99 protein-coding genes and 9 pseudogenes (2 of these 108 only partly in view) are annotated in these 114353 nt (G+C 65.2%); 34 read left to right on the forward strand and 74 right to left on the reverse strand.

Annotated elements, in window-relative coordinates; all coding sequences use genetic code 11:
• On the reverse strand, window positions 1–1079 hold the 5' portion of the coding sequence (fabV, locus tag OKW43_RS22990; RefSeq protein ID WP_187635304.1) for an enoyl-ACP reductase FabV. The gene continues 118 nt to the left of window position 1, outside the view; the window shows 1079 of its 1197 coding nt (coding positions 1–1079); it begins with the start codon at window positions 1077–1079; the stop codon falls past the left edge of the window.
• Window positions 1080–1213: 134 nt separating this feature from the next.
• On the opposite strand from fabV, the gene OKW43_RS22995 reads away from it, so the two are divergent.
• The gene (locus OKW43_RS22995; RefSeq protein ID WP_187635305.1) at window positions 1214–3742 is read left to right on the forward strand and encodes a penicillin-binding protein 1A; all 2529 of its coding nucleotides are present in this window, start codon (window positions 1214–1216) and stop codon (window positions 3740–3742) included.
• Window positions 3743–3797: 55 nt separating this feature from the next.
• On the opposite strand, the gene OKW43_RS23000 is transcribed toward OKW43_RS22995, so the two are convergent.
• Window positions 3798–5150, reverse strand: coding sequence for an MFS transporter (locus OKW43_RS23000; RefSeq protein ID WP_429450046.1), 1353 nt, complete (start codon window positions 5148–5150; stop codon window positions 3798–3800).
• A 298-nt stretch (window positions 5151–5448) separates the two neighbouring features.
• Here OKW43_RS23000 and OKW43_RS23005 point away from each other — a divergent pair, with 298 nt between their 5' ends.
• Window positions 5449–5856 (forward strand): hypothetical protein, encoded by a 408-nt coding sequence (locus OKW43_RS23005; protein ID WP_429450048.1) that lies wholly within the window; start codon window positions 5449–5451, stop codon window positions 5854–5856.
• A 71-nt stretch (window positions 5857–5927) separates the two neighbouring features.
• Here OKW43_RS23005 and OKW43_RS23010 read toward each other — a convergent pair.
• The 4 genes and pseudogenes from OKW43_RS23010 to OKW43_RS23025 all read right to left on the reverse strand — a co-directional run.
• Window positions 5928–6131, reverse strand: a pseudogene (locus tag OKW43_RS23010) (cupin domain-containing protein); the annotation flags it as partial.
• A gap of 230 nt (window positions 6132–6361) precedes the next feature.
• Window positions 6362–6538, reverse strand: a pseudogene (locus tag OKW43_RS23015) (NAD(P)H dehydrogenase); the annotation flags it as partial.
• A gap of 134 nt (window positions 6539–6672) precedes the next feature.
• Window positions 6673–7743 carry a DNA-binding protein gene (locus OKW43_RS23020; RefSeq protein WP_429450050.1) on the reverse strand — a complete coding sequence of 357 codons (1071 nt, stop codon included), beginning with the start codon at window positions 7741–7743 and terminating at the stop codon, window positions 6673–6675.
• Window positions 7744–7977: 234 nt separating this feature from the next.
• Complete coding sequence (locus OKW43_RS23025) at window positions 7978–8424, reverse strand: dihydroneopterin aldolase (protein ID WP_187635310.1); 447 nt, start codon at window positions 8422–8424, stop codon at window positions 7978–7980.
• A gap of 267 nt (window positions 8425–8691) precedes the next feature.
• Between OKW43_RS23025 and OKW43_RS23030 the strand changes: the two genes are divergently transcribed.
• Together OKW43_RS23030 and OKW43_RS23035 are read left to right on the forward strand one after the other, a co-directional pair.
• A complete protein-coding gene (locus tag OKW43_RS23030; protein WP_187635311.1) occupies window positions 8692–9390 on the forward strand; it encodes an NnrU family protein in 699 nt (232 codons plus the stop codon).
• 159 nt (window positions 9391–9549) lie between these two features.
• On the forward strand, window positions 9550–10257 hold the full coding sequence (locus OKW43_RS23035) for an SDR family NAD(P)-dependent oxidoreductase (RefSeq protein WP_187635312.1): 708 nt from the start codon (window positions 9550–9552) through the stop codon (window positions 10255–10257).
• A gap of 52 nt (window positions 10258–10309) precedes the next feature.
• Here OKW43_RS23035 and OKW43_RS23040 read toward each other — a convergent pair.
• The 6 genes and pseudogenes from OKW43_RS23040 to OKW43_RS23065 form a co-directional block, all read right to left on the reverse strand.
• Window positions 10310–10636 (reverse strand): annotated as a pseudogene (locus tag OKW43_RS23040) (TolC family protein); the annotation flags it as partial.
• A pseudogene (locus OKW43_RS23045) lies at window positions 10634–10816 on the reverse strand (helix-turn-helix domain-containing protein); the annotation flags it as partial. The pseudogenes OKW43_RS23045 and OKW43_RS23040, both read right to left, overlap by 3 nt.
• A 12-nt stretch (window positions 10817–10828) precedes the next feature.
• A complete protein-coding gene (locus OKW43_RS23050) occupies window positions 10829–11944 on the reverse strand; it encodes an NAD(P)H-dependent flavin oxidoreductase (protein ID WP_429450053.1) in 1116 nt (371 codons plus the stop codon).
• A gap of 90 nt (window positions 11945–12034) precedes the next feature.
• Window positions 12035–12256 (reverse strand): annotated as a pseudogene (locus OKW43_RS23055) (MFS transporter); the annotation flags it as partial.
• 12 nt (window positions 12257–12268) lie between these two features.
• Entirely contained in the window at window positions 12269–13477 is a 1209-nt protein-coding gene (locus OKW43_RS23060; protein WP_429450055.1) for a YbfB/YjiJ family MFS transporter, read from the reverse strand.
• A gap of 126 nt (window positions 13478–13603) precedes the next feature.
• Complete coding sequence (locus OKW43_RS23065; protein ID WP_429450057.1) at window positions 13604–14530, reverse strand: LysR family transcriptional regulator; 927 nt, start codon at window positions 14528–14530, stop codon at window positions 13604–13606.
• Between the two features lie 178 nt (window positions 14531–14708).
• Between OKW43_RS23065 and OKW43_RS23070 the strand changes: the two genes are divergently transcribed.
• The gene (locus OKW43_RS23070) at window positions 14709–15305 is read left to right on the forward strand and encodes a cytochrome b (RefSeq protein ID WP_429450059.1); all 597 of its coding nucleotides are present in this window, start codon (window positions 14709–14711) and stop codon (window positions 15303–15305) included.
• A gap of 82 nt (window positions 15306–15387) precedes the next feature.
• Here the strand turns inward: OKW43_RS23070 and chrA are convergent, their stop codons facing one another.
• Window positions 15388–16629, reverse strand: coding sequence for a chromate efflux transporter (chrA, locus tag OKW43_RS23075; RefSeq protein WP_429450061.1), 1242 nt, complete (start codon window positions 16627–16629; stop codon window positions 15388–15390).
• Between the two features lie 230 nt (window positions 16630–16859).
• On the opposite strand from chrA, the gene OKW43_RS23080 reads away from it, so the two are divergent.
• The gene (locus OKW43_RS23080; protein ID WP_429450063.1) at window positions 16860–16985 is read left to right on the forward strand and encodes a hypothetical protein; all 126 of its coding nucleotides are present in this window, start codon (window positions 16860–16862) and stop codon (window positions 16983–16985) included.
• Window positions 16986–17046: 61 nt separating this feature from the next.
• Here OKW43_RS23080 and OKW43_RS23085 read toward each other — a convergent pair whose 3' ends face one another.
• The 9 genes and pseudogenes from OKW43_RS23085 to OKW43_RS23125 form a co-directional block, all read right to left on the reverse strand.
• Window positions 17047–17469 carry a DUF4279 domain-containing protein gene (locus OKW43_RS23085; RefSeq protein ID WP_429450065.1) on the reverse strand — a complete coding sequence of 141 codons (423 nt, stop codon included), beginning with the start codon at window positions 17467–17469 and terminating at the stop codon, window positions 17047–17049.
• A gap of 12 nt (window positions 17470–17481) precedes the next feature.
• Entirely contained in the window at window positions 17482–18261 is a 780-nt protein-coding gene (locus tag OKW43_RS23090; RefSeq protein WP_429450067.1) for a hypothetical protein, read from the reverse strand.
• Between the two features lie 378 nt (window positions 18262–18639).
• Window positions 18640–19069 (reverse strand): annotated as a pseudogene (locus OKW43_RS23095) (alcohol dehydrogenase); the annotation flags it as partial.
• 119 nt (window positions 19070–19188) lie between these two features.
• Window positions 19189–19680, reverse strand: coding sequence for an RES family NAD+ phosphorylase (locus OKW43_RS23100; protein WP_429450070.1), 492 nt, complete (start codon window positions 19678–19680; stop codon window positions 19189–19191).
• On the reverse strand, window positions 19677–20165 hold the full coding sequence (gene parS, locus OKW43_RS23105) for a type II RES/Xre toxin-antitoxin system antitoxin (RefSeq protein ID WP_187635320.1): 489 nt from the start codon (window positions 20163–20165) through the stop codon (window positions 19677–19679). Before parS ends, OKW43_RS23100 begins: the two co-directional genes overlap by 4 nt.
• A gap of 93 nt (window positions 20166–20258) precedes the next feature.
• Window positions 20259–20474, reverse strand: coding sequence for a hypothetical protein (locus tag OKW43_RS23110; protein WP_429450072.1), 216 nt, complete (start codon window positions 20472–20474; stop codon window positions 20259–20261).
• On the reverse strand, window positions 20450–21151 hold the full coding sequence (locus OKW43_RS23115; RefSeq protein ID WP_429450075.1) for an MFS transporter: 702 nt from the start codon (window positions 21149–21151) through the stop codon (window positions 20450–20452). Before OKW43_RS23115 ends, OKW43_RS23110 begins: the two co-directional genes overlap by 25 nt.
• 94 nt (window positions 21152–21245) lie before the next feature.
• On the reverse strand, window positions 21246–22103 hold the full coding sequence (locus OKW43_RS23120) for a helix-turn-helix domain-containing protein (RefSeq protein WP_429450077.1): 858 nt from the start codon (window positions 22101–22103) through the stop codon (window positions 21246–21248).
• Between the two features lie 38 nt (window positions 22104–22141).
• Window positions 22142–22711 (reverse strand): carboxymuconolactone decarboxylase family protein, encoded by a 570-nt coding sequence (locus tag OKW43_RS23125; protein ID WP_429450079.1) that lies wholly within the window; start codon window positions 22709–22711, stop codon window positions 22142–22144.
• A gap of 205 nt (window positions 22712–22916) precedes the next feature.
• Between OKW43_RS23125 and OKW43_RS23130 the strand changes: the two genes are divergently transcribed.
• The gene (locus OKW43_RS23130; protein ID WP_429450081.1) at window positions 22917–23933 is read left to right on the forward strand and encodes an alcohol dehydrogenase; all 1017 of its coding nucleotides are present in this window, start codon (window positions 22917–22919) and stop codon (window positions 23931–23933) included.
• Window positions 23934–24038: 105 nt separating this feature from the next.
• Here the strand turns inward: OKW43_RS23130 and katG are convergent, their stop codons facing one another.
• Window positions 24039–26303, reverse strand: a complete 2265-nt coding sequence (gene katG, locus OKW43_RS23135; protein ID WP_429450083.1) for a catalase/peroxidase HPI — start codon at window positions 26301–26303, stop codon at window positions 24039–24041.
• Window positions 26304–26851: 548 nt separating this feature from the next.
• Between katG and OKW43_RS23140 the strand changes: the two genes are divergently transcribed.
• The 4 genes from OKW43_RS23140 to OKW43_RS23155 all read left to right on the forward strand — a co-directional run bounded on the left by OKW43_RS23140 (window position 26852) and on the right by OKW43_RS23155 (window position 33767).
• Complete coding sequence (locus tag OKW43_RS23140; protein WP_187635326.1) at window positions 26852–28096, forward strand: tyrosine-type recombinase/integrase; 1245 nt, start codon at window positions 26852–26854, stop codon at window positions 28094–28096.
• Window positions 28097–28453: 357 nt separating this feature from the next.
• Complete coding sequence (locus tag OKW43_RS23145; protein WP_187636479.1) at window positions 28454–29050, forward strand: DUF2760 domain-containing protein; 597 nt, start codon at window positions 28454–28456, stop codon at window positions 29048–29050.
• Window positions 29047–30894: an Hsp70 family protein gene (locus OKW43_RS23150; RefSeq protein ID WP_187636478.1), complete on the forward strand. Its 1848-nt coding sequence runs from the start codon at window positions 29047–29049 to the stop codon at window positions 30892–30894. The genes OKW43_RS23145 and OKW43_RS23150 overlap by 4 nt, the downstream gene beginning before the upstream one ends.
• Before the next feature lie 5 nt (window positions 30895–30899).
• The gene (locus tag OKW43_RS23155; protein ID WP_429450086.1) at window positions 30900–33767 is read left to right on the forward strand and encodes an Hsp70 family protein; all 2868 of its coding nucleotides are present in this window, start codon (window positions 30900–30902) and stop codon (window positions 33765–33767) included.
• Between the two features lie 221 nt (window positions 33768–33988).
• Here OKW43_RS23155 and OKW43_RS23160 read toward each other — a convergent pair.
• The 3 genes and pseudogenes from OKW43_RS23160 to argG form a co-directional block, all read right to left on the reverse strand.
• Window positions 33989–35525: pseudogene (locus tag OKW43_RS23160) on the reverse strand (transglycosylase SLT domain-containing protein).
• Window positions 35526–35683: 158 nt separating this feature from the next.
• Complete coding sequence (locus OKW43_RS23165; protein WP_429450088.1) at window positions 35684–36715, reverse strand: diguanylate cyclase; 1032 nt, start codon at window positions 36713–36715, stop codon at window positions 35684–35686.
• A gap of 179 nt (window positions 36716–36894) precedes the next feature.
• Complete coding sequence (gene argG / locus OKW43_RS23170; RefSeq protein WP_429450090.1) at window positions 36895–38229, reverse strand: argininosuccinate synthase; 1335 nt, start codon at window positions 38227–38229, stop codon at window positions 36895–36897.
• A 401-nt stretch (window positions 38230–38630) separates the two neighbouring features.
• Here argG and OKW43_RS23175 point away from each other — a divergent pair, with 401 nt between their 5' ends.
• Window positions 38631–39548, forward strand: coding sequence for a LysR family transcriptional regulator (locus tag OKW43_RS23175; protein WP_429450092.1), 918 nt, complete (start codon window positions 38631–38633; stop codon window positions 39546–39548).
• A gap of 4 nt (window positions 39549–39552) precedes the next feature.
• Here OKW43_RS23175 and phnX read toward each other — a convergent pair whose 3' ends face one another.
• Entirely contained in the window at window positions 39553–40356 is an 804-nt protein-coding gene (gene phnX / locus OKW43_RS23180; RefSeq protein ID WP_429450094.1) for a phosphonoacetaldehyde hydrolase, read from the reverse strand.
• Between the two features lie 48 nt (window positions 40357–40404).
• Complete coding sequence (locus OKW43_RS23185; RefSeq protein ID WP_429450096.1) at window positions 40405–41658, reverse strand: 2-aminoethylphosphonate--pyruvate transaminase; 1254 nt, start codon at window positions 41656–41658, stop codon at window positions 40405–40407.
• A 118-nt stretch (window positions 41659–41776) separates the two neighbouring features.
• On the opposite strand from OKW43_RS23185, the gene OKW43_RS23190 reads away from it, so the two are divergent.
• On the forward strand, window positions 41777–42676 hold the full coding sequence (locus tag OKW43_RS23190; protein WP_187636471.1) for a LysR substrate-binding domain-containing protein: 900 nt from the start codon (window positions 41777–41779) through the stop codon (window positions 42674–42676).
• A gap of 110 nt (window positions 42677–42786) precedes the next feature.
• Here OKW43_RS23190 and OKW43_RS23195 read toward each other — a convergent pair whose 3' ends face one another.
• Entirely contained in the window at window positions 42787–43533 is a 747-nt protein-coding gene (locus OKW43_RS23195) for a glucose 1-dehydrogenase (RefSeq protein ID WP_429450098.1), read from the reverse strand.
• 597 nt (window positions 43534–44130) lie between these two features.
• Between OKW43_RS23195 and OKW43_RS23200 the strand changes: the two genes are divergently transcribed.
• Window positions 44131–45018 carry a LysR family transcriptional regulator gene (locus OKW43_RS23200; protein ID WP_187636469.1) on the forward strand — a complete coding sequence of 296 codons (888 nt, stop codon included), beginning with the start codon at window positions 44131–44133 and terminating at the stop codon, window positions 45016–45018.
• Window positions 45019–45072: 54 nt separating this feature from the next.
• On the opposite strand, the gene OKW43_RS23205 is transcribed toward OKW43_RS23200, so the two are convergent.
• The 3 genes from OKW43_RS23205 to OKW43_RS23215 form a co-directional block, all read right to left on the reverse strand.
• Complete coding sequence (locus OKW43_RS23205; protein WP_429450100.1) at window positions 45073–45444, reverse strand: copper resistance CopC family protein; 372 nt, start codon at window positions 45442–45444, stop codon at window positions 45073–45075.
• Between the two features lie 14 nt (window positions 45445–45458).
• On the reverse strand, window positions 45459–46391 hold the full coding sequence (locus OKW43_RS23210) for a hypothetical protein (RefSeq protein ID WP_429450102.1): 933 nt from the start codon (window positions 46389–46391) through the stop codon (window positions 45459–45461).
• A gap of 108 nt (window positions 46392–46499) precedes the next feature.
• A complete protein-coding gene (locus OKW43_RS23215; protein WP_187636466.1) occupies window positions 46500–46949 on the reverse strand; it encodes a DUF2946 domain-containing protein in 450 nt (149 codons plus the stop codon).
• A gap of 166 nt (window positions 46950–47115) precedes the next feature.
• On the opposite strand from OKW43_RS23215, the gene OKW43_RS23220 reads away from it, so the two are divergent.
• Window positions 47116–48465, forward strand: coding sequence for a TAXI family TRAP transporter solute-binding subunit (locus OKW43_RS23220; RefSeq protein ID WP_429450104.1), 1350 nt, complete (start codon window positions 47116–47118; stop codon window positions 48463–48465).
• Between the two features lie 27 nt (window positions 48466–48492).
• Here OKW43_RS23220 and OKW43_RS23225 read toward each other — a convergent pair whose 3' ends face one another.
• The 3 genes from OKW43_RS23225 to OKW43_RS23235 form a co-directional block, all read right to left on the reverse strand.
• On the reverse strand, window positions 48493–49380 hold the full coding sequence (locus OKW43_RS23225; protein ID WP_187636464.1) for a ProQ/FinO family protein: 888 nt from the start codon (window positions 49378–49380) through the stop codon (window positions 48493–48495).
• A 91-nt stretch (window positions 49381–49471) separates the two neighbouring features.
• Window positions 49472–50836: an ATP-binding protein gene (locus tag OKW43_RS23230; protein WP_187636463.1), complete on the reverse strand. Its 1365-nt coding sequence runs from the start codon at window positions 50834–50836 to the stop codon at window positions 49472–49474.
• Window positions 50833–51495 carry a response regulator gene (locus OKW43_RS23235; RefSeq protein ID WP_187636462.1) on the reverse strand — a complete coding sequence of 221 codons (663 nt, stop codon included), beginning with the start codon at window positions 51493–51495 and terminating at the stop codon, window positions 50833–50835. The genes OKW43_RS23230 and OKW43_RS23235 overlap by 4 nt, the downstream gene beginning before the upstream one ends.
• A 219-nt stretch (window positions 51496–51714) precedes the next feature.
• On the opposite strand from OKW43_RS23235, the gene OKW43_RS23240 reads away from it, so the two are divergent.
• From OKW43_RS23240 to OKW43_RS23250, 3 genes are read left to right on the forward strand one after another with little or no spacing between them, the layout of a single operon-like run.
• The gene (locus tag OKW43_RS23240; protein ID WP_429450107.1) at window positions 51715–53124 is read left to right on the forward strand and encodes a TolC family protein; all 1410 of its coding nucleotides are present in this window, start codon (window positions 51715–51717) and stop codon (window positions 53122–53124) included.
• Window positions 53114–54238 carry an efflux RND transporter periplasmic adaptor subunit gene (locus tag OKW43_RS23245; protein ID WP_429450109.1) on the forward strand — a complete coding sequence of 375 codons (1125 nt, stop codon included), beginning with the start codon at window positions 53114–53116 and terminating at the stop codon, window positions 54236–54238. Before OKW43_RS23240 ends, OKW43_RS23245 begins: the two co-directional genes overlap by 11 nt.
• Window positions 54235–57294, forward strand: coding sequence for an efflux RND transporter permease subunit (locus OKW43_RS23250; RefSeq protein WP_429450111.1), 3060 nt, complete (start codon window positions 54235–54237; stop codon window positions 57292–57294). Before OKW43_RS23245 ends, OKW43_RS23250 begins: the two co-directional genes overlap by 4 nt.
• 38 nt (window positions 57295–57332) lie before the next feature.
• Here the strand turns inward: OKW43_RS23250 and hpnK are convergent, their stop codons facing one another.
• Genes hpnK through OKW43_RS23265 form a run of 3 tightly spaced genes read right to left on the reverse strand, consistent with a single transcriptional unit; the run spans window position 57333 to window position 59600 of the window.
• Complete coding sequence (gene hpnK, locus OKW43_RS23255; RefSeq protein ID WP_429450113.1) at window positions 57333–58163, reverse strand: hopanoid biosynthesis-associated protein HpnK; 831 nt, start codon at window positions 58161–58163, stop codon at window positions 57333–57335.
• Window positions 58163–59434, reverse strand: a complete 1272-nt coding sequence (hpnI, locus tag OKW43_RS23260) for a bacteriohopanetetrol glucosamine biosynthesis glycosyltransferase HpnI (RefSeq protein WP_429450115.1) — start codon at window positions 59432–59434, stop codon at window positions 58163–58165. The genes hpnK and hpnI (OKW43_RS23260) overlap by 1 nt, the downstream gene beginning before the upstream one ends.
• A 19-nt stretch (window positions 59435–59453) precedes the next feature.
• A complete protein-coding gene (locus OKW43_RS23265; RefSeq protein WP_429450117.1) occupies window positions 59454–59600 on the reverse strand; it encodes a hypothetical protein in 147 nt (48 codons plus the stop codon).
• 385 nt (window positions 59601–59985) lie between these two features.
• Here OKW43_RS23265 and OKW43_RS23270 point away from each other — a divergent pair, with 385 nt between their 5' ends.
• Window positions 59986–60645, forward strand: a complete 660-nt coding sequence (locus tag OKW43_RS23270) for a response regulator (protein ID WP_187636455.1) — start codon at window positions 59986–59988, stop codon at window positions 60643–60645.
• Window positions 60642–62045, forward strand: coding sequence for an ATP-binding protein (locus OKW43_RS23275; RefSeq protein ID WP_429450119.1), 1404 nt, complete (start codon window positions 60642–60644; stop codon window positions 62043–62045). The genes OKW43_RS23270 and OKW43_RS23275 overlap by 4 nt, the downstream gene beginning before the upstream one ends.
• Window positions 62046–62139: 94 nt before the next feature.
• On the opposite strand, the gene OKW43_RS23280 is transcribed toward OKW43_RS23275, so the two are convergent.
• From OKW43_RS23280 to OKW43_RS23300, 5 genes are all read right to left on the reverse strand, one after another.
• Window positions 62140–63204: a lysylphosphatidylglycerol synthase domain-containing protein gene (locus tag OKW43_RS23280; protein WP_429450121.1), complete on the reverse strand. Its 1065-nt coding sequence runs from the start codon at window positions 63202–63204 to the stop codon at window positions 62140–62142.
• A 180-nt stretch (window positions 63205–63384) separates the two neighbouring features.
• Entirely contained in the window at window positions 63385–64545 is a 1161-nt protein-coding gene (gene hpnI / locus OKW43_RS23285; RefSeq protein WP_187636452.1) for a bacteriohopanetetrol glucosamine biosynthesis glycosyltransferase HpnI, read from the reverse strand.
• Entirely contained in the window at window positions 64542–65963 is a 1422-nt protein-coding gene (hpnJ, locus tag OKW43_RS23290) for a hopanoid biosynthesis associated radical SAM protein HpnJ (protein WP_187636451.1), read from the reverse strand. The genes hpnI (OKW43_RS23285) and hpnJ overlap by 4 nt, the downstream gene beginning before the upstream one ends.
• A 369-nt stretch (window positions 65964–66332) precedes the next feature.
• Entirely contained in the window at window positions 66333–66743 is a 411-nt protein-coding gene (locus OKW43_RS23295) for a hypothetical protein (protein WP_187636450.1), read from the reverse strand.
• 36 nt (window positions 66744–66779) lie between these two features.
• Window positions 66780–66983 carry a cold-shock protein gene (locus OKW43_RS23300; protein ID WP_187636449.1) on the reverse strand — a complete coding sequence of 68 codons (204 nt, stop codon included), beginning with the start codon at window positions 66981–66983 and terminating at the stop codon, window positions 66780–66782.
• Between the two features lie 293 nt (window positions 66984–67276).
• Between OKW43_RS23300 and OKW43_RS23305 the strand changes: the two genes are divergently transcribed.
• Both OKW43_RS23305 and OKW43_RS23310 read left to right on the forward strand, forming a co-directional pair.
• Window positions 67277–68722, forward strand: a complete 1446-nt coding sequence (locus OKW43_RS23305) for an NAD-dependent succinate-semialdehyde dehydrogenase (protein ID WP_429450125.1) — start codon at window positions 67277–67279, stop codon at window positions 68720–68722.
• Window positions 68723–68852: 130 nt separating this feature from the next.
• Window positions 68853–69473, forward strand: a complete 621-nt coding sequence (locus OKW43_RS23310; protein ID WP_429450127.1) for a GNAT family N-acetyltransferase — start codon at window positions 68853–68855, stop codon at window positions 69471–69473.
• Window positions 69474–69504: 31 nt separating this feature from the next.
• Here OKW43_RS23310 and kdgT read toward each other — a convergent pair whose 3' ends face one another.
• Window positions 69505–70527 carry a 2-keto-3-deoxygluconate transporter gene (kdgT, locus tag OKW43_RS23315; protein ID WP_429450129.1) on the reverse strand — a complete coding sequence of 341 codons (1023 nt, stop codon included), beginning with the start codon at window positions 70525–70527 and terminating at the stop codon, window positions 69505–69507.
• A 633-nt stretch (window positions 70528–71160) separates the two neighbouring features.
• Here kdgT and OKW43_RS23320 point away from each other — a divergent pair.
• From OKW43_RS23320 to OKW43_RS23330, 3 genes are all read left to right on the forward strand, one after another.
• Window positions 71161–71283 (forward strand): hypothetical protein, encoded by a 123-nt coding sequence (locus tag OKW43_RS23320; protein ID WP_281394019.1) that lies wholly within the window; start codon window positions 71161–71163, stop codon window positions 71281–71283.
• 72 nt (window positions 71284–71355) lie between these two features.
• Window positions 71356–71745: a hypothetical protein gene (locus OKW43_RS23325; protein WP_187636445.1), complete on the forward strand. Its 390-nt coding sequence runs from the start codon at window positions 71356–71358 to the stop codon at window positions 71743–71745.
• A 75-nt stretch (window positions 71746–71820) separates the two neighbouring features.
• Window positions 71821–72069 carry a hypothetical protein gene (locus OKW43_RS23330; RefSeq protein WP_429450132.1) on the forward strand — a complete coding sequence of 83 codons (249 nt, stop codon included), beginning with the start codon at window positions 71821–71823 and terminating at the stop codon, window positions 72067–72069.
• 182 nt (window positions 72070–72251) lie between these two features.
• On the opposite strand, the gene OKW43_RS23335 is transcribed toward OKW43_RS23330, so the two are convergent.
• From OKW43_RS23335 to OKW43_RS23355, 5 genes are all read right to left on the reverse strand, one after another.
• A complete protein-coding gene (locus OKW43_RS23335) occupies window positions 72252–72983 on the reverse strand; it encodes an immunity 52 family protein (RefSeq protein ID WP_429450134.1) in 732 nt (243 codons plus the stop codon).
• 7 nt (window positions 72984–72990) lie between these two features.
• Window positions 72991–73374, reverse strand: a complete 384-nt coding sequence (locus OKW43_RS23340) for a restriction endonuclease fold toxin 5 domain-containing protein (protein ID WP_429450136.1) — start codon at window positions 73372–73374, stop codon at window positions 72991–72993.
• Between the two features lie 233 nt (window positions 73375–73607).
• On the reverse strand, window positions 73608–73952 hold the full coding sequence (locus OKW43_RS23345; RefSeq protein ID WP_187636441.1) for a hypothetical protein: 345 nt from the start codon (window positions 73950–73952) through the stop codon (window positions 73608–73610).
• Window positions 73939–74442 (reverse strand): DUF4123 domain-containing protein, encoded by a 504-nt coding sequence (locus OKW43_RS23350; protein ID WP_187636440.1) that lies wholly within the window; start codon window positions 74440–74442, stop codon window positions 73939–73941. The genes OKW43_RS23345 and OKW43_RS23350 overlap by 14 nt, the downstream gene beginning before the upstream one ends.
• Window positions 74442–74801: a hypothetical protein gene (locus tag OKW43_RS23355; protein WP_246530189.1), complete on the reverse strand. Its 360-nt coding sequence runs from the start codon at window positions 74799–74801 to the stop codon at window positions 74442–74444. The genes OKW43_RS23350 and OKW43_RS23355 overlap by 1 nt, the downstream gene beginning before the upstream one ends.
• A gap of 255 nt (window positions 74802–75056) precedes the next feature.
• Here OKW43_RS23355 and OKW43_RS23360 point away from each other — a divergent pair.
• Window positions 75057–75527: pseudogene (locus OKW43_RS23360) on the forward strand (helix-turn-helix transcriptional regulator); the annotation flags it as partial.
• A 34-nt stretch (window positions 75528–75561) separates the two neighbouring features.
• Here OKW43_RS23360 and OKW43_RS23365 read toward each other — a convergent pair.
• The 5 genes and pseudogenes from OKW43_RS23365 to OKW43_RS23385 all read right to left on the reverse strand — a co-directional run bounded on the left by OKW43_RS23365 (window position 75562) and on the right by OKW43_RS23385 (window position 81733).
• Window positions 75562–76752: a 4-hydroxybenzoate 3-monooxygenase gene (locus OKW43_RS23365; protein WP_429450139.1), complete on the reverse strand. Its 1191-nt coding sequence runs from the start codon at window positions 76750–76752 to the stop codon at window positions 75562–75564.
• Window positions 76753–77006: 254 nt separating this feature from the next.
• Window positions 77007–77168 (reverse strand): annotated as a pseudogene (locus OKW43_RS23370) (threonine ammonia-lyase, biosynthetic); the annotation flags it as partial.
• 77 nt (window positions 77169–77245) lie between these two features.
• Window positions 77246–78511, reverse strand: a complete 1266-nt coding sequence (locus OKW43_RS23375; protein WP_429450141.1) for a virulence factor family protein — start codon at window positions 78509–78511, stop codon at window positions 77246–77248.
• Window positions 78508–81099 carry a bifunctional lysylphosphatidylglycerol flippase/synthetase MprF gene (gene mprF, locus OKW43_RS23380; protein ID WP_187636437.1) on the reverse strand — a complete coding sequence of 864 codons (2592 nt, stop codon included), beginning with the start codon at window positions 81097–81099 and terminating at the stop codon, window positions 78508–78510. The genes OKW43_RS23375 and mprF overlap by 4 nt, the downstream gene beginning before the upstream one ends.
• Before the next feature lie 490 nt (window positions 81100–81589).
• Window positions 81590–81733, reverse strand: coding sequence for a hypothetical protein (locus OKW43_RS23385; protein ID WP_187636436.1), 144 nt, complete (start codon window positions 81731–81733; stop codon window positions 81590–81592).
• 232 nt (window positions 81734–81965) lie between these two features.
• Between OKW43_RS23385 and OKW43_RS23390 the strand changes: the two genes are divergently transcribed.
• The gene (locus OKW43_RS23390) at window positions 81966–83369 is read left to right on the forward strand and encodes an MFS transporter (RefSeq protein WP_187636435.1); all 1404 of its coding nucleotides are present in this window, start codon (window positions 81966–81968) and stop codon (window positions 83367–83369) included.
• A gap of 39 nt (window positions 83370–83408) precedes the next feature.
• Here the strand turns inward: OKW43_RS23390 and OKW43_RS23395 are convergent, their stop codons facing one another.
• From OKW43_RS23395 to OKW43_RS23420, 6 genes are all read right to left on the reverse strand, one after another.
• The gene (locus tag OKW43_RS23395) at window positions 83409–83903 is read right to left on the reverse strand and encodes a DUF421 domain-containing protein (protein ID WP_187636434.1); all 495 of its coding nucleotides are present in this window, start codon (window positions 83901–83903) and stop codon (window positions 83409–83411) included.
• Between the two features lie 32 nt (window positions 83904–83935).
• Window positions 83936–84601 carry a glycosyltransferase gene (locus tag OKW43_RS23400; protein ID WP_187636433.1) on the reverse strand — a complete coding sequence of 222 codons (666 nt, stop codon included), beginning with the start codon at window positions 84599–84601 and terminating at the stop codon, window positions 83936–83938.
• Window positions 84598–85203 carry an SAM-dependent methyltransferase gene (locus OKW43_RS23405; protein WP_187636432.1) on the reverse strand — a complete coding sequence of 202 codons (606 nt, stop codon included), beginning with the start codon at window positions 85201–85203 and terminating at the stop codon, window positions 84598–84600. The genes OKW43_RS23400 and OKW43_RS23405 overlap by 4 nt, the downstream gene beginning before the upstream one ends.
• A gap of 33 nt (window positions 85204–85236) precedes the next feature.
• Window positions 85237–86412: an acyl-CoA dehydrogenase gene (locus tag OKW43_RS23410; protein WP_429450145.1), complete on the reverse strand. Its 1176-nt coding sequence runs from the start codon at window positions 86410–86412 to the stop codon at window positions 85237–85239.
• Between the two features lie 118 nt (window positions 86413–86530).
• Window positions 86531–88504: a hybrid sensor histidine kinase/response regulator gene (locus OKW43_RS23415; protein WP_429450147.1), complete on the reverse strand. Its 1974-nt coding sequence runs from the start codon at window positions 88502–88504 to the stop codon at window positions 86531–86533.
• A 348-nt stretch (window positions 88505–88852) separates the two neighbouring features.
• Window positions 88853–89911: an NAD(P)/FAD-dependent oxidoreductase gene (locus OKW43_RS23420; protein WP_429450149.1), complete on the reverse strand. Its 1059-nt coding sequence runs from the start codon at window positions 89909–89911 to the stop codon at window positions 88853–88855.
• A gap of 242 nt (window positions 89912–90153) precedes the next feature.
• Between OKW43_RS23420 and OKW43_RS23425 the strand changes: the two genes are divergently transcribed.
• Entirely contained in the window at window positions 90154–90591 is a 438-nt protein-coding gene (locus OKW43_RS23425) for a carboxymuconolactone decarboxylase family protein (RefSeq protein WP_187636428.1), read from the forward strand.
• A gap of 57 nt (window positions 90592–90648) precedes the next feature.
• Here the strand turns inward: OKW43_RS23425 and OKW43_RS23430 are convergent, their stop codons facing one another.
• Window positions 90649–91509 (reverse strand): LysR family transcriptional regulator, encoded by an 861-nt coding sequence (locus OKW43_RS23430; RefSeq protein WP_187636427.1) that lies wholly within the window; start codon window positions 91507–91509, stop codon window positions 90649–90651.
• 160 nt (window positions 91510–91669) lie between these two features.
• Between OKW43_RS23430 and OKW43_RS23435 the strand changes: the two genes are divergently transcribed.
• The 4 genes from OKW43_RS23435 to OKW43_RS23450 all read left to right on the forward strand — a co-directional run bounded on the left by OKW43_RS23435 (window position 91670) and on the right by OKW43_RS23450 (window position 94788).
• Entirely contained in the window at window positions 91670–93070 is a 1401-nt protein-coding gene (locus OKW43_RS23435; RefSeq protein ID WP_429450152.1) for a DHA2 family efflux MFS transporter permease subunit, read from the forward strand.
• Window positions 93071–93202: 132 nt separating this feature from the next.
• The gene (locus OKW43_RS23440) at window positions 93203–93430 is read left to right on the forward strand and encodes a hypothetical protein (RefSeq protein ID WP_429450154.1); all 228 of its coding nucleotides are present in this window, start codon (window positions 93203–93205) and stop codon (window positions 93428–93430) included.
• Between the two features lie 26 nt (window positions 93431–93456).
• The gene (locus tag OKW43_RS23445; RefSeq protein WP_429450156.1) at window positions 93457–93645 is read left to right on the forward strand and encodes a hypothetical protein; all 189 of its coding nucleotides are present in this window, start codon (window positions 93457–93459) and stop codon (window positions 93643–93645) included.
• Window positions 93646–93657: 12 nt separating this feature from the next.
• On the forward strand, window positions 93658–94788 hold the full coding sequence (locus tag OKW43_RS23450) for a glycosyltransferase family 2 protein (protein ID WP_429450158.1): 1131 nt from the start codon (window positions 93658–93660) through the stop codon (window positions 94786–94788).
• A gap of 98 nt (window positions 94789–94886) precedes the next feature.
• Here OKW43_RS23450 and OKW43_RS23455 read toward each other — a convergent pair whose 3' ends face one another.
• The 13 genes from OKW43_RS23455 to OKW43_RS23515 all read right to left on the reverse strand — a co-directional run bounded on the left by OKW43_RS23455 (window position 94887) and on the right by OKW43_RS23515 (window position 113370).
• Window positions 94887–96194 (reverse strand): MFS family transporter, encoded by a 1308-nt coding sequence (locus OKW43_RS23455; RefSeq protein ID WP_429450160.1) that lies wholly within the window; start codon window positions 96192–96194, stop codon window positions 94887–94889.
• A gap of 256 nt (window positions 96195–96450) precedes the next feature.
• Complete coding sequence (locus tag OKW43_RS23460; protein ID WP_187636423.1) at window positions 96451–97974, reverse strand: SpoVR family protein; 1524 nt, start codon at window positions 97972–97974, stop codon at window positions 96451–96453.
• 135 nt (window positions 97975–98109) lie between these two features.
• Window positions 98110–99381, reverse strand: a complete 1272-nt coding sequence (locus tag OKW43_RS23465; protein ID WP_187636422.1) for a YeaH/YhbH family protein — start codon at window positions 99379–99381, stop codon at window positions 98110–98112.
• Window positions 99382–99549: 168 nt separating this feature from the next.
• Window positions 99550–101472 (reverse strand): PrkA family serine protein kinase, encoded by a 1923-nt coding sequence (locus OKW43_RS23470; protein ID WP_187636421.1) that lies wholly within the window; start codon window positions 101470–101472, stop codon window positions 99550–99552.
• A gap of 564 nt (window positions 101473–102036) precedes the next feature.
• Window positions 102037–102798: a 2-keto-4-pentenoate hydratase gene (locus OKW43_RS23475; protein ID WP_187636480.1), complete on the reverse strand. Its 762-nt coding sequence runs from the start codon at window positions 102796–102798 to the stop codon at window positions 102037–102039.
• 368 nt (window positions 102799–103166) lie between these two features.
• Window positions 103167–104951 carry a methyl-accepting chemotaxis protein gene (locus OKW43_RS23480; protein ID WP_187636420.1) on the reverse strand — a complete coding sequence of 595 codons (1785 nt, stop codon included), beginning with the start codon at window positions 104949–104951 and terminating at the stop codon, window positions 103167–103169.
• 362 nt (window positions 104952–105313) lie between these two features.
• Window positions 105314–106243, reverse strand: coding sequence for a ribokinase (rbsK, locus tag OKW43_RS23485; RefSeq protein WP_429450163.1), 930 nt, complete (start codon window positions 106241–106243; stop codon window positions 105314–105316).
• A gap of 87 nt (window positions 106244–106330) precedes the next feature.
• Window positions 106331–107374: a LacI family DNA-binding transcriptional regulator gene (locus OKW43_RS23490; RefSeq protein ID WP_187636418.1), complete on the reverse strand. Its 1044-nt coding sequence runs from the start codon at window positions 107372–107374 to the stop codon at window positions 106331–106333.
• A 56-nt stretch (window positions 107375–107430) separates the two neighbouring features.
• Window positions 107431–108534, reverse strand: coding sequence for an ABC transporter permease (locus OKW43_RS23495; protein WP_429450166.1), 1104 nt, complete (start codon window positions 108532–108534; stop codon window positions 107431–107433).
• Complete coding sequence (locus OKW43_RS23500) at window positions 108534–110126, reverse strand: sugar ABC transporter ATP-binding protein (RefSeq protein ID WP_429450168.1); 1593 nt, start codon at window positions 110124–110126, stop codon at window positions 108534–108536. Before OKW43_RS23500 ends, OKW43_RS23495 begins: the two co-directional genes overlap by 1 nt.
• A gap of 358 nt (window positions 110127–110484) precedes the next feature.
• A complete protein-coding gene (locus OKW43_RS23505; protein WP_429450170.1) occupies window positions 110485–111459 on the reverse strand; it encodes a sugar ABC transporter substrate-binding protein in 975 nt (324 codons plus the stop codon).
• A gap of 313 nt (window positions 111460–111772) precedes the next feature.
• Entirely contained in the window at window positions 111773–112750 is a 978-nt protein-coding gene (corA, locus tag OKW43_RS23510; RefSeq protein WP_429450172.1) for a magnesium/cobalt transporter CorA, read from the reverse strand.
• Between the two features lie 179 nt (window positions 112751–112929).
• Window positions 112930–113370 (reverse strand): hypothetical protein, encoded by a 441-nt coding sequence (locus OKW43_RS23515; RefSeq protein WP_429450173.1) that lies wholly within the window; start codon window positions 113368–113370, stop codon window positions 112930–112932.
• A gap of 321 nt (window positions 113371–113691) precedes the next feature.
• Here OKW43_RS23515 and cydX point away from each other — a divergent pair, with 321 nt between their 5' ends.
• Together cydX and OKW43_RS23525 are read left to right on the forward strand one after the other, a co-directional pair.
• The gene (gene cydX / locus OKW43_RS23520; protein ID WP_026228716.1) at window positions 113692–113838 is read left to right on the forward strand and encodes a cytochrome bd-I oxidase subunit CydX; all 147 of its coding nucleotides are present in this window, start codon (window positions 113692–113694) and stop codon (window positions 113836–113838) included.
• Window positions 113835–114353: the 5' portion of an AAA family ATPase gene (locus OKW43_RS23525; protein ID WP_429450176.1), read on the forward strand. The gene runs 63 nt beyond the window's last position; 519 of the gene's 582 nt are visible here — the first part of the coding sequence; it begins with the start codon at window positions 113835–113837; its stop codon lies off the right edge, out of view. Before cydX ends, OKW43_RS23525 begins: the two co-directional genes overlap by 4 nt.

Consider the following 114353-nt stretch of genomic DNA (forward strand, 5'->3'; position numbering starts at 1 on the left):
GTGAGTTCGTAGAGGTTGTCGTTGCTCACCAGGTTCCACAACTGCTGCACGCGGCCTTGCACCTGCGGATCGAGTTCCTTGTAGTCCGCGCGCAGGCGGCCTTCGTCGTCCAGATGCGGCTGGCTGCCATAGAGGCTGTCCTTGTATAGGCCGTAGACCTGCTCGATGCAGCCTTCGTGCGTGCCTTTTTCCTTCATCACCTTGAAGAGCAGCGACAGATAAAGCGGCATCATCGGAATCGCCGAACTCGCCTGCGTGACGACCGCCTTCAGCACCGCGACGCGCGCATCGCCGCCCTTGGCCGCGAGCTTTGAGCGGATGCCGAGCACTTTTTGATCGAGATCTTTCTTGGCCGCGCCGATCGAGCCGTTCCAGTAGATGTCGTGCGTGATCTTCTCGCCGAGATAGGTGAACGCGGTGGTCTTCGCGCCGTCGGCGAGCACGCCGGCTTCGCCGAGCGCGTCCATCCACATCTGCCAGTCCTCGCCGCCCATGACCGCGACCGTGTGCGCGATTTCTTCCGGCGTCGCCGGTTCGAGCACGGTTTCCTTGATCACTTCCTTGTCGGTGTCGATGCCGCGCAGATTGACCGCCTTGCCGATCGGCTTGAGCACCGAGCTGAACACTTCACCGGTCTTCGGGTGCTGGCGCTTCGGCGCCGCGAGGCTATAGACGACCAGATCGACCTGGCCGAGATCGCGCTTGATGACTTCGATCGTGCGCGCTTTCACTTCGTCGGAAAACGCATCGCCGTTGATGCTGGTCGCATACAGGCCTTCGGCGGTGGCGAATTTTTCCAACGCCGCGGTGTTGTACCAGCCGGCCGTGCCCGATTTGGTTTCGCTGCCGGCGCGCTCGAAGAACACGCCGAGCGTCGACGCGCCCGAGCCGAACGCGGCGCTGATGCGGGCAGCGAGGCCGTAACCGGTCGACGCGCCGATCACGAGCACCTTTTTCGGGCCATTGGCGATGGGGCCGCGTGCCTTCACATACTCGATCTGTTCCTTGACGTTGGCTTCGCAGCCGGTCGGATGGGTCGATACACAGATGAAGCCACGCACACGCGGTTTGATGATCATGAAGCACCTCTTGTCGGAATTGGCGACATTATAGTGGCCCCGCTGGAGCCGCACTCCATCCCGCGAACGATGCAAAAATCGGCGCGCCGCCCACGTCTTGGTACGATTGCGCCTTTCCCAGCCGACGACAGCACGTGAAGCGCCTCTTTTCTTCCTTTCTGGCGGCCCTCGACAAAGGGCTGACCCTCGCGAATCCGCTGTTCGCGAAGGCCGCGTGGCATCTCCGCCATCCGACCCGCCGCACGTTCGCGGCGGGGCTTGCCGCGCTGCCGGTGCTATTCGTGCTGTACGTGCTGCTGCTGATTCCGTTCACGCCGAGCATCGTCGACATCCGCAAGGCGAAGATCGAGCAGCCCGCGCAGATCCTGTCGGCGGACGGCAAGCTGCTCGCCGAGTTCAAGCCGTCGAACCGCGAGTGGGTCAAGCTCGCGGACATCTCGCCGAACGTCGTGAACGCGCTGATCGCGACCGAGGATCACCGCTTCTATCAGCATTTCGGACTCGACTGGCGGCGCACCGCATCGGCCGCGCTGCACACGTTCTCCGGCGACCGCCAGGGCGGCTCGACGATCACGCAGCAACTCGCGCGCAATCTGTATCCCGACGAAATCGGCCGCGCGCCGACGTTGACGCGCAAGCTGAAGGAAGCGATCACCGCGCTAAAGATCGAGGCGTTCTACACGAAGGACGAGATCCTCGAAACCTACCTGAATACGGTGCCGTTCCTGTACAACGCGTACGGCATCGAGATGGCCGCGCGTACCTATTTCGACAAGTCCGCATCCGACCTGAATGTGCTCGAAGCGGCGACGCTGACCGGCATGCTGAAGGGCAACGCGTACTACAACCCGGTGCTGAATCCCGAGCGCGCATTGCAGCGGCGCAATACGGTGCTCGCGCAGATGGTCAAGTACGGCAAGCTGACGCCCGCCCAGTACGACACACTCTCGCGCAAGCCGTTGCGCCTCGACTTCGAGCGTCAGATCGAGCCGCCCGGACCCGCGCCGCATTTCACGCAGCAGCTGCGCAAATGGCTCGTCGCGTGGGCCGATCGCAACGACTACAACATCTATTCCGATGGGCTCGTCGTGCGCACGACGATCGACTCGCGTCTGCAAACGATGGCGACCCAGGCGGTCACGCTGCAGGGCAACCAGTTGCAGAACATCGCGAATTCGGCGTGGGGCACGCGCGCGGGCTGCCCGGCGGACAAGGACCTGCTGCGCACGTTCCTGCGCGAAACGCCTGAGTTCCGCGCGGCGAAAGACACGGGCCTCGCCGACGACGACGCGCTGCAACGCCTGCTCGCCGACCGCAAGCTCGTGCAGAGCGTCTGCGATACGAAGACGCGCGTGCAGGCCGACTTCCTCGCGATGGACCCGCGCACCGGCGAAATCAAGGCGTGGGTCGGCAGCCGCGACTTTGGCGTTGATCCGTTCGATCATGTGCAGCAGGCGCGGCGTCAGCCGGGTTCGACCTTCAAGCCGTTCGTCTACGCGGCGGCCTTCGAGGCCGGTGCGAAGCCGGACGACACATTGCCCGACAATCCGGTCCAGATCGAACTGGCCGGCGGCGAAATCTGGAAGCCGAACGACGAGGACGAGCCGAGCGGTCGCATGATCAGCCTGCGCGACGCGCTCGCCTATTCGCGCAACCGCATTACCGCGCAGGTGATGGAGTCGGTCGGTCCGAACAAGGTCGCGAAGCTCGCCCGCGCGATGGGTGTGCGCGACAGCCAGCTCGACCCGGTGCCGTCGCTCGCGCTCGGCACGAGCCCGGTGACGCTGAAGGAAATGGTGTCGGCATACGGCACCATCGCTAACCTCGGCAGCTACGTCGAGCCGCTGATGGTCACGCGCATCGAGGACCGCAACGGCAACGTGCTCGCCGAATTCAAGCCGGCCGCGCCGAAACGCGAACTGCCCGCCGACACGGCGCGCACGCTCGTCGACGTGATGCGCGACGTGGTCAGCCGCGGCACCGGCGCGAGCATCCGCACGCGCTTCGGCGTGCGCGGCGATGTCGCGGGCAAGACCGGCACGACCCAGGGCAACGCGGATGGCTGGTTCATCCTGATGCAGCCGCAACTGGTGGCGGGGGCCTGGGTCGGCTTCAACGACAGCCGCGTGACACTGCGCAGCGACTACTGGGGGCAGGGGGCGCATAGCGCGCTGCCGATCGTCGGCGACTTCTTCCAGCGCGCCCAGCGCTCGCGGCTCGTCGACAGCCACGTGAAGTTCGACACCGCCCAGCAGCCGGGCTGGTTCGCGCAGCGCGCGGAACGCTTGCGCGACTGGATCGAGCACCTGTTCACGCGCGCGCCGGCGCAGCCGGACAGGCAGGTCGTCGCGCGTGCTCCGGCGCGGCGCGCGCCGGTGGCGTCGACACAGCCGGCGACGTCTGCCGTGGCCGCACCGGCGGCGGTGCCGGAGGCAGCGGGCGCGTCAGTGGTGCAGGGCGAAGCACGCGCGTTACCGCCGTTGCTGCCGGCGCCCGGGTCGGAATCGGCTCCCACGCCGGCGCCCGGTCATGCCGTCGACGGTGAAACGCATGGCGGCGGTGCGGCAGCGCTCGCGCCGACTCCGACGCCAGACGACGTCGTGCCGCCCGATGCTGGCGCTGCGGGCGGCGAAGAGTCGAATAACGGGAGCGGGGCGAACTGAACGCGACCCGGGCGCGTTGCCCGGGTGCATCTTGAACGAGGATGAGCCGAAAGCGCTAAGACTTCGCGATGCCCGCTTCACCCGTTGGGCGCTGATGCGGATTGCCATGCACCGTCTCGAGCGACGTGTCGTGATGCAGCAGCAACACCGCCGCCATCCCGATGAGCCCCGCGCCCGAGAGGCATAGCAGCCCGGCGCCGAAGCCGCCGGTGCTGTCCTTGATCCAGCCCATCGCGAACGGCCCGAAGAAGCCCGCCAGATTGCCGAGCGAATTGATCGCGGCGATGCCGCCCGCGGCCGCCGCGCCCGACAGGAACGCGGCCGGCAGGGTCCAGATCACCGGCAGGCAACCGAAGATGCCGAAGCCGGCAATCGATAGCGCGATCATCTTCTGCACCGGATCATCGAGCCCGGCCGCGGCCGCGATGCCCGCCGCCGCGATGAACAGCGCAATCGCGACGTGCCAGCGGCGTTCCAGATGGCGATCCGAATGCCGTCCCCACACAATCATGCTGACGAGGCCGACCACGTACGGCAGCGACGTCACGAAACCGGTCTGCAGATTGGTGAGGCCGAACGCTTTCACGATCTGCGGCAAGAAGAAGCTCAGGCCATAGTTGGTTGCGTTCGCCCCGAAATAGATCAGCGCGATCGCGAGCACGCGCGGATTGATCAGCGCCTCCTTCACGCTGAAGTGGCGCACCGCCTCGCGATGCTCACGCTCCTGCTTCTGGCGCGCGATCAGCCAGTCGCGCTCGTCGGTGCTGAGCCAGCTGGCGTCGGCGGGCTTGTCGGTCAGATACAACAGCACCGCGAGCGACAGCAGTACCGCTGGCAGCGCCTCGATCAGATACAGCCACTGCCAGCCGCCGAGTCCGCCGCGGCCATCGAGCGACAGCAGCGCGCCGGAGATCGGTCCGCCGATCACCGTCGACAGAGGAATCGCCGCCATGAAGTAGCCGACCACGCGTCCGCGATACGCGGCCGGAAACCACAAGGTCAGCAGAAAGATGATGCCGGGGAAAAAGCCGGCCTCGGCGACGCCAAGCAGAATGCGCAGGCCGAAAAATACGTGCGCGGACGAGAGCCCGGTGAAGCGCGCGATGTCCGGGATGAACGCCATCGCGCCCGCGAGAATGCCCCACGTGAACATGATCCGCGCGATCCAGCGGCGCGCGCCGAATCGTTCCAGCAGCAGGTTCGACGGCACTTCGAAAAAGAAGTACGCGAGGAAGAACACGCCCGCGCCGAAGCCGAACGCGCTCGCGGACAGATCGAGCGCCTGGTTCATCTGCAGGGCCGCGAAGCCGACGTTCACGCGATCGAGATAGGCGATGAAATAGCACAGCATCAGGAACGGCACGAGCCGGACCGTGACGCGGCGCATGGTGCGTACTTCGAGATCCATATATACGTCTCCTCCGGTTCGGCGACCGGTGTATGCCGCTATGTTGTGGGGGCTGCTTGCGGTTCGCTATGCCTGTGAGCGCAAAAGGCATCGTTACAGACTAGGCGCTGAAAAGCGATTCGGGAAGTCCCTTTATGAACCATATGGTCCGCTCATCGCCGACGTTGGCAGGGCGTCGCGCTGCCATCCATTGTTAAGAGGCACGCAACAGTGTTTTCGGTTGTATCGGCTGATCTTGCGCGAACGATTCCGGATAATTACTGCCTGACTATCCGGTTAAAAATGCAGGTGTTCCACGATGTCGAGTCAAGGTTTGGACAGTGTTGCCGAGGCGCGCAAAACGGCGCGGCTACTTGAAGCTGCGTGCGTTGCGCAGGCAGAAAGCACAGAAAGGAAGAGGGCGGCGCTGCTCGCGCGCATGCGCGCGGTGGCCGCGGTGGCGCTTGCGTGCGCGAGTGTGGTCGGATGCGCGTCGAGCACGGACGTGGTCGCGAGCGGCAAGCCCGGCACCTACACGGTGGCCGCCAGCGCGACCGGCGGACGCATGGCGTGGGCGCGCGCGCACGAACTCGCGATGAACGAAGCACGCGACTACTGCGAGCGCCGCGGCATGCGCAGCAGCGTGAGTACGGAAACCGTCAGCGGCGTCAGCGTGATGACCGAGCACGAGTCGTCGGTCAGTTTCGAGTGTCATCCGCGGTTCTGATGCAGCGTTCGCGCGGATCGTTGCAGTTGCATCGATGCGGGCGGGCGGCGAGTGCCGCCGTTCCATCACGATTACTTTTTATCGAACGTCACGAGCTGTGGGTCGTTCGTATCCGCGACGAAAATCGCGAGCAGTTTTGCCGGCTCGGTCGTGCTCGCGTTCTCGCTGACCCTGTGATGCGCGCCGGGCTTCTCGGTCCACGATTCGCCCGCATGGTAGATGCGCTCGGCGCCGTTATCGACACGGCTGCGGATCGCGCCCGACAGCACATAGCTCGCCTCGCCGGTGTCGGCGGCATCGGCGGGCTCCAACGTGCCCGCGATCGCGGCGCCGGCCAGCAACGCCGACGCGAACAGTGTGCGGATCGTGCTCATGGCGTCACTCCTCGTCAGCCTGACACAGCACCTCGGCTTCGCGGTTCGCCGCGCGTGCGCCTTTTGCCCACTGCGCGGCCAACTCTCCACGCGCACGCGTTACGCGGACCGGCGTGACTTATCTGAACGCGGAAGGTCGCGATCGCCAACGGCTTGGTGACGTGCGCAGGCGTGTCGAGTGTCACGTCCAGATAGTCGAGCTCGAAGTCGACGCGTTCTTCGCGCAGACGCTCAAGAAAATAGCGGGCGAGTGCGCGGGAATTGGATCGCTCGCGCTTTGCGCTGGCGTCGACGTGCATGATCTTCATGTTATCCGTCCTCGCGGTGGGTTTGACATGAGATCAGGTTAGTCGCTCGACTGGCTTGGTGGAGAACCGGTTTCGTGGAGTTTAAGGTAACCACTTTGCGATTCGTGTCGTGGCACGCCAGGACGTCGCGTGCCTCAATCTTCGCGTGATTTTGTGTTGGACGAACGTTTGATGAACGGTGCGCCTGAGAAACCCGCCGTCGCGCGGGCTTGCGCGGACGATTTTTCGCGGGCGCGGCGGGCAGGGCGCGCGGATGCTTTTTCTGTTCGCGCCGCCTCCAGCTGCCGTGACAGCGTGTCGATACGCTGGCGCAACAGGTCGGACGCCGCCACGCGTTCGGCCAGCGCCGCATCCTTTTGCGCGAGCTGCGTTCGAGTCGCGGCATGCTGTGCAGCGCAGGCGGCCAGTTCCGATTTCGATGCGGCCAATTCGTCGCGCAACGCGTCGCGCTCGGTCCGCGATTTGGCTTCGAGCGCCGCCGCCCGCTCCTGACTTGCCTGAAGCTCCTTGCGCAGACGCTGTGCCGCGGCCCGCTCACTGTCGATTTCGAGCAAGGCGCGCATTTCCGCCGCGGCGAGCCGCTGCTCGTTTTGCTCGTGCGAGCGGCGCAGCTTCGCGAGTTCGTCGGCGAAATCGCGCCGGGCATCGGCGAGCGCGGCGCCTGCGGCCGCGATTTCTTCCTTCGATGCGGCCAATTGAGCCGTCAACATGTCGTTGGCGGTCTGCAACTCGACGATGCGCGCCTCGAGCCCAGCCATCCGTGCACGCGCGGTTGCGGCATCGCTGGCCGCCTGTTCGGCGTGGGCAACGGCCTGCTGGCGCTGCATGTCGCTTTGCGCTGCCTGTTCTCGCGCCGCGGCGATTTGCGCGTCGGCGTCGTGTCTGAATACGTCGAGCGCGGCGGTCGCGGCGTCGCTCGACAGACGCCACATTTGCGCCGCGAACTCGCCGGCGGCCGCTGCGACCTCCTGCGGCAAATCCGGGCGGCCGACGTCGATACGCGTTTTGTCCCGCACGTCGGTCCAGAAATCGCGCAACGCTTTGGCCGGCGCGCTCATGCTGCCTTTGCGCACCAATTGATACAGGCGGTTCGCGGTCGGGGTTTCGCCGTAGCGGAAAAACAGCAGCGCGCAAACCTCGCGATAGAGCGATTGCGTGTCCGATGCGTTTTGGCGGGCGATTTCGATGTCGGATTCGAGGGTCATGGCGGGCGCGGCTGCATGCGTGGTGATGTGTTGATAATACAACGTAAAACGCTATATGTGCTACATACGACCGCCTCAAACACGACATTAGTACTATAATGTCGTGTTAATAGTTTGAGTCTCTCGATCCGTCGGTTTGCCGGCGTTTGCTGCGCTAACAAACTGGCAACGCCAATGCGCGCCCAAAAAATGGACGGCCGAGACCGTCCACGCGCCGGTCCGACTCGCGCACATTCAGCGTTGCGCGGCGCCGCGCCACAGCAGATAGTCCGCGCGCGTCCAATCGAGCGTGACACCTACGCAACGCGTGCCGGGCCGGATTTTCGGCTTGTGTGCGCTAAGCGTCAGCGTCTCAAGGGCGGGCCATTGCCGAAACGAGAGTTCCGCAATGTCCGCGACCAGCGTTTCAAGCAGGCGCGTATGCGGTTTATGGGCGAGAAAGTCTGCGATGCGCGTGCAATACCCGTCGTAGTCGATCCATCCGTTCGCTTCGCTCGGCGCAGCACCGTAGCCGAGCCGCGCGTCGATCACGATTGCCTGTGGCGCACCGTGTTCGTGTGGATGAATGCCGACCCTTGCCGGCACGGCCAGCGCTTCGATGAATACGCTCCAGCCGCGCCCTCGTTGCGACTCCAGCGCTACTGCGAGCGCCATGCCAAACGGTTCTTCGACAGGTTTCATGATGTCAGCGGCTCCCCCGCGTCAATAATCGCGGACTACCGCCAGTACACCAAAGCGCAACACCGGTCGATAGAATAAAAGCGGCATCAGCGATGGACGCCGCCGCCACCGCGATGCGACGCTGACGGGAAGCCGTTGACCGGATCGCGGACTCGACGCAGTTGTTTCGACTTGCGCGATCCGGCGTGATCATTTCGTCGCCCCACCCGACGTAGTATTCTCCATTGCACACGGTCGACCGATCATCTGACTTGAGGAGCCGGGCCAATGGGAAGCATCGACATACTTGTCGTGGCGGCATTCGCTTTTGTCGGCAGTCACTTTCTGCTGTCCCATCCGTTGCGGGCCGGTATGGTCCATGCGATCGGCGAACGGGGCGCGATGGGCGTCTATTCGCTGATTGCGATACTCACGTTCGGCTGGATGGTCATGGCTTACGACAGGACGCCCGTCTCCGCACCGCTATGGCCGGCAGGCGACGCGCTGTGGGCGGTCGTGACCGTGCTGATGCTGATCGCGTCGATCCTGCTGATGGGCTCGCTGATCCGCAACCCCGCCTTGCCCACCGTTGGCCGGGGCGCCGCGTTTCCCGACGCGGCGCGCGGCGTGTACGCGGTCACTCGTCACCCGATGATGTGGTCGTTCGCGCTTTGGGGACTGTGCCATGTCGCTGTGTTCCCGGTCACCCGGAACATCGTCCTTGCCGCGGCGATCATCATCCTCGCACTGGTCGGTGCCGCGTTACAGGACCGCAAGAAACGCCGGCTGCAACCGGATCTGTGGCCCGTATGGGAATCGAAGACCAGCTATCTGCCGTTCGCGGCAATCGCCGCCGGCCGCGCGCGGCTCGGCGGGTTCGGCATGCACGCGCTGGCGGGCGGCCTCGTTTTCTGGCTCGTGGCGACCTGGGCGCATATCCCGCTCGCCGGTTGGCCCGCGGGTATCTGGCGCTGGCTGTGGTTCTAGCCGCCGGCGTCGCCGGCGCCGTGATTTGTTCTCGTGACGCAAGACTCTTTGTCCACGGTGTGTGTTCGAAGCCGAGGCGGATGCGCCTACAGTGGCCTGCATCGGATCCATCGGTTCGAACGGCCAGCAGGCCGAGTCCATCATACCGTGAGGCAAACCATGAGCACTTCAAAGGTCGTCATCGTCACCGGCGCTTCGCAAGGCATCGGCGCTGAAACCGCCAAAGCGTTCCGCGCGCAGGGTCATCGCGTCGTCGCCACCGCTCGTTCCATCGCACCGACGGTTGAGGCCGACCATGTCGCCGTGGCCGGCGACATCGGCGAGGCCGCCACCGCACGCCGCGTGGTCGACGCTGCCATCGAGCACTTCGGACGCGTCGATACGCTCGTGAACAACGCGGGCATTTTCATCGCGAAGCCGTTCACGCAGTACACCGCCGAAGACTACGCGGCGCTGCTGAACGTGAACCTGAACGGCTTCTTCCACATCACCCAGTACGCGATCCAGGCGATGCAGAAGCATGGCAGCGGCCACGTGGTCACCGTGACCACGACGCTCGCGGAAAAGGCGAGCAGCCACGTGCCGTCGGTGCTCGCGGCGCTCACGAAGGGCGGTCTGAATGCCGCGACCCGCTCGCTCGCGATCGAATACGCGCGCGCCGGTATCCGTGCCAACGCGGTGTCGCCTGGGGTGATCAAGTCGCCGATGCATCCGGTCGAATCGCACGCGACGCTCGCCGGCTTGCATCCGGTCGGACGCATGGGCGAGATGAGCGACATCGTCAATGCGATCCTCTATCTCGACTCGGCACCGTTCGTGACCGGCGAGATCCTGCATGTGGACGGTGGCCAGAGCGCAGGTCAGTAAGCGCGCCGATGTCGCTCCCGGTCAACGCCCGCACTCACGACGCAGAACGTCGTCAGTGCGGGTATCCGCACATTAAGCGCGTGATCAGCTTCGCGCGCTCGACATCGCGCTCAAAGGAGCCGACCATGTCCGTCCGACAGAAACTCGCCGAACTCGCTCTCGAACTGCCCTCCCCGCCGCCTTTGCTCTTCTGCAGATTGCTCTGCGCTTCGAGCAATTGCCGCTGCACGTTCAGCACGTCGAGATAGTCGAGAGCGCCCGCCTCGTAGCGTTCCCGCGCGACCGCGAGAGCGCGCTCGTTCATGCTGACGGCAGTGGTCAGCCGATCGCGGCGACGTTGTTCGGCATCGTAGGTGACGAGCGCATCGTCCACTTCCCGCCGCGTCGTGCGCACGAACAGGCGCACGCCGAGCCGTTCCTCGAGCCGCGCCACTGAGCGGCTCACGGCCGCCGGCATGACGCTCGCGGCATTGGCCGCCAGCGTAAAGCTTCCGAGCTCCGCCGCGAGGCAGAAAAGCTCGATGCTGCCCAGCAGCAGATCGTCGAATTTGCGTTGCATGAGCTCGGCTGCTCAATTCCACACCGATTGCAGCCGCTCGATACTTTCACGCGTCTCGCGTTCCAGCTGCGCGATCAGTTCCCCCGCGGGCAATGAACGCGCAAGCGGCGCGGCCTGCCCCGCCCATTGCGCGTCGTAGCCGAACTCCCCCTTGGCCTTGGCGGCCGCATTGAGCGCCTTGCCCGCGTGATAGGCAATCGGATAGGACGGTGTGCGCGGGGCCCGCGGGTCTTCGCCGAGCGCGGTGAAGCGATTGACGATGCTGCGCGCGAGGCGCCCCGAAATGGCCGAGGTCAACGTCGTCGAGCGCGCCGCATCGCTGAGCAACGCGCGGCGATAATCGTCGTCGATCGAGGTTTCCGGACACGCGACGAACGCCGTGCCCAATTGCGCCGCCTGTGCGCCCAGCGCGAGCGCGGCCGCGATGCCCGCGCCGTCCATGATGCCGCCCGCCGCGATCACGGGCACGTCGAACTCACTCACCAGCAGGCGCGTCAGCGCGAACGTGCCGAGGCGCTCGTCGCGCCCGGTCGTGTCGAACACGCCGCGATGGCCGCCCGCTTCGATGCCTTGGGCGACGATCGCATCGACCCCCGCCTCGACGGCCGCGGTCGCTTCGTCGAGATTGGTCGCGCTCGCCAGCAAACGGATGCCGGCGTGCTTGAGTTGCGCGATCACCGCATCGGGCGGCAAGCCGAAATGGAAGCTCACGACGGCCGGCTTCTCCGCGAGCAGCATCGCCTGCATCGCCGTATCGACGACGAAGCTCGTGTATATCTCGGACAGCGCTTGCGGCGGCGCCGCGCCGTATTGCCGGAACACCGGTTCGAGCCAATCGAGCCAGGCACGTTCGATGGCGGCATCGGGCGTGGCCGGGCGATGGCAGAACACGTTGACGTTGAACGGCCGCGTTGTCAGTTCACGCGTCTGGTGGATCGCGCGGCGCGCATTCTCCGCGCTCATCGCGGCAACGCCGAGCGAGCCGAGACCTCCCGCGTTCGACACCGCGGCGGCCAGCGCCGGCGTGGTGACGCCGGCCATGGGCGCCTGAATGATCGGCTTGCGGATGCCGAGCGCGCGCAGCAACGCGCGATTGTCCGCTTGAGTATTGTCCGCTTGAGTGCTCATGTTTCCTTCCCCACCGGATGCGTTAAAGGTTCAATGTGCCCGACAGCTTGCCAGCTTGCCAGCGTGTCAGGCCCCAGCGCGCCGGTGCGCCCAGCGCGCGAAGCCGCCGCAAGCGGCGCCGAGGCGCGCGGCCGTCAGCATGCTCCCGAGCGCCGAGCATGCCATAACCACGCCCGCCACGCGCGCAACATGCGCCGCACCGACGCCAAGGCCGCCGATTTACACGGAGATGATCGGCTCGATCGACATATTGGCGAGCAGCACCATCATCGCGGTCACGAGCCGCGCGGCCACCACCGTGTAGTTGGCGCGGCGCACGGGCGCTCATTTCACTCTGCTTGCGGACACAAGATCGACGACGAGCGCAAGCAACAGCGCGACTGCGCCGATCACGAAAAGCATCTGATAATTGCCGCCGCTCGACGAGAACACGAACGAAAGACCGTAGGCCGCTATCGCCTGCATCACGGCAAAGCTCGTCGTCGCGCGGCTCCACGCATCCTTGACGGCGGACGGATGGTGCGCAAGCAATTCGTTCACGCGGCCGAGCGCTAGCGGCACGATGCCCGGCGTGAATGCGCCCACGAGCAAGGCCGAGACCATCAGCCCCGCCGGCCCGAACCAGCCCACGGCCGGGATCGCGACCGCAACGACCTGCGCCAGATACGCGACGCGCAGCGCGCGCCCGAAGCCCGCGCGATCGGCGAGATGGCCCGCCGCGAGCGGTCCGACGATCGCGCCCAGGCCGTACAGCACCCAGAATTCGGCGCCCGCATCGACGCCGCGACCGAGCCCGCGCGCGACGAAATCGACGAGAAAGAGCATGTGCGGGACGAGCCCCACGGCGTTCAGGCCATATTCGGCATACAGCGCGCGCAGGCCAGCGCGCGGATAGGCAGGCGCTGTTTCGAAGCGCAAGCGCGCATCGGCATGCGCGGGCGCGGCGTGCTCGGGCCAGCCGTTCCACGCCACCAAGGTCAGCGCGAGCGAAACGGCCGCGAGCCCGAGCCACGTCCAGGCGAGCCCCTGACGCAACAGAATCGGCACGATCGTGCCCGAGGCCGCGATGCCGAGCCCGATGCCCGTGAAGATGCCGCCGCTCGCGAAGCCCCGGCGCGCCGCCGGCACGTGCGCAAGGATGGTGGGCGCGGCGAGCACCATGAGCGCGCCGCCCGCGATCCCCGAGACGAGGCGCCAGACGAAAAACCACAGGAACGACACGGGCGCCGCGCAGGCCACGAAGGCGACGGTCGCGAGCAGCATCATCGCGCGCATCACGGTGGCGGGTTTCGCCACGCGCACCATCGCGCCCGCCAGCAGCGCGCCGGCCAGATAGCCACCGAGGTTCGCCGCGCCCAGATAAGCCGCGCTCGTGGCGGGAAACCAGTGCGCGCCGATGATGGCCGGCAACAGCGGCGTATAGGCAAAACGCGCGAGACCGATGCCGATGAGACTCGCGCTGGCCCCGGCGAGCGTGCCCCGCCAGACGTTGTAGCCGGCCGGAGCGGTCGGATTCGAGACGGCTTGCTGCATGATGACTCCCCTCTACCAAGGCTGTTAAGCACCTGATGAATATGGGAGCCAGTCTAGCTCGAGTCGCAGCCCGGGAGAATCGCCGCGCTGCGTAAGTCATTCTTCCGCGCGGCGGACGAATCAGCGTCAGTCGGCGTCGGTGATGTGCTGGGTTCGCTCGAAATAGTCGCGCAGCAGCGGCGTGGCGAAATCGACGAAACTGCGCACCTTCGGCACTGAAAGGCGCCCGTGCGGCATCACCAGGTTGACGGGCAGCGGCGCATGCTCGCTGTCGCGCAGCACGATTTTCAGCGCACCGGCCTTGACCTGCTCGGCCACGTGATAAGAGAAAAGCCGCGTGACGCCATGCCCGGCCACGGCGGAAGCCAGCGCCGCGCGGATCGTATTGACGATGAAGCGCGGCGTGAACCGCACGACCTGCGGCAGCGCCGTTTGACGCGCCGCCGGAAAGCTCCACGAGTCGAGCCCGAAATGCGTCATCGAAATGATCGGATGGCTGGCGAGATCGGCGGGCGCCACGATGGGCGGATGCGTGGCGAGATAGTCGGGCGAAGCGACCACCACCCGCCTCACCTCGCCCACCGGAACGGCGACGAGCGTCGAGTCCTGCAGATGGGCGATGCGCAACGCTACGTCGATGCCCTCGTCGATCAGGCTGACGGGCCGGTCGAGCAGATGCAGGCGGATCGACGCCTGAGGGTGGCGATCGAGAAACGAATCGACGATCGGGCGCAGCACCTGCTCGCCCACCGCCACCGCCGCCGTCACGCCGAGCAGGCCGCGCGGCGCGGAGCGTTCGTCGGCTGCGAGCAGATCCGCCTCCTCGAGATCCGCGAGGATGCGCCGGCACGCCAGCGCGTAGCGCTCGCCCGCCTCGCTTAGCCGGATCGTGCGCGTGGTGCGGTACAGGAGCGGCGTGCCGGTGTGCGTCTCCAGAAACGCGATGGCCCGGCTCACCGCCGCCGGTGAACGGCCCAGCCGGCGGCCTGCACCCGCGAGACTTCCCTCGTCGAGCGTGGCGACGAATACCTTCATGGCGTCGATACGGTCCATTGCGCGTTTCGTTTTGAAATCTTTCTGGTCGGTGGATCCCGCGACGATCTTAGCGGATACCGGGCCACGCAATCGTGAGACTTAACGTGGCGATGGCGCCAGGCTTGTCCTACCCTTAGGCAATGGTTCACCAGATCCCGGTACGCTCCATTGGCGCTCATTCTGTTCGATCGACCCGATGACCAAGCTCAAACATTCATCCGCGACCGCGACGGCAACGCGAATCGCCGCCGGCGATGACCGCACGCAATACGACTCTTTCTCGATCCTGCTGCATTGGATCACGGTGATTCTGGTGTTGGCACAATTCGGTCTGGCCCACACCTGGGGATTTGCGCCAAAGCCCACGCGCCACCTGATGATCGTCGGCCACATGTCGTTTGGAATATTGCTGTCGGCGGTGTTGATCGTGCGCATTGCGTGGCGTCTGGTACCCGGACGTCAAAGTCCCGCTGTTGGCGCGGGGTGGATCGAGCTGGCCGCGAAAGGCGTCCACTATCTTCTGTATGCGCTGCTGATCGGTGAAGCGGTACTGGGTTTCGCGCTGCGATGGTCCGGCAACGAATCGATGAGCTTTTTCGGCGTGGAGATCCCCTCTCCGTTCGCGCCGACCAGTAAGGCGACCCATCATGCGATTGGCGAGGCTCATGACTTCGTCGGCTGGGCCATCATCGTCATCGCGGCGGGACATGCCGCCGCCGCGCTGTTTCATCACTATGTGCTGGGCGATGACGTGCTCAAGCGCATGCTGCCCGGAAAACCGGGCGACGCGTAAGCCGCTCATTGGCCGGCCCGCGCTCAGCCGATCGACAGACGATGCACATCGGTGCTTTTGAAGGGCGCGCGCAATTCGCGCGTCAGACGTGGTGCAGCACCGTTTGCGCCACGCCGGCGGCGACACACAGCACGACGAGCGCAAGCGGCGGCGCTTTCCAGCGCATCAACAGCAAAAAGCCGATGCACGCCACGGCGAAATCCGTCGGCGACAAGACCGCGCTCGTCCACACCGGGGAATAAAGCGCGGCGGCCAACAGGCCGACCACGGCCGCATTGACGCCGGCAAGCGCCGCCGACATCGCCGCACGCGCGCGCAGCGTTTGCCACCACGGCAACGCGGCGACGACGAGCAGCAGACCCGGCAGAAAAATGCCCAGTATCGCCAGCAGTGCGCCACTCCAGTGTCTCGGCGGGAGCGTCATCATCCAGCCGAGAAACGCCGCGAACGCAAACAGCGGTCCCGGCACGGCCTGGGCCGCGCCATAGCCGGCGAGGAAGTCGTTGGGCGCGACCCATCCTGTCGCGACGGTTTCACGTTGCAACAACGGCAGCACCACATGCCCGCCTCCGAACACGAGCGCACCGGAGCGATAGAACGCATCGAACAGGCGGATGCCTTGCGAGGCCCCGCTTGCCGCCCACAGCGGCAACGCAAACAGCAGCGTGCAAAAGACCATCAGCGCGGCGGTGCCGGCCGTGCGCGACACCTGAAAGTCGCCGGCCCGTCGCGCAGCGGGGCGTGGCGCTTGCGCTGGCGTCGTCCGGCACAGCGCGACACCGAGCACGGCGCCGGCGGCGATCGCGATCAGTTGCGCGTAGGCGGTGGCCAGCAGACTCAGCAATCCGAGCGACGCGAGCGCGATCGCCGCGCGGCGGCGGTCCGGACACAGACGGCGCGCCATGTCCCAGACAGCCTGCGCCACGACGGCCACCGCGACGAGTTTCAGGCCATGAATCACGCCCGTGCCGAGCGCTCCGCGCAGATCGGGGGCGATTGCGGCAAAGGCCAGCATCACGAGTACCGACGGCAGCGTAAAGCCGCACCACGCGGCAAGGCCCCCGGCCCACCCCGCCCGCAGCAGCCCGATCGAAAATCCCGTCTGGCTGCTCGCGGGTCCAGGCAGAAATTGGCACAGGCCGACCAGATCGGTGAAGGCTTCGTCGTCGAGCCAGTGCCGACGCTCGACGAACTCGCGCCGGAAGTAGCCGATGTGAGCGATCGGGCCGCCGAAGCTGGTCAGCCCGAGTTTCAGAAATACGATGAACACCTCGATAACGCGCGCGAGCCGTGAGCGGGGCGACGACGACAAATCAGTATCCATGGATGCGCGGGTTCCAGCGATGTCGACTTCGGCAGGCCTCGTGTTTGACGACGCACAGTATAGAGGTCCGCGGCGCGTGACATCCAGAGCCCTATACGAGTCATGCGCGCAGCCGCCCCGCTGCTTCTGGCAGACACTGCCATCGACGGCATGGCCGACTGCGAAGCACTCGTCGACGAAGCACGCGCCGACCGGCCCGCTTCTGGGCGCGGCTCGCGCAAGCATCTGAGTTGGCGCCGGCCCTTCACGAAGTTGCTGGACAGATCGAACGCACCGTGCTGCCGATCGCTGCGAAACCCGCGCTCGCCGAAATGGAAACGGTCAGCGCCGCGGTGGTGACGCGTTTCGCGGAATGATTGCGCGCATTCGCGGTGCTATGTTCATTCGCGCGTTTTCGAATGTATTTCACCCGCGTCGTTAATCGCGGTACTCGTCAATCTCGATAGTCCCGCCCAGGGCTTCCATCATCGTGCGGATATCCTCCGGGATATCTGGTACACGGTCGCCGCTCTCGTTATCCCAATAGCAAAAAAAACGCATCTGCGCACCGGTGCGCCTGAGCAGTTCCGGTAAATCCGATCGGGGTAGCGCCAAGCGTTCGATTAGATAGCGAAGGTGTGGCGTCAGAACGTCACTGTCGACATCATCTTTGCTATCGACACTCCATAGGCTGATTCGTGCTGCGAATTTGCTTTTCTGGCCCGACGGTGTAGCAGGGAATTGCCCTTTTACACGCTGCATGTCAGGGGTGACACCAAAATAGTTCGTCCAGAATTCAGGCGGCTCAACCTCCTGATAGATCGTAAATGATGCGTATGCGAGTTGATGTTTGACCGTCATTGTGAAATTCCATTAAGGCGCGTAGGAGTGCATGTTGTCGACGATTACTCCCTTGAATTCAACACCTCCATCGTCGTGCCAGATTACGTTGTCGTCACCGCGCAATTGATTCGCCCGCTTCATCGTATGAATCATGTTTCCAAAGAGCTTCCGCTCGTAACCAAGCATTTTGGCTGCGTAATTTTCCTTGACTGTGCTGTCCGCAAGCTGTTCAACGTCATCGCTCAGTGCCTCCGGCCTGTATTCGAACTGCTTTGCATTGCCGAGATTCTGCGGCACGCGCGGGCTGTTGCCATATCGCGAGCTTGCCATGTCCGCGTCGGCCGGTTGTTGCGCGCGCGCGGTAGTGGGCCGCGAAGCCTTTTCCCGCTGCTCCCGTATCGCCTGCACGCACTTGCGCATCTCGTCCCGCTCAGGGACGAAGATCAGGCTACCGTCCTTCACTCCGTTGTACAGGGCTTTGGCAACCTCATGGTCTTTCACCCTGTACATATGAACGCGAATGTCACTTCGACCAAGCATATCGCGCAGTTCGTGCGACTGGTGGCACAGCAGCATGGATGGCGCGTGCCGCAGCCACGCTGCAAGGGCCTCCTTCATGCCTTCCTCGAGATCGTCGCGTCGTTCGCGGGGCGCGCTGGCCGGCATTGCAAAATGAAGCCACCGGACCACATCAAACATCCAGGGAGACTGGATGTGAAGGTATTGCGACTTGCGAACGCTCCGCGAGAAGAAATGTCCGCGTGTCCCGTCACGGACATTGTGGTCAGCATCGAGAAAAAGCGAAGTCATCGTGCCTCACAGTCAATTGAAGAGGCTCGATTGTGCAACAGGACACCATCCCAAAAAACCCCTGACTTCACCACGTCCCCGGGACGGATACCACTTGTGGCGCGCACGTCCCAGCACGATCCCGATCACTATTTTCGACTTGCCTAGCTGAAGCGGTGCGGCTTTCTATCTCACTGAGCTTTCCGCCCGGCAGAACTCCCGGCTGCTTGCGCCGCGCCCGCACGTTCGTGCACGGCCCGTTCGACGAGCGCGCGAATGCGCCCGGTCAGACTGTCGCGCAGCGCCCGCGTGCTGTGCCTTGCCGACGCGGCTCACGCTCAGACCCGCATCCGCGCGACGAGGCCGATCCATGCCTCCGCTGCGAACCGCTTACGACGCTTATGACGCCTCGATCAACACCTTCAACGCGCGCGTGCTCGCGGCGCTCGAAAATGTTTCGTAAGCCGAAAGGATATCGTCGAGCCGGAATCGATGCGTGATCAGACACGTGGGATCGATCCGCCCGCCTTGACCGTCTTCATCAGCATCGGTGTACTGACGGTATCGACGAAACGCGTCGTGATCGCGATGTTGCGGTCCCACAGCTTGTCCAGGTGCAGATCGCACTTGACGCCATGCACGCGGTCGCGCCGAAGCGCTGCGCGACCTCGAGCCGGTTCGCATCGGGGTCGATCATGATGATCTGCGCCGGTGAGTAGAACTGCGCGGTCAATAGCGCCGCGAGCCCGATCGGTCCGGCGCCGACGATCGCCACCGTGCAGCCCGGCTGAACTTTGCCGTTGAGCACGCCGCATTCGAAGCCGGTCGGCCCCCTCGACCAGGTCGTGTGATGCGTCGGCGAGCGGTCGCGGAAACGTAATGCGTCAGGCGCTTACATCACGAGCCCCGTCGTGACGGGCGGCTTGATCTGGGTCAAACATCGACGGATCAGGCTCTTTTCATGAGCCGGTGATCGTATGACCACTTTTCGTGCTTCGTGACTTTCAGCTTCGAGATGTCTGGATGCCCGGGATTCACCAGCACGTTCAGTTCACGGGGAACGATCACCGACGGAACGACGGCCAGCGCGCTCGCCTTCGATCGAACCCACTGCTCCCCAACATCGAGGCTGACCATGCCCGCCGGCAACGCGTCCCAGCCCACGTGTGTGCTCGGGTCCACCAGCGACACCGTTTTGCGCCAGACAGCCGGCGGCACGGCAATCGAGATCAGGTAACGGTTCAACGGCAGATCACCGAACTTCAGATGGACCAGCGTCTCGAGGCAGGCAAGCGCGATGCTGCCGGCCGTATAAAGCAAAGGCGTTCCCGGACGGTTCCATCGACCGCCCGTGATCTTCGCCCCCACCCCTGTCATGTCGTCGGCCGCATAGCCGGGTGTGTCGGTTCCAATACGCCACAGCGTCGCGCCGCCCGTCAAGCGTAGGCTCCGCTTTGCGCCATGGCGAGAAGCCGCGAAACCAGTTCCCGTCCTTCCGCGGTGTCCATGAATTCCGCCGGCCGCTGACCGCCCAGCGCCGGTAATGGCTCATCGAGCCAGCGTCCCAGCCAGTGCGCGGCGTCGAACCCCTCGGGATCGCCCGACTCCTCGACCATAGCCTGCACCTGGCCAATGAGTCTCGCCATCGCCACGACTCGCTCGCTCTGCTCTGACGACAGATTTTCGCCGGCCTTCTGCTTGCGGTCGATGGTCGTCACCGATAACCCGAGCGTCTTGCCGAGCTGCTCGCGGCTACGGTCCATCTGCCTCGCGATGACACCGAATGTTTCGGGCTTTACACCTGACTTGATGATAGCGATCCGGAAGGTCGGATCCACCCGGAAGATGCTGGTAAACGCAGCCGGATCGACATGGGCACTGCCGCCATAACCTAGAAAAACCCGTACTTTCACCGTGTCACTCATAAGCCCTCCACTTGATGAATTATATTACCTCAAATGGATGGACCATGGCGATGCGGCGTCTGCGTTCGCTGAACGCGCGCCCCGCCGGACACGCTACGAAAACAACGCCGACGCGTCGATGTCGGCCATTTTCTCCAACTCGTCGCGGCGCGTATCGCAGGCTCGCCTGATCGTCGCGCCCTGGGTGACCCACACGGCCAGCGAGATCAGCGCGAGGCTACCGAGCGCGACGAACGCCGTTGGGTACCCGAAGCGGCTCGCGAGCCATCCGCCCAGCAGGAGACTCAGGCAGCCGCCCGCGGCTCCCACGCTCGGATGCTGTGCGCGCGCACCTGCGATCGATCCGTGTCGTCCTCATGCGCAAGGCCGCGAGCATAATGCCGATGCACCGCGCGCGCAGGAATCAGCAACACGGATGCAATGCATGCGAGGCCGAAGGCCGCCCCAAGCGCAAACACCCAGACGATACCGAGCCACCAGCCGATCGCGCCGGACAAGGCGGCCGCCGCAATGTTGCCGGCATGGTTGGCCACCTGGTTGCGACCGTATTGCCGGTCGAAGTTTCTCCGGCCGGTCATGCCAAGTGACAGTCCCATCAGCGCGGTGCCCATGACCGAGCCCGCTACTGCGGTCGCGATCTGCGCGAACGCGATCGGCCAGTAACCGCGAGACAGCCCGATCACGCACGCGGCAGCGACCGTCAGCCCCGTCGGCATCTGCACGCCCTGAAAATAGAACATGTGCTTCGCGCCGCGCGGCAGGTCGTCGACGTCGAGCGCATTGATCACCTTCTTGCCGTCGATCACGTCGCCCGTGTAGAGCGTTCGCTGACGCGCGCCGGTTGCCGCGCCGGCGGCAGGCGCATTCGCGCCCTGCGCATGGGCAGGGCCGACCTGCGTGACGAGCGCGGTCGATGCCCCGACCAGCGCCATTGCCGTTTTCATGAAGTCGCGTCGATCGACACCGTCTTTCGGTTGATTGCGCATGATGAGGGCTCCTGATGTTGTTCGCTTGCATTGCCTGCTCTGGCTGCATCGAACCCTACGAAAATAGCATGCGAGACACGCGGTTCAACGCCATTCACGAATAATCGACCCGGGACGCATGCGTCGCAAGCAGATGCTGATGACGCGCTTCGGTGGCATCGTCGGCGGGGAACATGCATTCGATGCGCAGCTCCTGGGCGGCCACGTTTTGCGGCGCACCCACGGTCGTGACCATCGAGAAGTAGCGCAGCACCGCGCCCCCGCTGACAAAGCCTAGTGGAATCATCGGCATCGTCGCGTGCGTCGTAGAAGAGCCATGATGCGTTTTCCAGTCGCGCGGCACGTCGGGATACGCGAGCAGTTCATCGAGCAGGCGCTTCGTGTTGTCGCCGACCACACGACCGACCGACTCGCGATACACCCGTTGCAGCAGGCTTCGCGCGACCTCCTCCCAATCGGCGACGAACGGACGCATCCCGCGCGGATCGAACATCAGATGCAGCATGTTGCGCGGGCCTTCACGCGCGGCCATGTCGATGAAACAGTTGAAGAAGCGCGGCGCCGCGTCGTTGGTCATCAGCACATTCCAGTCGCGGTCCATCACGAGCGCCGGATACGGCTCATGCTGACGCACGACCCGTTCGAGCGCGCGAACCACGCTGTGCATTTCCTGCGCATTCCAGGGTGTTTCCGAATAGATCGGCGCGTAACCGGCGGCGAGCAGCAGCGCATTGCGCTCGCGCAGCGGCACGTCCAGGGTCTGTGCGAGCGTCAGCAGCGTGTCGCGGCCCGGCACGCTGCGCCCGCTTTCGATGAAGCTGATCTGCCGCTGCGAGATACCAGCATCGAGCGACAGATTGAGCTGACTCACGCCGCGCACGTCACGCCAATAGCGCAACAGACTGCCGAGATCGCCCGGCTGCACTTTCGGATCGTGACTCGTGACGTTCATCGTGTTTTCCCTCCTCTTGATGCCCGATCAGGACTGCTTTAGCGCATCGGTGTGGGCGTGGGCGCATGCCACGCAAATTCCCCGAACTGCGTTTCGAGCGGCGGCTCGGTCACGCTGCCGGTGTAGTTCGTGATCGTCGATGCGGCGACCACCGCAATCACCTCGAGAATCTGCTCGGCGCTGAAGCCTGCCGCGATGAAGCGTTGCCGGTCCTCGTCGTTGAGGCGGCCGCGCTTGTCGATCAGCGAGCGCGCGAGCGTCGACAGCGCCGCGAGCCTCGCGTCGTCGGGCAAGCCGCCGTGGCGGATCGCCTCGACATCGGCGCGGCGCAGTCCCGCATTCAAGCCGAGCGCGGTATGAAACGCGACCGCCCATTCGCTGGCGTTCGTGACGGCGTTGGTGAGCAGCACCGTCTGGATCTCCGGCTCCGTCAGACTGCTCGCATGCACGCGCTCGAACAGGCCGATGAAGCCGTTGATCAGCACCGGCGAAGCCGCCATCGTAGCCGCGATGTTCGGAATCAGGCCGAACGCCTGCTGCAGTTTCTGGAGCACGGGTTTCGACTGCGCGGGAGCGGACTCGATCGTGTGAACGGGATAACTGGACATGGTATCTCCTTGACGTGTGCGCCATCGGATCGACGGCGCGGTAGTCGAAGAGTAGGGGCAGCCATGCGGCGCGCCAATTACATCGCATGTCATCGCCATACGCTATGCGGCGGCGGCTTCTTTGTGGCCAGCCGTGTGGACGCGGCCTATCATGATTGGGTTCGTTCCCCTCTTGCCCCGTTCGTCACTGGAAAGGAAGAACATCATGCCCTCGATGAAAGCAGTCGAAGTGAAACAGGCCGGTGGCCGGCTCGAACTGGTCGAGCGCGATGTGCCCGAGCCGGGGTCGGGTCACGTGCGCATCAGGATTCATGCTTGCGGCATCTGTCATAGCGATGTGATGACCAAGGAAGGCCTGTGGCCGGGGCTGAGCTATCCGCGCGTACCCGGGCACGAGATCGCGGGCGTGATCGATTCGGTCGGTGCGAGTGTCGAAGGCTGGCAGGTCGGCCAGCGTGTCGGGGTCGGCTGGCACGGCGGGCATTGCGGCAAATGCGAACGCTGCCGCCAGGGCGATTTCGTGCTGTGCCAGTACGCGCTGATTCCCGGCATCAGCTACGACGGCGGTTACGCCGAATACATGGTGGCGCCGGTCGAAGCGCTCGCGCGCATTCCCGACGACCTGTCCGATGTCGATGCCGCTCCGCTGCTGTGCGCGGGCATCACGACCTTCAACGCGATACGCAATAGCGGCGCGCGCGCCGGTGACGTCGTCGCGATTCTCGGCGTCGGCGGCCTCGGTCATCTCGGCGTGCAGTTCGCGCGCAAGATGGGCTTTCGCACCGTGGCGATCGCGCGCGGTCAGGACAAGGCCCCGCTCGCGCAGCAACTGGGTGCGCATCACTACATCGACAGCAAAACGGAGAACGTCGCCGAGGCGCTGCAGGCCCTGGGCGGCGCGAAGCTGATACTCGCCACGGTGACGAGCGGCAAGGCGATGAGCGCCGCGCTCGGCGGTCTCGGTCTGAACGGCAAGCTGTTGATGGTCGGCGTCTCCGAAGAGCCGGTCGAAGTGCCGATCGCGCAATTCATCATGGGACGCAACTCGGTGCAAGGCTGGCCCTCGGGCACGTCGGCCGATTCACAGGACACGCTCGCGTTCAGCGCGCTAAGCGGCGTCAAGCCGATGATCGAGCAGTATCCGCTCGCCGAGGCGGCGCGGGCCTTCGACCGGATGATGAGCGGACATGCGCGTTTCAGGGTGGTGCTGAAGATGGGCTGAGTCGATCAGTGATGAGGCGAACAAAAAACGCGATTGCCGGCATCCCGGCAATCGCGCGTCACGACTTCGTCTAACCACTTTCAACCATTTGCCACAACGGCTGGATCAAGCCAGATCGAAACGGTCCAGATCCATCATCTTGGCCCACGCGGCCACGAAATCGCGCACGAACTTGTCCTGGCCGTCCTCGCTCGCATACACCTCACCCAATGCACGCAGCACCGAGTTCGAGCCGAACACGAGATCGACGCGCGTACCCGTCCACTTGACCTCGCCGGTCTTCGCGTCGCAGCCTTCGAACGTTTCCGCGGCGGACGACAGCGGCGTCCATTCCGTACCCATGTCGAGCACATTGCGGAAGAAGTCGTTGGTCAGCGTTTCCGGCCGGTTCGTGAAGACACCGTGCGATTCGCTGCCAGCGCCCACCTTCAGCACGCGCAGGCCGCCGATCAGCACGGTCATCTCGGGCGCCGTCAACGTCAGCAGTTGCGCCTTGTCGATCAGCAGCTTCTCGGCCGCCACCGGGAATTTGCCCTTCAGATAGTTGCGGAAGCCGTCGTGAACCGGTTCGAGCACCGCGATCGCTACGACGTCGGTCTGCTCCTGCGACGCATCCATGCGACCCGGCGAGAACGGCACGCTCACCTGATGCCCGGCGTTCTTCGCGGCCTGCTCGACGCCGGCGTTGCCCGCCAGCACGATCAGATCGGCGAGCGAAATCTTCTTGCCGCCGGACTGCGCACCATTGAACTCGCTCTGGATGCCTTCGAGCACCTTCAGCACCTTCGCCAGCTCAGCGGGCTGGTTGACGTCCCAATCCTTCTGCGGCGCGAGCCGGATGCGCGCGCCGTTGGCACCGCCGCGCTTGTCCGAGCCGCGGAATGTCGAGGCCGACGCCCACGCGGTCGTGACCAGCTGCGACACCGACAGCCCCGACGCGAGGATCTTCTGCTTCAGCGCCGCGACATCCTTGTCGTCGACGAGCGGATGATCGACGGCCGGAATCGGGTCCTGCCACAGCAGTTCCTCGGACGGCACTTCCGGGCCCAGATAACGGGCGCGCGGACCCATGTCGCGGTGCGTCAGCTTGAACCACGCGCGCGCGAATGCGTCGGCGAACTCGTCGGGGTTGTCCATGAAGCGCCGCGAGATCTTTTCGTAGATCGGATCGAGGCGTAGCGACAGGTCGGTGGTCAGCATCGTCGGCGGCAGCTTTTTCGACGGGTCGTGCGCGTGCGGGATCGTGGCATCCGCGTTCTTCGCGACCCACTGATTGGCGCCCGCCGGGCTCTTCGTCAGCTCCCAGTCGTGACCGAACAGGTTCTGAAAATAGCTCATGTCCCACTGCGTCGGCGTCTCGGTCCACGTGACTTCGAGACCGCTCGTGATCGTGTCGCCGCCCTTGCCCGTGCCGTAGCTGTTGCGCCAGCCAAGCCCCCGCTCTTCGAGGCCGGCACTTTCCGGCTCCGGACCGACGTTATCGGACGGGCCCGCGCCGTGCGTCTTGCCGAAGGTGTGGCCGCCGGCGATCAGCGCGACGGTTTCCTCGTCGTTCATCGCCATGCGCCCGAACGTTTCGCGGATGTCGACCGCCGCGGCGAGCGGATCGGGATTACCGTCCGGGCCTTCCGGATTCACGTAGATCAGGCCCATCTGCACCGCGCCGAGCGGGTTTTCGAGGTTGCGCCCGGGCGGATCGGTGCGGCTCTTCTCCGTGCCGTGCAGGTCCTCGTCGGCGACGAGCACGCCCTCGTCGTCTTCCCTGCCGGCCGCGCCTTTGCCGTAGCGCACGTCGCCGCCGAGCCAGGTCTTTTCATTGCCCCAGTAGACGTCCAGATCCGGTTCCCACGTGTCCTCGCGGCCGCCGCCGAAACCGAAAGTCTTGAAGCCCATCGTTTCGAGCGCGACGTTGCCGGTCAGGATCAGCAGGTCGGCCCACGAAATTTTCTGGCCGTATTTCTGCTTGATCGGCCACAGCAGCCGGCGCGCCTTATCGAGGCTCACGTTGTCCGGCCAGCTATTGATCGGCGCGAAACGCTGCTGCCCGCGCCCCGCGCCGCCGCGGCCGTCGCCGATGCGATAGGTGCCGGCGCTATGCCATGCCATACGTATGAACAGCGGACCGTAATGGCCGAAGTCCGAGGGCCACCACGGCTGCGAATCGGTCATCAGCGCGGCGAGGTCTTGCTTGATCGCGGCGTAGTCGAGGCTCTTGAATGCCTCGGCATAGTTGAAGTCCTTGTCCAGCGGATTCGAGCGATCCGAATGCTGGTTCAGCAGGTCGAGGCGCAATTGCTTCGGCCACCAGTCTCGATTGGTCGTCCCGCCACCGGCGGTATGGATGAACGGGCACTTTGCTTCGCTTGACATGCGTTCTCTCCTTTGGAGGATGTCTCCGTTGTCGATCGGAGTCGGTGCGTTGGCACTGGCTCCAATCCCATGCAAGGTACTTGTTATGCGTTTGTCATGGTGTCAGGCTTCCGTGGCAATTTGACGATCCGAAAACCTGCCAGCCAGCCGAATGACTCGGCAGTGCACTGATGAAATCCAAGGTCGACGCCAACCTGCCCAGCGTCTCTGACGGATGACTCCGATCGGCGCGCCACTGCTATTCGAATATAGGCGAGGGCAAAGTTCAATAGAATTCGATTACGGCAATGCCGGTAATAGAGGGCGGCTATAGCGGACAGCGACCCGCGCGACCTGCTGCGTTACTGTATGCCGATTGATCGTCTTGTGCGTCGAAGCTTGAGCGCGCTCGCCTATTTTGCGCCAGGCGCCGCCGACTGTGTGCTAGGGTTTCGCGTTTCGTCCGCAACAGTGTGGGCACTGCTTTCTTTTCAGGCAAGCGTCGTTGATGGCGTCTGAGCGGAGCAGAATGACGCCAACCGGCGTGCGCCCGAGGAGTGTCCCGAACCGTGTCCAAAGCCGTGCCGAAAGCTGCCCCGAACGCTGAACTCGCCACCGTCCAGCCCGTCGAATCGCTCGTCGTGCCGGAACTGCTCGATGGCCGCGACGGCACCAATCGCGGCGCGGTGGAGAACTCGCAGCTATCGGCGCGCAACGATCTCGACGCGGTGCGCGCGTGGCTCTCCAATTACGCGGACACCAAGACCACGTTCGACAACTACCGCAAGGAAGCGGAGCGTCTGCTGCTGTGGGCCGTCGTGCAGCTCGGTAAGCCGCTGTCGTCGCTGACCCACGAGGATCTGCTGCGGTTCAAGTCATTCATCGCCGATCCGCAGCCGGCCGCTCGCTGGGTGTCGGCGAACGGCGGCAAGTACGCGCGCGGCGACGCACGCTGGCGGCCGTTCAACGGGCCGTTGTCGCCGGCCAGCCAACGCCAGGCGCTGATCATCCTGAACGCGATGTTCACGTGGCTCGTCAACGCCGGCTATCTGCGCGGCAATCCGATGGCGCTGCTGCGGCAGCGCGCGAAGCGCTCGGCGCCGCGTGTCACGCGCTATCTGTCGACGTCGCTATGGGACGAAGTGAAGCTGTTCGTCGAGCAACTGCCGCAAGACACCGATGCGCAACGCGCGTATTACGCGCGCTGCCGCTGGCTGACCACGCTGTTCTACCTGCAAGGCATGCGCATTTCCGAAGTCGCCGGCGGGCAGATGGGTCAGTTTTTCAGAAGGCTCGGCGCCGATGGTCAGGACCAGTGGTGGCTCGAAACGCTCGGCAAGGGCGATAAGGAGCGGATCGTGCCGGTGTCGGCCGAACTGGTTCAGGAACTGCGCAGCTACCGGACGCTGAACGGGCTGGCCGCGCTACCGACCCGCGCCGAAGAGACGCCGCTCGTGCTGCCGTTCAAGGGCCGCAACCGCTGCTTGTCGCGCTCGGCGATTCACGACGCGATCAAGGGCATCTTCGCGGGCGCGGCCACGTGGTTGCGCGCGCGCGGTCCGGAATTCGGCGATCGCGCCGACGAACTCGAGCGCGCTTCGGCTCACTGGCTGCGGCATACGGCCGGTTCGCATCAGGCGGACGGCGGCGTCGATCTGCGCACGATCCGCGACAATCTCGGCCACGTCTCGCTGAATACGACCAGCCTTTACCTGCACACCGAGGACGACGCGCGACATACCGAGACCGTTAATCGGCACCGGATGAACTGGGACGACGCGAAGTCCGAAGAAGGCAATGCGGGCGGCAATTAAGCACGGATCGGGCGCGTGAAGCGCCCAAAGCGCCTCCCCACACCGCCCGCTCCCCCAACTCCCCGCCAATCCCACCCCATTGCCCGCTAGAATTGCCGGCTTTGCCCGCGTCGGGCGCGCCGCAAGGCAAAATACGGGTTTTGCGCGCGCCGCATGCTCGACCGAACCGGGTCGCGAAGCGTCCCGGCCCGTCGCCGTCTGGCGGCCCGGCGGTTGCATCGCCGCCTCGGACAGGCGCCCCCGGCTGCCCGCCCACCGCAACACCACAGCCCCGCCCTGCCCGTCAGCTTCGCTGCCCGGCGCACGCGGCGCGGCGAGGACCGCTCGTCCCCCAAACAGAGCAGATCAGGAGCCTTTATGAGCGATTCGAACCCATCCTTCCTCGGCCGGATTTCGCTGGCCGTCGGCACGTTTTTCAGCATTCTCGGCAATGGCGACTTCGCCGCCGACGTACTGCGCCTGCGCAACGGTGAAAAGATCGGGGCGGCCCCGGTGGCCGCCGGCGCCGCTGCGGCTCCGGCACCCGCCCCCGCTGCGCAACCGAAGCCGCAACCCGCGCCGGTCCTGAAGGAGGCCCCCCCCGACGCCGCGCTGCAACTGCTGGGCCTGCTGCAACGTGACGCGCGCTTCATCGATTTTGTCGAGGAAGACATCAGGAGCTATAGCGACGCCGACATCGGCGCGGCCGCGCGCCTCGTGCACGAAGGCTGTCGCGCGACGCTGCGCGAGCACTTCACGATCCGCCCAGTGCGCGACGAAGCCGAAGGCAGCCGCGTGACGCTGCCCGAAGGCTTCGACGCGAGTTCGGTCCGTCTGACCGGCAACGTCGTCGGCAGCGCGCCGTTTAACGGCAGCATCAGCCATCGCGGCTGGCGCGTCGACGAGGTGCGTCTGCCGAAGCTCGCGGACGGCCATAACGCGAAAGTCATCGCACCGGCGGAGGTGGAGCTATGAGCGACGCACGCTACTCGATCGGCATCGATCTCGGCACCACGCACTGCGCGCTGTCTTTCGTGGACACGCACGCGAGCGACGGCGAAAAAACCACCCAGCACGTGCTGTCGATCGCGCAGCTCACGGGCCCCGGCGCAATCGACAATCTGCCGCTGCTGCCTTCGTTCCTGTACCTGCCGCATCCCGACGAACTGGCCTCCGGCGACTTGTTCCTGCCGTGGACTGGCCAGCGCGAATTCGCGGTCGGCGAATTCGCGCGCAGCCGTGGCGCCGGCACGCCGATCCGGCTCGTATCGAGCGCGAAAAGCTGGCTGTGCCATCCGGGCGTCGACCGGCGCGCGGGCATTCTGCCGAACGACGCGCCGCCCGAAGTCGCGCGCGTGTCGCCGCTCGAAAGCTCGGTGCGCTATCTGACGCACTTGCGCGAGGCGTGGGACCACGCGCATCCGGACGCGCCGTTCGGCGAGCAGGACGTCACGGTGACGATTCCCGCGTCGTTCGACCCAGCCGCGCGCGAGCTGACCGCGGAAGCCGCCGAGGCCGCCGGCTTCGCACGCATGACGCTGCTCGAAGAACCGCAGGCGGCGCTCTACAGCTGGATCCAGAAGAGCGGCGGCGAGTGGCGCAAGCAGGTCAAGATCGGCGACATCATCCTCGTGGTCGATGTCGGCGGCGGCACGACCGACCTGTCGCTGATCGCGGTGATCGAGCGCGACGGCAATCTCGAACTGCACCGCGTCGCGGTCGGCGATCACATTCTGCTCGGCGGCGACAACATGGACCTCGCGCTCGCGCACGTGGTCGCGCGCAAGCTCGCCGCGCAAGGCACCCAGGCCGACGCGTGGCAACTGCGCGCGCTCACTTACGCGTGCCGCGCCGCGAAGGAGACCTTGCTCAGCGACCCAGCCACCGAGACCGTGCCGCTCGTCGTGCCGAGCCGCGGCTCGAAGCTGATCGGCGGCTCGATCCGCACCGAGCTGACGCGCGCCGAGCTCACGCAGACGATCCTCGACGGCTTCTTCCCGCAGGTCGACAGCGCTGCGCGTCCAGTGAGCCGCGCGCGGGTCGGTCTGACGCAGCTTGGCCTGCCGTATGCGCAGGACGCGGGCATCACGCGGCAACTGGCCGGGTTCCTCGGCCGTCAGGTCGGCGCGCTCGCCGAACTGGAAGGACTGCGCGAGCATGTCGCCCCCGAGGCGAGCTTCCTGCACCCCACCGCAGTGCTGTTCAACGGCGGCGTGTTCAAGTCGACGCTGCTGGTCGAGCGCATCATGACCACGCTGAACGGCTGGCTCGCGGCCGAAGGCGCGGCGCCCGCGCGTCTGCTTGAAGGCGCGGACCTCGATCTGGCGGTCGCGCGCGGCGCGGCCTACTACGGCTACGTGCGACGCGGCCGCGGCGTGCGGATTCGCGGCGGCACCGCCCGCGCGTACTACATCGCGATCGAGTCGGCGATGCCGGCCGTGCCCGGCCTCGAACCGCCGGTGCAGGCGCTATGCGTCGCGCCGTTCGGCATGGAGGAAGGCACCGATGCCGAGCTGCCCGCGCAGGAGTTCGGGCTGGTCGTCGGCGAGCCCGTGCATTTCCGTTTCTTCGGCTCGTCGGTGCGTCGACAGGATCAGGTCGGCACGCTGCTCGATTACTGGGGACCCGAGGAGTTGCAGGAACTCGAGGAAATCCAGGCAACGCTGCCTGCCGCCGGCCGCAGCGCCGGTGAAGTCGTGCCGGTGAAGCTGCATGCGCGCGTGACCGAAGCGGGCACGCTCGAACTCGAGGCGATCCCGCGCGGTTCCGACGAACGTTGGAAAGTCGAATTCGACGTGCGCGGCAACGCGAATGCGTGATTGACATGAAGCGGTACAGCGTCGGCATCGATCTCGGCACCAGCAACACGGTGCTCGCGTACGCGCAAGCCGGATCGCAGCAGATCCGCGTGTTCGACATCGAGCAGCTGGTGAGCCCCGGCGAGGTCGCCGCGCGGCCGCTGTTGCCGTCGGTGCGTTATCAGGCGGCCGACGGCGAACTGAGCGCGGCTGACCTGCCGCTACCTTGGTCCGGTGCGCGTGCGGCGTCGGGCCACGGCAACGACACGACGCAGCCGGTCGTGGTCGGCCGGCTCGCGCGGCTGCTCGGCGCGCAGGTGCCGGGGCGGCTGGTCGCGAGCGCGAAAAGCTGGCTGTCGAACGCGTCGGTCGATCGCGTCGCGCCGATCCTGCCGTGGGGCGCGCCCGACGACGTGCGCAAGATTTCGCCGCTCGACGCGAGCGCGAGCTACCTCGCGCACGTGCGCGCCGCGTGGAACCAGCACTTTCCGACGGCGCCGCTCGAACAGCAGGACGTCGTGCTGACGGTGCCCGCATCGTTCGACGAGGGCGCGCGCGCGTTGACCGTCGAGGCGGCGCGGCTCGCGGGCCTGCCGTCGCTGCGGCTGCTGGAGGAGCCGCAGGCCGCCTTTTATGACTGGCTGTTCCGGCACCGCGAGAAGCTTGCCGACGAGTTGGCGGACACCCGGCTCGTGATGATCTGCGACGTCGGCGGCGGCACCACCGATCTGACGCTGATCGAGGTCGGCCTCACCGGCGACGGCGAGCCGCACCTGACGCGCGTCGGCGTCGGCAATCACCTGATGCTCGGCGGCGACAACATGGACCTCGCGCTCGCGCATCGGGTGGAGGCGCGGCTGTTGGGCGGCGCTGGTACCGGCGCGCAGGCGCCGCAGCGGCTGTCGGCGGCGAGCCTGTCGCAGCTGGTCGAGCGATGCCGCGTCGCGAAGGAGCAGCTGCTTGATGCGCAGGCGCCCGACTCCGCGCCGGTCACGTTGCTCGGCGCGGGCTCGAAGCTGATCGGCGGCGCGCGCACCGCGCAGCTCACACGCGACGAGGTCGAAAAGATCATCGTCGATGGTTTCTTTCCGCGGGTAGCCGCCGATGAGCGACCGGGCCGAACGCGCGGCGCGATCGTCGAATTCGGCCTGCCGTACGCAACCGATGCGGCGGTCACGCGGCATATCGCGGCATTTCTCGAACGCTTCGCCGCGCAGTCGCGCAAGGCCCTCGGCGCGGACTCCAGCGCGCCCGACGCAGACGCGGCGGCCGGCCCGCCCGTTCCGGACACGCTGCTGCTCAACGGCGGCGTGTTCCGCGCCGACGCACTGTCGCGGCGTCTCGCCGACACGCTCGGCGGCTGGCGCGGCGCGCCGCTGAACGTGCTGCACAACGACAACCCCGACGTCGCGGTCGCGCGCGGCGCGGTCGCCTATACGCTCGCGCGCGCGGGTTTCGCGCCGAAAATCGGCGGCGGTTCGCCGCGCAGCTATTTTCTGGTGCTCGACGAAACGCCTGCCGGCAAAGACGACGCCGAGCCGGACGCGGCGCCGGCGCAACGCGGCATCTGCCTGCTGCCGCGCGGCACCGACGAAGGTCACGAGATTCTGATCGCGGACCGCACGTTCGCGCTACGGCTCGGGCATCCGGTGCGCTTTCATCTGGTGTCGTCGAGCGCGGACACCGCGTATCAGCCCGGTGAGCTGGTCGACCTCGCGGGTGGCGACTTCGTGCGCCTGCCGCCGATCGCGACGATCGTGCAATCGCGCGACGGCCACCGCGCACGCGAAACCGCGGTGCGCATCGCGACGTCGTTGACCGAGCTCGGCACGCTCGACGTGCATTGCATCGAGCTCGACGATCCATCGCAACGCTGGCTGCTCGAATTCCAGTTGCGCCGCGACGACGCGCAAGTGCACCTGTCCGCCGAGGGCGCGCCGCAACGCCACCCGGCGCTCGATCGCGCGATCGAACTGATCGACCGTTGCTTCGGCGCCCGCGCGCACAACGTCGACCCGAAGGAAATCAAACGGCTGCGCGCACAACTCGAACATCTGCTCGGCCCGCGCGACGGCTGGAACAGCGCGTTGCTGCGCGAACTGTTCGGCGCGCTGTGGGAGCGCGCGCGCCGCCGCCGCCGCTCGGCCGATCACGAACGGCTGTGGCTGAATCTGGCCGGCTATTGCGTGCGCCCCGGCTTCGGCTATCCGCTCGACGAATGGCGCGTCGAGCAACTGTGGACGTTGTTCGACGACGGCATCCAGTACGTGACCGACAGCCAGGTGTGGTCCGAATGGTGGACGCTGTGGCGCCGTGCGGCCGGGGGTCTCGGCGAAGACGCGCAGTTGCGCGTGCTCGACGCGATGGACTATCTGCAGAAGGCCGCGCAATCGCGTCACAAGCTGCCGTTCGATGTCGCGAAGACCGGCTTCGCCGATATGGTTCGCCTGTCCGCATCGCTCGAACGGATTCCGGCCGAACGCAAGATCGAACTCGGCGAGGCGGTGCTCGCTCGCCTGAAAAAACCCGCGGAAAACCATCAAAGCTGGTGGGCGGTCGGCCGGATCGGCGCGCGCCAGCCGTTCTACGGCAGCGCGCATAGCGTCGTGCCGCCCGGGGTCGCTGCGCAATGGCTCGATGCGATCCTCGCGCTCGACTGGAAGAAGGTCGACCCCGCCGCATTCGCGGCCGTCCAGATCGCCCGCATGACCGGCGACCGCTCGCGCGATCTGCCCGACGAGTTGCGCGCGAGCGTCGTGCGACGGCTCGAAGCGGCGAGCGCGCCGCGCGCGTGGATCACGATGGTCAGCGAAGTCGTCGCGCTCGATAACGCCGACGAAGGTCGCGTGTTCGGCGAATCGCTGCCGGTCGGATTGAAGCTGATCGGCGGCTAAAGCGTTTTGCGCGGCGCGAAGCTGAGCACCGCTCGTGCAGCGTCCCGACCGTCTCGATCCTCGAGGCTTTCCGCGAGGAAACGATCACGTTTCAGCGATGCGGCCGCTGAGGCTGACGCAAACAAAGAATGCACAGCAACGCGCACACAGGTGGATACCTGTATGCGCGCATTGCTGCGGCACGTCGCTGCGGTGACAACGCTTTCAGATGCCCGCTTCCGTCACGCTCCGCCCTGCTTGCGCATCTGCCCGATAGCGCGAGCGCGCGCAGCCTCGGCCTGCTGGACGAGCCGGTACGCAACGTAATATTTAAAGACATTGCGCACGTACGTCGTTGGCTCGATGCCGATTTTCTCGGCGACTACGATTTCGACATTGTTGAACCACTTGTTAGGATCGAGACCGCGCGCCGCCGCTTCCTTGCGCATTTTGGCGATGTTTGCGGGTCCTGCGTTGTAGCTGGCGAACGCGAACAGCGAGCGGTCCCTTTCCGAGAAGTGAGCATCGGGAAAGTAACGGGCCATCTGCACATCGAGATATTTTGCTCCCGCATGTACGTTGGACTCCGCCACCCTGATGTCGCCAACCGCAAGTTCCTTCCCCGTGGCTGGCATCAGTTGCATGATTCCGATTGCGCCAACGTGACTGCGGGCGCCTTGGTTCAGCTGGGATTCCTGATAGCCCTGAGCTGCAAGCAAAAGCGGATCGAAGCGGTACTGCGCACCGTATTTTTCGAAAAGACCGACCGTCTGCCTGAACCGCTTCAGCTCCGCTGACTCCGTATTGTTGGAGATCTGCTTGATGCGCTTCATTTCCTGCTGCAGACGGACTTCCGCGACACTCTGCTTCTTCAGGTAATTCAGGTAAAAGTCGTTGATCGCGTCCTGCAGTTTGGGGCTCTTGAGGCGCACCGCCCAGCCGATGTAGCCTGCGTCGCGCACCGAAATATCGTTGTGCACGACGATTCCAGCCAGTACCGGCGCCCATACCTTTGCCTTCCAGTCGTCCACGACGAGGATCTGGAGCAGCCCGACATTGAGCATCTCCATCGCGTCCTCGTCCTCGATCGCGTCGGGCAGCGGCACGAGTTTCACCGGAGCTTTGCCTTCCTTGCGAAAACGCGCGTTCAACGCTTTCAGGCTCTCGTAATAGCTGCTGCTTGGCCGCACATGGACCGTCTTACCGCTGAGATCGTCGAGCTTCGCGAGGGCCGGCGACTTCGGCCCGGTCACGACCACTTCGCGTACTGCTGTCCGGTCACGTGGCGCCACGAAGTCGACGTGCTTCAGGCGGGACCTCCGTGACCGTCAGATTGCCCGCGGCGATGTCGCCCCGGCCCGCTACCAGCCCCGGGATCAACTGGTCGCGAGTCGTCGGAATGATGACCAGGGTGAGCGGACGCTTGCCGAGCGTCGCCTGGTACTTCTTGTTCACATAACGCTCGAAGTCCCGCATGAGACCGGCGGTCAGCCCACGTTCGTGACCTTGCTCATTCAGATAGAGGGTTCGACTGTAGGGAACCAGCACGCGGATCAGACGCCGCTCGAGCATGGCGTCGAAATCGCTCGTGAACGGTTGATTGCCGAGATCGATACGGCGCGCTGCGGGAGCCGACGCCGCGGCGGTTGGGGATGCCGGGAGGACCGACGAGGCGACCGGCTGCGCGGCGACACTTTGGGCGGCGACGCACGCCGCGGGGCCGACGAACATGCCTGAGCAGAACGCCGCGAAGTACAGCAACGTTTGAATGATGCGCATCGTAAAACACCCTGCTGTCGCGCCCGGCGACTGCGTCGACGTTCACTACGCGCATCCATATTGCCACGATGGCAACGGCTGAAAATGGGACGATGGTCCTATAAGCAATGCCGCGATGACTGAAGGTAGAGCCGTACCGACGTAATCGTCAACGCCCACTACGCCATCGTCACGCGATTTCGTCCTTTATGCTTCGAGCGATACAACGCACGGTCAGCGCTCGCGAAACCGTCGCGATGCGCGGGTCGCGACAGGTCGCTGATACACGTGAGCGACGCGCCAATGCTGACCGTCACCACGCCAAGCGGCGACGCGCGATGCTCGATCGCGAGGTCCGCCACGCGCTGGCGCAGCGTTTCGAGCGTGTCTTCGAGCATCGATGGTTGCGCTTCGAGCACCAGCATTCCGAACTCCTCGCCGCCCATGCGCCCGACCACGATGCGCTCGCTGTCGGCGGCGGCCTGCATCACGGAGGCGACCAGACACAGACAGTGATCGCCGGCCTGATGACCATAGGTGTCGTTGTACTGCTTGAACCAGTCGACGTCGACGACCACCGAGCCCATCACGTCGCCGTCGCGCGCCTCCTTCCAGCGGCGCGCGATGCTTTCGAGCAGAAACCGCCGGTTGTACAACTGCGTGAGCGGATCGATCGCGGTGGCCGTGCGCATCTTCAGATCGTTTTCGATCATCGCGCGCAGGTGGTAGAACACGCCCCGCTGGCCCGCGTCGAGCCGGCCCGGCGCCGGGTCCATCGCACACAGCGCGCCGACGATCTCGCCGTTCGGCGCGCGCAACGCGATCGCGGCGTAAAAGCGCACGAACGGATGACGCTTGACCAGCATGCATTCGCCGAAGCGGCTGTCGTTGTGCGCATCCTCGATCACGAACAGATCGGCGTCGCGCACCGCGTAGTCGGCGAGCGAGCGCGCGCGCGTAACGAGCGGCATCGACATGCCGATCTCGGCGCGATAGTGCTGATACTCCTCGTCGAGCAGCACGATCGCGGTAATTGCCGCGCCGGTCACGCTCTTCAGAATCTCCGCCGCGTGCGTGAAGCACTCGCGCATCACCTGGTCGTCGTGCAACAGCCACTCGATGACCGAAGACCCGACCTCGGGTTCGCCGGCGGCGGTCGAGTCGACTGGCATCCGGCTGGCGAGGCGGTCGTTACTGTAAGCGAGTTGCACGGAAGGGTTCCAGAATGGGCTTAGCTTATGTCAACGGCATAGGCACGCGAAACTTGAGCACAGAATGGGGGATCGCGCCCAAGCGCCGGAGCGCATCCGGCAGCCCCAAAGAAAATGGGCCGGCTCTTGCGAGCCGGCCCATCGATCGATGCGACGTTCTGTTGGTCAGACGCGCCGCTTTACTCCTTGTCGCCCTTCACTTGCGGCAGCGCCGACGTCTCGTTCGACGACAGCAGGCCCACCTGCGAGTAGATGCGCAGCTTGTCGCGCGTGTCGGTGATGTCGAGGTTGCGCATCGTCAGTTGGCCGATGCGGTCGCGCGGCGAGAACGTCGATGTGACCTTCTCCATCGACAGACGCTCGGGCTGATACGTGAGGTTCGGCGACTTCGTGCTGAGGATCGAGTAGTCGTTGCCGCGGCGCAGTTCGACGGTCACTTCGCCGGTGATCGCGCGCGCGACCCAGCGCTGCGCGGTTTCGCGCAGCATGATCGCCTGCGGATCGAACCAGCGGCCCTGGTACAGCAGACGGCCGAGGCGGCGGCCGTTCTCGCGGAACTGCTCGATCGTGTCTTCGTTGTGGATGCCGGTGACGAGACGCTCGTAAGCGATGTTGAGCAGCGCGAGGCCCGGGGCTTCGTAGATGCCGCGGCTCTTCGCCTCGATGATGCGGTTCTCGATCTGGTCGCTCATGCCGAGACCGTGACGACCGCCGATCCGGTTCGCTTCGAGCAGCAACTCGACCGCGTTCGGGAACGTCTGGCCGTTCAGCGCGACCGGTTGGCCTTCCTCGAAGCGGACCGTCACTTCCTCCTTCGCGATCGGCACGTCGTCGCGCCAGAACGCGACGCCCATGATCGGGTTCACGATCTTGATGCCGGACTCGAGGCTTTCGAGATCCTTCGCTTCGTGCGTCGCGCCGAGCAGGTTCGAGTCGGTCGAGTACGCCTTTTCGGCCGACATCTTGTAGTCGAAGCCCGACTGGCGCATGAATTCCGACATTTCCGAACGGCCGCCGAGTTCGTCGATGAACAGCTGGTCGAGCCACGGCTTGTAGATCTTCAGGTCCGGATTCACGAGCAGCCCGTAGCGATAGAAGCGCTCGATGTCGTTGCCCTTGTACGTGCTGCCGTCGCCCCAGATGTTGACGCCGTCGTCCTTCATCGCGGCGACGAGCATCGTGCCGGTCACGGCGCGGCCGATCGGCGTCGTGTTGAAATAGGTGACGCCCGCCGTCGAGATATGGAATGCGCCGCACTGCAGCGCCGCGATGCCTTCCGCGACCAGTTGCGCGCGGCAGTCGATCAGGCGCGCGCCTTCGGCGCCATATTGCGTGGCGCGACGCGGGATCGAATCGTAATCGTCTTCGTCGGGCTGACCGAGGTTGGCTGTGTAAGCGTACGGCACGGCGCCCTTCTTGCGCATCCAGTGCAGCGCGGCGCTGGTGTCGAGGCCGCCGGAAAACGCGATACCGACCTTCTGGCCGATCGGAAGACTTTCAAGGATTGTACTCATAAGCAGTAGCGTTAAACTCGACGTACGGGGAGATTTGGGGGTAACAGCTGAGTATCGGGCAAGCCTGGCGATAAGGCAAGTTACGCGGGAGTATACCGTGAACCGCCTTACTGCCTTGGATTTTGCGGGTTTGCGCGACCTTGCGCCGCCATCTCGCCGGGTCGAATTCCCGCCTTGATTCACGCTTTATTTGTCGCGGCGGGGACGGATTTTATTATCGTCTGCGCGTACCATCGCGGCTTGCGCCAACGCCGCGCCGATTGCCCCGTTCACCCCGTTCACGCCGTCCATTCCCCGCGCCTGCCACCCATGACCACGACCGCCCCGCCTGCCACGACGAACGCCTCGATGCGCGCGCAAGGTCACGCCGTCCGCTATAACAAAGACGTTTTTGCACTCAGATGATCAATCTTTTTCAGGCCATGCAGGCCTTCATCAAGGTCGCCGATGTCGGCAGTTTCGCGCAGGCAGCCGCGCAACTGAACGTGTCGACGTCGGTCGTGACGCGTCATGTGTCGAGCCTCGAACAGCATCTCGGCATTCGCCTGTTTCAGCGCACCACGCGCAAGGTCGTGCTGACCGAGGCGGGTGCGCAATACGCGGACGGTTGCCGCGTGCTGCTCGCCGAACTCGAGGAAGTGGAGTCGCGCGCGACCACGGCGTCGCGCGACGTGGCGGGCGACCTGCGCATCGTCGCGCTCGGCAGTTTTTCGCTGTTTCGGCTAACGCCGCTGTTCGCCGAATATCAGGCCCGCTTTCCCCAGGTGAACCTGCGCGTCACGCTGACGGAAAAACGGGTCGATCTGCTCGAAGGCGGCTTCGATGTCGGCATCGTGACCGAGCATATGATCCGCTCGGAGTCGCTGGTGGTGCGGCGTCTGATCAACTCGCACGCGGTGCCGGTGGCCGCGGCCGCGTATCTCGCGCAGGCCGGTCATCCGCACACGCCTGCCGAACTGGCGGGGCATCGGCTGATTGCCGCGCCGTTCGACACGACCGGTCCAATGTGGATCTTCGGCAAAGGTGACGCCGCCGGAAGCGCCAGCGAGGACGGCGGCGAGAGCATCGCGATCGATGCATCGTTCACGGTCAACAGCATGATCATGCAGAAGCAGGCTGCGCTCGGCGCGATGGGCATCGCGCTGCTGCCGCTCGAAATGGTCGAGGACGAGTTGCGCGCCGGCACGCTTGCGCGCGTGCTCGACGGTTACGCGGTGCTCAATGGCGACGTGGCCGTGTCGCTGGTGTATCCGAGCCGCGAGTTCGTGCCGCGTAAGGTGCGCGAGTTCATCGATCTCGCGGTCGGTTTCTTCAAGTGACGCTTCAAGGCCGCTCGCCACGCGCGAGCCGCGCGTCGATGTCGTACACGACCGGCATCAGATCCGCGACGCTATCGATCACGTAATGCGCGCCCGCCGCCTTCAGTCTGGCCGTCGCGGCGTTGCGGCGAGCGGCGAATTCGTCGGCCGGCAACGCTTTCACCTCGGCCTCGCTGATGCCGAACGCGTTGCCGCTCACCGCGACGCCGACCGCCCACGTGCCGCCGTTGATGCCCTCTTCGATGCCAACCTCGGTGTCGTCGACCTTGATCGCCTCTTTCGCGCGCCACACGCCGAGCTGCGGCAGCGTCCGGTAGATCATGTACGGCGACGGCCGCCCTTCCGGCGTATCGCCGGTGCACACGATGCTGTCCGGCGAAAAGCCCTGCGCGGCCGCGCCCGGCACGATTTCGTCGATGATCTCGCGGGTATAGCCGGTGGTCGTGCCGATGCGGATGCCGTGCTCGCGCAATGCGCTCACGACTTCGGCGACGCCCGGAATCACCGCGCTATAACTCGCCGCGACCGCGATGTTTTTCGGCACGAACACGTCGTACACCGCGTCGATATCGGCGTCGCCCGGCGCGTGGCCATGGCGCTCGGCCCACGCTTGCGCAACCCGCGGCAGCGCCATCAGCGCCGCGATATGCGGCCGCTTGGCCATACCCATCGGGCCGCGCGCTTCGTCGATCGTGATCGGCACGCCGAACTGCTCGAAGGTCTCGACGAAGGCGCCCATCGGCGCGCGTGAACCGTAGTCGACCACCGTGCCGGCCCAGTCGAAAATCACCGCCTTCACGTGTTTCATTGGCTTGAATCCCCAGCAATCCGAATGTATTGAGTTTACCGTAGCGGATCAGGCGGCCCGCGCGAGCGCTTTGCGTTCGTCGAGCGCGGCGGGCGGCGGCGCCGCGTGCGTGACGCCCATCGTGCGCAGCGCTTGCCGGCACGCATCGACCACGCGACGCACCACCTGCTCGTCGACCTGACCGATGCAGCCGATGCGGAAACTGTCGACCACCGTCAGCTTGCCCGGATAGATGATGAAGCCCTGCTGCTTCATCAGTTCATAGAAGCGCGCGAACTCGAACGACGGATGCGCCGGCGAGAAAAACGTCACGATGATCGGCGAGCGCCAGCGTGCGTTGAGCAGCGGCTCGAAGCCAAGCGCCCGCATGCCGGCGACCAGCACGTCGCGGTTGTTCGCGTAGCGCGCAAGCCGCGCGGGCTGCCCGCCTTCGAGCTGGTACAGACGCAGCGCCTCGAGGAACGCGGCCACCGTATGCGTGGGCGGCGTGAAGCGCCACTGGCCCGTGCGATTCATCACGTCCCATTGATCGTAGAGGTCGAGCGAGAGCGAATGGCTGCGGCCCTTCGCTTCGCCGAGCGCGCTCCTGCGCGCGATCACGAAGCCGAAACCCGGCACGCCCTCGATGCATTTGTTCGCCGACGACACGAACGCCTCGCACGCGATCTGCCGCACGTCGAGCGGCACCGCGCCGAAGGCGCTCATCGAATCGATCAGCAGCTTGCGACCGTGCTTCGCGACCGCGGCGGCGATTTCGTCGAGCGGATTGAGGATGCCCGAACTCGTTTCGCAATGGATCGCGACCACATGGCTGATCGACGGATCGGCGGCGAGCATGCGCTCTACTTCGACCCCGCGCGGCGGCAGATAGTCGCCTTTGTCGAGCAGCGTAGAAGCGCGGCCGAGGTAGCCGAGCATCGTCGCCGCGCGCTTGCCGTAGGCGCCGTTCGCGAGCACCAGCGCGTGGCCGTCGCGCGGCATCAGGCTGCCGAGCATCGCTTCGACGCAGTAGCTGCCGCTGCCCTGCAGCGGCACGCAGTCGTAGTCGCCGGCCGTATCCCCGGCGATCTCGAGCAGGCTCGCGCGCAACTCGGCGGTCATTGCGCGGAAGTCGCCGTCCCACGAGCCCCAGTCGCGCAGCATCGCCTGTTTCGTCGACAGCGCCGTGCTCAGCGGACCCGGCGTCAGCAGATAAGGCTCGCCGCCAGCCTGCGCAGCGCAGCATGTGGTGCTACGAGTGACCGAGCTCGCCGCGGCTGCAACGGTCGATGCCGCCGCCGAACCGCCGATCGCGCTTTCCATGTCCGGTGCTCCGATATCGCTATGTCGATACCTCACACGATACAGAAACGCTGTCCATCGGTAAAATCGATATAATCGATGACGATATCGTAAAAACTTATCCGGTCGCGAGGCACACGTGCAATACGCACAATTGCGGGCGTTTCATGCGGTCGCTGAACATGGCGGCTTTTCGAAAGCGGCGCAGGCATTGTCGCTGACGCAGCCGGCGGTGTCGGATCACGTGCGGCGGCTCGAACGGGACTACGGCGTCAAGCTGTTCGAGCGCGGGCCGCGCGGCGTCGAGACGACGGAGCTCGGCCTGCGCCTTTTCAGCGTGACCCGGCATATGCTCAGCTGCGAGCGCGACGCGCGCCAGCTGCTCGAATCGGCGGGCGGGCTGGAGTCGGGTTCGCTATCGCTCGCCGCCGATGCGCCCGATCTCGCCGTCGCGCTGATCGGCGCGTTTCGCGAGCGGCATCCTGGCATCGTCGTCACGCTGTCGATCGCCAATGCGGCCGAGTGCATGCAGCGCGTGCTGTCGAGCGCGGTCGACGCGGCGATCACCGCCGCGCCGCAGGTGCATAGCCGGTTGCGCTCGCGCGTGTTGCGGCGCGATCCGCTGGTCGCGATGGTGCCGGCCAGCTACCCGGCCGCGAAGAAGCGCCGGCTCAGTTACGCGGAGCTCGTCAAACAGCCGATGATCTTCCGCGAGCCGCAATCGGTCACACAACGGCTGCTAGAAATCGAGCTCGTGCGCGAGTCTTTGCAGGTCGAGCCGGTGATGTACGTGGATGGCCGCGAGGCGCTGGAGGAAGCGGTCGCGCAAGGCATCGGCGTCGGCGTGATCGCGCGCGCCGAGTTCAAGGAGTCGCGGCGTATCCGGATGGTGCCGCTGCTCGATTGCCGGGTGCAGATGATCGAATCGCTGACGCGGCTCGCCGAACGGCCGGGTTCGAATCTGCTCGACGCGTTTTTCGCGGTGGAGTTGGCGGGGGCGGAAGCCGAGGTCTCGGGCGGCGAGCCCCAGCGCGCGTAGCCGGCCTACCGCCGCTACGCGGCGCGGCCTTCGTGCTACCGGCCGCGCCGCCTGTTATCGCGCTCGAACTTTTGCGCGGGTTGCCACAAGCGTTGGCAAGCGCGTCAGACTCAACGCGATCCGCCGCTCGCGATCAGGCTCTCGCCCGTCAACCAGCGCGCGTCGTCCGACGCGAGGAACGCGACGACATCCGCGATATCGTCGGGTTGGCCGATACGGCCGAGCGGCGTCGTGCTGATCACCCACGTTTCGAAGTCGGAGCCGATCACGCCGGCGCTGTGCGTGCCCTCGGTCTCGACCATGCCGGGATTCACCGAATTCACGCGGATCTTGCGCGGACCGAGTTCCTTCGCGAGCACGCCGGTGATCGCATCGACCGCACCCTTGGTCGCCGTGTAGACCGTGGTGGTCGGCGGCGTGATGCGGGTCGCGACCGAGCTTACGTTGACGATGCTGCCGCCTTCGCCCAGGTGCTTGACCGCCGCCTGCGTGACCAGCAGCAGCCCGAGCACGTTGACATCGAAGTGCTTATGGAAATGCGCTTCGGTGATCTCGTCGATCGCCGCGAACTCATAGACCCCCGAGTTATTGACCAGAACGTCGAGGCGGCCATAGGTTTCGATCGCCGAGTCGATGATGCCCTTCGCGTCCGCGGCCTTCGACACGTCGCCGCCGACCGCGACCGCCTTGCCGCCCGCCGCGGTGATATCGGCGACCACATTGTCGGCGCCCGCGCGGCTCGACGCATAGTTCACGACGACCGATGCGCCTTGCGCCGCCAATGCCTTCGCAATCGCCGCACCGATGCCTTTCGATCCACCCGTTACAACCGCTACCTTGCCTGTGAGCTTGCTCATCATCGTGTCCTTTCAATGGGTTTGCGCCGGCATGGCCCGCGAGAAGTCGCGAGCTCCACGCCGCAAAAGCTGCAAATGCAGTGGCGCTGTTACTGGACATCAATGTAGGCAACTGGCCGCACGGGATAAAGCGGCCCGGGACGAATTGAATCGTCGGTTGTGACGAACAATCGGATGGCATCGAACCTTGACGGCCCGAGTCACGCGCGGCTTACGAAGATTAATTCTGCTTGAGCAGCAGCGCGATCTGCGCGGCGACGCTCGCGAGCACCGCGAGCGCGCCAAGCGTATCGAGAACAATGGGCCACATGATCCCCCTCCTCTGCTACCCGCTGCCCCCACGTCTTTCAAACGAATGCGCGCGCCATCGATTGAACCGCCCAGACGCCGCCGCCCCCGCAATGAACGGTGCCGCAACGAGCGTGCCGCCTACGAGGCCGGCGAGGCGCTGGGCTTCCAAGGCGCTCATGCGCCATCTGGCGGCCATTTGATGGCTCAGTTGCTATCATTCGTTGCCCTCGCGCAGCGCCGCGGCGGGAGCACCGTACCGGACCAACGCAACACTGATCGCCGACGCATCACACCTCAGAGGCACGCATGGAATTTCGCCAACTTCGCTACTTCGTCGCGGTCGCCGAGGAGATGAACATCACGCGGGCGGCCAACCGTCTGCATATGACACAGCCGCCGCTGTCGCGACAGATCCAGCAGATCGAGGAAAGTGTCGGCCTGCCGCTGTTCGAGCGCGGCTCGCGGCCGTTGCGGCTCACCGAGGCCGGCCGCATTTTCTACACCCAGGCGAAACGTCTGATCGATGAAGCCGACGAGCTCGCGCCGCTCACGCGCCGGCTCGCGCAACTCGCGGAGCGCATCGTGATCGGCTTCGTGCCGTCGACGCTGTATGGCGCGCTGCCCGCGGTGATCCGCGCGTTTCGGGAGGCCGCGCCGCATATCGAGCTGTCGCTGATCGAGATGTTCACGATCGAGCAGTTGGCCGCGCTGAAAGGCGGCCGCATCGATGTCGGCTTCGGCCGCCTGCGCTTCGACGATGCTCAGCTCGCGCGCGAAGTGCTCGTCGAGGAGCGGATGATCGCCGCGTTGCCGCAGGACCATCCGCTCGCCCGGCAGAAGAAGCCGCTGACGCTCGCGGCGCTCGCCGAGGAAACGCTGATCGTCTATCCGAGCACGCCGCGACCGAGCTACGCGGACCAGCAGATCTCGGCGATGCACGATCAGGCGCTGGAGCCGAAAGCGATCCATGAAGTGCGCGAGTTGCAGACCGCGCTCGGGCTGGTCGCCGCGCAGGTCGGCGTCTGTCTCGTGCCGGAGAGCGTCGAGGGCTTGCGCGCGCATGGCGTCGCATATCGACCGATTCCGTCGGCAAGCGCGGCGTCACCGATCATCATGAGCCGGCGCCTGCAGGACGAATCGCCGGCGACGATGCTGATGTGCTCGCTCGCGCGGCAGTTGTTCAAGCGGGTTTGAGCGCCGCTTGAGCAACTGCGGCACGAGCACGGCGATACGCAGCGTCGTTCTGCCCTACTTCACATCGAACCCATAATCCCCATGCGTTCGATGCCCGTCCGACGCCACCGCGACCCAATGCACGGTGTAGTGCCCGGCAGCGAGCGTCGGCAGCGGCAGCGTCATCACCGCGCGCTGCTGCGGGTCGACCGAGGACTTCTGCGTGCTGACCTGCTTGCCGCTCGCATTGCTGACGGTGAGCGAGCTGAACGCCGGTTCGAGCGGCCCGTCGAAGGTCAGCTTGACCTGCGTGGGCGCTGCCACCGATGCGCCCGCGCCCGGCTCCTGCTTCTGCGGAAACACATGCGCGAGGGCCGCGCTCGCGAGCGTCACGCCAGCGATCAGTGCCGCGGCGCGCATCGCGTGATGTTTGAAGGTGTTGTTCATCGTTTGTCTCCGGATCACTGGAACAGCGGTTTGCCGAGCGTGGTCGGCGCAATGTCGTCGAAGAACAGGTGCGCCTGCACCAGAATGCCGACGTGCGAGCCGCTCGCGCGGTTGATCGGAATCTGCGCCTCAACACCGAACTGTCCGTAGCGATTCATCCAGATGAAGCCCGGATTGACCGTGCCGGTCGTCTGCCCCTGGCTGCGCGACAGCGGAATCTCGACGAGCGGAATCAGGTTCGCGAACGGCTGCGGCAGGCCCGCGTCGTGCACGTGCTGCTGCAGATACGGCAGGCTGTACTGCACGGTGAAGCCGTAGTTGAACGCGTTGGGCTGACCCGCGCCGGTGTTCAACGCGGGGGCCGCCTCTGCCGTGATCGCGACCGGCCGCAGATACGCGAGCGAATCGGGCAGATCGCCCATACCCTTGCCGATGTAGACGGTCGGCGAGATCGTCGAGAAGTTGTCGGCGATCGCGCGGCTGCCGGTGCCGCCGAGTTCCGCGCTGAGGCCGATCGACGTCATCAGCTCGTGCGGCTCGTTCACGTACAGCAGGTACTTGAGGCCGACGCCGAAGTTGTTGAAGCCGGCCGCGCGCGGGTTGTTCTGCATCGCGTACGCGCCGTCGATCGACACCGCGAGACGCGGCGTGATCAGCTTGTCGTATTCGAAGCTGAAGGTATTGATGCTCTGGTCGCCAGCGTCGCCTGGCACGCGCTGATGGCCGTACTCGAAGTTGGCTTCGTCGCCGACGCCGGGGTCGTCGATGGCGAGCGTCGCCGGAAATACGCGGTCCCCCGCGATCGCGTGCGCCTGCGCAACGGACGGCACGGCGATGAGGCCGGCGACGCCGCACGCGGCGTAGGCGGTGCAGGCGACATAGGTGGCGGCCGCGATGAGCGGCGCCGCGCGCGGCGCACGGCCGCCGCGTGTTGCTGGTGTGTGCATGAGTGCATCCTGTCGGATCGGTTATGACGATGCTGGCGCGCACCGTCGAACGGACGCGCGCGAGCAGGCGCGACGCGGGTTGGCGCATCACGTCGTACGTGATTCGAATCAGGAGGTGAAAGGCGGGGCGCGTGGCTGCGCGAAGCTAAGCGGTTCGACACGGTGCACGCTGTCGAAGCGCGTCGCGGCCGCGTGCTGCCGCGCCCGGATCGCGGCGACGAACAGCATGCCGACGCTCGGCATCACCGGCAGATGCGCGAGCAGGCTGCAATAGCCGCAAGCGTCGCCGGACATCTGGGCGTGCTTTTCGCCGGCATGACTGGCCCCGGTGCCGGCGTCGTCCGGGCCGTCGGGCGTGGCGACGACCTGGGTGGGCTCGGGCGCGTCGTCCTGCATCTGCATGCCAGGCATCGACGCCGTCCGGCAATGCTCGTCCATCATCGCGCCGGCGTGATAATGGGCGGCGAGCGTCTGCGAGACCGTCGGCGCGAGCGTCGTCATCAGGATCGCGAGCAATCCCAGCCAACTGCCGATCTTCCGATGCCATCGATTCAACATGCGCCCAGCGCCACGCCGTGAGTTTTGTCGTCCACTACTGCCAGACCGCGATTTGCGGCAAATTATGCCATGTTGGTCGTTTTTTTCAGGCCGTCGGCTGCTGGCTCTATCGAGCCGCCCCGCGCAGGCGACAATGCCTGATCCCGACTTCACGCACGGAGTCTTCATGAAAGCGCAGCGTCCGCGTCCTCGGCACTTTCCCGGCGAACTGACGCGCACCGAATGGCGCGAGCACCTGCTGCCCTACTTCATCACAGCGCTGCTGATCGCGTTCGCGGTCGTGCTGATCGTGTGGATCGCCAATCCGGCGCCGCCGCGCACGATCACGATCAGCGCCGGCCCGCGCGACAGTTCGTTCGTCACCACGGCGAACCAGTACCGCAAGATCCTCGCGCGCAACGGCATCCGCCTGAACGTGCTCGAATCCGATGGTTCGGTGCAGAACCTGCAACGGCTGCTGGACCCGAAGCAGCACGTCGATATCGCTTTCGTGCAAGGCGGGGTGGCCGAAGGGCTCGACACGTCGTCGCTGGTGTCGCTCGGCAGCGTGTTCTATGTGCCGATCGTCGTGTTCTATCGCGGCGCGGCGCTCACGCAGCTCGCGCAGCTCGAAGGCAAGCGGATCGCGGTCGGCCGCGAAGGCAGTGGCACGCGGCTGCTCGCGCTGCAACTGCTCGCGGCGAACGGCATCGAGCCCGGCGGCGACACGACGCTGGTGCCGAGCGACGGCCTGCAGGCCGCTACGCAGCTGGTCGCCGGCGAAGTCGACGCGGCGATCCTGAGCGGCGACTCCGCGACGCGCGGCCTGATGCTGCGGCTGTTGCGCGTCCCCGGCATCTCGGTGATGAATTTCGACGAAGCGAACGCCTATACGCGCGTCTTTCCGTTTCTCGACCAGATCGACCTGCCGCCCGGCGTGCTCGATCTGAAGCGGCGCATTCCGCCCGAGACCGTTCACCTGATCAGCCCGACCGTCGAGCTCGTCGCGCGCAGTACGCTGCATCCCGCGATTTCGGATCTATTGATCGAGGCGGCGCAGGAAGTACACGGCACCGCTGGCCTGTTGCAGCATGCCGGGCAGTTCCCGAACCCGGTCGCGCACGAGTACCCGGTCAGCGAGGACGCGCAGCGCTATTACCGGACCGGCAAGGGCTTTCTGTATCGGACGCTGCCGTTCTGGCTCGCGAGCATCGGCGATCGCACGCTGGTCCTGCTGTTGCCGATCGCCGTGCTGCTGTTGCCCGCCATGCGGGTGATTCCGGCGTTGTACCGCTGGCGGGTGCGCTCGCGCATCTATCGCTATTACGGTTCGCTGATTGCGATCGAGCGGCACGCGCTCGCCGGCGCAACCGAAGAGGAGCGCAGGCAGCTACTGGGGCAACTGGACGAGATCGAGGCGGCGCTGAGCCATCTGCGCATGCCGCTCGCTCATGCGGATGCGTTTTATGTGCTGCGCGAGCATGTGGGATTCGTGCGCAGCCGGCTGACGGCTGCGCGGCCCGTCATGACCTCGTGACCGAGACCGTGACGGGCGCTGCCAGGGTTAGAGCTGGGACGGAGTGGAAGCGGGAGTGGTGGCCTGCGGATCGTCTTGCGCGCTCGTTGGCGCTTCGGTGGCCGTGTTTGCGGCGGTATTCGCCGCCGCGGTTTGCGCCGACGCGGCGGCGGCATCCGCTTGCGGGACCGCCTGTTCGGCGACTGCCGGTGCTTCGGCTTGCGGCTTGTCAGCGGCCGCGTGCTCGCCCGTCGCGGCTGCAGCGGCCGGCGCGTTTGCGTTGGCCGTCGCTTCGGCGGCCTTCTGCGCGCCCTTCGCCGCGCGATGCGCGAGCAGGCGCTGCGCGCCGGCCGCTTCCTGCGCCGTGACCTTGCCGACTTCGACGCCCGCCAGATCGACGCGCGCCGCGCCTTCGACGAGGCTCTTCCAGTAGCGTCCGCCACGGCACCACGTCTTGATCGCGTCGCGCAACTCGGCTTCGCTCAGCGACAGTTCCTTCGCATGCACGACGAGGTCTTCGAAAACGCCGATCTTCAGCGGCAGCTTCGGGGCGGGATTCTTTGGGAAAGCGACCGGGAAACGTTTTTGCAGACGACCGATCGAGCGCACCACCGGATCAACCGGCTTGGCGTCCACCGCGGGCGCGCCGTGGCGCGCCGGCTGTGGGCGGCCGGCTCGCGTGCCCGGTTTGCCGTCCGGGCGACCGCCGGCCTTCGCGCCCGGCTTCGCACCGGACCGGCCTTCAGGCTTCGCGCCGGGATTGACGCCACGGTCGGGACGTGAGTCAGCATGCGCCCCGGCATTTGAGGCGGGCTTGCCGGTGGACTTCGAAGCGGGGCGCGCCGCCGATTTGCGATCGGGCTTGCCGGCCGACTCGGCGGCGGCGCGCGCCGCGGCCAGTTGCTTCTTCAGTTCAGCGAGTTGTTCGAAACCCATAGTGCACAATCAGTCTGTCGATCTGTAAAGACGAGATTGTAGCAGCGTGCGCCCGCGCGCTCATGACAAGTCCGAGCACGAGTGACGATGGTCAATTCGCGGCCGCGGCGGGCGCGGCGGCATCGTGTGCGCGCAGCCCGGTGACCGACACTCGCAAACCCGGCGCGCCGACATTATTGCGCAGCGACAGTTCGAGGTGATGCCGCTCGGCGATCCGTGCGACGATCGCGAGACCGAGTCCGCTGCCCTCGCCCTTCGACTCCTCGCCGCGATAGAAACGGTCGAACACGCGTTCAAGCTCCGCATCCGGAATCCCCGAGCCGCTATCGACGATCTCGAACCCGACCCGCTCTCCCGCGCGCCGCAGCACCACGTCGACACGGCCGCCCGGCGGCGTGTGACGGATTGCGTTATTGATCAGGTTCCCTAACAACACGCTGATACTGTGCGGCTCGGCGAGCACCGTATAAGCGTCGTTCGGCGCGCGCGCGTGTTCGCATTCGAGGCCGAGATCGATCTCGCGCAGCTCCGCCAGCACGGAACAATCGCTGACCGCCTGCTCGCCGATGCGGCGCAGGCTGACCGGCACCGTCGACGTCACGGGCTGCGCGTCTTCGCGCGCGAGCGTCAGCAGTTGCTGCACGAGGTGGATGATCCGATTCACGCGATGCTCGACGCGCTCAAGCGTCTGCCCCTCGCCGCTGAGCGATCCGTCGCGCGACGCCGCCTGCAGTTGCAGCTTCAGCGCCGCGAGCGGCGAGCGCAGTTCGTGCGCGGCATCGGCGATAAACGTGCGCTGCCCCTGCGATGCCGTATGCAAGCGCTGCAGCAGATCGTTCAGCGCTTCGACGAGCGGCCGGATTTCGACCGGCAGGTTGCCATCGAGCCGCAGCGGTTCGAGCGAATCGATCGAACGCGTCGCGAGCGCGCGCGACAGCCCGCCGATCGGCGCGAGCCCGCGCGCGACCACCAGCAGCACGAGCGCCATCGTCACCGGCAGCAGCACGCCAAGCGGCCACAGCGTGTGCAGCGCGAGGTGCAGCGCGAGGTCCTCGCGCACCGAGACCGGCTGGGCGACCTGCACGTAGCGGTCTTTCTGCGCGACGCCGAAGGTGCGCCAGTGATAGTCGCCGCGCGGCACCGTGTTGAAGCCCGGCGGCAGACGCCCGAACACCGGCGCCTGCGCGGAGTGATAGACGAGCGTCTCGTTGCTGTCCCAGATCTCGATGACGATGCGGTCGTCGGCGAGATCGCCGAGATCGGGGTCACGCCGCTCGCTGCTGCCTGCGCCTCGCAGCCCCGACGGCAGCGACAGCGCGACGGTGCGCAGTTCGTAGTCGAACAGCTCGCTCGCCTCGCGCCGCGCGGTATGGAAGATCGCGAAAGCCGCGACCATCGACGCCGCCGCCATGCCGAAGATCAGCCAGCCGAGCAGCCAGCGGCGAATCGACGTCATCCGCACCTCTTCAGGCGATAGCCGACGCCGCGCACGGTCACGATCTGGTCCGCGCCGATCTTGCGCCGCAGACTGTGCACATGCACTTCGATCGTGTTGCTGCCGACTTCCTCGCCCCAGCCGTACAGCTTTTCTTCGAGTTCGGCCTTCGTGAACACGCGTGTCGGCTCCTCGATCAGCGCCTGCAGCAGCGCGAATTCGCGCGGCACCAGCGGCAGCGGCACGCCGTCCCGGGTGACTTCATGCGCGGCGGGGTCGAGCGTCAGTTCGCCGTGACTGTAGACCGGCTGCTTCTGGCCGGTGCGCCGACGCAGCAGCGCGCGAATGCGCGCGGCCAGTTCGTCGAGATCGAACGGCTTGATCAGGTAGTCGTCGGCGCCGGCGTCGAGACCGCGGATGCGTTCGTCGACCGCGTCGCGCGCGGTCAGGATCATCACCGGCGCCGCGCCGCCGTTGCGGCGATACGCGTTCAGCACGTCGATGCCGTCTTTTTTCGGCAGGCCGAGGTCGAGCAGCACGAGGTCGTACACGCCGTTATCGAGCGACAGTTCCGCCGCGCGGCCGTCCTCGGCCCAATCGATCGCGTAGCCGGCGCGGCGCATCGCGCCCAGCACCGATTCCGCGATCATGTCGTCGTCTTCGACCAGTAGCAGGCGCATGGCCTCTCCTCTCCTTGATGCGGTTTTGGCCGCCGCATTATCGACCGCGGCAGCTTAACGAACGCTTACGCGGTACTGACGACGCGTCGATTTCGCGGCGCGTGTCACGCGATTCGACGTTAAGGCTATCTTAAGCGCGCGCTGTGGAAAATCGGCTTTCTTTGCGAGGCCTCGCTCGCGCGTCGCTCGCCCCTTCCGATGATTCGCAGGAGCCGGATTTTGCCTGTTTTCCATGCCGTGGCGCTGCGTGTGCGCGCGCTCGTGCCGTTGTGCGTGCTGCTGATGAGCGGCTGCGCGACCTATCACCGCGAACCGCTCGCGCCGCAGGACACCTCGACGTCCGCGCGATCGCTCGAACGGATCCGTATCGATCCCGCGAGCATGCCGCTGCCCGAACTGGCCGCGCATCGTTTCGATCCCGCCGACGGGCTCGACATCGATGAAGTCGCGATGCTCGCGGTCGCCAACAACCCCGATCTAAAGCTCGCCCGCGACGATCTCGGCATCGCCGGCGCGCAGGCTTATTCGGCGGGTCTGCTGCCCGATCCGCAACTGAGCGTGTCGAGCGATTATCCGGGCGCGGTGGGCACCACACGCGCGTTCAATTATGGCCTCAGCATCGACGTGATGGCGATCGTGCTGCGCAGCGCGAATAAACAGTCCGCCGACGCGACGCTCGCGAAGACCGATCTCGGCCTGCTGTGGCAGGAATGGCAGATTGTCGCGCAAGCGCGGCAGCTGTTCGTGAAGACCTGTTTCCAGCAGCGCACGCTGCCGCTGTTGCAACAGCAACGCGATCTCGCGCGCACGCGTTACGAGCGCATGGCCGCGGCGCGCGCCGACGGCAACCTGACCGACGATACCTTGAGCGCCGCGCTCCTCGCCTATAGCGACGCGCGCAAACAATACACCGACGCCGAGCGCGCGGCCGCGCAAACGCGTCACGATCTGAATGCGCTGCTCGGCCTCGCGCCGGACGTGCAATTGCAATTGCAAACGGGCAGCGACAATGAGGTCGCGCCGCTCCCCGACGCGACGCTCGACGCGGCGCTCGCCAACCTCGCCCGCCGCCGGCCCGATCTGATCGCGCTGCAAGCCGGGTACGAAGCGCAGGAGCAGAAATATCGCGCGGCGATTCTGAGCCAGTTCCCGAGTCTGTCGGTCGGCTTCGTGCGTGCGCGCGACACGTCGAACATCTACACGAGCGGTTTTCAGATCAACCTGAGTCTGCCGATCTTCAACCGCAACCAGGGCAATGTCGCGATCGAAAAAGCGACCCGCCAGCGGCTTCGCGACGAGTACCAGACCCGCCTGAACCAGGCGTATGCGGACGTCGCCCGGCTGCGCGAAGACAGCGCGATTCTCGCCCGCCAATTGCAGCAGACCGAAGCCGCGCTGCCCGGCGTCGAGCGCGCCGCGCGCGACGCCGCGGCGGCCTACGCCGAACGCAACCTCGTGCTCGGGGCGTACACCGACGCACAAGGCGCCGCGCTTACGAAACGCATCGACGTCGCGACGCTGCGCGAAGCGCTCGACGAACAACGCGTCGGCTTGCAGGCGCTGCTCGGCAGCGCGATTCCCGACGCCTTTCTATCCGACCAGACTTTCATCGACACTCATGCGAAATAGCCTGTTTTCATCGCGGCATCCGTGGCCGCGTGTTGCGGCCGCCGCCGCGCCGCTCGTTTGCGCGGTCCTGTTGTATGCAACGGTCCATCCGGTTCATGCGGACGACAGCGCCGCCGGCCAAGCGCAACCGTCGGTCGCGGTGCAGACCGTGCGCGTGCAGCGCGCCGCAATCGCGCAGCCGGTGCGCGGCTTCGGGAGCGTCGCGGCCACGGCGTCGAACGTCACGACGATCAATCTGCCCTACGTCTCGCGGATCGTGCAGATGCGCGTGCAGGCGGGCGAGACCGTCAAACGCGGTGCGCCACTTTTCGTCGTGCAGGCCGACCCAGCCGCGGTGCTTGCCGCAACCCAGGCGAGAGGCGCGCTGGCGCTCGCGCAAGGCGAACTCATCCGTACCCGGTCGCTGTACGACAAGGGTCTCGCGACGCAATCGCAGCTCGCCAGCGCGAGCAAGGCCGTCGACGATGCGCGCGAAGCGCTCGCCGCGCAGAATCAGACCGGCATCGCGAGCGGCAACAAGATCGTGACCGCGCCGTTCGACGGCGTGGTGTTGCAGTTGTCCGCAGCGCAAGGCGACCAGTTGCAGGCCGGCGCGGCGATCCTGCAGCTCGCAAGTGGCGCGAGCCGCGACGCGCGCGCAAACGTGACGCTCGGTGTCGAGCCCACCGACGCCGCCTCGATCCACCCCGGCGATGCGGTCACGCTGCACGGCCTGTCCGCGGCACTCGCGCAGACGTCGATTGACGGCCGCGTGGTGTTCGTCGGCGCGGCGATCGATCCGCAATCCCAACTGGTCAATATCGGCGCGACGGTACCGCTCGCGCAGACGCCGTTCATCCCCGGTACACGCGTCGCCGGCGACATCGCGACGCGCACCGGCACGCACTGGATCGTGCCGCGCGCGGCCGTGCTGCGGGATGGCCAGCACGCATACGTGTTCCAGATCACCCCGCAAAACAAGGCGCACCGCGTCGCGGTGAGCATCGCGGTCGAAAACGGCGGGCGCTACGGCGTCGACGGTCCGCTCGACCCCGCGCTCGGCGTCGTGACCAGCGGCAACTACGAGCTGAAAGACGGCATGGCGGTACGCGCCGGCGGGGACGGCGCGCGATGAACTTCGGCCAATGGATGCAGACGCATCGCCGCTCGCTGCTGTTCGTCATCGCATTGCTCGCGATTGCCGGCGCGCTGAGCGCGTTTCGACTGCCGATCTCGCTATTTCCGAACGTCGCGTTTCCGCGCGCGGTCGTGTCGCTCGACGCGGGCGACCGCCCCGCCGAGCAGATGGCCACGCTCGTCACGATGCCGGTCGAGGAAGCGCTGCGGCGCGTACCGAACGTGCGCGACGTCGCATCGAGGACGAGCCGCGGCGCCGCGGAAATCTCGCTGAACTTCGACTGGGGCACCGATATGGCCCAGGCGACGTTGCAAGCGCAATCGGCGATCAGCGAAATTCTCGCGGCGCTGCCGCCCGGCACCACGATGCAGGTGCGGCGCATGGACCCGACCGTGTTTCCGGTGCTCGCGTACAGCCTTACGTCGACGCGGCAGTCGCTGTCCGCACTGCGCGATCTCGCGCAGTTCCAGATGCGGCCGCTGCTGTCGTCGGTGGAAGGCGTCGCGCGCGTCGAGGTGACCGGCGGCGCGCAGGACGAGTTCGAAGTCGCTGTCGATCCCGCCCGCCTTGCCGCGTACAAGCTGTCGCTCGCCGATGTATCGAAGGCGATCGGCGCGAGCAATGTGCTGATGGCAAACGGCCGCATCGAGGATCACGACAAGCTGTACCTCGTCGTCACGAACTCGACGATCACGCAGCTCGACGAACTGCGCAACGTCGTCGTGGCCGCCAACGGCAATGCAAACGGCGCGCAGATCCGGCTCGGCGACGTCGCGACGGTGAGCCAGGGCGTCGTGCCGCAATGGATGCGCGTCACCGCCGATGGTCAGGATGCCGTGCTACTGAACGTGTACCAGCAACCCGGCGCCAACAGCGTCGCGATGGCGCGGGCGATCCGCGCGAAGCTCGCCGCGTTCGAGCCGCAGATGCCCGCGGGCGTGCATCTGTCGAACTGGTACGACCAGAGCGAACTCGTGATCGCATCGGCCACCAGCGTGCGCGACGCGATCATGATCGGCATCGTGCTCGCGGCAGCGACTCTGTTCTTCTTCCTGCGCAACTGGAAGATCACCGCGATCGCGGTCGCGCTGGTGCCGGTCGTGATGGCCGCGACGATCCTGCTGCTCGACGTGTTCGGCATGGGCTTCAACATCATGACGCTGGGCGGCATGGCGGCCGCGGTCGGCCTCGTCATCGACGACGCGATCGTGATGATCGAGCATATCGTGCGGCGCATGCGCGAAGCCGGCGCACACGCTTTCCACGGCCGCGTGATGGCCGCCGCACTCGAATTCACGCGGCCGCTCGCGGGTTCGTCGGCCGCGACGCTGATCATCTTCGTGCCGCTCGCATTTCTGTCGGGCGTGACGGGGGCCTTTTTCCAGGCGCTGTCGCTGACGATGGCGAGCGCGCTGTTCATTTCGTTCCTCGTGACGTGGCTCGCGGTGCCGATCCTGTGCGACCGCTGGCTGAAGCCCAAAGACGCCGAAGAGCACGAGGACACGCGTTTCGCCGCGTGGCTGAACCGGCGCTATGCGGTGACGGTCCAGCGTGTGATCGCTCGACCGCCGCTGGTGCTGCTCGGCCTCGTGCCGTTGATCGTCGTCGCCGCGTTCGCGTTCACGCGCGTCGGCAGCGGCTTCATGCCGAGCATGGACGAAGGCGGCTTCGTGCTCGACTATCACACGCCGCCGGGCACGTCGATCACCGAAACGGACCGGCTGATGAAGCAGATCGAGCGCATCGTGCGCGCGAATCCGAACGTCGCGACCTATTCGCGCCGTACCGGCGCGGGCCTCGGCGGCGATCTGAACGAGCCGAACAAGGGCGACTTCTTCGTGCGGCTGAAGTCCGGCAAGCGCGAGCCAATCGACGCAGTGATGGAAGAAATCCGCTCGCAGATCGATACGCAGGTGCCGGGCGTCAGCATCGAACTCGCGCAGCTGATGGAAGACCTGATCGGCGATCTGACGGCGGTGCCGCAGCCGGTGCAAATCAAGATCTTCTCCGACGACTCCCACACGCTCGACACGACCGCGCGCAAGGTCGCCGCGCGCATCGGCCAGATCCAGGGCATCGTCGACGTGAACGACGGCATCAACCCCGCCGGCGATGCCATCGAACTGCACATCCTGCCCGCCGCTGCCGCGGCCGAAGGCATGGACCCGCAAGCGATCGCGCAGGCCGTCACCGACATGCTCGAAGGCAATGTCGCGACGCAGTTCCAGAGCGGCCCGAAAACGATCGGCGTGCGCGTGCGCGTGAACGGCGCGCGTCAGCTGACCGATACGCAACTGGGTCAGTTACAGATACGCGCGCCGGACGGACATCTGTTCGCGCTCGAGCGCGTCGCCGATCGCGTGAGCGTCACCGGTCAACCCGAGATCAGCCGCTCGAACCTCAAGCGGATGGTCGCGGTCACCGCCCGCATCGACGGACGCGATCTTGGCTCGACGATCGCCGATGTGCAGAAGGCGCTCGGCGACGCGAACCTGCTGCCCTCGGGCGTCTACTACGAACTCGGCGGGCTGTACCAGCAACAGCAGATCGCCTTCAAGGGCCTGCTAACCGTGTTCGGCGCCGCGATCGCGCTGGTGTTCGGCCTGCTGCTGTTCCTGTACGAACGCCTGCGCGTCGCGCTCGCTGTGCTGGCGATGCCGCTGCTCGCGACCGGCGCGGTGTTCATCGGCCTGTGGATCACCGGCATCGAATTGAACATCTCCGCGATGATGGGCATGACGATGATCATCGGCATCGTGACCGAGGTCGCGATCTTCTATGTGTCGGAGTTGCAGGCGCTGGTGCGCGACGACGAGATGCCATTCGACGACGCGTTGCAGGCCGCCGGCCGCAACCGTCTGCGACCGATCGCAATGACGACGATCGCGGCGATCCTCGCGCTGTTGCCGCTCGCATTCGCACTGGGGCAAGGCTCGGCGATGCAGCAACCGCTCGCGATCGCGATCATTTCGGGGCTGATTGTGCAGTTACCGCTCGTGCTGTTGCTGCTGCCCGCGTTGCTGAAGCTGTTGATGAAACAGCGGACGGTGTGAGCGCGGGCCGGGTTTTGCGCGTTTCGCGAAACGCACCGCTACGCAAGCACATCCGCGAACCCGCCGACCCGCGCGCCGAGCGCGCGGATCGCGGCGGCCACCCTTGGCGACAGCAGCGCCTGCAACTCGTCGGCATGCCGGTAGTCGTGCATGCCCTCGCTCAGCGCGTCGCCGGCCAGCGCCGGATGACAGTAGATTTCGCCGACGCCGTGCGGCAGATTCGCGAGCGCGGCGAGCCAGGCCGCCTCATCCATGCGTCCGCTCGCCGCGATGCCGACCACGTAGTCGTTGTGCGCGATCCCCGCGTGTTCGAGCCGCGTCTTCACGTGCTCGATCCACGGCCGCAGCCACAGCGGCGCGTTAGCTTCGAACGGCAGACGCATCGCCTTCATGCCGTAGTCGCGGCCGATGTCGAGGATCAGGCCGAGCACGGTCGGATGCAGATGAAAATGCTTGTGCGTGTTCACGTGGTCGAGCGTAAGGCCCGTCGCGGCGAAGGCTTCGAACTGCGCGCGAATTTCGTGCGCGAGCTGCCGGCGCACATGCGGCAGAAAGAAGAAGCGCACGCCGTCGCGCACCATGTTGCTGCCGAAGCGGCCACTTTCGTCGAGCAGCGCGGCGACCTGCTCGCGCGGCGCCAGCGCGGCGCCGTCGGCCAGCACGAGGTGCAGGCCCACCCGCAGTTCCGGCAGCGCACGCGCGCGCGCGACCGCGTCTGTCGCGGCTGGTGCGCCGACCATCAGACTCGCGGCGCGCAGCACACCGTCGCGATGCGCGCGCTCGACCGCGATATTGACGCGCTGATGCAGGCCGAAATCGTCGGCGGTGGTGATCAATCCGCGCGGCTGGGCCGGCTTCACGCTGTCCATCAGGTGAGACTGTCCAGCCGGCCGCTGCGCTCGGTGGACGGCGTGCCGACCTGCATGCGCTCTCCGCGCCACACGACGTGCGAACCGAATGCGCTGACGAGCCACTGGGCTGCGAGCAGCGTATCGCGCAACGGCACGAGCGGCAGATCGCGCCAGAACGTGCGCGCGCGGCGCGCCGCGCGCAGATGCAGCAGCAGCCGCGCGCCAATGCAGACCGCGCTGGCCGACGCGCTCGCGATCACCGCCGCGAACGGCGCATGAGCACAGTTGCTGGTCGCGAGCGACGCGGTCAGCCACGCGCTCGTCAACAGCCATGGTGTGGGGAATGTGATCAGCAGCGACAGGAAACCCGGCGGATTGACCGAGCGGATCGTGCGCAGCCAGCGCGTTTCGCGCTGCCACAGCGCGGCGAAGGTCGGCTCGATCACGTCGGTGGCGACCATCACGCGCGACAGCACCGTTTGCAGACCGAGCGCGCGCACGTGCTCGGCGAGCCAGTAGTCATCGGCGAGGTAGTTTTTCAGCGCTTCGAAGCCGCCGATGCGCTCGAGCGTCGCGCGCCGCAATGCGAGCGTCGCGCCGAAACCGAAGCGGCGCGAGCCCATCGCATGGGCGACCCGCACCGAGGGCGCGAACCACTCGTTGATGAACAGCGCACCGACGCGCGGCCAGAAGCCGCCGACGCCGCGCGCGACGTACAGGCACGTCACCACGCCGACGTTGGGGTCCGCGAGCGGCGCGGCGACGCTGTCGAGATAGTCCGGGTCGACGGCGATGTCGCTGTCGGCGATCACGATCACGTCGTGACGCGCGCGCGCGGCCATGTTGATCAGGTTGCTGACTTTCAGATTGCTGCCGTGCACACGTGTGTCGATTGCGAGCTCGATGTCGCAGTTCGGATAGGCGGCCTGCAAACGGCGCACCACCGCGATGGCGGGATCGTGCGGCGACGAGACGCCCAGCACTAGCTGAAAATGCTGATGCCGCTGCTCGCAGAAGGTTCGCAGATTTTCATAGAGACGCGGCTCGGCGCCGCACAGCGGCTTCAGCACGCTGACACCGACCTGCGCGAACGGATCGGCCGGGCGCTCGAGCGCAAGCATCGGCGGATGACTGGGCGCGCGACTGACGGACCTGCCGCCGTGATGGTTCGATTTATGCCGTGCGGTAAAAAACGGCATGGCGAGCGCGGCGGCAACCGTGTAGATCGAAGCGCTAACGCAGCCGGCTAACAGGAGCCATTGACATGCAATCAACGCGTGCGCCGCCATTGTGTGTCGTCCGTTTCCGTCAGTGTCCGGCCAGCACGAACGATTGCCCCGTCAGGCGCAGATGCAGCACGACGCGCCAGCGCAGCGGACAGTTCGACGCGACCGCGGCCGTCACAGACGCGACTAGCAAATGGGCTCGCAGCATGTCGATGGTGACTGGCTTCATAACGTGCCTCGTGCGTGGCCTTGCGGCCTGACCGGATGCCTGGCGATGGGCGGGACTCGTCGAGACCCTCGATTGACGCAACAGACCAGCATAAAGGATGCCTCGCGGGTCACTCCATCGAAGTCCTTACGATCAGGTTGCGATGGCCTGACGGCGACATGGTCTCGCGCATGCATCACGATCCGCGACGACCCATTTATAGCGCTTCGATGGTATCGATTCAAGCTGAAGGCGACCTTAAGCACGCGCATGGCATGAAGCGGCTAATGAACGGCGTGGTTACACTTCGGAGCGCGGCGGACGATGCGTGCACGATCATCGATGCCGGCTTTCGTAAAAACGCTGGACGATATGCAATAAAACCCCACAATGGAATATTTGCCTCATGCGCTTACTCCTCGTAGAAGACGACGAGCTCATCGGCTGCGGTGTCGAAGCGGGCCTTCGTCAGGCCGGCTTCACAGTCGACTGGGCACGCGACGGCCACAAGGCCGGCCTCGCGCTCGACACGACTCAATATGCATTGGTGATACTCGACCTCGGCCTGCCGCGCGTGAGCGGCACGGAGCTGCTCAAACGGGTGCGCGACGCCGGCAATGACGTGCCGGTGCTGGTGTTGACCGCGAAAGGCACGGTCGTCGATCGCGTCGGCGGTCTCGAAGCGGGCGCCGACGACTATCTCGGCAAGCCGTTCGATCTCACCGAGCTGATCGCGCGGTGCCGCGCGCTGTTGCGCCGCGCACAAGGTCGCAGTATCGATCTGATTCGTTACCAGAATCTGACAGTGAATCCGGCCGCGCAAACGGTGCAGCTCGACGCGGCGCGCGTGCCGCTCACGGCGCGCGAATGGGCGATCCTGCTGCAATTGCTGACCAATCTCGGGATTCCGCAGTCGCGCTCGCGGCTCGAAGAAAGCCTGTACGGCTGGCAGGAAGAAATCGAAAGCAATGCGATCGAGGTGCACGTGTCGAACCTGCGCAAGAAGCTCGGCGCCAGCCTGATCAAGACCGTGCGCAACATCGGCTATGTGATGGAGAAAGAATGATCGGGCCGTCGATTCGTCGGCGCCTCGTGCTGCTGGTGCTCGCGAGCATCGCGATCGTCTGGGGCGGCGCGCTTGTGTCGAGCTATCGGCTGGCGACCCGCGAAGTCGCCCAATGGGAAGAAGCGCGCCTCGCCGAACTCGCGCAGATTCTCGCGTTGCTCGACCCGGCCAGTCTGGCCACACTGGCAAACGCGCGCATCGACGTGCGCGAAGAAGAAAAAGGCGGCGAGCCCGGCGCGAGCGAGCTCGACGATGACGACGCGCTGCCGCGCGACGCCCTTTTCCAGGTGCGCGCGGCCAACGGCGCCGTTCTCGCGGGCAGCCCACAACTGCGCGCGCTCGCCGCATGGGATTTGCCGCTGCCGCCAGCAAGCGGCGCGCAGGACGTCACGCTCGGCGATCAGCTCTATCACTCGTTCACGTTACGCGAAACCACCCCCGGTCACAGCGTGCGCGTGTTCGAGCCGGCCAACACCCGCAGCGACCTGGTGAGCGGTGTCGTGAGCCGCATCGCGCGGCCCACGCTGATCGCGCTGCCGGTGCTCGCGCTGCTCGTCTGGTTCAGCATCGGATGGAGTCTCGCGCCGCTGAAGGTGCTGTCGGCCGCGATCCGCGCGCGCGACATCAACCGGATGGAGCCGGTCGGCATCGGCCGCACGCCGCTCGAAGTGCGCCCGCTGGTCGATGCGATCAACCAGATGCTCGCGCGTCTGCACCATGCGCTCGAACTCGAGCGCGCCTTCACCGCCGACGCCGCGCACGAACTGAAGACGCCGCTCGCCGCGATCAAGGTGCAGGCGCAGGTCGCGCTCGCCGAGCCGGACATCGCGTTGCAGAAGGTCGCGATGGAGCGCGTCGTGCAAGGCGTCGATCGCAGCGCGCGGCTCGCCGAGCAGCTGCTGTTGCTCGCGCGCCTGGACGTGCAGGAGAGGCTGCCGACCGAGCCGCTGAAGCCGGCGGCGATCGCGAAGGATACGCTGCTCGCGAACAGGCGCAATGCGCAGCACAAGCACATCAACGTGATGCTGGTCGGCGACATGCTCGCCGAGATCGACGCCGAGCCCGTGCTGATCGGCATCCTGCTCGACAATCTGCTCGATAACGCGATCAAGTACGGATGCACGGGCGGAAACGTGGAAGTCGCGGTGCAGCGTGCCGACGAGCGCGTGCAGGTGAGCGTGCGCGACGACGGCCCCGGCGTCGCGCCGGACGATCTCGCGCGACTCACGAACCGCTTTTTCCGCGCGACCGGCAATCAGGCGACCGGTAGCGGGCTGGGTTTGTCGATCGTTGCGCGGATCGCCGGCCATTTCGGTGCGAGTCTGCAGCTGGGCGCCGGGATCGGCGGGCGCGGGCTTGCGGTGCAGGTGTCGTTTCCGGCCTATCGCGCGGAGCGCTGAAGGCGCGCGGCGAGCGTGTCGAAGACGCGGCGCGCCTGGCGGATTTTCCGTGGGCCAGGCGGGCGGCAAGCGAGAAACCGCGCGCGCCGAGCGCTCAGCGCCGCTCGCCGCGCCGGTTCGCGTCTGCGACGCCCGAACGCTGCTTGGCCAGCTCGGGGCGCACGCCGTGCGGCGCGGTATGCGGCCGCGCGCTGCCGCCGGACGCCTCGAAGAGCTGCCACGCGATCAGACCCGGCACGAAGATCAGCAGATCGCGAATTCGCCGCGCGGCCGCGAGCGCGAGAGACGTGGCGGGGTCGAGCCCCAGCGCGCCGCCGATCAGCACGAAAGCGCCCTCCTGCACGCCCAGACCACCCGGTACGAAAAACGCGGCGCTGCTGATCGCCTGGATCAGCGACTCGATCACGATCGCTTCGACGAGCGTCACGCGCGCGCCGAGGAAATACAGCGCGAGCCAGATTTCGAGCGACGTCAGCACGCATTGCAGCGGCTGCCAGAAGAACAGATAGCGCAGCACGACCGCGCGGCGGCGCCAGATCAGCTTGATCGACTGATCGATCTGCGCGGACTGGCCGACCAGCGTGGTGAGCTTGCCGCTGGTGAGACGATTGAGCACGCGCGTGATGCGCTCGAACGGATTCACGTGCTGCAAGAGCCCGAACAGCAATAGCACCGGCGCCAACGCCACCACGCCCCACGCGAGCTGCCCGGCGAGCCGAAGCGCGCCCGATTGCGCATTGGCAAATAGAAAACCGATGCCGACCATCGTGAACATCAACTGGCTGATGACGGTCAGCTGCATGTCGACGATGGTGCTGGCCACCGCTGTCGACGGCCTGACGCCCCAACGCCTGAACATGCGGAACGACACGAGTTCGCCGCCGATCCGCGCGACCGGCAGCATGCAGTTGACCGATTCGCGCACCCATACCAGATGCAGCATCTTGCCGAGGCTGGGGCGGTTCGCGCCGCGAATCAGCGAGCGCCAGTCGCAGGCGTTGGCGATGATAGGCAACACGTGGGCAAACGCGGCCAGCACGAGGCCTCCACCGGCCACGCGCAACGCGGCGAACACGGCGCGCGGATCCTCGCGCCAGACGAGCCACAGGGAAACGAGCAAACCCGCGAGCGCAGCCGCGCGGCCCAGATGCTTCATCATGCGGGCACCTCGCACACGACCTCAATCAACGTGATGCGCCGCATGCTGCGTGCCACGGTCTGCACCACCGCCGGCGCTGATGTCCGTGCCGCCGGGGCGCGCCCGTTCGCCTCCAGGGCGCTCCCATTTCGCCCGCTCAAAACCTCTTCGATCATTTCCGTCCAATCTGCCGTTCGTTCGTCATTCGTCCTGCGCCGCCGACAGCAACCCATCGCCGTCGACCTTGAAGCTGAAGCCCCGCCACATCACCCGCGACGAGCGGAAGCTCGCGACGAAAATCGCAAACGCTACGATATCCCATAACGGCAGAAGCCACAGATCGCGGCACCGCTGACGCAGCGCCCGATCCGCGCGCCACTTCAACGCGAGACGCGCGACCATCGCCGCCGCCGCGAGCAGCCACGCCCACAGCGCGCCGCCCGAGCACGCGAGCGTAAGCAGCGCGAACGGCAACGGATGCACGAGCGCCGTGCCGAAGTGCGCGAGCGGATCGATGCGGCGAATCGTGCGGCTCCAGCGCAGCTCGTGCGTGACGAGCGCCGCCGCGCTCGCCTCGACACACGCGTGCGCGATCGCGAACGGCGGAATGGCGACCTGCTCGCCCGCCGCGCGCACCGCCGCGCCGATTTCGTAATCCTCGGCCAGATGATGCACAAACGGCTTGAAGCCGCCGATCCGCTCGTAGGTGTCGCGCCGCATCGCGATGGTCTGGCCGAAGCACGGCCGTGCGAGCCCGAGCGCGAGTCCGGTGACGACGCCCGGCAGAAACTGATAGTTGGTCGCGAGCGCCGACAGCCGCGGCCAGAGACCCGGATCGGGCTGGCCGCGGTACGCGCAGGTGACGAGTCCGACGCCCGGCTTCTGCAATTCGCCGATCACATTGCGCAGATAGTCGGGACCGACGCCCACGTCGCTGTCGGCGAACACAAGTACGTCGTGGCGCGCCTGCGGCACCATGTTGAGGATATTGCTGATCTTGCGGTTCGGGCCGTACAGGCGGGCATCGGCGACCACGGTAATGTCCGCGTGCGGATGCAGGCGCCGCAACTCGTCGACGGTTTGCAGCGCGGGATCGGCTGAGTCGTGCACGCCGAACAGGAATTGCACGGGCCCCGGATAATCTTGTGCAGCGAAGCTCGACAGATTGTCGAGCAACGCCCACTCGTTGCCATGCAATGGTTTGATAACCGTAATGGGTGGAAAGCTGGAGGGTTCGGCTACCGCCCTCGCGAAGAAGCGCCCGATCAGCGCGCTCGCGAGCACGGTGTAGCCGATGCCGACAACAGTCGCCGCCGCGCACGCATACGCGAGCGTGACGGCGACGAAGTGCGCGGCGCTCACGCCTCGTGCGCGCGCAGGAAGCGGAAAAACTCGACGCCTTCGCGCAGGCGCCGTTTCATCATGTCCCAGCTCGTCAGCATTTCGCGCAGGATCTCCCAGATCTTCGACGGCCGGAAATAAAAGCGCTTATAGAAGTTTTCCAGCTGGTGATACATCTCGTCGCGCGACAGATGCGGATAGCCGATCGCCGCCAGCTGCACGCCTTCCTTGCTGACGAGATTGATGACCTTGTTCTCCGCGAGCCAGCCGTTCTCGACCGCCTGGTTATAGAGCGTAGTGCCCGGGTACGGCGCGGCGAGCGACACCTGGATCGTCAGCGGATTGATCTCTTTCGCGTACTCGATGGTCTTCTGGATCGTTTCCGGCGTCTCGCCCGGCAAGCCGAGAATGAAGGTGCCGTGCACCTTGATGCCCAGCGTGCGGCAGTCCTGTGCGAAGCGCCGCGCGATGTCGGTACGCAAGCCCTTCTTGACGTTCAGCAGGATCTGGTCGTCGCCGGATTCGTAGCCGACCAGCAGCAGGCGCAAGCCGTTTTCCCTCATGATCTTCAGCGTCGAGTAAGGCACGTTCGCCTTCGCGTTGCACGACCATGTGACGCCCAGCTTGCCCATGCCTCGCGCAATTTCTTCCGCGCGCGGCTTGAAGTCGGTGAACGTGTCGTCGTCGAACATGATCTCCTTGACTTCGGGCATGTTGTCGCGAATCCACTTGACTTCCTCGAGCACGTTCTCGACCGAACGCACTCGATAGCGATGGCCGCCGACCGTTTGCGGCCACAGGCAGAACGTGCACTTCGAGCGGCAGCCGCGGCCGGTGTAGAGCGACACGTACGGATGCTTCAGGTAGCCGTTGAAGTAGTTCTTGATCGTCAGATCGCGCTTGTAGATCGGCGCGACGAACGGCAGTTCGTCCATGTTCTCGAGGATCGGGCGCGCTTCGTTGTGCTCGATCGAGCCGTCGGGGGCGCGATAGCTCAAGCCCAGGATCTGCGCGAACGGCTTGCCCTCGGCAATTTCCTTGCAGGTGAAGTCGAATTCCTCGCGACATACGAAGTCGATGGCTTGGGTCGCGGTCAGCGAGTTATGCGGATCGACCGCGACCTTCGCGCCGACCATGCCGATCAGCAGCGACGGCTTGCGCTTCTTGAGGTCCTCGGCGAACAGGGCGTCGGTCGGGAAGGACGGCGTGCTGGTGTGAATCACCACCAGCTCGTATTGCGTGGCGATGTCGAGCGCGGCGTCGACGGACAGGCCATCTGCCGTGGCGTCGAGCACGCGGCTATCGGGAACGAGTGAGGCAGGTTGCGCGAGCCACGTCGGATACCAGAACGAGCGGACTTCACGCTTGGCCTGATAGCGCGAACCCGCGCCACCATCGAAGCCGTCGTACGACGGCGCCTGCAAGAACAGGGTTTTCATGGATGCTCCAGCAAGCCTTAATCGGCGCTTTCGGTTTTCAGTAGGAATCTATTTGTTCCATTGCCCAAAGCGCAGGCCGCGAATGCCTGCGCACGACATGCACGTAGCGGCGGCCGCGGTCCGGAAAGGCCATGGGCAGTGGCGCAAATAGTACGGAGCAAAGCTGAAGGAAAACTGAAGAATAATACTGCGTTCAGGCCGCGCGCGCGATGTCCATATGCGTAGATTTGTTGCGATCGTCCCGCTTGCATAGCCGTGTCTCATCAATGTCGTATCGGTGTGGTATTGAATGGACAGTCGGGTAGCGTGCTTGCGAGCCCTCGATTCACGCCACATTCACGCGCGCAAATGCCCGGTCTTACGCGAAGCTTACCGAGCGACATGCCTCGCCCACTCCAGCCAACCGAGATTGAGGGCCGCGTTTACCACTAAGCCGAGCGCCGACGCGAGCGCCGCGATCATGGTCCAGAAGGCCGAGCGGCGCGCCGCACGTGCCGACGTGTGGGCGCCGGCTGCCGCGTCACGCGACGCGCTCGCCGCCGCTTGCGCGATATGCGACGACGCCTCCATGCGCGCGAGCGATCTCAGCGCGAAACCGCGCTCGTCGTCGTGCGTGGCCGCGGCCGCGTCATGCTCCGCGTCGGCGCGCTGCGACTGTTCGAACAGATAGCGATGACAGAACGGCGTCAGCGGTTCGTCGGGATTGCGCGCGGCGAACTGTTTCGCATAGGCGGCGCCGCCATTGCGCTCGATCTCCGCGTAGGCGGCGTCCTTATCCATCGTTACCTCGCATGCGGGAGAGCCGCCCTGCCGACGTCACGCGGGTCTGATGTCGGCTGCCTGTTTGCCTTTCGGTCCCTGCTTGATCTCGAAGCTGACCTTCTGGTTTTCCTGCAATGACTTGAAACCTTCGGTGCGAATCTCCGAAAAATGGGCGAACAGATCTTCGCCGCCGTCATCGGGGGTGATGAAGCCGAAGCCCTTCGCGTCGTTGAACCACTTCACTGTTCCGGTTGGCATGTCGATGTCCTCGTGATGCGCTTGAGTAGCGGTTGAATGGATGAAGCGCTGTGTCGTGCAGGCTGTTCGTGCAGCGCGGTCGCGGCGCCCCGCCCCGACCCGCAAAGTCGGTTCGGTGCCAAGCCCGCAGCAAGCCGCATGCCGCACCGGGCGCTTGCCGTCCGCGCCCGGTGCGATTACCCGCAATCAGATAATATAAATGGTATCGGCAATTCATTCATGGCCGCGCAGGTGTGTCGCCTCGTGCCGCACGACCGCGCGGCCAGTTGTTTTACCACTCACAGGAACCCAGCATGGCCATCTCGAGCTATACCGATACCCGTCTTCTGATTAACGGCGAATGGTGCGACGCCGCCAGCGGCAAGACCCTCGACGTGATCAACCCCGCGACCGGCCAGCCCATCGGCAAGGTCGCGCATGCCGGCATCGCTGATCTGGACCGCGCGCTCGAAGCGGCGCAGCGCGGCTTTGAAGCGTGGCGCAAGGTGCCGGCTAACGAGCGCGCGACGATCATGCGCCGTGCCGCCGCCCTCGTGCGCGAGCGCGCCGCCGACATCGGCCGCCTGATGACGCAGGAACAGGGCAAGCCTTTCGCCGAAGCGCGCGGCGAAGTGCTGGCGGCCGCGGACATCATCGAATGGTTCGCGGACGAAGGCCGCCGCGTGTACGGCCGGATCGTGCCGTCGCGCAACCTCGCCGCGCAGTCGCAGGTGCTCAAGGAGCCGATCGGCCCGGTCGCGGCATTCACGCCGTGGAACTTCCCGGTCAACCAGGTCGTGCGCAAGCTGTCGGCGTCGCTCGCCTGCGGCTGCTCGTTCCTCGTGAAGGCGCCGGAAGAAACCCCGGCCTCGCCGGCGGCCCTGCTGCAGGCATTCGTCGAAGCCGGCGTGCCGGCCGGCACGGTCGGCCTCGTGTTCGGCGATCCGGCTGAAATCTCGAGCTACCTGATTCCGCATCCGGTGATCCGCAAGGTCACGTTCACCGGCTCGACGCCGGTCGGCAAGCAGCTCGCGGCGCTGGCCGGCTCGCACATGAAGCGCGCGACGATGGAGCTCGGCGGCCACGCCCCGGTGATCGTCGCGGAAGACGCCGACGTCGCGCTCGCGGTCAAGGCGGCCGGCGCCGCGAAGTTCCGCAACGCGGGCCAGGTCTGCATCTCGCCGACGCGTTTCCTCGTGCACAACAGCATCCGCGAAGAGTTCGCCGCGGCGCTCGTCAAACACGCCGAAAGCCTGAAGCTCGGCGACGGTCTGGCCGAAGGCACGACGCTCGGGCCGCTCGCCAACGCGCGCCGTCTGGGCGCGATGGCCAAGGTCGTCGAGGACGCCCGCAAGACCGGTGCGAAGGTCGCGACGGGCGGCGAGCGTGTCGGTACCGAAGGCAACTTCTTCGCGGCGACCGTGCTGACCGACGTGCCGCTCGACGCCGACGTGTTCAACAACGAGCCGTTCGGCCCGGTCGCCGCGATCCGCGGCTTCGACAAGCTGGAAGAAGCGATCACCGAAGCGAACCGTCTGCCGTTCGGCCTCGCCGGCTACGCATATACGAAGTCGTTCGCCAACGTGCATCTGCTGTCGCAGCGCATGGAAGTCGGCATGCTGTGGATCAACCAGCCTGCCACGCCGACGCCGGAAATGCCGTTCGGCGGCGTCAAGGATTCCGGCTACGGCTCGGAAGGCGGCCCGGAGGCGATGGAAGCCTACCTCGTGACCAAGGCGGTCACGGTGATGTCGGCTTAATCACGCTGATCACGCCAATCACGCGCTTCGGGAACGGCGCCGCGGGTTTGCCGCTCGCATCGTTGCCGAGCGCGGCTCAACCGATCTGCCAGGTCCACGAGTCTTCCGCTCGCGGACCTTTTTTATTGCCATGAACGATATTTCCGCCGAATCGATGCAACCCACGCTGAGCGGCTCGTTCGTCGAGCTGCGGCCGCTGCGCGAGGAGCACGCGCAGGCCCTCGTCAACGCCGCCGCCGACGGGCAACTGTGGGACATGAAGCTGACCAGCGTGCCGGGCCCGGCGACGATCGACGCCTATATCGCCACCGCGCTCGCCGGCCGCGCGGCCGGCAAAGTGATGCCGTTCGCGATCGTGCGGCGCGACAAGGACGACAACAATGGGGGCGCTGGCCGGATCGTCGGCAGCACGCGGTTCTGGAAGATCGATCGCGCGAACCGCAAGCTCGAAATCGGCCACACGTGGCTCGCCGCGTCGGCGCAGCGCTCGGCCGTGAACACCGAGGCGAAGTACCTGCTGCTGTGCCACGCGTTCGACGTGATGCGCTGCGTGCGCGTGCAGTTCACGACCGACGAGCTCAACGACACATCGCGCGCGGCGATCCTGCGTATCGGCGCCAAACAGGAAGGCATCGTGCGGCACGAGCGGATCATGCGCGATGGTCGCAAGCGCAACTCGGTGCGCTTTAGCATCATCGACGACGAATGGCCGGCCGTGAAGGCAATGCTCGAAGCGAAACTGGCGCGCTGAGCGGCGCGCCAGTTTCCGGCTACCGACTCATTCAAACGGGCGCATCGCGCTGCTCATTGAGCGGCGCCGCCTGGGTCGCCGCCGCGAACTCCTCGCGCAGCGCGTCGCGCGCGGGATGCCGGCGCACCCACAGCGCGGTGAGCATCGGCACCAGAATCGCAGTCACCAGGCAAGCGGTGGCGACCATCGCGGTCGCGGCCGGCACCAGCGGTTTGAAGCTCGGAATCATGTCCGCGATGATCGCCGGATTCGCGACCGCGGCGCCCGCCGTCGATGACGCCGCGAGCCCCGCCGCGCCATTGCCGCCAGCGATCCAGCGATCGGCGAGAATCAGCGGCACGCCGGTCACGACGATCACGCCAAGCCCCAGCGCGATACCCGGCAGGCCGCTCATGACGATCACGTTCAGATCGATGCCGTTGCCGAGCGCAAAGCCGAAAAACGGAATCAGCGGATGCACGCAGCGGCCGAACAGCTCGCGCAGCTCGTTATCGAAGTTGCCGAGCGCAAACCCGATCAGGAACGGCAGCACCGCGCCGGCGAACAGGCGCGGCTCGAAGAACGCGACACCCGTCGCGCCGAGAATGATCATGCTGATCAGCGGCCCCGATTCGACCGACATCAGCACGAACGCGCCCGCCTCTTCCTTCGTACCGTACTGTTGCATCACGGCCGCGTAGAGACCGCCGTTGGTCATGTCCATCGACGTGGTGATCGCGAGCAACGACAGCCCCGCGAACAGCCCGGTCTTGATGCCGTCGATCGGGATGAAGCGCGCCGCGATCGGCGTGACGATCCACGCGACCAGCATCTTGGTGGCGAGCAGCGCGCCCGACTTGCGCAGCACGGTGCCGGTCGCGCGCAGGTCGATCGTCGCGCCCATGCAGAAGAACCACACCGCGAGGATCGGCACGGTGCCGGTAATGAGGCCGTTGGTGAACGAGCCGAAGTATTTGCCCGCGCCCGGCGCGAACGTATGCACGCAGGCGCCGAGCAGCAGCGGCACCAGCATCAGACCGCCAGGAATGCGGTCGATGGCCTTCTTGATCTTCATGTCTCCCATGGACGGTGACGTCCCGTTGACGGGCGGATGACCCGTGTTGGTGTCCCGTTCTGCGCCGGGCTCTCCCTGTGCGGCGCAATATAGCATCGCGGGAGCGCGGGTCTGTCGATATCGTTTCCGACGGGCTGCGTGCGGGATGCGTTTGTTATCGACCTCATGCAGGTTTAAGACAAGCTGATGGCGCTACAGGTGTAGCGTCTTTCCATCATGCTCGCGCGAGCGCATTGGCGAGCCTCGTACCCAGTCTGCAACCGAATGTATCTGGACCGCATAGACAAGGCCAAAATCGCTTCGCTTATTTTCTCGGCAATCGGTGCGCGGAATCGGCGCTTCGCACCGACGCATCGCATGCGTTTGAATGCGGTTGTTTTCATAGCGCGTTCAACGGTTTGCCCGCGCGCCTGACAGTCGCCCGGCATGTCGACGCGCATCTGTCGACGTATCCCCTCTTCATTCGTTGCACTCGCATCGCGCGATCGACGCGAGTCCGAATCGACACGTCCTGTTACACACAAACACACTGGTAATCGCGTCGCTCAGTAGAGTTCGGTTCAAACGAAAGCGGTTCAGATGAAACGCTTCGCACGACAGTCACTCGCATCACAGATTTCAGGGAGCAACGTCATGAAAAAAATCCTCGCCTTGGTCATTCTTGCCGCCACGCTCGGCGGCGTGTTGAGCGGCTGCATCGTCGTCCCCGAGGATCATCCGCACCACGACCACTACGACCACTACGAACGCTATTGAACGGGCCATCACGCGCAGTAGGTGCGCGTCCGGCTCGCCATTCCATCACGGACATCCACACAGAGAACAATCATGAGTCATTCACGCAACCGCTTGATATCGTTGACGCTCGTCGCGGGTCTCGCGATCGGCGCATCAACGGCCGCTTTCGCGCACGTCGATGTGGGCGTGAACATCGGCGTGCCGGGCTTCGCGGTCGAAGCTCCGCCCCCGCCCGTCTATGTGCAGCCCGCGCCTGTGTATGCGCCGCCCCCGCCGCCCGCGGTCGTGCTCGCGCCGGGCTGGTACGACGATCGCTACTACGATGGTCATCGTTATTGGGAGCGTCGCGAGTGGGAACGTCGTCACGGCGACTGGCGCGAGGCGCACGAGGGACACGACTGGCGCGACGAGCGCGACCGGCACGGCTCGCGCGGCGACTGGCACGACAATGGCTGGCACGAACATGGACATGACCATTGACGGGCGGCAGGTGGCGTCCATCACGCCACCGTGTCGCGCCGGCATTCGCGCCACCCCTTCGACAGGAGCGACGACGTGCTACGCAATGATCCGAGACGAGTAACGGCGCAGGTCGACGGCGCCGACGTCTGCGCCGAATACAGCGAACTGACCGGCCAGTTGTGCCTGCGCCAGGACGGCACGCTGGTGCGCGAATGGTTTCCACCGCATTCGTGGATGGCGATCGCGTCGGTGGCCGGCGCGCGCCATTGGGGCACGCGGCCAACTGACGACGAATTGCTCGCGCTGCTGCACAACGAAATGGCCTTGCTGCGCGCGACCTGAGTGGTCGCGCGAGAGCCGGGCGTAGCGGCACGCGCGGCCGCGCCGCTGATTCAATCGCAAACGGCATCATGGTGGATCGCCTCTGAGGCCCGCTCTCAGGAATCAGGCGTAACCGCAAAAAGACCCGCTCGTTGGGTCCTCTCAGGGAAAAGCCACGCTGAAGCGGGGGTAGCGAGCCGAACTCAGAGATCGACGAAACGCGGCAACAGGTCCTGATCGGCAAGGCGGATTTCGATATCATTTGCCGCCTTGACGTGCTCGCGGTTGCTCGCGTCGAACACGGCATCCGTCACGCTGACAATGATCGTGCCTTGTCGCTTGCCATCCCGCATGACAGGAATAAGGTCGCGCGCTTCTGGCACCAGAGCCGGTGTAAGAGCGTGCGGCAAGTAGAGCATCCAGCTTACGCAGAGGCGGTCCTCGAAAACAGCTTCAGTGGCGTACTTACGCGGCCCAAAAGTTACATAAAACGACCCATAAATTTCAACCGTCTTCGCTATAACTTCAGCAACGGATTTATATTCGCCCAATCTGGAGGAGTTAGAATTTTTCTCACTCATTTCCAGATCAATCATTTGGGAAATTACTCCGCCACCATCGAACGAAACGTAAGCAGTGGCTCCTTGTCCCCCTGATTGAACGCCATTCCAAATGCCGATCGATTTCGTCGCGTTTGAGTTTTTGCCTGTATACTCATCGGACAATACGAGAATGGCGGCCGCAGACGACTCATTATTATCGTAAAATTTGTACCGTAACGCCTCCGCGATCGTATCACCCTGAAAATACCAATTAGCTAATGTGCTGTATTTTTTCGACATCAAGTCAACAAGAAGTCGCAGCCGGCGAATGTGGAATTCAAAGGCCGAAGAGGGAACAACGCTGCTGTCTCGATGTTGTGCGAATAGATTCATGGTTAAATCAAGGTTGATTGACGGAAGGCACGCCGGCGACCCGAAGCGTGGAAAGCATGTATTGCCTCGTCTTGGGGGTCTGGAAATACCACATTAGCCTTGCCGGAGGATTGGCGCGCACTTTAGTCCCCTGGTCTATTATTTGGTCTGTCATTTTTTTGAAGCCGGCGAAAAATGGCTTTGGTTTATCGTCTACCCCGATAAATTGATCGTAATTCCCCTTGGCTTCCTGCAAAAGACATTGGGCGGGCTGAAACCCATCGAAGTCTGTGCCAAGCCATTCCCACTCCATATTCCAGCCCTGGCTGGTTTCGTTGCCATTTCCACCCGTGACTATCCCATACTCAAACTCTGTTATGCGGGCCTGGTAACGTCGCGGCTCGGGATTCATATTGTGGTTTCGCTGCACTTTTTCACCGCTCTTCTCAGGCGGGCACTTGCACGGCCTTTCGCGCTCGCGGCTCCGGTCCCGCGGTAGTGAGTCCAATCCGCGGTCTGCGCCCGCACCACTATCGCCGAAGTGACCAGCCGCAGGGCCGGGTGCAGGTCTGGGAACAGGGATCGGTCTAACCTGTGCCAACTGAGCAGCGACAGTTCCAAGCGTCGCCGGGAATGGAATACCCATCAGCGTTTCTCCTTCATTTCCTGTTGTCTTTTACCCGTTGCCTGCAGCAACATTTCGAATCGCTGGTCACCCGGAACGCCTGATTTGTGCAGCCATGCTGCGACCGCCGGAATCCTGTAAAAGCCGGGCGTAGTTGCTTCCACATACAGGAAATCGACTATCGGCGCGTCATGCGTAAAGCGGAGTACCTTGGTTCGCGCGAAGGCCGCATTAAGCCGGTCGCGCAAGGTCGGATCATTGGCCAGTGCGGGATAATCGCGCACGATATGACCACGGATAAAGTCTACATAGTTGCGGTCTTCATAGGCTTTCAGAAGCGCCCATTGCCCTTCAGTAAATTCCATTGTCGTTGATGATGAATCGTTGTCTTTCGTTGAGGTATTGCCACGCGTCGGCAGCCCTGAAAAGCTCGCGCTCGCTCTTGCCGTGGCATACCGCATTGAGCGCATGCAACACCCTGGGGTCCCAGAAGCGCAGCAGGGCGGATCGTCCTTTCGGGATTCCGGTATCCAGGTGCGGGCGCAGCTTTGCGGCCTGCCTCTCCAGGCTCTCTGAGGTAATCAGCCAGATCACGCCAGGGCGGGCCTGTTCGAGTTCGCCCAGGTCCGCAAGATGCTCGCGCGCCGTCTTCGGATCAACCAGCCACGGCCCCGCGTGTGCTAGTGCCATGTCTTTCGTGCCCGCGAACAGCGAAACCGTCATATCGTCTTCGGGCGTGAGTTGCTGGCCGGTATGCTGCTGGTACTGGAGACCGTCCACTAGCGCCAGCACATGGCCACTGTAGTGCCGTTCCCCGTACTGTCGAAGCTGTTCATTGACAGAGGCGGGAATCATCAGCGCTCCAAAGTCATCGCGCCTTGCCCGGCAGCATGGATCATGCATTCGAGACAGATAGACGGCTGCGGAAGCACCGAGCCTGGCGTTGCGCGGTAGCGCGATAACGGGCCTTTTTTCTGCACGGTATCAGGGGAGCGTCCGCGACAATCGCACGCCCATGCGTAACCCAGGGCTTCGGCCATCTCGTAACCGGTTGGATACGACTTCAGCCTATCGAACGGAAACCATTCGCCGGTTTCGGCATTCAGTGCCATTGCGGAAGGCATTGGCGGGAAGTTTGAGTAGATGGAATAGGTGATACGGCAAAGCAGGCATTCTTCCTTGCCTGCGGTTTCATCCTGTTTCTGTTGTCCCATTTGACCTCTACTGATTTTCCAGAAAACGTCCGACGAATTAACCATCTAAAACGCGACACGGTCAAGGACTTTAAATTGAGATAAAACCGTTTTGACAAATATTTACGATTCTGATGATTCCGGGTATCTCCTTCAGTGCATCTTTCCGATATTGAGAATCAAAAAGGCGGCATTGGCCGATCGCAAAGATTAAAGGCGACAAGCGCGAGCTTTTCATACTGGAGAGAGCGTTACAGAGGGACGGGAGGAAGATTGCCAGGCCTAGTGCCGGCGCTGCAACGGCCCGCGCTGATTCCCGTGCGGCCTGCCATCGGCGAGCGCACGGTTTGCTGGAGCAGGATTTTCGCGGCAGCGCGCGCGGCCATATCGCCGCGGGCATGTCGCCGATGATTGCACTTTTGGCAGGTCGCGCGTCTGACCGATGCCGCGCACGTGCGCGAGCATCAGCCAATCGATTTTTACGCGGAAAAGTTGAGGGTGACCGCGGCGCAACTGGGCCGCATCTGTCGTAAAGAGCTCGGGCATTCGCCGCTGTCGCTCGTCAACGATCAGTTGATACGCGAGGCGCAGCGCGATCTGGTGTACTCGGGTTCGAGCATCAAGCAGATCGCGCATGCGCTCGGTTTCGAGGATGCTGCCTGTTTCAGCCGCTATTTCCGCAAGCAGACGGGCGTCACGCCCAAAGAGTTCCAGTCGGCCGCGCATCGGGACCTGTCGATCAACTAGCGGTCCCGATCATCGCGCAGGGCCTGCAGTGCAATTACAGCTGCGCCTGCATCTGCGCGCCGGCGACGCCGACGTAGTTTTCCGCCAGCACCGTCGCAGCCGTGCGCGACGTCGTCACGTACTCGAGCTCTGCAACCTGCAACTGCTGCTCGAACGCCGAAGCGCCTTCGATACGATGCAGCATGCTGGTCATCCAGTACGAGAAGTGTTCGGCGCGCCAGATGCGCTTGAGCGCGGTTTCGCTGTAGCGCTCGAGCAGATCGGTGCGGTTTTCCTTGTAGAACGCGTCGAGCGCCTTGCTGAGCACGTTGACGTCGGCGACCGCGAGGTTCATGCCCTTCGCGCCGGTCGGCGGCACGATATGGGCGGCGTCGCCAGCCAGGAACAGGCGGCCGTACTGCATCGTCGTCGACACGAAGCTGCGCATACCGACAATGTTCTTCTGGAAGATCTTGCCGTCGATGATCCTGTGACCTTCGTCCGAATCGGCGCGTGCATGCAACTCGGCCCAGATGCGATCGTCGGACCAATTCCCGACCGAGTCCTTCGGATCGCACTGGAAATACATGCGTTGCACGTTCGGCGAGCGCGTGCTGATCAGCGCGAAGCCGCGCTCGTGGCGCGCGTAGATCAGTTCGTCCGACGACGGCGGCCCCTCGCACAGGATGCCGAACCAGCCAAATGGATAGACGCGCTCGAAGTCCTTGCGCAGCGCCTGCGGAATCGCCTGACGCGACACGCCTTGCGAGCCGTCGCAGCCGATCACGAAGTCGCATTGCAGCTCGTGCTCCGCACCTTCGTGCCGATAGCGGATCGACGGCTTGTCGGTATCGATGCCGTGCACCGACGTATCCGACACGCCGAAACGCAGTTCAGCGCCCGCGGCCACGCGGGCCGCGACGAGATCCGTGATCACTTCGTGCTGGGCATAAACCGTGATTGCATGACCGGTGAGACCGGTCAGGTCGATGCGGCGGCGCTTGCCTTCGAACGCGAGTTCGAAACCGTGATGCAGCGCGCCTTCCGCTTTCATGCGTTCGCCGAGACCGGTTTGCGTCAGCAGGTCCATCGTGCCCTGCTCGAGCACGCCGGCGCGAATCGTCGATTCGATCTGATCGCGCGTGCGTGTTTCGAGCACGACCGAGTCGATACCGCGCAGATGAAGCAGATGGGAAAGAAGCAGGCCAGCGGGCCCTGCACCGATGATGCCGACTTGGGTGCGCATGTATGTCTCCTGAATGCGGTGATGAAAATTTGCGCTCAGTGTGACGATCGCGGCACCTATCGCGCAACGCGATATGCCGGATAGGCCGTATTGCGCTGCGCGATAAAAGGTGTGGGGCGCGAGCCGGTGCGGCGCGGTTGTGCCGGCCGCAAACGTAAAACTGGCGGGGCTTACGGGCGATCTGGACGACACACGGCTGGTTCTGCCCGCATGGCGTCACTCAGGTAAACCCCGATCTGCTAAACGCAGTTCAACTAGCCAAGAAACAGCCGGTAGACAGGATTTTTCGTCTCTTCCCAGCACGGATAGCCGAGCGTTTCGATGAAGCGCTCGAACGCGTGGTGGTCGCTTTCGGGCACCTGAATGCCGACCAGAATCGAGCTGTAGTCCGCGCCCTGGTTGCGGTAGTGGAACAAGCACGGTCAAGATCTTGTCGAGCCCTTTCGGACTGCCATTGAACAGCCTTCCCAAGCGCCTTTGAGCAACGCCGCGATCAATCGTGCACGCCGCTCTGCTTCTTGAATGCCGCGAGAATGCGCTGCTCCAGCACGTTGTAATCGCGGCCGAAGTGATGATCGCCGGAGGTGCGAATGACTTCGACACCAGTCTTCCCGAGCGCCGGACACAGCGTGTCTTCTTCGCTCTCACCATAGAAGCATTGGACGATCGACGGCGGCACATGCGTCAACTCGGGCCGCACGTTCAGCGCCTTGTCGCTCGCGGGCATGCCGAGCCAACCGCCAACGCGGATCTGGAAATCGGCGTCGGGCGCGAAGCCGAGCAGCGACATCAGCGACACCTGATCGCGCTGCGCCTGCGGCAGACGGTTGTACGCGAACGGCATGACATCGGCGCCGAACGAATAGCCGATCAGCGCGATGTGCTGCGCGTGCCAGCGCGCGCCATAGGTTTGCATCACGCGCGCGAGATCGCGGCTCGTTTGCGCGGGGGACTGCTCGCTCCAGAAATAACGCAGGCTATCCCAGCCGATCACCGACACACCATCTTTCTGCAGCGCCTGCGCGATCGTCTTGTCGAGATCGCGCCAGCCGCCATCGCCGGAGATCACGATCGCCATCAGGCCATTCGGATGCGCAGCCGGCAACTCGATCAGCGGCAGGTCGGATACGTCGTCGGCACTTGTCGCGACCGGCTGCAGATGCGGCGTCAGCAGCGCGACGACACGCGCGCGATCGGCATTGCCCGTACTCGCCTTCTCGACGAAGCCCGGCACCTTGTCGCGGATCACCGTCGGGTCGGGCGCACACGGCTTGAAGCGTGCGTCGAGCGCGTGGTCGGCATCGACCGACACCGCGCCCGCAATCGTATTGGAGGGCGCCTGCTCGAGCACGTGCATCGCGAGCGTTGCGCCCTGCCCCGTACCCGCGACGATCGGCGCGAAATAGTGGCTCGATTGCGATTGCCGTTCGAGCTGATGGCTGAGCGCCTCGGCATCGCCCACCAGTTGATGACAGGTTTCCTTTTTCGCGGCGAGGTTGGCCGCGTAGCGCGCGGTATCGACGCCGACCGTCAACGCGCCCGCTTTCGCGAGCGCATCGGCGCTCTGCTGATCGGCCCCACTCCAGCCGCTTGCCTGCGAATACAGCACGACGAAGCCGCGCAGCGGCCCCTCAGGCTGCGTCACGCGCACGTCGCCATAGCGGCCGCCGGGCACCGTGGTGGTGGCCGCGTGCGCGAGCGCGCCCCAGCTCAGAGCGCTCACCGCGACGGCGAGTCGAAACAACGGATGCAATGTCATGAACGCCGGCCTCCTGCCAACAGCGACAGGTCCGCGAGCGTGAAGAACACGCCGGAACCGGATGCCGCGAGATAACGCGGCTCCCAGTGCGGCTGGAACTTGCTCTTGAAAGCACGCAGTCCGCGGAAATTATAGAAGCGGCCGCCGAAGCGCCACACGATGCCGGCCAGCCGATGCCAGCGCGACGCGAGCGGTGTCGGCTGCACGCCGGAGAGCGGCGCAATGCCGAGACTGAGCGAGCGGAAGCCCGCCTGCTTCAGATGCAGCGCGAGCTGCGTGAACAGATATTCCATCGCGTACGGCGACGCGCTTTCGACGTGTCGCATCACGCCGACGGTCGCCTCGGTATTCATATCGGTCGTCATGAAGGTCACGAACGCGAGTGGCTCGCCGTTCTGGCGCACCAGCATCACGGATTGCGCGGCGAGGTATTCGTCATGGAAAGCCGCGACCGAGAAGCTTTTCTCGCGCGCGTCGCGGCTGTCGAGCCAGCCGTCGGAAATGCCGCGCAGCGTTTCGAGCGACGCCGGCACCTGCGCCTGATCGATCACTTCGACGCAAAAGCCGTCACGCTCGCCGCGTTTTAGCGCATAGCGCAGATGCGCGCGATGCGAGCCCTTCAGATCGAAGTCGTCGAGCACGACGTGCGCTTCCTCGCCGAGCTTCATCAGCGTGAGGCCGGCATCGAGATACAGCGGCAGCGCATTCGCGCGCACCTGGTAGAACGCGGCCCGACCGCCGTGCGCATGCGCGAGCGCGACGAACTTGCTGATGAGGCCCGCCCACTCTTCGCGCGGACCCACCGGATCGTGCAACGCGGCCCACGTGCGGCCGTATTTCGCGTACATCAGGAAAGCCTCGCGCGACTCCGAAAACAGGAAGCTCTTGTCGCCCATCAACGCGAGACCGGCATCGCTGCGCTCCTGGGCTCGCACGATGCGCGCGGCGTCGTGCAGATCTTCTGGCGCCGGCTTCACGAAGCGGCCCGGCGCGAGACGCAGCAATTGCCAGAACGAGAAGGTCGCGGCGAACAGGCTCGCGGCGAGCGTCGCGCGCAGCGCGCGCGGCGCGCGCTCGTCGAACGCGAATTGCCACCACAGGTCGCGCGTGTACGGCACGTCACGGAAAGCGAACAGCATGACCCACGTCGCGAGCATCAGCACCATCACGATCGACACGAGCCAGCCAGCCGTAAAGCGCTCGGCGAACAGCGATGAATGACGGTTGAAGCGCTTGCGCGTCGCGAGCAGCAGGACGATCAGCATGCCGAGCACACCGGCCTCGACGAACGCGAGACCCTTGGTCAGCGACAGCGCGAGGCTCAGCACCGCGAGCGCGAGCGTCATCCACCACGCGGCATCGAGCCGCCGCAGCAGCCCGCGCGCGACGAATAGCAACAGCACGCCGAGCACGCTGCACAGCATCTGCGAGCTTTCGAGCACCCACAGGGGCACCAGGTCGCGCAGCACATGAATGCGCTGCCAGAACGCGGGCGTCGCACTCGAAATCACCAGCATGCCGCCGACCACGAACGTGACGAGGCTCAGAAACAGCGGCGCGAGTTCCGACACGCGCTCCGCCTGCAACAACGACAGACGGTTCTTCAGCGCGCGCCCCTCGAAGCCCGCGAGCAGCGCCGCGGAGACGACCAGCGGCACGCCGAAATAGATCGCGCGATAAGCGAGCAGCGCAGCGACCATCTGATGCATCTGCACGCTGCCGCTCAGCGTGAACACCATCGCCGCCTCGAACACGCCGACGCCGCCAGGCGTATGGCCAATCATGCCGAGCAGCATCGCGGCCGCGTAGACGGTGATGAAGCCGATGAAGCTCACGTTCGCATGCGGCAGCAATGCCCACAGCGCGAGGCCCGCGGCGATGACGTCCAGCACCGCCAGCGCGACTTGCGCGAGCAGATCGCGGCGCGCGGGAATATCGAACGACAGCCATTGCCAGCGCGTGCGGACCGGCCTGGTTTCGCGGCGGCACGCGGCGGCCGCGAGCGTCAGCGCGATCAGCAGCGTAGCGCCGCTCCAACGCAGCGCGACCGGCGACAGATGCAGCATCGGCGCGAGCTGGCCGGCCATGCAGACCATGCCGAGCGCGGTCATCAACACCAGCGCGAGCGCGAGCGACACGCTCGTGAACACCGTCATGCGGCCGATCTGCGCGGGGGTGATGTTCGCGACGCCGTACACGCGCGCGCGCACGGCGCCTCCCGTCAGCGCGCCGAAACCGGTCGCATTGCCGAGCGCCGAACCGGCCGTCGCGCCGACCCACAGCGCCGCGCGTGGCACGCTTGCGCCGAGATAGCGCAGGCCCACCGCGTCGCGCCCAACCAGCGCGACGTAGCTGAGCGCAGTCGCGCCGAGCGCGCCGATCCACTCGCGCGCCGACAGCTCGCGCAGATGGCGGATCACCGAACGATAATCCACTGCCTCCGACAGATGCTGCAGCACGACCAGCAGCAGCCCGCAAATGACGAGCGCGAGCACGGGCGACAGAAGTCCCCGGTTGCCAGGCGCTTTCGCTGCACGGCCGAGCAGCGCGCGCAGGCGCTCGAGGCTGGGTTGAAGTCGGGGAAACATGGTCAATGCGGGCCTTGCGAGGAGCGGTCGCCGCGACGGGCCGTCGCGCGCGGTATCGCCTGTGGCGGCGATTACAAAGAGATAACGGCAAAACGTGCAAAAGGTTGACAGCATTAGCTATTTCGCTGTCGATCCCGTCACGCGTCGCGTCAAAAAGGGCGCGATTGTAATGCTTGTTCGCGCGATGCAAGGCATCGATGATAGAGCAAGCGCGGCATCAAGAAGCCGCCTGGGCGCGCCGTAATCAGGAGCGGAACCGCGGCGCGGGACGCCGCGCGGCTAGCGGCGCCACTGGCGCACTGGCCGTGTCAGGTGCCGGAGCTGGAGGGAAATGGGGATCGCAGATCGGGCTTGACGTCAGAAAATACGCAGCTAACGGGTGCCTGACGGTCCGTTTAACCGGCCCAGAAAGCACAATGCCCGCTACTCGAGCGGGCATTGACACGACAGCCGGCGCTTGCGCGGCCGGCAGCAACACTTGTTGTTGCGCTTAGTTCGGGCGACGGTGCGCTTCGGCGATCAAGGCGCAGTTCTGCAGATGCAGGTTCAGCGCATGCAGCGCCAGCGCGCGCAGCTTGCCGAAGAACGTATTGGCGGCGGGGGTGGAACGGACGACATTCGATGCGGTGTTCATGGCGGCTCCTTATAGGGTTTATACCTAGGCAATAACCCGATTATAGCCGTGTCATGGCGCAGCGCAACAAAAATCAAAATACTTCTTATGCAACGTAGCGGCGCCACCGTCGCTTGGCGGCGATAAAAGTTTGTAAAAGGGCGACATCGATAACGCAGGTATTAACAACCTGCACCGTACAGGTGCAATAATGCCCCCTTTGCCTGCGACGCTTCGCCGCAGTCTCGCCGTCATGACCATCGCCCAGACTCAGAAAGCTCTGATTGCGCCTCTTATCGTCGCGTGCGCGATGTTCATGGAAAGCGTCGACGCCAACGTGATCGTCACCGCGCTGCCGGCGATGGCGCGCGATTTCGCGCGCGATCCGGTCACGCTGAAGATCGCGGTGACGAGCTACGTGCTAGGGCTCGGCGTGTTCATCCCCGTGTGCGGCTGGCTCGCCGACAAGTTCGGCGCGCGCACGGTGTTTCGCACGGCGATCGGCATCTTCGTGACGGGCTCGCTGTTGTGTGCCGCGTCGAACTCGCTTGCCACCTTCACGGTTGCGCGTTTCATTCAGGGGGTCGGTGGCGCGATGATGGTGCCGGTCGGGCGGATCATCATCTTTCGCGTCGTGGAGAAAGCCGACTTCATCCGCGCGATGAACTACCTGAGCGTGCCGGCGATGCTCGGCCCCGCCGCTGGTCCGCTGCTCGGTGGCTTCATCACGACGTATCTGCACTGGCGGCTGATCTTCTTCATCAACGTGCCGATCGGCATTCTCGGCATCTATCTGACCAACCGTTATATCGCCAATACGCGCGAGCCCGACCCCGGCCCGCTCGACTGGGTCGGCTTCCTGCTGTCGGCGGCGGGCGCGGTGCTGCTGCTGCTCGGCTTGTCGCTGGTCGGCGGCGAACTGATTTCCAGTGTGGACGCATTCGGCATGTGCGCGCTCGGCGCCATGCTGCTGGCGATCTACGTCGCGTACGCGCAGCGTGTCGCGCTGCCGCTGCTCGATCTGCGCTTTTTCAAGGTGCCGACTTTCCAGGCGAGCGTGCTCGGCGGCTCGCTGTTCCGCATCGGCCTCGGTGCGTTGCCGTTCCTGCTGCCGCTGCTGTTGCAGGAAGGGCACGGCATGAGCGCGTTCCAATCGGGGCTGATCACCTGCGCGTCCGCGTTCGGCGGCATGTTCATGCGCACGGTCGCCTCCACCGTGCTGCGCCGCTTCGGCTTTCGCCAGGTGCTCGTCATCAACGCCGCGCTATCGGGCCTTTCGATCGCGGCATGCGGGCTCTTTTTCCCGCACACGCCGACGTGGATCATCTGGTTCGTCGTGCTGCTCGGTGGCTTCTTCCCAGCGTTGCAATTCACGAGCCTCAATTCGCTGACCTACGCGGAGATCGCGAGCCGTGACATCGGCCGCGCGACGAGCCTCGGCAGCGTCGTGCAGCAGATGTCGCTCGGTCTCGGCGTGACCGTCGGCGGGATCGTGCTGCAGATTTCGCGCGCGCTGCATGGGCATCCGAGCATCACGTGGTCGGATTTCTGGCCCGCGTTTCTCGTCGTCGGGCTGTGCTCGTTCGCGTCGATTCCGGTCACGCTGCGCTTGCCGCGCGGCGCGGGCGCGGAGATTTCGCGAGGCGGGCGCGGCTGAGCCGTATGCCAGCGCCCCGCCCTTCACGGGTTCGGGCATTCATGCGCGCTTGCGAATCACGCTCACCTCGCCATTGCGTTCGAGAATCGCGGCGGCCACGTTGTCCATCGAGCGCGAGCCGGTCTTCTGTCGCACGCTTTCCTCGATGTCGGTGCGCGTGACGAGCGCCGCGTGCATTTCGTCCGCGTGAAACTTGCCGTCGCTGAACACCTCGCGCTCGGTGCCGCCCACCAGCAATTCGAAGCGGCGCGAGCGTATGAACGCCCACGCCAGCACCCTGTGACATAACACGATCACGAACGACGCGACCACGGTCGCGATAAACGGCGACGCACCGACGATCGCGCGGCTCAGCGTCGCGCCGAGCAGAATCACGACGACCGAATCGAACGGCGAGCGCTGTCCGAACGAACGTCGCCCCGATACGCGGATCAGCACGAGCGCGATCACGAACACGGCGATCGAGCGCAGACCCATCTGCAACGGGTCGAGCTCCCGGCCCTGGCCGAATAGAACGAAAAACGCGTCCATCATGTTCGTCCCTCCCCGCGACGCATCGCCGTCGATCAGGCCAGCGCGCTATCCGTCGCCCATGAGATGAGCGTATCGCCGAAGCCGCCGCGCGCGCGGACCGCGGTGCGCGCGCTCGTGCTCACGCGCGGCGCCGCGCTCCACGCGATGCGCGCGCCAGTCGCGATCAGGCGATCGACGAGCGCGACGTCCTCGCTGCACCTGAGCGGCGGAAAGCCGCCCGAGCGCCGATAGGCGTCCGCGGAAACGCCGAGATTCGCGCCATGCACGTGACGATGTCCGTCGGCGTCGACATAGGTCTTGCGAAAATATTCGCGCACGCTGTGCGGATGCGCGCCCCAGTCGTCGACGGCGATCGAGCCGCACACTGCATCGGCATCGAGCGCCAGTTGTGCGGCTAGCCAGCCGGGCGACACGCGACTGTCGGCGTCGGTAAACGCGAGCCAGCGCGCGCCCTGCGCGAGCACCAGCGACGCGCCGAGCGCCCGCGCGATCCCGACGTTGCGCGCCTTCAGCGCGAGCGTCTGCACGCCGTAAGCGCGCGCGATCGCCCCGCTCAAATCGCTGCAAGCGTCGAGCGCGACGACGATCCGCACCTCCTCGCCGGCGAGCGCTTCGTGCCGCGAGGCTTCGAGCAAGGCCGCGAGGCAGCGCGCGATCAACGCCTCTTCGTTATGCGCCGGAACGATCACGCCGATCATAGAAGCCCCTCGCGTTGCGCGACCGAGCGTGCGTCGCGCGACCACACGTCGATCAGCAGATCGGCTTCGTCGTGATGCGCGACACGCGCGACAGCGCAGCGCGCGTCGAATAGCGCGTGCGCGCGGTCGGCGGATACGCGCGCTTCGGCAAACGGCCGGCGCCAATGACAGGCGAGCAGCGTGCCGTCCATCGTCAGCGACCCGGCGATGCGCGCGGCCAGTGCTTCGAGCTCGGCCGCCTCGAGGTAATACGCGAACTCGCTGATCACGATCAGATCGAACGGTCCGTGCTCCGTCGGCCATTCACGCGGCACCTTGCGCTGTTCGAGCCGCACGTTCGATGCGCGCGCCACGCGTTCTCGCGCAAGCTCGACGGCGCGCGCGTGCAGATCGACGGCGAGTAGTGCGTCGCAGCGCGCCGCGAGTTCCGCCGTCAACTCGCCGTTCGCGCAGCCCGGTTCGAACGCGTTGCGATAGCGCGGCCGCGGCAGTAGCGCGAGGGTCAGCGCACGCTTGCGGAGTTCGTACCAGCCTTCGCGCAAGCGCCACGGATCGTCGCTGTGCCGGTAAAGTTCATCGAAGTCCAGCATCGTCGAGCTCATCTCAGCGATCCTCCGAAGCCTGGGGAAAACAGGTCATAGCGTCCACGGCATGAGTGTTTGCGAACACGCATGAGGCGATGCCGGAGCGGCGGTCGTGTCAACGGACGCGACGAGCCGTTCGCCGAGCGCGGCGAGATCGCGTTCCGCGTGGCTTTGCCGCAGAAATACCGGCAGGTCGGCGAGCGCCCGCGCGAAGCGCGCGTTGCGGCACAACGGGCCCGCGCCGAGCGCACGCGTCGCGTGATCGATCACGGCGCTCGCAGCCTGTTCAACCACAAGACGCGCGCGCAACACCCGCATCTGCGCATCAGCCGACGGCTGCGCGTCGATCCACGCGGCGGTTTCGCGCAGTACCGCGGCGGCCGACTGCAACGCGACATCGGTCGCACCGAGATGAGCCAGACGATGCGCATCCGCGCGCCGGGCGCACGCGTCGCGCAGCGTGCGGCCGATCTGCGCGGCCGCGCCGTACCAGCACGCGGCGATACCGGCGCCACCATGCCAGAAGCCCGCGCGACGCAGGTACGCATGCGGCCCGCCGACGAGCGTCGCCGCCGTGTCGTTGAACGTGACATCCGCGCTCGCGGTCGCCTGCATACCGACGGCCTGCCACTTCGATGTATCGATCGAGATCGAGCTCTGGTCCAGCGCGAGCGCCGCGAGCACGGGCTCGTCGTCGCGCCATGCCGTCACGAGCGCATGGGTGAGCGCCCGCGCGCCGGAGCACCAGGCTTTGGTGCCGCACAGGCGTACCCGAGCGCCGTCGCCGCAAACGTTCTGGATGCCTTCGTTGACTGCGCACACCCGCGCGTCGGGCGCCTCGGCGGCCCACACGCCCCAGCGGCTTGCCGCGGGCGGCATTGGACCATTCAGCTCGGCGAGAATCGCGAGCGCGTCGGTATGACCTTCGAACAGTTTGACGAGACCGAGGTCGCACGCGGCAACGGCGGCGAGCGCACGCCAGCGCACCAGCGTCTGGCCATGCCCTGGCAACGGCACGGTCGGCGCGCGATCGTAGCCGCGCTCGATCAACTGCGCGAGCAGTTCACCGAGGGCGACGGGATCGTTCGCATCGAAGTGCGCGTCGCGCAAGAAATCGTCGAGCGATACAGCGGGTTTGCCGGGCTGCGGCGCGCGGTCACCTTGTTCATTCGAGACTTGCCGTGACTGGGCCTTGAAGCTGGCCGCGTGGTCGCGCGTGTCGAGCATCGTGCCTCCCCGCACCGGTTCGATCCTCGGCCCGCCGGGTGGCGGTGGACCGCAACGTATGCAGAGTCGGAGCAAGCACCGTGCCCCGCCCCGGGGAGCCCACGGCAGCAAAAAGCGGCTACGTCCCTGCGCTTCCGCTCAGGCGCCCATCCGCCTTCGTGAGCAACGCATCGAGGACCGCCATCTCGACTGGCTTCACGAGGTGCGCATGAAAACCCGCCTTGCGGGTGCGATCGAGATCGCTCGCATGACCGAAGCCCGTCATCGCCGCGTACATCGTGCGGATCATTTCGGGCAGCGCGCGCATCGCCGCGAGCGTCGCATAGCCATCCATCTTCGGCATCGCAATGTCGATCAGCGCGAGATGCGGCGAAAAGCGCGGCGCGATCTGCAGCGCCTGCTCGCCCTCGTAGGCGATACGCACCTCGTGGCCCTTCAGTTCGAGCAGCATCGCGAGGCTGTCGGCCGAATCGCGATTGTCGTCGACGAGGAGAATCCGCAACGGCTGCACGTCCGGCGCGGTACCGCTCGTGTCGCTGTCCGCGGTGTCGGACAGCGTGGATGCGAGCGGCAGACTCAGCGTGAAGGTGCTGCCGAGCCCGAGTCCTTCACTGCTCGCGACAATGCTGCCGCCATGCATCTCGACGAGCGACTTGCACAGCGTCAGGCCGATCCCCAGTCCGCCCTCGCCGATGTTTTGCCCGTCTTTCTCCTGCGCGAACAGCTCGAAGATCCTGTCGAGCGAGCGCACCGGAATGCCGCAGCCGGGGTCGCGCACTTCGAGCACCGCCATGCGAAAGTCGACGCGGCCCTGCATTTCGATCACGCTGCCGTTCGGCGAAAACTTCGACGCGTTGTGCAGCAGGTTTTGCAGCACCTGCACGAGCCGCGTCATGTCGCCGCGAATGATCACGGGGGCGTCGGGCACATGCGCGACCACGCGCTGCCCGCGCGAGTCGGTGAACGGCCGCGCCGCTTCGACCGCGCGCGCGACGAGTTCGGCGAGATCGACGCGTGAAATACGCAGCTCGACCTTGTCGGACATGATGCGGCCGATATCGAGCAGATCGTCGACGAGCCGCGTCAGGTGCGCGACCTGGCGATCGATCAGATCGCGCGCCCGCGCGAGCATCGGGCTCAGATTGGTTTCCATCTGCATCGTGCCGATCGCGTTGCGCACCGGCGCGAGCGGATTGCGCAGTTCGTGCGCGAGCGTCGCGAGAAATTCGCGCATGCGCTCACCGGAGCGCTCGAGTTCCTCGCGCCGGCGCCGCTCGGTCAGATCGCGCGTGACCTTGGCGAAGCCGCGCAGGTGTCGCGATTCGTCATAGACGGCGGTGATGATCACGTTGGCCCAGAACGTCGAGCCGTCCTTGCGCACCCGCCAGCCCTCGTCTTCCACGGTGCCGATCTGCCGCGCGATCGCGAGCTCGCGCGCGGGCTTGCCGGCCGCCGCCTCCTCGGGCACATAGAACAACGAGAAGTGCCGGCCGACGATTTCATCGTGCGTATAGCCCTTGATGCGCGCGGCGCCCGAATTCCAGCTCACGACGAAGCCTTGCGGATCGAGCATGAAGATCGCGTAATCCTTCACGCTATCGACCAGCAGACGGAAGCGCTCCTCGCTCTGCCGCAACGCTTCGAGGTATTCGCGCTGCGCGGTCAGGTCGCGCGTGATCTTCGCGAAGCCCGTGACCTCGCCCGCCTGGTTGCGTATCGCGGTGATCACGACGTTCGCCCAGAACGTCGTGCTGTCTTTGCGCACGCGCCAGCCTTCATCCTCGAAGCGGCCGGTCAGCGCCGCCTGTTCCAGCTCGTGGGTCGGCCAGCCGCGCGCGACGGCCTCCTCGACGTAGAAGCGCGAGAAATGCTGGCCGACGATCTCGTTCTCCGTGTAGCCCTTCAGCTTCTGCGCGCCGACATTCCAGCTGACGATGTTGCCTTTCGCATCGAGCAGAAAGATCGCATAGTCCGAAATCGCCTGTACGAGCGACAAATAATCGACGCTGACGGGCGCTGGCGGCACAGCGTCGGCCCGCACTCGAGCGGGCTCGCAGTAATCGCGGGAAGAAGAAACAGGGAGCTGGGTCATGGCGGGCACGCAATTGGAATTTTCGTGTGAAGCAACCCTCGCGCCTGGCCGGCGCTACAACCGTCGCGCAAACGGTCGCGCGGTCCACGGCTGGGCCGGGATGCGTCGCCAGCGGCGCGCGCGCCCCGGCCCATAAGGCGCAAAGCTCATAACGGCGGGCCTCGCCATGGCTAAATGCCAATGACGGATAGCGTCGCCGCGTTGCGGTTTCGGCTCTCCGATTTGCCGTTGGTCAGGAAAAACAGGCCTGTCGATTGAAAAAGATATTCACGACTTTCGCCTCGCGAAGGTGCGATGGCGGGCGGCGATCAGGCACCATCAGGCCAGGAAGAAAGACAAGGCCGCGCGTCAACCCGCCGCGCCGATCTTTTCCGCGAGCTTCGCGTCGTAGCTCGAATGGACGTGCACACGCTTTTTGTCGGGATACGCGTACTCGTACGCCTTGCGCAGTGCGAGCGACGCCTCGTGAAAGCCCGACAGGATCAGCTTCTGCTTGTTCGGATAGTTCGCGATGTCGCCGACCGCAAAGATGCCCGGCCGCGAGCTTTCATAGTTCGATGTATCGACGTCGACGCGGCCGCCGTGAATCGTCAGCCCCCATTGCGCGATCGGGCCGAGATCGGCGACGAGTCCATACAGCGCGATCAGATGCTCGGCTTCGAGTTGCGTCTCACCGCCGATCTGCCGCAGCGTCAGCGAACGCAGCGCGCCGTCTGTCACGTCGAGCGCCGCGATTCCGCCGACGATGAAGTCCATCTCGCCCGCGTCGACCGCGCGCCGCATCAGTTCGACGCTCGAATCGGCCGCGCTGAAGCCCGCGCGCCGATGCACGAGGGTCACGCGCCGCGCGACCTTGCGTAATGCCAGCGCCCAGTCGAGCGCCGAATCGCCGCCGCCCGCGACGACCACGTTTTTGTCGGCAAAGTCCGCGAGGCGCGGCACACTGTAGTGCACGTGACGCGTTTCGAGCGGCCCGGCCTCGGGGAGCGTGAGCTTTTGCGGAACGAACGCGCCATTGCCGGCGCCGAGCAGGATCGCCGCGACGTCGAACACGAGGCCGCGCTGCGTGCGCACGGTCCAGCGTCCGTCGTCGCGCTGCTCGACTGTTTCGACGCGCTGTTCCAGATGAATCGGCACATCGAACGGCTTGCACTGTGCGAGCAGCCGTTCGACCAGTTCGCGCGCCGTGCAAGACGTGATGGCGGGGATGTCGTAGATCGGCTTGTCGGGATACAGCTCGATGCACTGTCCACCGACGCGTCCGAGTATGTCGACGATCTGACAGGTGACGCCGATCACGCCGGCCTCGAATGCCGCGAACAGACCCACGGGACCGGCGCCGACGATCAGGACATCGGTGCGGATCGGCGAGGTGGGCGAAGCAGAAGGGTCGGCGGCAACGGTCATGGGGCAGGTCTCCGGATCACGGTGGGAGGCGCAAAGGAAGAATCGATGACCCACCATACCGAATCGGCCCACACGCGGCAACGATGTCATTGCCGACGGTAAGGATGCTCGGCACGCGCGCCCGACATCCCAAAGTGGCTACCTGAAAAAATCTGAAATCGGCCATTTTTATCATCCAAACCGCGGACTAAGCTGACAACTACCCGATGCACCGCATCGTCTCCCCCGTTCAGGAGCCCATCATGGAACAACGTCTCGACTTCTACAAAGCCAACCCCGCCGCGATCAAATCGCTGCTCGGCGTCGAAGAGCGCATCGGCAAGTCGGCGCTCGAAAAACCGCTGACCGAACTGGTTAGGCTGCGCGCGTCGCAGATCAACGGCTGCGCGTATTGCGTCGACATGCACACGAGCGACGCCCGCAAAGGCGGCGAAACCGAGCGGCGTCTCGCGACCGTCGTCGTGTGGCGCGAAACGCCGTTCTTCACGGACCGCGAACGCGCGGCGCTCGAGTGGACTGAAGCGCTCACGCTGGTGTCGCACGATCACGTGCCCGATGCGGTATGGCAAGCGGTGCGGCCTCATTTCAGCGACGAGGAGCTGGTCGACCTGACCCTGCTCGTAGCGGCGATCAATGCATGGAACCGCTTTGCGATCTCGTTCCGGAAGATGCCGGCATAAGCGGCGGCATAAGCGGCGGCATTTAGCGGCAGCATTGAGCGGCGCGCTTTGCCCGCCTCACTCACCCACCCACGACCCGCGCAGATCGCTGTCATGCAGCAACTGCAGCAGCGTGCCCGCCGGGCGGCTCAAGCGCTTCGCCGCGAGCGCGATGAATTCCACCGACGGCAACGTCGGCAGTCCGGCCGCATTCAACGGCGGTGCAAGCCCGCGCGCGGCCAGATACTGCGGCCGCACGGTGATGCCGAGTCCGCCGCGCGCGGCCGCGATACAGCCGGAATGACTGCTGCTCGTGCAGACGATCTGCCAGCTCGCGCCGGCTTCGGCGAGCGCATCGAGCACGACCGCGCGCGTCACGCTCGGCTCGGCGACCAGAATCAGCGGCAGCGGCTGGCTCAGATCGACGAGCGTGCCGGTCCGCGCGAGCCATTCGAGCCGCCCGGTGAAGAGCGGCACGCCGCGCCGGTCGCCGAGCCGGCGCTTGCCGACCAGCAGATCGATCGCGCCGGCGTCGAGCCGTTCGTAGAGCCTGCCGGTCATGCCGATCGTGATTTCGAGCTCGACGTCGGGATGCGCGTTGCGAAACGCCGCCAGCACGGTCGGCAGCGGGCCGAGCGCGATGTCGTCCGATGAACCGAGCCGCACGCGCCCTTTCAGACGCGGCGCGCGAAACTGCGATTCCGCGCGCGCCAGCGCCTGCAGAATCACGCTCGCATGCGCGAGCATCGCTTCGCCGTCGGGCGTCATTGCGAGCGAATGGGTATCGCGCACGAACAGGCGCCGGCCCACGCTCTGTTCGAGGCGCCGGATATGTTCGCTGACGCTCGACTGCGTCAGGTCGAGTCGCCGCCCCGCTTCGGTGAAGCTATGACAGGCCGCGACGGTCGAGAAGGTCTTGAGCCAGATTGGATTGAGCATGCGTGATTGTCGCGCTGCTTATCGGCGTTGTCGATGACAGTCAGCAAGCCTAGTGGGGTTCCCGATTGACGACGATGTCCATAAGATAACGGAATTCCGCTTGCCCCCGCGCTTGCCCCTGCTCTGGCGGCGCTTTGCCGCCGCGCCCGCTGTCGAAAACATGACCAAGGATTCCTCTCAGACCGCCCTGCTGTGGATCGTCGCCGCCGGCTTCTTCATGCAGTCGCTCGACACGACGATCGTCAACACCGCGCTGCCGTCGATCGCCAACAGCCTGCAGGTCGCGCCGCTCGCGATGCAACCGGTCGTCGTCGCCTACACACTGACAATGGCGATGCTGACGCCCGCCTCCGGCTGGCTTGCCGACCGCTTCGGCACCCGCCGCGTCTATTTCGCCGCCATTCTGGTGTTCGTGCTCGGCTCGATCTGCTGCTCGAGCGCGCACACGCTCGGCCAACTCGTGATGGCGCGCGTGCTGCAAGGCCTCGGCGGCTCGATGCTGCTGCCGATCGGACGGCTCGCGGTGTTGCGCAGCGTGTCGGGCGAGCAATACGTGTCGGCGCTCGCGTTCATTTCGATCGCGGGCCAGCTCGGGCCGATCGCCGGGCCGACGCTCGGCGGCTGGTTCGTGCAGGCGATCACCTGGCACTGGATCTTTCTGATCAACGTGCCGATCGGCGCACTCGGTTTGTACGCGGTGCACCGCTTTCTGCCGTCGCATGACGAAGCGCAGGCGCCCCCATTCGATGTGATCGGCTGCGCGCTGCTGTCGCTGTGCATGATCGCTTTTTCGCTCGCCATCGACGCGCCGGTCCCGTCGCATCGCACGGCGTGGTCGGCGGGGCTGTTCGCGTTGGCCGTCGCCAGCGCGCTCGCCTACGTTCCGTACGCGAGAAACCGCCGCGATCCGCTGTTCAAGCTGTCGCTGTTCGGCGAGCCGAACTTCAGCGTCGGCCTGATCGGCAACCTCGTATGCCGGGTCGGTTCGAGCGCGGTGCCGTTCCTCGTGCCGCTGTTGCTGCAACTGCAGCTCGGCTACTCGCCGCTGCACTCCGGTCTGATGATGCTGCCCGCGGCGCTCGCCGGCACGCTCGCCAAACGCTGGATCGCGCCGCTCGTGCGCCGCTTCGGCTATGACACGTTCCTGCTCGTCAACACGATCATCGTCGGCTCGGCGATCGTCGCGTTCTCGCTGATTTCGCGCGGCACACCGCTCGTGATCGAAATCGCGATCCTCGCGGCATTCGGCGCGGCCAACTCGATGCAGTTCGCGGCGATGAACAGTGTCACGCTGAAGGATCTGTCGCACGAAGACGCGGGCAGCGGCAACAGCCTCTTTTCGATGGTGCAGATGCTGGCGATCGGACTCGGCGTGTCGATCGGCGGCGGGCTCGTCAATCTGTTCGCGGCGCAGTGGGGCTCGGCGGAACTCGGCTTCCGGCTCGCGTTCGTGTGCGTCGGCGTGATCACGCTGGTGTCCGCCTGGATCTTCCGCCATCTCGACGACGCGTCGGGCACGCGCGTGATTCGCGGCCAGGCTGCGCCGGGCACAGGGCGTTGAGACGCGGGTGATTCCATCGCCGGCGGCAGGCCGCGCCACGCGACTGCCTGAGCGCGAAACGTTTGTTTGCCACCCGTCCGGGTCCGCGACTTGCTGCTGACGTGTGTCTTCTTCTTCTGCAGGAGAGCAGCGATGAGCAAAACGACGGAAAAATCCGGGGGCGAAGCGGAAAACGCGACCAAAAACGAATCAAAAAACCAGGCCGGCACCCAAACCGAGGACCTCGCACACCCGCACCATGCAGTGCATACCGACAACCCCAAGAGCAAGATGCCCGAGCGCGGCGACGAAGGCCGCAAGCAATCCCCCGCCGACCGTCCCGGCAAAAAGCCCGGTGAGGGCGAACCGTCGGTCAGTTGAGCGGATAAACCCCGTCCCGAAACGGCTTGGCTGCGCGCTGCACCCAGGCCGCATCACATTTCGCCTTCCAGTACCTTTCTGTAAGCAAACATTTCTTCCTCATTTTTACCGAATATTTTTTCCGCGCCTTGGACTATTTTGCTGCTAACAGCAAGCTATGCGCCGTGCGACTGGCTGCCCGCTTTCTGCCGCTTTATGCCGCTTCCGATCGATAAAAGGCGTCATCCATGTCCATTGCATCAAGTTCTCCGCTCGTCCATGCGCCCGTCGCCCATGTCTCCATCTGCGTGCCCACGTGCAATCGTCCCGAGCTGCTCGTCGAATGCATCGACTCGTGCCTCGCGCAAAACTATCGGCATCTGGAAATCCTGATTGGCGACGATTCGACGGACGCGCGCTCACGGCAATTGATCGCGCAGCGTTACCGCGACGAGCCGCGCGTTCGCTACGAGAAGCACGAACCGCCGCTTGGGCAGGCGCGCAATGTGTCGAGCCTGTTCGCGTGGGCGCGCGGCGACAAAATCCTGCTGATCCACGACGACGATCTATTGACGAGCGATGCCGTCGACAAACTCGTGTCGCTATGGCAGCGCTATCCGCGCCTCGATGCGGCATTCGGCGCTCAGTACGAAGCGGATGACGACGGGGAGATCGACCTCGACGCGAGCGTGCGCCTGAACGCGGCATTCCGGCGCACCAAGGCCAGCGAGGGTCTGCAGCCGCTCGCGGGCCGCACCGGCCTGCTCCAGATGTTTCCGAACAATGGCTGGATGGCCGATGCGCGGCTGGTCAAGCGGATCGGTTACGACGAGCGGTACGGCGTGTGCTGCGACTACGTGTTCGGCACTCAGCTATGCCTTGCCGCGCGCGAGGTGTTTTATCTGCACGACTATGTGTCGGTCTATCGGAAGACCGCGACGTCGATCTCGCACGGCACGCGCGGCACCAGGATGGCCGCATCGCTGAGCGCCTATGCGTTCTTGACGTCGCTCGATCTGCCGGCGCGACTGGAGCCGTCGCGGCGGCTCGCGCTGCGGCGGCTTGCACCGATCGTTGTGTCGATTCACGCGCGCAACGGCCAGCCGCGCGCGGGCCTGCAAGTCGCGCTCGCGCATCTGTTCGCCTACCGCTATGGATTGAGCGCGCGGCTCTACTACCATCTGGCGATCCTCGCGCGCGCGGCGCTGCGGGCACGGCGCTCGGTCGCCAGCGTCGCGACCGATGCGGCAGCCGCCGCGGTCGCGGTCGTCGCGGCCGCGCCAGTAGTCGCCGCGGATCAGGCCGCGGCGGTCAAGGAGTTCGTCAACGAACTGGTCAGCGAACGGCACGAGCCGGTGAAATTGCGCGAGCGTCTGTGAGCAGGCGGAGAGCCTGCGCGATCAGTTGCATACGCGGGGAACCCGGAACGTCGTGAGATGAAACGTGCCACGCGCGACGATTCGCGCCCCCTGCCCGCTCAAGGCTCGTGCCGCAAATACCCTTGCGTCGACGGATCGCGCATGCGCAACGACACGAGGCCCGCGATCGCGCACATCGCCGTCACGTACCAGAAAAACATCGACTCGACGTTGGCCTGCTTCAACCACAGCGCGACGTATTCCGCCGAGCCGCCGAAGATCGCGTTCGCGACCGCATACGACAAGCCCACTCCGAGCGCGCGCACTTGTGGCGGGAACATTTCCGCCTTGATCAGGCCGCTGATCGACGTATAGAAGCTGACGATCGCGAGCGCCACCACGACCAACGCGAAGGCCGCATACGGGCTCGTCACGTCTTTCAGCGCATGCAGCAGCGGCACCGTGCCGAGGGTCGCGAACAGGCCGAAACACAGCATCGAGCGGCGCCGCCCGATGCGGTCCGACAACGCGCCGAACGCCGGCTGCATCAACATGTAGACGAACAACGCGGCGGTCATCACCGAGCTCGCGGTCTTCGCATGCATGCCGGCCGTGTTGACCAGATACTTTTGCATGTAGGTGGTGAACGTGTAGAAGATCAGCGAGCCGCCGGCCGTGAAGCCGAGCACCGTCATGAACGCGGTCTTGTGCTCCCACAGTCCGCGCAGCGTGCCCGCTTCCTTGCGCTGGCGCATCGCCGCGGTGGTGGTTTCATCAAGGGATTTACGCAGATACAGCGCGATCAACGCGGCGATGGCGCCGATCACGAACGGCACGCGCCAGCCCCACGCCTTCAACTCTTCGGTCGTCAGCGTCTGTTGCAGGGTCACGAGCACGAGCAGCGCGCACAGTTGGCCGCCGATCAACGTCACATACTGGAACGACGCGAAAAAGCCACGCCGGCCCTTCAGCGCGACCTCGCTCATATAGGTTGCGCTGGTGCCGTATTCGCCGCCTACCGACAGCCCCTGCAACAGCCGCGCGAGCAGCAGCAACGCCGGCGCGAGCGCACCGATCTGCGCGTAGGTGGGCAGCATCGCGATCACCAGCGAGCCGCCGCACATCATGAATACCGACACCATCATCGCGGTGCGGCGACCGCGTTTGTCGGCGAGCCGCCCGAAGAACCAGCCGCCAATCGGCCGCATCAGAAAGCCCGCGGCGAATACGCCCGCCGTGTTCAGCAACTGCGTGGTCGTGTTGCCGCTCGGGAAGAACGACGGCGCGAAGTAGAGCGCCGTGAACGAATACACATAGAAGTCGAACCACTCGACGAGATTGCCCGATGAAGCGCCGACGATTGCAAAAATGCGGCGCCGTGTATCGTGCGCCGAGGCCACCGCGTATTGTTCGGTTTGATCATTCATGCTGGTGTCTTTCCTTATTTAAACGAGGAGAACGGTCGTGGTGCCGCCTTGATGTCGCGCGCCCAGCCCGAGCGGCCGTCGCGGGTGCGCGAATTTTACATAAGTGAAAGCACAGGAAGGTTTTTTGTCAGCGTGACCTGATGAAAGCCCTGGGTCGGCCGGATTTGCGCCCAACAGAAACGAAGCCCCTGCCAGTGGGGGACTGGCAGGGGCTTGACGGGCGACACGGACCGCTCAGGCGGCAGTCAGGCGGCGCTCATATTCGCACGGACGGCGGCATGTACCGGCACTCGTAGCGTTTTCTGACGGTACCGTTTTCGTCGACGCTTTCGACGTACACGTCGAACTGCCACAAGCGCGCCATATGTTTGAGCACCTCCTCGCTATCCGACGACAGGTGCCGGTTGTCGCTCATGAAATGCCGCAACGTGAGACTGCGGTCGCCGCGTGTATTGACGGCCCACACCTGAATATTCGGCTCGCGGTGATGCATGTCGTACTGCCGCGAGAGCGCCTGGCGCACGTACTGGTAGCCGCTATCGTCGTGAATCGCCGATACTTCGAGCGCGTCGCGCATGTCGTCGTCGAGCACCGAGAACAGGCGCATTTCGCGGATCAGATGCGGCGACAGATACTGCGCGATGAAGCTCTCGTCCTTAAAGTTGCGCATCGCGTAGTGCATCGCGGGCAGCCACGGACTGCCGGCCAGATCCGGAAACCACCTGCGATCTTCGTCGGTCGGCGATTCGCAGATGCGGCGAATGTCGCTCATCATCGAAAAGCCGAGCGCATACGGGTTGATGCCGCTGTAATACGGCTTCGTGACCGGCGGCTGATAGACGACGTTGCTGTGTGAATGGAGAAACTCCATCATGAAGCCGTCTTCGAGCTTGCCCTGGTTGTACATCGTATTGAGCAGCGTGTAGTGCCAGAACGTCGCCCAGCCTTCGTTCATCACCTGGGTCTGCCGCTGCGGATAGAAGTACTGCCCGATCTTGCGCACGATCCGGATCACCTCGCGCTCCCACGCTTCGAGCAGCGGCGCGTTTTTCTCCGCGAAATACAGCAGGTTTTCCTGCGGCTCGGGCGGATAGCGCCCCTCGACCTCTTCGGGCAGCGGCGTATTGCGCGTGGGCAACGTGCGCCACAACTCGTTGACCTGCGACTGCAGATACGCCTCACGTTCGCGACGCGCGGCGAACTCTTTCTGCAGCGACAGCTTCTGCGGCCGCTTGTAGCGGTCCACGCCGTAATTCATCAGCGCGTGGCAGGAATCGAGCAATTCCTCGACGCGATCGAGCCCATAGCGCTCCTCGCATTCCGCGATGTAGTTTTTCGCGTAGACGAGGTAGTCGATGATCGCGTGCGCGTCCGTCCACAAGCGGAACAGATAGTTGCCCTTGAAGAACGAGTTGTGACCGTAGGCCGCATGCGCGATGACGAGCGCCTGCATCGTCATCGTGTTCTCTTCCATCAGATAGGCGATGCAGGGGTTCGAATTGATGACGATTTCGTACGCGAGCCCCATCTGGCCGCGACGATAGCTTTTTTCGGTAGAAAGGAAATGTTTGCCGAACGACCAGTGACGGTAGTTCACCGGCATGCCGACGGACGCATAGGCATCCATCATCTGTTCGGCGCTGATGAGTTCGAGCTGGATCGGATATACGTCGAGCTCGTATTGCTCCGCAACACGGGCAATATGCGAGTCGTACTCTTCGATCAATTCGAAGGTCCAGTCGGACGGGCACGGCAGAGGCCGTCTATCGGCTACGTTCATACGGACTTCCCTTTGCCCTCGTTGGGCGTTCCGGTGTGTCCCGTGCTGCAGCATCGCGGACTGCTCCGGCGCGAGCGGCTCCCGTGCTGGCCGCTCCTGCCTCGGCATGCCCGACTGTCGCTGCGGCACGTTCCATCACGAAGTCGCCGCCTGCTTCTCGAACAGCTCGCGAAACACCGGATAAATATCGGCCGCGGTTTCGACCTTCTTCATCGCCATGTGCGGCTGCGATAGCGCAAGTTGCGCGTATTCGAGCCACAGATTCTGCTCTTCGGGCGTCACCTGAATATACGCAAAATACCGCACCTTCTCCAGGATGTCATCCGACAGCATCTTGCGGCATTTCGGCGAGTCGTCGGTCCAGTTGTCGCCGTCGGACGCCTGGGCGCCGTAAATGTTCCATTCAGTCGGTGAGTAGCGCTCGTCCATCACCTTGCGCATCAGTTCGAGCGCGCTCGACACCACGGTGCCGCCGCTTTCGGTCGAGTGGAAAAACGTGTCTTCGTCGACTTCCTCGGCGCGCGTGTGGTGGCGGATGAACACGACTTCGATGCGCTCGTAGTTACGCTTCAGGAACAGGTAGAGCAGGATGAAGAAGCGCTTCGCGAGATCCTTGCGCTGCTCGTCCATCGAGCCGGACACGTCCATCAGACAGAACATCACCGCCTGGCTCGACGGCGTGGGCTGCTTCACGCGATTCACGTAGCGAAGATCGAACGGATCGATGAACGGGATCCGCCAGATGCGTCCTTTCAGATGGTGAATGTCGTCCTCGAGCAGCTTGATCTCGTCGCGGCGATCGGCGGGATCGGCCCTCAACTCTTCGACCTGCCGCTCCATTTCGTGCAGCTGGTTCACGAGCGGCGCGCCGAGCGCGATGCGCCGGCCGAGCGCGCTGCGCAACGAGCGCACCACGTCGATATTGTTTGGCGTGCCCTCCGCGGCCCAGCCCGCGCGGACGCTTTTCCACGTCGGCACGGCCATCAGGTGGGTTTTGACGAGACGCGGCAGTTCGAGGTCGTCGAAGAAATACTGCATGAACTCCTCGCGGCTCAGCTCGAACACGAAGTCGTCCTGACCCTCGCCCTCGTTGCTGGCCTGACTCCCGCCGCCGCCACCACCGCCGCCTTGCGGGCGCTGGATCTTGTCGCCGCGGATGTAGTCCGAGTTGCCGGGATGCACCATCTCGCGCCGGCCGCCCGGTCCATGACGGAACGACGGCTCCGCGATGTCCTTGCGCGGAATCGTGATGCTCTGGGTGTTCTGGATGTCCTTGATGCTGCGATCGCGCACCGCCTCCGACACGGCACGACGAATATAGTTTTTGACGCGGCGCAAAAAGCGCTCGCGATTCGCAATACTCTTGTTCTTGCCTGCCAACCTGCGGTCGATGATTTGATGAAGCACGCCCGGTCTCCCGTCCATGCAACCGCGATCCACTGCGGCCGCACTAATATTTCGGGTGCGCGAGACACCCGCCGCGCAGTGCAATGCTATGTCCCTGCGGCCTGCGCCTCGCTGGTTGCCCGCACGGTCGAACCGTGCGGGCGGCACACCATGAGTATCATGCGCGCATCATGACGACTTGCGCACGCGCAGATACCAGTCGCATAGCAAGCGCACCTGCTTCGGCGTATAGCCCTTCGCCACCATGCGATTGACGAAGTCTTCATGCTTGCGCTGCTCTTCGGCCGAGCCCTTGGCGTTGAACGAGATCACCGGCAACAGCTCTTCCGTGTTCGAGAACATCTTCTTTTCGATCACGACGCGCAGCTTCTCGTAGCTGATCCACGCGGGGTTCTTGCCCGCATTCGCAGCCCGCGCACGCAGCACGAAGTTCACGATCTCGTTGCGGAAGTCCTTCGGATTGCTGATGCCCGCCGGCTTCTCGATCTTCTCCAGCTCGGCGTTCAACGACGCACGGTCGAAGCTTTCGCCGGTATCGTGGTCGCGGAACTCCTGATCCTGGATCCAGAAGTCCGCATACGTGACGTAGCGGTCGAAGATGTTCTGACCGTACTCGGAATACGACTCCAGATACGCGGTCTGAATCTCCTTGCCGATGAACTCGGCATAGCGCGACGCGAGCACGTCCTTGATAAAGGACAGATATTTCTGCTCGGTTTCCGGCGGAAACTGCTCGCGTTCAATCTGCTGTTCGAGCACGTACATCAGATGTACCGGATTGGCCGCGACTTCCGTCGAGTCGAAGTTGAACACGCGCGACAGAATCTTGAACGCGAAGCGGGTCGACACGCCTGTCATGCCTTCGTCGACGCCCGCGAAGTCGCGGTACTCCTGGTACGACTTCGCCTTCGGGTCCGTGTCCTTCAGATTCTCGCCGTCGTAGACCTGCATCTTCGAGAACAGGCTCGAGTTCTCCGGCTCGTGCAAACGCGTGAGCACGGACAACTGCCCCATCATCTTCAGCGTGCCCGGCGCGCAGACCGCGTTGGCGAGCGACGAGTTGCGCAGCAACTTCTCGTAGATCTTGACCTCTTCGCTGTAGCGCAGGCAGTACGGCACCTTGACGACGAAGATCCGGTCGAGCAGTGCCTCGTTGTTGCGGTTGTTGCGGAATGCCTTCCATTCCGACTCGTTCGAGTGAGCGAGGATGATGCCGTCGAACGGAATCGCGCCGAAGCCTTCCGTGCCCTTGAAGTTGCCTTCCTGGGTCGCGGTGAGCAGCGGGTGCAACACCTTGATCGGCGCCTTGAACATTTCGACGAACTCGAGCAGGCCCTGATTGGCGAGGCACAGGCCGCCCGAGTAGCTGTACGCGTCGGCGTCGTCCTGCGCGTACTGTTCGAGCTTGCGGATGTCGACCTTGCCGACCAGCGACGAAATGTCCTGATTGTTCTCGTCGCCCGGTTCGGTCTTCGAGATAGCGATCTGACGAAGGATCGACGGATAGCGGCGCACCACCTTGAACTTGCGGATGTCGCCGTTGTACTCATGCAGGCGCTTGACCGCCCACGGACTCAGAATGCCTCTCAGGTAGCGGCGAGGAATGCCATATTGCTCTTCGAGGACCGGACCGTCTTCCTCGTAGTCGAACAGGCCGAGCGGCGATTCATTGACGGGCGAGCCCTTGATCGAATAGAACGGCACGTGCTCCATCAGTTGCTTCAGACGTTCCGCGATCGACGACTTGCCGCCGCCGACCGGCCCTAACAGATACAGGATCTGCTTCTTTTCTTCGAGCCCCTGGGCCGAGTGCCGGAAGTAGGCGACCACCTGCTCGATCACCTCTTCCATTCCGTAGAACTCACGGAATGCGGGGTATACCTTGATGACCTTGTTCGCGAAGATACGCGATAAACGCGGATCGTTGCGCGTGTCGATCTGTTCCGGTTCTCCGATTGCCATCAACATGCGTTCGCCGGCCGTGGCGTACGCGGCGGGATTGTCTTTGCAGAGCGCGAGATACTCCTCGAGCGAGAGTTCGTCCTCCCGTGTTTTCTCGAAGCGGGTCGCGAAACTGCTGTAGATATCCATGCTACCTCCTCGCCGAAGTCTGGGGCGATGTCGTGCGCGGCGCGCTATTCGGAAACGACATCGCTCGAATTCATCCTAAACCCTTTTAAATTTTTTTTCACGGACTACGTTGCGAAAATCGCGCCGTAACCGCCACGCTACAATCCTCGCCTGGAAACAAATATTCGACCACCTACAATTTTTCACTCACGTTGCAACGAATCACATCCGCGCTGCTCCGCTGTACCGCTGATTTCTTCGGCACCGCATCGCTAATCAGTGCGCCTGCATGACTTCGCCTTACCGCTGCATCGCGCCATGCAATCGCGTTGTGGTTGCACATCCCGTACCTGCACCGTCGACCCTTTATAAAAATGCGGCTGTCTGCGCACGCACACTTCGTCACTGGAAGCATGCACGTGATGACGTTTTCGCTGCCCGCCGCTATGCAAACAGAGCATTCGAACAGGTTAACGATTCAAGGGTCGCCACCATTTCGCATTCGCCAAAACAAAAACGGCTGCACGCGGGCAGCCGTTTGAAATGACGCGCTGTAATTTGCGGTTACAAGCGCCGCAGCATCGATCAGGTGAGTTCGATTTCCACTTCACCGAGTCCGTCGATATGACCGCGCACGATGCCGGGTTCGTCGATCTTGTGCGCGCCGACGTATGAGCCGGTGGTCAAGGTCCAGTCACGCTCGATAGTGATGCCCATCGCCGCGCAATGGTTGACGAACCACACGAGCAGCTCGCGCGGATCGCCCGCGGGATTGCCGGTCACTTCGGGTATCAGCGAGCGGCCGTTGAAACCCAGCTCCAGTTCGGGCGACACGAAGTCGAAGCCGCGCGCGAGGCTCGCGTAGACGGCCGGATGGCCGGTGATCAGCGCGCCGTTGTTCTGCGCGTCGGCCAGCTGCGCGAGCGGCGCGACGTTCGGCCACTCGGCGAAGCGGCTGTCGACGATCTCGATGGCCGGCAGCACCGCGCCGAGCTTCGACAGCACCTCGTCGCGCGCATACGCCTGCGCGCGCGGCTCGATCGTCACGTCGAAGCGGAACGCGATCTCGAGCTCGACCAGCACGCGAAAGAACCCGTCATGCGCGAGCCGCGCCGGCGACGGCACCACCAGCGAAGCCGGAATCGGCGCGCCCGACGTGGCGCCGCCCGGCGACTTCGCGCCGATCTTCCACGCGCCGGTCGACTCGCCGAGACCCGCGATCACCGCCTGCTGGATCGCGTAGGCGGTCGCCGCGTCGGGCGGCAGGCTGTCGGGTGGTGGCGCGTCGATCGGCCGGTGCTGCCGGCGTGCCTCGACAAGGCGTGGCGCAAGATCGTATCGCGTGATGTCGGTTCTTTGTGGCTGGCGCATGGCAGGGTTCACAGAACGTAGCAATAAGTGGGAGCCACCTGTTCGAGGTGCGGGCAGCCACACGTCGCGCACGCGGATCGGGGCCGTGCCCGTCAATGTACCGGATCGCGGCGCGCACCGGTGAAAGGCGGCGGCGCGCAAACGTTAATTCTTGCGCGCGTCGAAAAATAAACCGCGCGTGCGAACGCCTGCGCGCTTTTCGCGATGCGATCGTCGCTGGGGGCGGTGCGTGTGCTGGACCGAAAGCGAGCGATGGGGAACGGATGTTGCGTCGCACCGTCGCGTGTCGAATCACTCGACGCGCGACAGCGCTGCCGCGCATGTTCACCTGAATCTGGGCAAGCTCAGAAGGCCTCCCAATCCTGACCGCCGCCGGCCGTCGCCGCGGGCCTGGCCGGCGCGCGCGTGGGCGCGGGCGCGGCCGCCACCGGCGGCGCGACTGCGGCCGGGACCGCCGCCTTTGGCCGCGATGCCGGCTGCGTCGTAGCCTGCGTGCGCTTGCGCGCGCGCGCGGCGGTCTGGCTCGTGGACGCCACGCGCTGCGGCGCCGCCAGCGCCGACGCGGCTTCGTGACCGCCACGGCCGCTGTCGTCGAGCTGGAACACCGCGACCGCGCCGCGCAGCCGGGTCGCCTGCTCCTCGAGCGACGCCGCCGCGGCGGCCGCCTCCTCGACGAGCGCCGCGTTCTGTTGCGTGACCTCGTCCATCTGCGTGACCGCGCGCGCGACCTGATCGATGCCGCCGCTCTGTTCCTCCGACGCCGCCGCTATCTCGCCCATGATGTCGGTGACGCGCTGCACCGCGCCGATGATCTCGCTCATGGTGCGGCCGGCCTCGTCGACCAGCGCCGAGCCCGACTGCACGCGCTCGACCGACGTATCGATCAGCTCCTTGATCTCCTTGGCCGCCGCCGACGAACGCTGCGCGAGGCTGCGCACCTCGCCCGCGACGACCGCGAAGCCACGCCCCTCCTCGCCGGCGCGCGCCGCCTCGACGGCCGCGTTCAGCGCGAGGATGTTGGTCTGAAAGGCGATGCCTTCGATGATCGAGATGATGTCGGCGATCTTCGCCGAGCTCTGGTTGATGTCGCCCATCGTGCCGACCACCTGGCCGACCACCGCGCTGCCCTTGTTGGCGATCTCCGACGCATTGGCCGCGAGCGCGCTCGCCTGGCGCGCGTTGTCGGCGTTCTGGCGCACGGTGCCGGTCAGCTGCTCCATGCTCGACGCGGTTTCCTGCAGCGCGGACGCCTGCTCCTCGGTTCGCGACGACAGGTCGATGTTGCCCGCCGCGATCTGGCGCGTCGCGGTCGCGATCGACTCGCTGCCGCCACGCACACTGCGCACCGTTTCGGTGAGGCTGCGCTGCATTTTGGCGATTCCTTCGAGCAGCTGCCCCATTTCGTCGCGCGACGTCAGGGTTACCGGACGACGCAGATCGCCGGCCGCGATCGCATCGAAGTGGCCGAGCGCTTCGTCGAGCGGACGCGCGATCGCGCGGCTCAGCGTCAGATACGATAGCGCCGCCGCGAGCACCCCGACCACCAGCGCGGCGATGCTGACCATTCGAAAGGTCTCGAAATTGCTCTGCGCGGAGTCGTAGCCCTGCTTGGCCGAATCGAACTGGAACTTGCGCAGCGCGTCGTTGGCCACGACGAGGTCATTGAAAGCGATCTGCAGATTCTTCGCGTCCTCGACCAGTTTGCTCTGGTCGTTCGCCGTGATCGCCGCCGCAAACGAATCGAGCCGCTGATGCAGCGCATTGCGCTTCGCGGCGACGTCCTGCGCGAGCCGGTCTTCGTCCGCGTCGCGCGGCAGATCCAGATATTTTTTCCACCACATGTCCGACGTGCCGCGCAGCATGTGCGCGCGCTCGATGGTGGGTGCCGCTTCCGGCGTGCCGACCATGAACGCGGCGCGATCGAGCGCGAGACGTTCGCGCGCTGCGTACATTTCCGCATTGCCGATGTTCACCGCGCCCGGCATCGCGTTGGTGAACGTGTCCATATAGGCGTCGTTCGAACGGCTCATGCCGAACAGACCGAAAACGCCGATTGCAACCAGCAACGCGGCGAGAAACGCCATCGTGAGGCCAATTCGCGCCTTGATCGTGATGCCTTTATTCAACATGCTGGTTCCTGTTGGCTGTACTGAAATGGGAGGCTGCGCGCAGCAGACTCCGGGGCGGCGCAATTGGGTTCGGCGCTTTTTGAGCGGGCGCTCTAATCACGGTTTACGGCAGTGCATTCACAGACTTGAAGCATTTAAAAGGTATGAACAAAGACGTTGTAAGCCGTTGAAAGCAAATTGATTGCAGACCGGTTCGGTCGCGGCGCGTTGGGGCAACCCGGTGATATGCGTCAAAGCCGACTTTTGACGCTTGAACGGCGGGAGTTCGTGATGGCGCGTGGGTTCGGAATCGCCCCGCGCGGTGGCAGGTAGATCGATCAGGCAGTGTGGGAGTGTGGGAGCGTGCTAACGCGATGACGGAATCAGTTGAATGCGTCGACCTCGGAGCGCGTCGGAATCGACGGCTGCGCGCCCGCGCGCGTCACCGATAGCGCGGCGGCGCGTTGCGCGAAGCGGATCGCCGCTTCGACGTTCGCGCCCTGCGCAAGCTGCGCCGCGAAGCCGCCGATGAACGTGTCGCCGGCCGCGGTCGTGTCGACCGCCTCGACGCGCGGCGCGTCGTACAGCGTCGCGGCCGCGCCTTCGAGCACCGCGTGCACGCCGCGCGCGCCGAGCGTGACCAGCACATTGCGCGCGCCGGCCGCCCGCAATGCGGCGGCGGCCCGCGCGGCGTCCTCGGGTGAGTCGACGGCAAGCCCGCTCAGCGCGGCGGCTTCGAGTTCGTTTGGAATCAGGTAGTCGATCAGCGGCAGCCAGTCGGCCGGTAACGGGCCGGTGGCGGGCGCCGGGTTCAGGATCACGGTCTTGCCGAGCCGCCGCGCCGCGGCGAGCGCGGCGCGCACCGATTCGGGCGGCGTTTCGAGCTGGCAGATCACGACATCGGCGGCGGCGAGCGTCGGCTCGTGTCGTGCGATCGTGTCGGGCGTGACCTCGCCGTTACTGCCCGCGACGATCACGATCGTGTTCTGGCTCACATCGTCGACAACGATCAGCGCGACGCCGCTCGGCTCGCTGCCGGTTTCGAGCGCCGCGCAGTCGATGCGCTCCGCTTCGAGGCCCGCACGCAGCTGCGCGCCGTTCGCGTCGGCACCGACACAGCCCAGCATCGACACCTGCGCGCCGAGCCGCGCGGCCGCGATCGCCTGGTTGCCGCCCTTGCCGCCCGCGACCTGCGCGAAGGTGCGGCCGGCCAGCGTCTCGCCAGGCTGCGGCAGGCGTGGCGAGCGCACCACGAGGTCCATGTTCAGACTGCCGACCACCGTGACGCGTGCGCGCGTTTCGTTGCTTGCCACTTGAGTGTCCTCCGTTGCGCGGCGGATCGGGTTGCTATTGCGCGCGCGCGTCCATCATGCGTCCGTCATGCTACGTCGTGCGGCGCATCAGGCCGCCAGATCCCGCCGCCCTTCGCCCGCCCATGTCGCGGTCGATTCGCGCACGATCAGCCGCGGCGACACCACGCGCCGGCGCGCCGGGGTCCGCACGGGGTTGTTCGACGACGCCTCGGCGATCCGGTCGACCAGCGTCTGCGCGGCCGTGTCGCCGAGCGCTCGCACCGACTGCCCGACCGTCGACAGCGACGGGAATGTGAAGCGGCCCAGCTCGATATCGTCGAAACCGATGATCGAACAGTCGCGCGGCACGCTGATGTTGCGCTCCGCCGCCGCGCGCAACGCGCCGATGCCCATCATGTCGTTGCATGCGAAAATCGCCGACGGCCTGACCGTGTCGAATAGCTGCGCGGCCGCGCCGTGTCCGCCCGTCCCCGAGAAATCGCTTTCGACGATCGCATCGCCCGGAATCTCGATGCCGCGTTCGGCCATCGCGCGAATGAAGCCGTGCACGCGCATCGCGCTGACCGCGGTCTGCACCGGCCCCGTGATGCAGCCGATCCTCACATGCCCGAGTTCGAGCAGATGACGCGTGGCCAGATACGCGCCCTTCTCGTGATCGATCTGCACGAGGTCCGCGTTGATGCCCTCGATGTTGCGATCCACCACGACGAGCGGCTCGCGCGCGTCGGCGAGCGCCTGCGCGAGCACGGCGTCGTCGCCGGCGGACGCGACGATCAACCCGTCGATGCGTTTTTCCTGCAGCACGCGCAGATAGTTGCGCTGCTTCGCGGGGTCATCGTCGGAGTTGCAGAAGAACACGCAGTAGCCATTGCGCGCGCAGCCGTCCTCGATGCCGCGCGCGAGCTCCGCGAAATACGGGTTCGTGCTGTTCGGCACCACCAGTCCGATCGTCGCGGTCGAGCGCGCCTTCAGCGAGCGCGCGACTGCCGACGGCACATAGTGCAGTTGACGGATCGCGTGCTCGACTTTCGCCCGCACATCGGCCGACACCGGCCGCGAGTTGTTCACGACGTGCGATACCGTCGTGAACGACACCCCCGCCACGGCCGCTACATCCTTGATCGTCGCCATAACCTGTTGCTCTCCGGTCCCATGCAGTCATTCATCATTGCGCCACGGCGCACATCTCAGGCGCGTTTGCGGCGACTGCGGTACGTATCGAGCACCACCGCGATCACGATCACCGCGCCGGTGATCATCCGCTTGGTCGGCTCGTTCGCACCGATCTGCGCCAGGCCCGCCGCCAGCACCGAAATGATCAGCACGCCAAAGAACGTGCTGATCACCGAACCGCGCCCGCCCATCAGACTCGTGCCGCCGATCACGACCGCCGCGATCACCTGCAGCTCCACGCCGACGCCCGCATTCGGATCGGCCGCCTCGAGCCGCGAGATCTGAAACAGCGCCGCGAGTCCCGACAGCGCGCCCATCAGCGCGAATACGATCACCTTGTACGGCCGCGGATTGACGCCCGCGAGCCGCACCGCTTCCTCGTTGGTGCCGATCCCGACCAGGTAACGACCGAACACCGTGCGCGTTAGCATCAGCTGCGCGATCACCATCACCGCGACCGCGATCAGGAAGGCCGGCGAGATGCCGAGCGCGATCGGGTTCGACAGAAAGTCGAACGCGTCGCCGATATACGCGGTGCGCGAATTGGTCATCTGATACGCCATGCCGCGCGCCGCCTCGAGCACGCCGAGCGACACGATGAACGACGGAATCCGCCAGCCCACCGTCACCGCCCCGGTCACGGTGCCGGTCAGCGCCGCGACCGCGACACCGAGCAGCGCACCCGCGGCCGGCCCCCAGCCCCACTTGAGCGTCACCACGCTGACCACCGACGCGCCGAGCGCGAGCACCGAGCCCACCGACAGATCGATGCCCGCGATGATCAGCACGAAGGTCATGCCGACCGACATCACGACGAGATCCGGAATCTGGTTCGCGATCGTGCTGAACGTGTCGTAGGTCAGAAAGTGCGAGCTCAGCAGCGAGAACAGCACGATCATCGCGAGCAGCGCGCCGGCGAGACCCAGGTAGTTCGAAAAGCCGAGCCGCGTGCCGGCCGGCTTGCCGCTCGCGAGCGGCGCCGACGGATCGGCGGGCGGCGTCGCACCGGGTGCGTCCGGCGCGCCGGCTTGCTTGCCGTCCAGCTGGCCGTCCAACTGGCCGTCCAACTGGCCGTCCTGTTTGACACCCGCCGCCTCGCGCCACGATTGATCGGTCATCACAGACTCCCTGGCTGGTTGACGCCATGCGTGTGCAGCAGCGCCTCGCGGCCGCGGTAGCCGGCGAACGCGGCCGCGAGCAGCGCATCCTGGCTCCAGCTCGCGCGCTCGAACACGCCCGTCATGCTGCCCGCCGACATTACGCCGATCCGATCGCAGATCAGCATCAGCTCGCGCAGATCGCTCGACACCACGACGAGCGCGCGGCCGTCGCGAGCGAGCGCGCCCATCAGGCCGTAAATATCGAACTTCGCGCCGACGTCGATGCCGCGCGTCGGTTCGTCGAACAACAGCACGCGGCAGTCGCGCGCGAGCCAGCGGCCGATCACGACCTTCTGCTGGTTGCCGCCCGACAGCTCGCCGACGATCTGCGCGGGCCCTGAGCTGCGAATCCGCATTGCGGCGATCTGCTTGTGCGCCAGCGCATTCTCGCGCTTCGCGTCGACGAGGCCGTGCCGCGCGACGCTGCCGAGATTGCCGAGCGACAGGTTGGCCGCGACCGGTTGCGGCAGCAGCAGGCCTTCGCCTTTGCGGTCTTCGGTGATCAGCGCGATGCCCGTGCGCACCGCGTCCGCCGGCGAGTCGATTCGCACCGGCGTGGGCGGCGCGCCCGGCGTCGCGGCGAGCGACACGCTGCCGCCGTCTTTCCGATCGGCGCCGTAGATGAGCCGCATCAGCTCGGTGCGGCCCGCGCCGATCAGTCCGCTCACACCGAAAATCTCGCCCGCGCGCACCTCGAACGACACATCGCGCACGACCTTGCCGCGCGCGAGCCGCTCCACTTTCAGCAGCGGCGCGCCGATGTTGCGCTCGCCGAGATCGATATGCTCGCCAAGCTCGCGGCCGACCATCCACGTGACGATCTGCTCGCTCGTCAGGTTCGCCATCGGGTCGACATGCACGAGGCGGCCGTCGCGCAGCACCGCGACCCGTTCGGCGACCCGCGCGAGCTCTTCGAGCCGGTGCGAGATATAGACGAGCGCGACGCCGCGCGCCTTGAGCCGCCCGATCTGCTCGAACAGCAGATCGACCTCGCGCGCGGTCAGCATCGCGGTCGGCTCGTCGAGGATCAGCACGCGGCAGTCGTCGATCAGGTTGCGGGCGATCTCGACCATCTGCTGATGGCCGATGCCCAGTTCGCCGACCAGCGTGTCGGGATCGATCGCATCGAGCCCGACCTGCGCCATCGCCGCGCGCGCGTTCTCACGCAGCTTGCCGTGATCGATCCAGCCGAAGCTGAACGCGCCCGCGCGCGGCAGCCGGTTCAGGAACAGGTTCTCGGCGACCGACAGCGTCGGCAGCAGATTCAACTCCTGCATGACCATGCGCACGCCGAGCGCCTCGGCCTCGGTGCGGCTCGCGGGCGCGTACGGCGCGCCGGCGAGCCGCATCGTGCCCGTGCTCGGCTCGACCAGCCCGCCGACGATCTTCGACAGCGTGCTCTTGCCCGCGCCGTTCTCGCCGGTCAACGCCAATACCTCGCCTGCTCGCAGCGACAGCGAGACGTCTGCCAGCACCGGTTCGGCATAGGTCTTGCCGATGCCGCTGACGGTCAGGACGACAGGCAAGGCGTCGTGGTCGATTGAATCCATCGCGCTCCTGGTTGCATGGCGCTTCTGGCGCCTTCGTGGCGTTTCGGCGGTCCGCTGCGCCTGGCCGCACAGCTCGCCGCTCCCGGCTGCCACGAGTCATGCCGGCCCCTCGCGCGAAATGCGCAGATGCTCACGGCCGCGCTTCCTCTCGCCGCGCGAGCCGCCGTCATGACGCTTATCTCTGGAATTAACGGCGCCGCGGCGGGTTTCTTGAGCGTTCGTTGAATAAAAGCGGATCGTCGGGGTTGCCGCATTGCCGCCGAAGCGTGCTGTTCGCGCGCTTCAGCGCGGCTTTTTGCGGTTTCCCGCGGGCTCTGCGGCTGCGCCCGGCTCGCGTTTGACGCCAGGCGCGCCGCGCTTACTTCAGTGTGTCTTTCGTCACGAGATCGACCGGCGTTTCGACGACGCCCGACAGCTGCGACTGCTTCTTGTGTTCGCTCAACGCCTTCAACGCGGTATCGATGCCGAACACGGCCTGCTTCGCGGCGTACTGGTCGGCGGTGGCGAGCACGCGTCCGTCCTTCAGCATCGGATGGATCGCGTTGATGTTGTCATAGCCGACCACCAGCACCTTGCCCTGCTTGCCGGCCGCGCGCACGGCCGACACCGCGCCGATCGCCATGTTGTCGTTGCCGGCGAGCAGCGCCTTCAGGTTCGGATACTCGTTGAGCATCGCCGAGGCGACCGCGTTGCCTTTGTCGATTTCCCACTCGCCCGACTGCACCGACACGACCTTCGCGCCGACCGCCTGCATCGCGTCCTTGAAGCCCGCGGTGCGCTGCTGCGCGTTGGTGGTGGTCGACACGCCTTCGAGGATGCCGACCTCGTCACCGGCCTTCAGGCTTTTTGCGAGGTAATCGCCGACGATGCGCGCGCCCTTGCGGTTGTCGGGGCCGACGAACGGCACGTTCAGGTCTTTCGACTTCAGCACGTCCTGATCGAGCCGGTTGTCGATGTTGACGACGATGATGCCCGCGTCGACCGCCTTCTTGACGACCGGCACGAGCGCCTTCGAATCGGCCGGCGCGAGCACGATCGCGTCGACCTTCGACACGATCATCTGCTCGACGATGCGGATCTGGTTGGCGGTGTCGGTTTCGTCCTTGATGCCGTTGGTGATCAGGTCGAACTTGCCGGGGTTCTGCTTCTGATAATCCTTCGCGCCGGTCTCCATGGTCAGGAAGAACTCGTTGGCAAGCGACTTCATCACGAGCGCGACCTTGGGCTTATGAGCGGGCGCGTTCTGCGCGTAGGCGGCGGAAAAAGGCAGGACGGCGGAGGCGGTGGTGAGAACTGCGACGGCAAGAATGCGGCGACGGATTCGATGGCTCATGCGTATCTCCATGGTTGTCAGCTCGCGGACGAGCCGTATTTTTAGTGATGCGCAAACGTTTGCGAGGCTATTCTCAGCGCAAGCCTTTTGGATTGTCAACGAATCGCGGTGTTGCAGCGCACCGCCGCGCACCCTGTGCGCCGCCGCAGTGGGTTCGCTCGATCCGGGCAGCGTGTGGCAAGGTTCCCTCGCTCAGTCCGTGCAGTCGATGTCGCCCGTGCGTCGCACGCGACGCGACGTACCGGCCGCTTATGCCGGCCTGGTATCGCGCGCGCTGCAAGCGAAACCGCGAGGAAATCGCAAGGTGCGCCGGCTACAGCCAGCCGGCCTTGCGAAAACGCCGGTACAGCAAGAAGTCGATCGCCAGCATCACCAGCAGAACGACCGGATAGCCGAACTTGAAATGCAGCTCGGGAATGCGCTCGAAGTTCATCCCGTAGATACCGGCGATCATCGTCGGCACCGCGAACAGCGCCGCGAACGAGCCGAGCCGCTTGGTGATTTCGCTCTCGGCGAGCGAGATCATGCCGAGGTTCACCTGCACCGCCGTGACGACGATTTCGCGGCGCCCTTCGATGGTTCTGACGATCCGGTCGAGGTGATCGTAGACGTCGCGAAAGTACGCCTGCATGCCCGCGCAGACGCTTGGAATGCGCCCACCCGTCAGTTTGCCGATCGCTTCCTGCAGCGGCACGATATGGTGCTGCAGGATCACGAGCCGGCGCTTCATCGTGTACAGGTCTTGAACGATCGCGCGCGAGGCGGCCGAATCGTTCTTTTCGAAGATGCGGTCCTCGAGCGTTTCGAGCTCGGTGCTCATCGCCTCGATGACCGGGAAATAACGGTCGACCACCTCGTCGATCAGCGCGTACAGCACGAACGCCGAGCCTTCCTTCAACAGATGCGGCTCGTGCTCGCAGCGCGCACGCACTCTCTGAAAACCGGTGCGCGTGCCGCGGCGCACCGACAGCACATAGTTGTCGCCGACGAACACGTCGACTTCGCCGATCACTAACTCGCCCTCGTCGTCCCTCTCGACCGTGTGCATCACGGTAAACAGCGAATCGCCGTACTCCTCGATCTTCGGGCGCTGATGGCCGTGTTGCGCGTCTTCGATCGCTAGCTCGTGCAGGTTGAACTCGTCTTTCATGACCGCGAGTTCGTCGGGGCTCGGGTCTTTCAACGCGACCCACACGAAGCACTCGGGCCGCGCGACGTAGTCGCTGATGCCGTCGATATCGATGTCAGCGAGCTTCCGGCCGTCCTGATAGGCGGCGCAATTGATCAGCATGTTCGAATTACCTTGCATACGGAAGCAGACCGGGCCGCCCTGCCGCGTAAGCGTTGCGTAAGACGGGCGACGGGTCTGCATGAACGGACAAGCGCGCTTGCAGCCGGCTTGCAGCAGCCGACATGTTAAGGCGGGATGCATAAGCCGCGCGTATCCAATTGTTAATGATCGACGACACGCTACTGCGCGACCCGCTGCAGGCCGATGCGGTGATCGTCGTTGAACGTGACCGAGGCGCGGTTCGTGTAGCGCGGATCGGCCGTCACGATAAAGTTCAGTTCGACGACCGGATCGAACTGCGTCGATACGCCGATCCGATGCGCGCCGGCGGGTAGATAGAACACCACATGCTCGCCGTTCATCAGGTCGGTCACGCGCTCGCCGTCGATATAAACGAGCGCATCGCGGAACCGCACGATCACGTCGCGCGAACGCTCGCGCCGCAGGTCCACCGCGACGAGGCCGGGGCCCGGCTGCGTATAGCCCGGTCTGACGATGCGCTCGGCCGGCACCAGTTTGAATGGCACCGGCTCGGCCGGCGTCGACGCGCAGCCGGCTAACGTGATCAGGTTGATCGCAACGCATAGGGCCAACGCGGCGCAGCGTGCGGAGCCGGCCATCCGTGCGGTTCGGCCGCGGCAAGACAGGCGCATTGGCATGCTGGTTCTCCCGTGTGCTCTCGATTGTGGGCCGATTGTGGGTCGGCTTTCCGACTACGCGGTGCGGGTCGTCGTCGTGCGTCCGCGTGATCGGCAGACACCGTACGCTAATACGCGTGAGCTGTTGCGCATCATAGCAACGCGCGGGCATCACGCCAGCCAACGCCGACGGGGCTCGGGCGCCGCGCCTCTTGCATGGCGCAGCGTTCTTCTTCATGATCGTTACGAAGGCGGCCGCACTGGCGGTTGGCCGTCGTCGGACGCACGATCAGGGAGGCTGCGATGTGGTATTTCACCTGGATTCTCGGCGTGGGTGTGGCGCTCGGCTTCGGCATCATCAACGTGATGTGGCTCGAGACCAACGGCAAGTTCGCGCGCGACCCGCGCCCCGATGCCGCCGCCGCGCCGCGTGAGGACAAGCCTGCGTGAGCTCGCTGGTTTTCTTTTGCGGTCATGCGGGCACGGGCAAGACGACGCTGGCGAAAAAACTGTTCGGCCCGCTGGTGAAAGCGAGCGGCATCCCCTTCTGCCTGCTCGACAAGGACACGCTGTACGGCGGCTATAGCGCGGCCGCGATGTCCATGCTGACCGGCGATCCGAACGATCGCGACAGCCCTCTTTTCCTGCAGCATCTGCGCGAGCCCGAGTATCGCGGCCTCATCGATACCGCCCGCGACAATCTCGAACTCGGCGTCAGTGCGTTGGTCGTCGGCCCGCTGTCGCGCGAGGTGCGCGAACGGCGTCTGTTCGACCATGCGTGGCTTGGCGTCGCGCCGGACGTAACGTTGCGTGTCGTGTGGGTGCACACGTCGGAGGATGTGGCGCGGCAGCGGATCGTCGCGCGCGCGAATCCCAACGATGCGTACAAGCTCGCGCACTGGGACGACTACCGACAGCGCCGGTTCATGCCGAGCGGCGCGAGCCGCGATGGTCTGCTGATGTTC

The sequence above is a fragment of the Paraburkholderia sp. WC7.3g genome (assembly GCF_050436345.1).
GTDB classification, from domain to species: Bacteria; Pseudomonadota; Gammaproteobacteria; order Burkholderiales; family Burkholderiaceae; genus Paraburkholderia; species Paraburkholderia podalyriae.

Excerpts from the sequence above, each read along its gene's own strand:
- OKW43_RS23000 (WP_429450046.1), bottom strand. The coding sequence starts at position 5,150 with ATGGATCTCGAAGTACGCACCATGCGCCGCGTCACGGTCCGGCTCGTG.
- OKW43_RS23005 (WP_429450048.1), top strand. The coding sequence starts at position 5,449 with ATGTCGAGTCAAGGTTTGGACAGTGTTGCCGAGGCGCGCAAAACGGCG.
- OKW43_RS23020 (WP_429450050.1), bottom strand. The coding sequence starts at position 7,743 with ATGACCCTCGAATCCGACATCGAAATCGCCCGCCAAAACGCATCGGAC.
- OKW43_RS23025 (WP_187635310.1), bottom strand. The coding sequence starts at position 8,424 with ATGAAACCTGTCGAAGAACCGTTTGGCATGGCGCTCGCAGTAGCGCTG.
- OKW43_RS23030 (WP_187635311.1), top strand. The coding sequence starts at position 8,692 with ATGGGAAGCATCGACATACTTGTCGTGGCGGCATTCGCTTTTGTCGGC.
- OKW43_RS23035 (WP_187635312.1), top strand. The coding sequence starts at position 9,550 with ATGAGCACTTCAAAGGTCGTCATCGTCACCGGCGCTTCGCAAGGCATC.
- OKW43_RS23050 (WP_429450053.1), bottom strand. The coding sequence starts at position 11,944 with ATGAGCACTCAAGCGGACAATACTCAAGCGGACAATCGCGCGTTGCTG.
- OKW43_RS23060 (WP_429450055.1), bottom strand. The coding sequence starts at position 13,477 with ATGCAGCAAGCCGTCTCGAATCCGACCGCTCCGGCCGGCTACAACGTC.
- OKW43_RS23065 (WP_429450057.1), bottom strand. The coding sequence starts at position 14,530 with ATGGACCGTATCGACGCCATGAAGGTATTCGTCGCCACGCTCGACGAG.
- OKW43_RS23070 (WP_429450059.1), top strand. The coding sequence starts at position 14,709 with ATGACCAAGCTCAAACATTCATCCGCGACCGCGACGGCAACGCGAATC.
- chrA (WP_429450061.1), bottom strand. The coding sequence starts at position 16,629 with ATGGATACTGATTTGTCGTCGTCGCCCCGCTCACGGCTCGCGCGCGTT.
- OKW43_RS23085 (WP_429450065.1), bottom strand. The coding sequence starts at position 17,469 with ATGACGGTCAAACATCAACTCGCATACGCATCATTTACGATCTATCAG.
- OKW43_RS23090 (WP_429450067.1), bottom strand. The coding sequence starts at position 18,261 with ATGACTTCGCTTTTTCTCGATGCTGACCACAATGTCCGTGACGGGACA.
- parS (WP_187635320.1), bottom strand. The coding sequence starts at position 20,165 with ATGAGTGACACGGTGAAAGTACGGGTTTTTCTAGGTTATGGCGGCAGT.
- OKW43_RS23115 (WP_429450075.1), bottom strand. The coding sequence starts at position 21,151 with ATGCGCAATCAACCGAAAGACGGTGTCGATCGACGCGACTTCATGAAA.
- OKW43_RS23120 (WP_429450077.1), bottom strand. The coding sequence starts at position 22,103 with ATGAACGTCACGAGTCACGATCCGAAAGTGCAGCCGGGCGATCTCGGC.
- OKW43_RS23125 (WP_429450079.1), bottom strand. The coding sequence starts at position 22,711 with ATGTCCAGTTATCCCGTTCACACGATCGAGTCCGCTCCCGCGCAGTCG.
- OKW43_RS23130 (WP_429450081.1), top strand. The coding sequence starts at position 22,917 with ATGCCCTCGATGAAAGCAGTCGAAGTGAAACAGGCCGGTGGCCGGCTC.
- katG (WP_429450083.1), bottom strand. The coding sequence starts at position 26,303 with ATGTCAAGCGAAGCAAAGTGCCCGTTCATCCATACCGCCGGTGGCGGG.
- OKW43_RS23145 (WP_187636479.1), top strand. The coding sequence starts at position 28,454 with ATGAGCGATTCGAACCCATCCTTCCTCGGCCGGATTTCGCTGGCCGTC.
- OKW43_RS23150 (WP_187636478.1), top strand. The coding sequence starts at position 29,047 with ATGAGCGACGCACGCTACTCGATCGGCATCGATCTCGGCACCACGCAC.
- OKW43_RS23155 (WP_429450086.1), top strand. The coding sequence starts at position 30,900 with ATGAAGCGGTACAGCGTCGGCATCGATCTCGGCACCAGCAACACGGTG.
- argG (WP_429450090.1), bottom strand. The coding sequence starts at position 38,229 with ATGAGTACAATCCTTGAAAGTCTTCCGATCGGCCAGAAGGTCGGTATC.
- OKW43_RS23175 (WP_429450092.1), top strand. The coding sequence starts at position 38,631 with ATGATCAATCTTTTTCAGGCCATGCAGGCCTTCATCAAGGTCGCCGAT.
- phnX (WP_429450094.1), bottom strand. The coding sequence starts at position 40,356 with ATGAAACACGTGAAGGCGGTGATTTTCGACTGGGCCGGCACGGTGGTC.
- OKW43_RS23185 (WP_429450096.1), bottom strand. The coding sequence starts at position 41,658 with ATGGAAAGCGCGATCGGCGGTTCGGCGGCGGCATCGACCGTTGCAGCC.
- OKW43_RS23195 (WP_429450098.1), bottom strand. The coding sequence starts at position 43,533 with ATGAGCAAGCTCACAGGCAAGGTAGCGGTTGTAACGGGTGGATCGAAA.
- OKW43_RS23200 (WP_187636469.1), top strand. The coding sequence starts at position 44,131 with ATGGAATTTCGCCAACTTCGCTACTTCGTCGCGGTCGCCGAGGAGATG.
- OKW43_RS23205 (WP_429450100.1), bottom strand. The coding sequence starts at position 45,444 with ATGAACAACACCTTCAAACATCACGCGATGCGCGCCGCGGCACTGATC.
- OKW43_RS23210 (WP_429450102.1), bottom strand. The coding sequence starts at position 46,391 with ATGCACACACCAGCAACACGCGGCGGCCGTGCGCCGCGCGCGGCGCCG.
- OKW43_RS23215 (WP_187636466.1), bottom strand. The coding sequence starts at position 46,949 with ATGTTGAATCGATGGCATCGGAAGATCGGCAGTTGGCTGGGATTGCTC.
- OKW43_RS23220 (WP_429450104.1), top strand. The coding sequence starts at position 47,116 with ATGAAAGCGCAGCGTCCGCGTCCTCGGCACTTTCCCGGCGAACTGACG.
- OKW43_RS23225 (WP_187636464.1), bottom strand. The coding sequence starts at position 49,380 with ATGGGTTTCGAACAACTCGCTGAACTGAAGAAGCAACTGGCCGCGGCG.
- OKW43_RS23230 (WP_187636463.1), bottom strand. The coding sequence starts at position 50,836 with ATGACGTCGATTCGCCGCTGGCTGCTCGGCTGGCTGATCTTCGGCATG.
- OKW43_RS23235 (WP_187636462.1), bottom strand. The coding sequence starts at position 51,495 with ATGCGCCTGCTACTGGTCGAAGACGACGACATGATCGCGGAATCGGTG.
- OKW43_RS23245 (WP_429450109.1), top strand. The coding sequence starts at position 53,114 with ATGCGAAATAGCCTGTTTTCATCGCGGCATCCGTGGCCGCGTGTTGCG.
- OKW43_RS23250 (WP_429450111.1), top strand. The coding sequence starts at position 54,235 with ATGAACTTCGGCCAATGGATGCAGACGCATCGCCGCTCGCTGCTGTTC.
- hpnK (WP_429450113.1), bottom strand. The coding sequence starts at position 58,163 with ATGGACAGCGTGAAGCCGGCCCAGCCGCGCGGATTGATCACCACCGCC.
- hpnI (WP_429450115.1), bottom strand. The coding sequence starts at position 59,434 with ATGGCGGCGCACGCGTTGATTGCATGTCAATGGCTCCTGTTAGCCGGC.
- OKW43_RS23265 (WP_429450117.1), bottom strand. The coding sequence starts at position 59,600 with ATGAAGCCAGTCACCATCGACATGCTGCGAGCCCATTTGCTAGTCGCG.
- OKW43_RS23270 (WP_187636455.1), top strand. The coding sequence starts at position 59,986 with ATGCGCTTACTCCTCGTAGAAGACGACGAGCTCATCGGCTGCGGTGTC.
- OKW43_RS23275 (WP_429450119.1), top strand. The coding sequence starts at position 60,642 with ATGATCGGGCCGTCGATTCGTCGGCGCCTCGTGCTGCTGGTGCTCGCG.
- OKW43_RS23280 (WP_429450121.1), bottom strand. The coding sequence starts at position 63,204 with ATGATGAAGCATCTGGGCCGCGCGGCTGCGCTCGCGGGTTTGCTCGTT.
- hpnJ (WP_187636451.1), bottom strand. The coding sequence starts at position 65,963 with ATGAAAACCCTGTTCTTGCAGGCGCCGTCGTACGACGGCTTCGATGGT.
- OKW43_RS23295 (WP_187636450.1), bottom strand. The coding sequence starts at position 66,743 with ATGGATAAGGACGCCGCCTACGCGGAGATCGAGCGCAATGGCGGCGCC.
- OKW43_RS23300 (WP_187636449.1), bottom strand. The coding sequence starts at position 66,983 with ATGCCAACCGGAACAGTGAAGTGGTTCAACGACGCGAAGGGCTTCGGC.
- OKW43_RS23305 (WP_429450125.1), top strand. The coding sequence starts at position 67,277 with ATGGCCATCTCGAGCTATACCGATACCCGTCTTCTGATTAACGGCGAA.
- OKW43_RS23310 (WP_429450127.1), top strand. The coding sequence starts at position 68,853 with ATGAACGATATTTCCGCCGAATCGATGCAACCCACGCTGAGCGGCTCG.
- kdgT (WP_429450129.1), bottom strand. The coding sequence starts at position 70,527 with ATGAAGATCAAGAAGGCCATCGACCGCATTCCTGGCGGTCTGATGCTG.
- OKW43_RS23320 (WP_281394019.1), top strand. The coding sequence starts at position 71,161 with ATGAAAAAAATCCTCGCCTTGGTCATTCTTGCCGCCACGCTCGGCGGC.
- OKW43_RS23325 (WP_187636445.1), top strand. The coding sequence starts at position 71,356 with ATGAGTCATTCACGCAACCGCTTGATATCGTTGACGCTCGTCGCGGGT.
- OKW43_RS23335 (WP_429450134.1), bottom strand. The coding sequence starts at position 72,983 with ATGAATCTATTCGCACAACATCGAGACAGCAGCGTTGTTCCCTCTTCG.
- OKW43_RS23340 (WP_429450136.1), bottom strand. The coding sequence starts at position 73,374 with ATGAATCCCGAGCCGCGACGTTACCAGGCCCGCATAACAGAGTTTGAG.
- OKW43_RS23345 (WP_187636441.1), bottom strand. The coding sequence starts at position 73,952 with ATGGAATTTACTGAAGGGCAATGGGCGCTTCTGAAAGCCTATGAAGAC.
- OKW43_RS23350 (WP_187636440.1), bottom strand. The coding sequence starts at position 74,442 with ATGATTCCCGCCTCTGTCAATGAACAGCTTCGACAGTACGGGGAACGG.
- OKW43_RS23355 (WP_246530189.1), bottom strand. The coding sequence starts at position 74,801 with ATGGGACAACAGAAACAGGATGAAACCGCAGGCAAGGAAGAATGCCTG.
- OKW43_RS23365 (WP_429450139.1), bottom strand. The coding sequence starts at position 76,752 with ATGCGCACCCAAGTCGGCATCATCGGTGCAGGGCCCGCTGGCCTGCTT.
- OKW43_RS23375 (WP_429450141.1), bottom strand. The coding sequence starts at position 78,511 with ATGACATTGCATCCGTTGTTTCGACTCGCCGTCGCGGTGAGCGCTCTG.
- mprF (WP_187636437.1), bottom strand. The coding sequence starts at position 81,099 with ATGTTTCCCCGACTTCAACCCAGCCTCGAGCGCCTGCGCGCGCTGCTC.
- OKW43_RS23385 (WP_187636436.1), bottom strand. The coding sequence starts at position 81,733 with ATGAACACCGCATCGAATGTCGTCCGTTCCACCCCCGCCGCCAATACG.
- OKW43_RS23390 (WP_187636435.1), top strand. The coding sequence starts at position 81,966 with ATGACCATCGCCCAGACTCAGAAAGCTCTGATTGCGCCTCTTATCGTC.
- OKW43_RS23395 (WP_187636434.1), bottom strand. The coding sequence starts at position 83,903 with ATGATGGACGCGTTTTTCGTTCTATTCGGCCAGGGCCGGGAGCTCGAC.
- OKW43_RS23400 (WP_187636433.1), bottom strand. The coding sequence starts at position 84,601 with ATGATCGGCGTGATCGTTCCGGCGCATAACGAAGAGGCGTTGATCGCG.
- OKW43_RS23405 (WP_187636432.1), bottom strand. The coding sequence starts at position 85,203 with ATGAGCTCGACGATGCTGGACTTCGATGAACTTTACCGGCACAGCGAC.
- OKW43_RS23410 (WP_429450145.1), bottom strand. The coding sequence starts at position 86,412 with ATGCTCGACACGCGCGACCACGCGGCCAGCTTCAAGGCCCAGTCACGG.
- OKW43_RS23415 (WP_429450147.1), bottom strand. The coding sequence starts at position 88,504 with ATGACCCAGCTCCCTGTTTCTTCTTCCCGCGATTACTGCGAGCCCGCT.
- OKW43_RS23420 (WP_429450149.1), bottom strand. The coding sequence starts at position 89,911 with ATGACCGTTGCCGCCGACCCTTCTGCTTCGCCCACCTCGCCGATCCGC.
- OKW43_RS23425 (WP_187636428.1), top strand. The coding sequence starts at position 90,154 with ATGGAACAACGTCTCGACTTCTACAAAGCCAACCCCGCCGCGATCAAA.
- OKW43_RS23430 (WP_187636427.1), bottom strand. The coding sequence starts at position 91,509 with ATGCTCAATCCAATCTGGCTCAAGACCTTCTCGACCGTCGCGGCCTGT.
- OKW43_RS23435 (WP_429450152.1), top strand. The coding sequence starts at position 91,670 with ATGACCAAGGATTCCTCTCAGACCGCCCTGCTGTGGATCGTCGCCGCC.
- OKW43_RS23440 (WP_429450154.1), top strand. The coding sequence starts at position 93,203 with ATGAGCAAAACGACGGAAAAATCCGGGGGCGAAGCGGAAAACGCGACC.
- OKW43_RS23450 (WP_429450158.1), top strand. The coding sequence starts at position 93,658 with ATGTCCATTGCATCAAGTTCTCCGCTCGTCCATGCGCCCGTCGCCCAT.
- OKW43_RS23455 (WP_429450160.1), bottom strand. The coding sequence starts at position 96,194 with ATGAATGATCAAACCGAACAATACGCGGTGGCCTCGGCGCACGATACA.
- OKW43_RS23460 (WP_187636423.1), bottom strand. The coding sequence starts at position 97,974 with ATGAACGTAGCCGATAGACGGCCTCTGCCGTGCCCGTCCGACTGGACC.
- OKW43_RS23470 (WP_187636421.1), bottom strand. The coding sequence starts at position 101,472 with ATGGATATCTACAGCAGTTTCGCGACCCGCTTCGAGAAAACACGGGAG.
- OKW43_RS23480 (WP_187636420.1), bottom strand. The coding sequence starts at position 104,951 with ATGTTGAATAAAGGCATCACGATCAAGGCGCGAATTGGCCTCACGATG.
- OKW43_RS23490 (WP_187636418.1), bottom strand. The coding sequence starts at position 107,374 with ATGGCGACGATCAAGGATGTAGCGGCCGTGGCGGGGGTGTCGTTCACG.
- OKW43_RS23495 (WP_429450166.1), bottom strand. The coding sequence starts at position 108,534 with ATGACCGATCAATCGTGGCGCGAGGCGGCGGGTGTCAAACAGGACGGC.
- OKW43_RS23500 (WP_429450168.1), bottom strand. The coding sequence starts at position 110,126 with ATGGATTCAATCGACCACGACGCCTTGCCTGTCGTCCTGACCGTCAGC.
- OKW43_RS23505 (WP_429450170.1), bottom strand. The coding sequence starts at position 111,459 with ATGAGCCATCGAATCCGTCGCCGCATTCTTGCCGTCGCAGTTCTCACC.
- corA (WP_429450172.1), bottom strand. The coding sequence starts at position 112,750 with ATGCTGATCAATTGCGCCGCCTATCAGGACGGCCGGAAGCTCGCTGAC.
- OKW43_RS23515 (WP_429450173.1), bottom strand. The coding sequence starts at position 113,370 with ATGGCCGGCTCCGCACGCTGCGCCGCGTTGGCCCTATGCGTTGCGATC.
- cydX (WP_026228716.1), top strand. The coding sequence starts at position 113,692 with ATGTGGTATTTCACCTGGATTCTCGGCGTGGGTGTGGCGCTCGGCTTC.